This is a genomic window from Rhodoferax sp., from assembly GCF_013297935.1.
In the GTDB taxonomy this organism is placed as follows: Bacteria; Pseudomonadota; Gammaproteobacteria; order Burkholderiales; family Burkholderiaceae_C; genus Allorhodoferax.
Genome location: NZ_JAAFIX010000004.1, coordinates 112,266 through 223,412, shown reverse-complemented (window position 1 = coordinate 223,412; position 111,147 = coordinate 112,266). Strand labels below are relative to the sequence as shown.

Annotated in this window: 106 protein-coding genes and 1 riboswitch (2 of these 107 running past the window's edge); of the genes, 62 read left to right on the top strand and 44 right to left on the bottom strand. The window is 62.7% G+C overall.

Going from position 1 to position 111,147, the window contains the following annotated elements; genetic code table 11:
* Positions 1–355 carry the 5' portion of a pitrilysin family protein gene (locus QZW03_RS08325; RefSeq protein ID WP_296509516.1) on the bottom strand. Its footprint begins 986 nt before the window's first position, so the window shows 355 of its 1,341 coding nt (coding positions 1–355); the start codon lies at positions 353–355; its stop codon lies off the left edge, out of view.
* A gap of 15 nt (positions 356–370) precedes the next feature.
* Positions 371–1,753 carry a pitrilysin family protein gene (locus QZW03_RS08320; protein WP_296509579.1) on the bottom strand — a complete coding sequence of 461 codons (1,383 nt, stop codon included), beginning with the start codon at positions 1,751–1,753 and terminating at the stop codon, positions 371–373.
* Between the two features lie 127 nt (positions 1,754–1,880).
* Here QZW03_RS08320 and ftsY point away from each other — a divergent pair, with 127 nt between their 5' ends.
* The 5 genes from ftsY to QZW03_RS08295 all read left to right on the top strand — a co-directional run bounded on the left by ftsY (position 1,881) and on the right by QZW03_RS08295 (position 7,454).
* Positions 1,881–3,125, top strand: a complete 1,245-nt coding sequence (gene ftsY, locus QZW03_RS08315; protein ID WP_296509515.1) for a signal recognition particle-docking protein FtsY — start codon at positions 1,881–1,883, stop codon at positions 3,123–3,125.
* A 72-nt stretch (positions 3,126–3,197) separates the two neighbouring features.
* Positions 3,198–4,397 carry an ABC transporter substrate-binding protein gene (locus tag QZW03_RS08310; protein ID WP_296509514.1) on the top strand — a complete coding sequence of 400 codons (1,200 nt, stop codon included), beginning with the start codon at positions 3,198–3,200 and terminating at the stop codon, positions 4,395–4,397.
* Between the two features lie 121 nt (positions 4,398–4,518).
* Positions 4,519–5,142 carry an OmpA family protein gene (locus QZW03_RS08305; RefSeq protein WP_296509513.1) on the top strand — a complete coding sequence of 208 codons (624 nt, stop codon included), beginning with the start codon at positions 4,519–4,521 and terminating at the stop codon, positions 5,140–5,142.
* Complete coding sequence (locus QZW03_RS08300; protein WP_296509512.1) at positions 5,139–6,041, top strand: patatin-like phospholipase family protein; 903 nt, start codon at positions 5,139–5,141, stop codon at positions 6,039–6,041. Before QZW03_RS08305 ends, QZW03_RS08300 begins: the two co-directional genes overlap by 4 nt.
* A 75-nt stretch (positions 6,042–6,116) precedes the next feature.
* Positions 6,117–7,454 (top strand): hypothetical protein, encoded by a 1,338-nt coding sequence (locus QZW03_RS08295; protein ID WP_296509511.1) that lies wholly within the window; start codon positions 6,117–6,119, stop codon positions 7,452–7,454.
* A 48-nt stretch (positions 7,455–7,502) separates the two neighbouring features.
* On the opposite strand, the gene QZW03_RS08290 is transcribed toward QZW03_RS08295, so the two are convergent.
* Positions 7,503–8,387, bottom strand: a complete 885-nt coding sequence (locus tag QZW03_RS08290; RefSeq protein ID WP_296509510.1) for a DMT family transporter — start codon at positions 8,385–8,387, stop codon at positions 7,503–7,505.
* Between the two features lie 68 nt (positions 8,388–8,455).
* Here QZW03_RS08290 and QZW03_RS08285 point away from each other — a divergent pair, with 68 nt between their 5' ends.
* Together QZW03_RS08285 and QZW03_RS08280 are read left to right on the top strand one after the other, a co-directional pair.
* The gene (locus tag QZW03_RS08285) at positions 8,456–9,127 is read left to right on the top strand and encodes a dienelactone hydrolase family protein (RefSeq protein ID WP_296509509.1); all 672 of its coding nucleotides are present in this window, start codon (positions 8,456–8,458) and stop codon (positions 9,125–9,127) included.
* Complete coding sequence (locus tag QZW03_RS08280) at positions 9,127–10,389, top strand: Hsp70 family protein (RefSeq protein ID WP_296509578.1); 1,263 nt, start codon at positions 9,127–9,129, stop codon at positions 10,387–10,389. The genes QZW03_RS08285 and QZW03_RS08280 overlap by 1 nt, the downstream gene beginning before the upstream one ends.
* An 84-nt stretch (positions 10,390–10,473) precedes the next feature.
* Here QZW03_RS08280 and QZW03_RS08275 read toward each other — a convergent pair whose 3' ends face one another.
* On the bottom strand, positions 10,474–11,403 hold the full coding sequence (locus QZW03_RS08275) for a LysR family transcriptional regulator (protein ID WP_296509508.1): 930 nt from the start codon (positions 11,401–11,403) through the stop codon (positions 10,474–10,476).
* Positions 11,404–11,503: 100 nt separating this feature from the next.
* On the opposite strand from QZW03_RS08275, the gene QZW03_RS08270 reads away from it, so the two are divergent.
* Genes QZW03_RS08270 through QZW03_RS08260 form a run of 3 tightly spaced genes read left to right on the top strand, consistent with a single transcriptional unit; the run spans position 11,504 to position 13,944 of the window.
* On the top strand, positions 11,504–11,926 hold the full coding sequence (locus tag QZW03_RS08270) for a DoxX family protein (RefSeq protein WP_296509507.1): 423 nt from the start codon (positions 11,504–11,506) through the stop codon (positions 11,924–11,926).
* Positions 11,927–11,935: 9 nt separating this feature from the next.
* Positions 11,936–12,799 carry a pirin family protein gene (locus QZW03_RS08265; protein WP_296509506.1) on the top strand — a complete coding sequence of 288 codons (864 nt, stop codon included), beginning with the start codon at positions 11,936–11,938 and terminating at the stop codon, positions 12,797–12,799.
* Positions 12,800–12,825: 26 nt separating this feature from the next.
* Positions 12,826–13,944, top strand: a complete 1,119-nt coding sequence (locus QZW03_RS08260) for a patatin-like phospholipase family protein (RefSeq protein ID WP_296509505.1) — start codon at positions 12,826–12,828, stop codon at positions 13,942–13,944.
* Between the two features lie 3 nt (positions 13,945–13,947).
* On the opposite strand, the gene QZW03_RS08255 is transcribed toward QZW03_RS08260, so the two are convergent.
* Both QZW03_RS08255 and katG read right to left on the bottom strand, forming a co-directional pair.
* The gene (locus tag QZW03_RS08255) at positions 13,948–16,209 is read right to left on the bottom strand and encodes an EAL domain-containing protein (RefSeq protein WP_296509504.1); all 2,262 of its coding nucleotides are present in this window, start codon (positions 16,207–16,209) and stop codon (positions 13,948–13,950) included.
* 204 nt (positions 16,210–16,413) lie between these two features.
* Complete coding sequence (gene katG / locus QZW03_RS08250) at positions 16,414–18,624, bottom strand: catalase/peroxidase HPI (protein ID WP_296509503.1); 2,211 nt, start codon at positions 18,622–18,624, stop codon at positions 16,414–16,416.
* A 155-nt stretch (positions 18,625–18,779) separates the two neighbouring features.
* Between katG and QZW03_RS08245 the strand changes: the two genes are divergently transcribed.
* Positions 18,780–19,736: a class I SAM-dependent methyltransferase gene (locus tag QZW03_RS08245; protein ID WP_296509502.1), complete on the top strand. Its 957-nt coding sequence runs from the start codon at positions 18,780–18,782 to the stop codon at positions 19,734–19,736.
* Here the strand turns inward: QZW03_RS08245 and QZW03_RS08240 are convergent.
* Together QZW03_RS08240 and QZW03_RS08235 are read right to left on the bottom strand one after the other, a co-directional pair.
* Entirely contained in the window at positions 19,733–20,011 is a 279-nt protein-coding gene (locus tag QZW03_RS08240) for a zf-TFIIB domain-containing protein (protein ID WP_296509501.1), read from the bottom strand. The genes QZW03_RS08245 and QZW03_RS08240 overlap by 4 nt on opposite strands.
* 14 nt (positions 20,012–20,025) lie before the next feature.
* The gene (locus tag QZW03_RS08235) at positions 20,026–20,379 is read right to left on the bottom strand and encodes an HPF/RaiA family ribosome-associated protein (RefSeq protein WP_296509500.1); all 354 of its coding nucleotides are present in this window, start codon (positions 20,377–20,379) and stop codon (positions 20,026–20,028) included.
* Positions 20,380–20,478: 99 nt separating this feature from the next.
* Here QZW03_RS08235 and QZW03_RS08230 point away from each other — a divergent pair, with 99 nt between their 5' ends.
* The 14 genes from QZW03_RS08230 (at position 20,479) to QZW03_RS08165 (ending at position 36,879) form a co-directional block, all read left to right on the top strand.
* Entirely contained in the window at positions 20,479–21,363 is an 885-nt protein-coding gene (locus QZW03_RS08230; RefSeq protein ID WP_296509499.1) for a LysR family transcriptional regulator, read from the top strand.
* A gap of 102 nt (positions 21,364–21,465) precedes the next feature.
* Complete coding sequence (locus QZW03_RS08225; protein WP_296509498.1) at positions 21,466–22,392, top strand: TIM44-like domain-containing protein; 927 nt, start codon at positions 21,466–21,468, stop codon at positions 22,390–22,392.
* A complete protein-coding gene (locus tag QZW03_RS08220; RefSeq protein ID WP_296509497.1) occupies positions 22,392–22,754 on the top strand; it encodes an NADH-quinone oxidoreductase subunit A in 363 nt (120 codons plus the stop codon). Before QZW03_RS08225 ends, QZW03_RS08220 begins: the two co-directional genes overlap by 1 nt.
* 28 nt (positions 22,755–22,782) lie before the next feature.
* Positions 22,783–24,456, top strand: a complete 1,674-nt coding sequence (locus QZW03_RS08215; RefSeq protein WP_296509496.1) for an ABC transporter permease — start codon at positions 22,783–22,785, stop codon at positions 24,454–24,456.
* Positions 24,457–24,460: 4 nt separating this feature from the next.
* Positions 24,461–24,898, top strand: a complete 438-nt coding sequence (locus QZW03_RS08210) for a Rieske 2Fe-2S domain-containing protein (RefSeq protein ID WP_296509495.1) — start codon at positions 24,461–24,463, stop codon at positions 24,896–24,898.
* Entirely contained in the window at positions 24,895–25,533 is a 639-nt protein-coding gene (locus QZW03_RS08205; RefSeq protein WP_296509494.1) for an ATP-binding cassette domain-containing protein, read from the top strand. Before QZW03_RS08210 ends, QZW03_RS08205 begins: the two co-directional genes overlap by 4 nt.
* Before the next feature lie 55 nt (positions 25,534–25,588).
* Positions 25,589–26,143, top strand: a complete 555-nt coding sequence (locus tag QZW03_RS08200; protein ID WP_296509493.1) for a redoxin domain-containing protein — start codon at positions 25,589–25,591, stop codon at positions 26,141–26,143.
* A gap of 6 nt (positions 26,144–26,149) precedes the next feature.
* Complete coding sequence (locus QZW03_RS08195) at positions 26,150–26,755, top strand: CDP-alcohol phosphatidyltransferase family protein (protein WP_296509492.1); 606 nt, start codon at positions 26,150–26,152, stop codon at positions 26,753–26,755.
* A gap of 10 nt (positions 26,756–26,765) precedes the next feature.
* A complete protein-coding gene (locus tag QZW03_RS08190) occupies positions 26,766–28,949 on the top strand; it encodes a bifunctional TVP38/TMEM64 family protein/FAD-dependent oxidoreductase (protein ID WP_296509491.1) in 2,184 nt (727 codons plus the stop codon).
* 52 nt (positions 28,950–29,001) lie between these two features.
* A complete protein-coding gene (selD, locus tag QZW03_RS08185) occupies positions 29,002–31,326 on the top strand; it encodes a selenide, water dikinase SelD (RefSeq protein WP_296509490.1) in 2,325 nt (774 codons plus the stop codon).
* The gene (locus tag QZW03_RS08180) at positions 31,310–32,101 is read left to right on the top strand and encodes a DUF3047 domain-containing protein (RefSeq protein ID WP_296509489.1); all 792 of its coding nucleotides are present in this window, start codon (positions 31,310–31,312) and stop codon (positions 32,099–32,101) included. Before selD ends, QZW03_RS08180 begins: the two co-directional genes overlap by 17 nt.
* 4 nt (positions 32,102–32,105) lie before the next feature.
* Positions 32,106–33,230 carry an FAD-dependent oxidoreductase gene (locus QZW03_RS08175; RefSeq protein WP_296509488.1) on the top strand — a complete coding sequence of 375 codons (1,125 nt, stop codon included), beginning with the start codon at positions 32,106–32,108 and terminating at the stop codon, positions 33,228–33,230.
* A gap of 68 nt (positions 33,231–33,298) precedes the next feature.
* Positions 33,299–34,948, top strand: coding sequence for a mechanosensitive ion channel family protein (locus QZW03_RS08170; protein ID WP_296509487.1), 1,650 nt, complete (start codon positions 33,299–33,301; stop codon positions 34,946–34,948).
* A complete protein-coding gene (locus tag QZW03_RS08165) occupies positions 34,945–36,879 on the top strand; it encodes a YhgE/Pip domain-containing protein (RefSeq protein ID WP_296509486.1) in 1,935 nt (644 codons plus the stop codon). Before QZW03_RS08170 ends, QZW03_RS08165 begins: the two co-directional genes overlap by 4 nt.
* A 25-nt stretch (positions 36,880–36,904) precedes the next feature.
* Here the strand turns inward: QZW03_RS08165 and QZW03_RS08160 are convergent, their stop codons facing one another.
* Positions 36,905–37,342 carry a hypothetical protein gene (locus tag QZW03_RS08160; RefSeq protein WP_296509485.1) on the bottom strand — a complete coding sequence of 146 codons (438 nt, stop codon included), beginning with the start codon at positions 37,340–37,342 and terminating at the stop codon, positions 36,905–36,907.
* 58 nt (positions 37,343–37,400) lie between these two features.
* A riboswitch (cyclic di-GMP riboswitch) is annotated at positions 37,401–37,486 on the bottom strand.
* A gap of 58 nt (positions 37,487–37,544) precedes the next feature.
* Complete coding sequence (locus QZW03_RS08155) at positions 37,545–38,222, bottom strand: ProQ/FINO family protein (RefSeq protein ID WP_296509484.1); 678 nt, start codon at positions 38,220–38,222, stop codon at positions 37,545–37,547.
* A gap of 234 nt (positions 38,223–38,456) precedes the next feature.
* Here QZW03_RS08155 and groES point away from each other — a divergent pair, with 234 nt between their 5' ends.
* Together groES and groL are read left to right on the top strand one after the other, a co-directional pair.
* Positions 38,457–38,747: a co-chaperone GroES gene (groES, locus tag QZW03_RS08150; protein ID WP_296509483.1), complete on the top strand. Its 291-nt coding sequence runs from the start codon at positions 38,457–38,459 to the stop codon at positions 38,745–38,747.
* Between the two features lie 84 nt (positions 38,748–38,831).
* Entirely contained in the window at positions 38,832–40,478 is a 1,647-nt protein-coding gene (gene groL / locus QZW03_RS08145; protein WP_296509482.1) for a chaperonin GroEL, read from the top strand.
* 244 nt (positions 40,479–40,722) lie between these two features.
* On the opposite strand, the gene QZW03_RS08140 is transcribed toward groL, so the two are convergent.
* The 5 genes from QZW03_RS08140 to tal all read right to left on the bottom strand — a co-directional run bounded on the left by QZW03_RS08140 (position 40,723) and on the right by tal (position 46,385).
* A complete protein-coding gene (locus tag QZW03_RS08140; protein ID WP_296509481.1) occupies positions 40,723–41,373 on the bottom strand; it encodes an HAD family phosphatase in 651 nt (216 codons plus the stop codon).
* A 103-nt stretch (positions 41,374–41,476) separates the two neighbouring features.
* Positions 41,477–42,448, bottom strand: a complete 972-nt coding sequence (locus QZW03_RS08135; protein WP_296509480.1) for an MBL fold metallo-hydrolase — start codon at positions 42,446–42,448, stop codon at positions 41,477–41,479.
* Between the two features lie 121 nt (positions 42,449–42,569).
* On the bottom strand, positions 42,570–43,790 hold the full coding sequence (locus QZW03_RS08130) for a crosslink repair DNA glycosylase YcaQ family protein (RefSeq protein ID WP_296509479.1): 1,221 nt from the start codon (positions 43,788–43,790) through the stop codon (positions 42,570–42,572).
* A gap of 57 nt (positions 43,791–43,847) precedes the next feature.
* Positions 43,848–45,416, bottom strand: coding sequence for a glucose-6-phosphate isomerase (pgi, locus tag QZW03_RS08125; RefSeq protein WP_296509478.1), 1,569 nt, complete (start codon positions 45,414–45,416; stop codon positions 43,848–43,850).
* A 21-nt stretch (positions 45,417–45,437) separates the two neighbouring features.
* Positions 45,438–46,385, bottom strand: coding sequence for a transaldolase (gene tal, locus QZW03_RS08120; RefSeq protein ID WP_296509477.1), 948 nt, complete (start codon positions 46,383–46,385; stop codon positions 45,438–45,440).
* Between the two features lie 142 nt (positions 46,386–46,527).
* Here tal and zwf point away from each other — a divergent pair, with 142 nt between their 5' ends.
* Both zwf and QZW03_RS08110 read left to right on the top strand, forming a co-directional pair.
* Positions 46,528–47,994, top strand: a complete 1,467-nt coding sequence (gene zwf / locus QZW03_RS08115) for a glucose-6-phosphate dehydrogenase (RefSeq protein WP_296509476.1) — start codon at positions 46,528–46,530, stop codon at positions 47,992–47,994.
* A gap of 61 nt (positions 47,995–48,055) precedes the next feature.
* Positions 48,056–48,904 (top strand): SIS domain-containing protein, encoded by an 849-nt coding sequence (locus QZW03_RS08110; protein WP_296509475.1) that lies wholly within the window; start codon positions 48,056–48,058, stop codon positions 48,902–48,904.
* 155 nt (positions 48,905–49,059) lie between these two features.
* On the opposite strand, the gene QZW03_RS08105 is transcribed toward QZW03_RS08110, so the two are convergent.
* Positions 49,060–49,986, bottom strand: coding sequence for a carbohydrate porin (locus tag QZW03_RS08105; protein ID WP_296509474.1), 927 nt, complete (start codon positions 49,984–49,986; stop codon positions 49,060–49,062).
* A gap of 316 nt (positions 49,987–50,302) precedes the next feature.
* Positions 50,303–51,289, bottom strand: a complete 987-nt coding sequence (locus QZW03_RS08100; RefSeq protein ID WP_296509473.1) for a porin — start codon at positions 51,287–51,289, stop codon at positions 50,303–50,305.
* Between the two features lie 188 nt (positions 51,290–51,477).
* On the opposite strand from QZW03_RS08100, the gene coq7 reads away from it, so the two are divergent.
* Positions 51,478–52,095 carry a 2-polyprenyl-3-methyl-6-methoxy-1,4-benzoquinone monooxygenase gene (gene coq7 / locus QZW03_RS08095; RefSeq protein WP_296509472.1) on the top strand — a complete coding sequence of 206 codons (618 nt, stop codon included), beginning with the start codon at positions 51,478–51,480 and terminating at the stop codon, positions 52,093–52,095.
* Between the two features lie 56 nt (positions 52,096–52,151).
* Here the strand turns inward: coq7 and QZW03_RS08090 are convergent, their stop codons facing one another.
* Positions 52,152–52,601, bottom strand: coding sequence for an OsmC family protein (locus QZW03_RS08090; protein ID WP_296509471.1), 450 nt, complete (start codon positions 52,599–52,601; stop codon positions 52,152–52,154).
* Positions 52,602–52,714: 113 nt separating this feature from the next.
* Here QZW03_RS08090 and ilvA point away from each other — a divergent pair, with 113 nt between their 5' ends.
* The gene (gene ilvA / locus QZW03_RS08085) at positions 52,715–54,361 is read left to right on the top strand and encodes a threonine ammonia-lyase, biosynthetic (protein WP_296509470.1); all 1,647 of its coding nucleotides are present in this window, start codon (positions 52,715–52,717) and stop codon (positions 54,359–54,361) included.
* A gap of 18 nt (positions 54,362–54,379) precedes the next feature.
* On the opposite strand, the gene QZW03_RS08080 is transcribed toward ilvA, so the two are convergent.
* Positions 54,380–54,859 carry a general secretion pathway protein C gene (locus tag QZW03_RS08080; protein WP_296509469.1) on the bottom strand — a complete coding sequence of 160 codons (480 nt, stop codon included), beginning with the start codon at positions 54,857–54,859 and terminating at the stop codon, positions 54,380–54,382.
* A gap of 66 nt (positions 54,860–54,925) precedes the next feature.
* Between QZW03_RS08080 and gspG the strand changes: the two genes are divergently transcribed.
* From gspG to QZW03_RS08030, 10 genes are read left to right on the top strand one after another with little or no spacing between them, the layout of a single operon-like run.
* Entirely contained in the window at positions 54,926–55,360 is a 435-nt protein-coding gene (gene gspG, locus QZW03_RS08075) for a type II secretion system major pseudopilin GspG (RefSeq protein WP_296509468.1), read from the top strand.
* Positions 55,338–55,820, top strand: a complete 483-nt coding sequence (locus QZW03_RS08070; RefSeq protein ID WP_296509467.1) for a prepilin-type N-terminal cleavage/methylation domain-containing protein — start codon at positions 55,338–55,340, stop codon at positions 55,818–55,820. Before gspG ends, QZW03_RS08070 begins: the two co-directional genes overlap by 23 nt.
* A complete protein-coding gene (gspI, locus tag QZW03_RS08065; protein ID WP_296509466.1) occupies positions 55,817–56,194 on the top strand; it encodes a type II secretion system minor pseudopilin GspI in 378 nt (125 codons plus the stop codon). The genes QZW03_RS08070 and gspI overlap by 4 nt, the downstream gene beginning before the upstream one ends.
* Complete coding sequence (locus tag QZW03_RS08060; protein WP_296509465.1) at positions 56,194–56,868, top strand: prepilin-type N-terminal cleavage/methylation domain-containing protein; 675 nt, start codon at positions 56,194–56,196, stop codon at positions 56,866–56,868. The genes gspI and QZW03_RS08060 overlap by 1 nt, the downstream gene beginning before the upstream one ends.
* The gene (gspK, locus tag QZW03_RS08055) at positions 56,865–57,833 is read left to right on the top strand and encodes a type II secretion system minor pseudopilin GspK (RefSeq protein WP_296509464.1); all 969 of its coding nucleotides are present in this window, start codon (positions 56,865–56,867) and stop codon (positions 57,831–57,833) included. Before QZW03_RS08060 ends, gspK begins: the two co-directional genes overlap by 4 nt.
* 7 nt (positions 57,834–57,840) lie before the next feature.
* Positions 57,841–59,025 (top strand): type II secretion system protein GspL, encoded by a 1,185-nt coding sequence (gspL, locus tag QZW03_RS08050; protein ID WP_296509463.1) that lies wholly within the window; start codon positions 57,841–57,843, stop codon positions 59,023–59,025.
* Positions 59,022–59,510, top strand: coding sequence for a type II secretion system protein GspM (gspM, locus tag QZW03_RS08045; protein ID WP_296509462.1), 489 nt, complete (start codon positions 59,022–59,024; stop codon positions 59,508–59,510). Before gspL ends, gspM begins: the two co-directional genes overlap by 4 nt.
* Positions 59,510–60,301: a type II secretion system protein N gene (gene gspN / locus QZW03_RS08040; protein ID WP_296509461.1), complete on the top strand. Its 792-nt coding sequence runs from the start codon at positions 59,510–59,512 to the stop codon at positions 60,299–60,301. Before gspM ends, gspN begins: the two co-directional genes overlap by 1 nt.
* A gap of 48 nt (positions 60,302–60,349) precedes the next feature.
* Complete coding sequence (gene gspD / locus QZW03_RS08035; protein WP_296509460.1) at positions 60,350–62,410, top strand: type II secretion system secretin GspD; 2,061 nt, start codon at positions 60,350–60,352, stop codon at positions 62,408–62,410.
* An 8-nt stretch (positions 62,411–62,418) separates the two neighbouring features.
* Positions 62,419–63,807 (top strand): ATPase, T2SS/T4P/T4SS family, encoded by a 1,389-nt coding sequence (locus QZW03_RS08030; protein WP_296509459.1) that lies wholly within the window; start codon positions 62,419–62,421, stop codon positions 63,805–63,807.
* 97 nt (positions 63,808–63,904) lie between these two features.
* On the opposite strand, the gene QZW03_RS08025 is transcribed toward QZW03_RS08030, so the two are convergent.
* Positions 63,905–64,897, bottom strand: a complete 993-nt coding sequence (locus QZW03_RS08025; protein WP_296509458.1) for a lipase secretion chaperone — start codon at positions 64,895–64,897, stop codon at positions 63,905–63,907.
* A complete protein-coding gene (locus QZW03_RS08020; protein ID WP_296509577.1) occupies positions 64,897–65,829 on the bottom strand; it encodes a triacylglycerol lipase in 933 nt (310 codons plus the stop codon). Before QZW03_RS08020 ends, QZW03_RS08025 begins: the two co-directional genes overlap by 1 nt.
* 239 nt (positions 65,830–66,068) lie before the next feature.
* On the opposite strand from QZW03_RS08020, the gene gspF reads away from it, so the two are divergent.
* From gspF to QZW03_RS07995, 5 genes are all read left to right on the top strand, one after another.
* Positions 66,069–67,286: a type II secretion system inner membrane protein GspF gene (gspF, locus tag QZW03_RS08015; protein WP_296509457.1), complete on the top strand. Its 1,218-nt coding sequence runs from the start codon at positions 66,069–66,071 to the stop codon at positions 67,284–67,286.
* A 15-nt stretch (positions 67,287–67,301) separates the two neighbouring features.
* Complete coding sequence (locus QZW03_RS08010) at positions 67,302–68,114, top strand: SPFH domain-containing protein (RefSeq protein ID WP_296509456.1); 813 nt, start codon at positions 67,302–67,304, stop codon at positions 68,112–68,114.
* 9 nt (positions 68,115–68,123) lie between these two features.
* Complete coding sequence (locus QZW03_RS08005) at positions 68,124–69,017, top strand: 5'-nucleotidase (RefSeq protein ID WP_296509455.1); 894 nt, start codon at positions 68,124–68,126, stop codon at positions 69,015–69,017.
* Between the two features lie 92 nt (positions 69,018–69,109).
* A complete protein-coding gene (locus QZW03_RS08000; protein WP_296509454.1) occupies positions 69,110–69,349 on the top strand; it encodes a hypothetical protein in 240 nt (79 codons plus the stop codon).
* Between the two features lie 97 nt (positions 69,350–69,446).
* The gene (locus QZW03_RS07995) at positions 69,447–71,270 is read left to right on the top strand and encodes an ABC transporter ATP-binding protein/permease (RefSeq protein ID WP_296509453.1); all 1,824 of its coding nucleotides are present in this window, start codon (positions 69,447–69,449) and stop codon (positions 71,268–71,270) included.
* Here QZW03_RS07995 and queC read toward each other — a convergent pair.
* From queC to QZW03_RS07975, 4 genes are all read right to left on the bottom strand, one after another.
* A complete protein-coding gene (gene queC / locus QZW03_RS07990; RefSeq protein ID WP_296509452.1) occupies positions 71,228–71,965 on the bottom strand; it encodes a 7-cyano-7-deazaguanine synthase QueC in 738 nt (245 codons plus the stop codon). The two genes, QZW03_RS07995 and queC, sit on opposite strands and share 43 nt — an antisense overlap.
* A 58-nt stretch (positions 71,966–72,023) precedes the next feature.
* Positions 72,024–72,521 (bottom strand): hypothetical protein, encoded by a 498-nt coding sequence (locus QZW03_RS07985; RefSeq protein WP_296509451.1) that lies wholly within the window; start codon positions 72,519–72,521, stop codon positions 72,024–72,026.
* 203 nt (positions 72,522–72,724) lie between these two features.
* On the bottom strand, positions 72,725–74,311 hold the full coding sequence (locus QZW03_RS07980) for a methyl-accepting chemotaxis protein (RefSeq protein WP_296509450.1): 1,587 nt from the start codon (positions 74,309–74,311) through the stop codon (positions 72,725–72,727).
* Positions 74,312–74,364: 53 nt separating this feature from the next.
* Entirely contained in the window at positions 74,365–75,846 is a 1,482-nt protein-coding gene (locus tag QZW03_RS07975; protein WP_296509449.1) for a DUF4139 domain-containing protein, read from the bottom strand.
* Between the two features lie 117 nt (positions 75,847–75,963).
* Here QZW03_RS07975 and sulP point away from each other — a divergent pair, with 117 nt between their 5' ends.
* Positions 75,964–77,661 carry a sulfate permease gene (sulP, locus tag QZW03_RS07970; RefSeq protein ID WP_296509448.1) on the top strand — a complete coding sequence of 566 codons (1,698 nt, stop codon included), beginning with the start codon at positions 75,964–75,966 and terminating at the stop codon, positions 77,659–77,661.
* On the opposite strand, the gene mobB is transcribed toward sulP, so the two are convergent.
* Both mobB and glmS read right to left on the bottom strand, forming a co-directional pair.
* Entirely contained in the window at positions 77,658–78,179 is a 522-nt protein-coding gene (mobB, locus tag QZW03_RS07965) for a molybdopterin-guanine dinucleotide biosynthesis protein B (protein ID WP_296509447.1), read from the bottom strand. The two genes, sulP and mobB, sit on opposite strands and share 4 nt — an antisense overlap.
* A 6-nt stretch (positions 78,180–78,185) precedes the next feature.
* Positions 78,186–80,081, bottom strand: a complete 1,896-nt coding sequence (gene glmS / locus QZW03_RS07960) for a glutamine--fructose-6-phosphate transaminase (isomerizing) (protein ID WP_296509446.1) — start codon at positions 80,079–80,081, stop codon at positions 78,186–78,188.
* Positions 80,082–80,216: 135 nt separating this feature from the next.
* Between glmS and QZW03_RS07955 the strand changes: the two genes are divergently transcribed.
* Positions 80,217–80,708, top strand: a complete 492-nt coding sequence (locus QZW03_RS07955; RefSeq protein ID WP_296509445.1) for an Lrp/AsnC family transcriptional regulator — start codon at positions 80,217–80,219, stop codon at positions 80,706–80,708.
* 12 nt (positions 80,709–80,720) lie between these two features.
* Here QZW03_RS07955 and QZW03_RS07950 read toward each other — a convergent pair whose 3' ends face one another.
* Positions 80,721–81,659, bottom strand: a complete 939-nt coding sequence (locus QZW03_RS07950; RefSeq protein WP_296509444.1) for a LysR family transcriptional regulator — start codon at positions 81,657–81,659, stop codon at positions 80,721–80,723.
* 204 nt (positions 81,660–81,863) lie between these two features.
* On the opposite strand from QZW03_RS07950, the gene QZW03_RS07945 reads away from it, so the two are divergent.
* Complete coding sequence (locus tag QZW03_RS07945) at positions 81,864–82,055, top strand: hypothetical protein (protein WP_296509443.1); 192 nt, start codon at positions 81,864–81,866, stop codon at positions 82,053–82,055.
* A 48-nt stretch (positions 82,056–82,103) separates the two neighbouring features.
* Here the strand turns inward: QZW03_RS07945 and QZW03_RS07940 are convergent, their stop codons facing one another.
* Together QZW03_RS07940 and glmU are read right to left on the bottom strand one after the other, a co-directional pair.
* A complete protein-coding gene (locus tag QZW03_RS07940; RefSeq protein ID WP_296509442.1) occupies positions 82,104–82,871 on the bottom strand; it encodes an ATP-binding protein in 768 nt (255 codons plus the stop codon).
* Positions 82,872–82,873: 2 nt separating this feature from the next.
* Positions 82,874–84,325, bottom strand: coding sequence for a bifunctional UDP-N-acetylglucosamine diphosphorylase/glucosamine-1-phosphate N-acetyltransferase GlmU (gene glmU / locus QZW03_RS07935; protein ID WP_296509441.1), 1,452 nt, complete (start codon positions 84,323–84,325; stop codon positions 82,874–82,876).
* Between glmU and QZW03_RS07930 the strand changes: the two genes are divergently transcribed.
* Positions 84,324–85,229 carry a DUF6279 family lipoprotein gene (locus QZW03_RS07930; protein WP_296509440.1) on the top strand — a complete coding sequence of 302 codons (906 nt, stop codon included), beginning with the start codon at positions 84,324–84,326 and terminating at the stop codon, positions 85,227–85,229. The two genes, glmU and QZW03_RS07930, sit on opposite strands and share 2 nt — an antisense overlap.
* A 5-nt stretch (positions 85,230–85,234) precedes the next feature.
* Positions 85,235–85,633, top strand: coding sequence for a TfoX/Sxy family protein (locus QZW03_RS07925; protein ID WP_296509439.1), 399 nt, complete (start codon positions 85,235–85,237; stop codon positions 85,631–85,633).
* 19 nt (positions 85,634–85,652) lie between these two features.
* On the opposite strand, the gene QZW03_RS07920 is transcribed toward QZW03_RS07925, so the two are convergent.
* The gene (locus tag QZW03_RS07920) at positions 85,653–86,252 is read right to left on the bottom strand and encodes a 5-formyltetrahydrofolate cyclo-ligase (protein ID WP_296509438.1); all 600 of its coding nucleotides are present in this window, start codon (positions 86,250–86,252) and stop codon (positions 85,653–85,655) included.
* 9 nt (positions 86,253–86,261) lie between these two features.
* On the opposite strand from QZW03_RS07920, the gene QZW03_RS07915 reads away from it, so the two are divergent.
* Entirely contained in the window at positions 86,262–88,262 is a 2,001-nt protein-coding gene (locus tag QZW03_RS07915; RefSeq protein ID WP_296509437.1) for a lytic transglycosylase domain-containing protein, read from the top strand.
* Here the strand turns inward: QZW03_RS07915 and QZW03_RS07910 are convergent.
* Both QZW03_RS07910 and QZW03_RS07905 read right to left on the bottom strand, forming a co-directional pair.
* Positions 88,259–90,103, bottom strand: a complete 1,845-nt coding sequence (locus QZW03_RS07910; RefSeq protein ID WP_296509436.1) for a sensor domain-containing diguanylate cyclase — start codon at positions 90,101–90,103, stop codon at positions 88,259–88,261. The two genes, QZW03_RS07915 and QZW03_RS07910, sit on opposite strands and share 4 nt — an antisense overlap.
* Positions 90,093–90,992 (bottom strand): transporter substrate-binding domain-containing protein, encoded by a 900-nt coding sequence (locus QZW03_RS07905; protein ID WP_296509435.1) that lies wholly within the window; start codon positions 90,990–90,992, stop codon positions 90,093–90,095. The genes QZW03_RS07910 and QZW03_RS07905 overlap by 11 nt, the downstream gene beginning before the upstream one ends.
* 127 nt (positions 90,993–91,119) lie before the next feature.
* On the opposite strand from QZW03_RS07905, the gene QZW03_RS07900 reads away from it, so the two are divergent.
* The 4 genes from QZW03_RS07900 to QZW03_RS07885 are packed head-to-tail and all read left to right on the top strand — an operon-like array spanning position 91,120 to position 95,227.
* Positions 91,120–91,803, top strand: a complete 684-nt coding sequence (locus QZW03_RS07900) for a glutathione S-transferase family protein (protein WP_296509434.1) — start codon at positions 91,120–91,122, stop codon at positions 91,801–91,803.
* Positions 91,803–93,104 (top strand): multifunctional CCA addition/repair protein, encoded by a 1,302-nt coding sequence (locus tag QZW03_RS07895; protein WP_296509433.1) that lies wholly within the window; start codon positions 91,803–91,805, stop codon positions 93,102–93,104. Before QZW03_RS07900 ends, QZW03_RS07895 begins: the two co-directional genes overlap by 1 nt.
* Positions 93,105–93,152: 48 nt before the next feature.
* Entirely contained in the window at positions 93,153–93,854 is a 702-nt protein-coding gene (locus tag QZW03_RS07890; RefSeq protein ID WP_296509432.1) for a response regulator transcription factor, read from the top strand.
* Positions 93,851–95,227 (top strand): sensor histidine kinase, encoded by a 1,377-nt coding sequence (locus tag QZW03_RS07885; protein WP_296509431.1) that lies wholly within the window; start codon positions 93,851–93,853, stop codon positions 95,225–95,227. Before QZW03_RS07890 ends, QZW03_RS07885 begins: the two co-directional genes overlap by 4 nt.
* A 340-nt stretch (positions 95,228–95,567) precedes the next feature.
* On the opposite strand, the gene QZW03_RS07880 is transcribed toward QZW03_RS07885, so the two are convergent.
* The 11 genes from QZW03_RS07880 to QZW03_RS07830 all read right to left on the bottom strand — a co-directional run bounded on the left by QZW03_RS07880 (position 95,568) and on the right by QZW03_RS07830 (position 107,645).
* Complete coding sequence (locus QZW03_RS07880; protein WP_296509430.1) at positions 95,568–96,644, bottom strand: ABC transporter ATP-binding protein; 1,077 nt, start codon at positions 96,642–96,644, stop codon at positions 95,568–95,570.
* A 4-nt stretch (positions 96,645–96,648) separates the two neighbouring features.
* Complete coding sequence (locus tag QZW03_RS07875) at positions 96,649–97,503, bottom strand: carbohydrate ABC transporter permease (RefSeq protein ID WP_296509429.1); 855 nt, start codon at positions 97,501–97,503, stop codon at positions 96,649–96,651.
* Positions 97,504–97,545: 42 nt separating this feature from the next.
* Positions 97,546–98,424 carry a sugar ABC transporter permease gene (locus tag QZW03_RS07870; protein WP_296509428.1) on the bottom strand — a complete coding sequence of 293 codons (879 nt, stop codon included), beginning with the start codon at positions 98,422–98,424 and terminating at the stop codon, positions 97,546–97,548.
* Between the two features lie 5 nt (positions 98,425–98,429).
* On the bottom strand, positions 98,430–99,692 hold the full coding sequence (locus QZW03_RS07865) for an ABC transporter substrate-binding protein (protein WP_296509427.1): 1,263 nt from the start codon (positions 99,690–99,692) through the stop codon (positions 98,430–98,432).
* A gap of 101 nt (positions 99,693–99,793) precedes the next feature.
* Positions 99,794–101,044, bottom strand: a complete 1,251-nt coding sequence (locus tag QZW03_RS07860) for an ABC transporter substrate-binding protein (protein WP_296509426.1) — start codon at positions 101,042–101,044, stop codon at positions 99,794–99,796.
* 174 nt (positions 101,045–101,218) lie between these two features.
* A complete protein-coding gene (locus QZW03_RS07855; protein WP_296509425.1) occupies positions 101,219–102,199 on the bottom strand; it encodes an ROK family protein in 981 nt (326 codons plus the stop codon).
* Positions 102,200–102,244: 45 nt separating this feature from the next.
* Positions 102,245–102,613 (bottom strand): phosphomannose isomerase type II C-terminal cupin domain, encoded by a 369-nt coding sequence (locus tag QZW03_RS07850; RefSeq protein WP_296509424.1) that lies wholly within the window; start codon positions 102,611–102,613, stop codon positions 102,245–102,247.
* A gap of 80 nt (positions 102,614–102,693) precedes the next feature.
* Complete coding sequence (locus tag QZW03_RS07845) at positions 102,694–103,761, bottom strand: ABC transporter ATP-binding protein (protein ID WP_296509423.1); 1,068 nt, start codon at positions 103,759–103,761, stop codon at positions 102,694–102,696.
* Positions 103,758–105,326: an iron ABC transporter permease gene (locus QZW03_RS07840; protein ID WP_296509422.1), complete on the bottom strand. Its 1,569-nt coding sequence runs from the start codon at positions 105,324–105,326 to the stop codon at positions 103,758–103,760. The genes QZW03_RS07845 and QZW03_RS07840 overlap by 4 nt, the downstream gene beginning before the upstream one ends.
* 10 nt (positions 105,327–105,336) lie before the next feature.
* Positions 105,337–106,365 (bottom strand): iron ABC transporter substrate-binding protein, encoded by a 1,029-nt coding sequence (locus QZW03_RS07835; RefSeq protein WP_296509421.1) that lies wholly within the window; start codon positions 106,363–106,365, stop codon positions 105,337–105,339.
* A gap of 152 nt (positions 106,366–106,517) precedes the next feature.
* Entirely contained in the window at positions 106,518–107,645 is a 1,128-nt protein-coding gene (locus QZW03_RS07830; protein ID WP_296509420.1) for an SAM-dependent methyltransferase, read from the bottom strand.
* 69 nt (positions 107,646–107,714) lie between these two features.
* On the opposite strand from QZW03_RS07830, the gene QZW03_RS07825 reads away from it, so the two are divergent.
* The 6 genes in view from QZW03_RS07825 to QZW03_RS07800 are tightly spaced (at most 40 nt apart) and all read left to right on the top strand, a layout consistent with a single transcriptional unit that may run on beyond the window.
* Positions 107,715–108,503 (top strand): SDR family oxidoreductase, encoded by a 789-nt coding sequence (locus QZW03_RS07825; RefSeq protein ID WP_296509419.1) that lies wholly within the window; start codon positions 107,715–107,717, stop codon positions 108,501–108,503.
* Entirely contained in the window at positions 108,500–108,901 is a 402-nt protein-coding gene (locus tag QZW03_RS07820) for a dihydroneopterin aldolase (protein WP_296509418.1), read from the top strand. Before QZW03_RS07825 ends, QZW03_RS07820 begins: the two co-directional genes overlap by 4 nt.
* On the top strand, positions 108,898–109,269 hold the full coding sequence (locus QZW03_RS07815; protein WP_296509417.1) for a dihydroneopterin aldolase: 372 nt from the start codon (positions 108,898–108,900) through the stop codon (positions 109,267–109,269). The genes QZW03_RS07820 and QZW03_RS07815 overlap by 4 nt, the downstream gene beginning before the upstream one ends.
* Positions 109,270–109,309: 40 nt before the next feature.
* Positions 109,310–110,278: a tRNA 2-thiocytidine(32) synthetase TtcA gene (gene ttcA / locus QZW03_RS07810; protein ID WP_296509416.1), complete on the top strand. Its 969-nt coding sequence runs from the start codon at positions 109,310–109,312 to the stop codon at positions 110,276–110,278.
* A gap of 18 nt (positions 110,279–110,296) precedes the next feature.
* Positions 110,297–110,893: a DUF4136 domain-containing protein gene (locus QZW03_RS07805; RefSeq protein ID WP_296509415.1), complete on the top strand. Its 597-nt coding sequence runs from the start codon at positions 110,297–110,299 to the stop codon at positions 110,891–110,893.
* Positions 110,894–111,147, top strand: partial view of a histidine phosphatase family protein gene (locus tag QZW03_RS07800; RefSeq protein WP_296509414.1) — the start only. 397 nt of this gene lie beyond the right edge of the window; the window shows 254 of its 651 coding nt (coding positions 1–254); its start codon is at positions 110,894–110,896; its stop codon lies off the right edge, out of view.

The window sequence follows — 111,147 nt, the reverse complement described above, 5'->3', positions numbered from 1 at the left end:
TGCGGTCGGCGCTGGCACTGCCGCCAAATGACGCGCCCAGGTCGGCCCACGCCTCACTGAGCTGGTTTTCGTCCAGCGCCGGGCCTGCATCGCTGGCGCGCACACCCTGTGCGGTGCTGCCGGCCATGAGGTTCGCCAGACCGGGCTGGGCGGCCGGATCGCGGCGGCCACCGGCATCAAGGTCGATCTGCACATCCACCATCGGAATAGCAGGGCTCTCCACCAGATAGACGCGGGCCCCGTTGGGCTGAGTCCAGTGCTGGACCGGAATGCCTGCCCACGCCAAATTTATGAAAAAAAGGCCGCTAGCCCATACAAATAATGCGCGAGCAGCTATCAATTTAGGAGTATTCATGAGTTCAGTATCTGCTCAATGCCGCAAGCCTGCCGCCGGGGAACGGGGCTTGCGGGCGGTATCCAGCGGCTGGGGGAGAAGGGTCGCCACCGTCAAGGCGTCGTCCCCGAAGTAGCGGGCGGCCACGGCCTGCACCTGTGCTGCGCTGACCTGGCGCAGGCGTTGGAGCAAGACGGTATCGCTCCCGAGGGCGAAACCGTTGATCCAGCTCACGCCCAGCAAGCGGGCCTGATTGAACACACTGTCTTGCTTGTAGATTTCGCCGGCCACCCAGCGGTTTTTCACCCGGGCCAACTCGGCCTCGGTCACGCCGCCCTGGGCTACCAGCGCGATCTGGGCGCGCAGTGCAGCCTCCACGTCGGCAGCGCTTTTGCCCGCGGCGGGTACACCGTAAAGCGAAAACAATTGCGGGCCCCGGGCCGTCAGGCCGTAATACGCACCTGCACTATCCGCCACCGAAGGCTCGGTAAGGGTCAGCGCCCGGGGAATGCGGGCACCGTCATAACCTGACAGCACCGCAGAGAGCACGGTCAAGGCCAGGGCGTCTGCGCTGGCCGGGTCCATGGGCGCATCTGCCCGGCCCGGCAAACCCTCCGGCTTGAGGCCGGGCACCTTAAAAGAGAGCGCCACATAGGCCTGCTCTGCCGGGGCTTTGAAGTCGAGCCGCCGCAAACCGGTCTGCTCCGGCTCGGTGCGGGGTTTGCGCTGCGGCAAGGCGCGCACCGGCAGGCTGCCGTAGTATTTTTCGGCCAGGGCGCGCACAGTGTCGACCTCCACATCGCCAGCCACCACGACGGCAGCATTGGCGGGCGTGTACCAGCGGCGGTAGAAATCGCGCGCATCCTCAGGCTGCAAGCTTTCGAGGTCACTCATCCAGCCCACAATGGGGCGGCGGTAGGGGTCGGCCTGGTAGGTCACCCCTTCCATGGCTTCATGCAAGCGAGCGTGGGGCTTGTCTTCGGTGCGCAGGCGGCGCTCTTCTTTCACCACCTCCAGCTCTTTGCGGAAGTCTTCGTCAGACCAGGTGTTGTGGGCAAAGCGGTCGGCCTCCAGGCGCATGACATCTTCCAGCCGCTGGGAGGGGATTTGTTGAAAGTAGCCGGTGTAGTCCTTGCTAGTGAAGGCATTTTCGCGCCCGCCCAGTGCGGCCACCTTGCGGGAAAAGTCCCCGGCTTTCACCGTGGGCGTTCCCTTGAACATCATGTGCTCCAGCACATGCGCCACCCCGCTGCTGCCGTCTACCTCGTCCATCGAGCCCACGCGCACCCACAGCATATGCACCGCCGTGGGAGCGCGCCGATCGGGTTTGACGATCAGGGTCATGCCATTCTTCAAGCTGAACTGCTGTGCCAGCGCGGCGGCTGGAGCAGTCGGCACCTCCGTGGCGGAGGCGGGCATGGACAGAATGAGAGTGGGAATGGCAAAAGCAATGGCCAAGGCCAGCGCAGAAACCGGGGCCGCCCTGCGGGCGCCCGTCAGGTGAAATGGGTGTTTCATAGAATGCTGTGATTCTAGAAACGCACTCATGTTCAGTTTTTTCAAAAAGAAATTCTTTTCCTCGACGACTCCGGCCCCTGAAGCGGTAGCGCCCGACGTGCCTTTGGCCGCCGAATTGCCATCGCCCGCAGCCCAAGCCGCGCCCGCAGTGACCCCGCCCGCGCTGCCTGACGCACCCCGGGCAGCCCCCTCACCCGCAGCAGCCCACACGGTGGAGACCAGCCCCGCGGCACCCGAAATACAGGTAGCTGCGCCGGCGCAAACAGCGCCAGCAGCACCCGCCGTGCAAGAGCCCAGCTGGGGCAGCGGCTCACTGATCGGCAGTGCCTTGGTCGCACCTATCGACATTCCCGAACCCCCGGCAACGCCGCCTGAGCGCCAGAAGTGGCTGGACAAGCTCAAGGCAGGCTTGGGCAAGACCGCGAGCAACATCTCCGGCGTGTTTGGCGGCAGCCAGATCGACGAGGCGCTCTACGAAGACCTCGAAAGCGCCCTGCTCATGGCCGACGCGGGCGTGGCCGCCACCGAGCACCTGACGACAGCACTGCGTAAAAAGGTCAAGGCCACCGGCGTGACCCACCCGATTGCCCTCAAAAACATCCTCATCGCCGAGCTGACCGAGCTGCTGCAACCCCTGCAAAAACCGCTGGTGATCGGCGAGCACACACCCACCGTCATCATGGTGGCGGGCGTGAACGGCGCGGGCAAAACCACCAGCATCGGCAAGCTGACCAAGCACCTCGCAGACAGCAACGCCAGCGTGCTGCTGGCCGCAGCCGACACCTTCCGCGCCGCTGCGCGCGAGCAGCTCACCGTGTGGGCCGATCGCAATACCGTGGAAATCGTGAGCCAGGAGGGTGGCGACCCTGCAGCCGTGAGCTATGACGCGGTCACCGCCGGCAAAGCGCGCGGCAAAGATGTGGTGCTCGTGGACACGGCAGGCCGCCTGCCCACCCAGCTGCACCTCATGGAAGAGCTGAAAAAAATCAAACGCGTGATTGCCAAAGCCGACGGCACCGCACCGCACGAGGTGCTGCTGGTGATTGACGGCAACACCGGCCAGAACGCGGTGCAGCAGGTCAAAGCGTTCGACGATGCACTGGGCCTCACCGGCCTGATCGTCACCAAGCTCGACGGCACTGCCAAGGGCGGCGTGTTGGCAGCCATTGCGCGCGAGCGGCCTATTCCGGTGTATTTCATCGGCGTGGGCGAAAAGCTCGACGAGCTGGAGACTTTCAACGCGCGGGAATTTGCGCAGGCCTTGCTGGCCTAAGCCTTGTACCCCGCAAGGTGTAAGAAACGGGCCTAAGGTCCGACCTATCGTTTTCACCAGACTAGCGGACCTATGAGCATTCACCTTCAACGTCGCCACCTCCTCGCCCTCACCGGCACGGCCATTGCAGCCCCCGCCTTCGCCCAAAGCACCCCCGCATGGTCGGCCATTGAGGCCAAGGCCAAAGGGCAGACGGTGTATTTCAACGCCTGGGGCGGCTCGGAGACCATCAACGCCTACATCCAGTGGGCCGCGGGCGAGGCACAAAAGCGCTTTGGCGTGACGGTGCAGCACGTCAAGATTGCTGATGCGCCCGACATGATCAAGCGGGTGCGCAACGAAAAAGCCGCCGGCAAAACCAATGGCAGCGTGGACATGGTGTGGATCAATGGTGAAAACTTTTTGACCATGAAGCGCGAAGGTTTGCTCTTCGGGCCCTTTGCCGAGAGCCTGCCCTCGTACGCCAAGGTGGACGTACAAGGCAAGCCCACCACGCGCCTAGACTTTGCAGAGCCCACTGATGGTCTAGAAGCCCCCTGGGGCATGGCGCAGCTGACCTTTATGGTCGACAGCAAGCGCACGCCCAAGCCACCGCAAAACCTGGCCGAACTGCAAGCGTTTGCCAAAGCCAACCCTGGCCGCGTGACCTACCCGCGCCCGCCCAACTTCCACGGCACCACCTTTTTGAAGCAAATGCTGATGGACGTGAACACTAACCGCGATGCGCTCTACAAGCCCGTCACGCCCGACGCTTTTGCCAAAACCACGGCCCCCCTGTGGGCTGCGCTGGACCAAATGCACCCGCACCTGTGGCGCGGCGGCAAGCAGTTCCCCAACAACGCAGAAGCCATCCGCCAGATGCTGGCCGATGGAGAGGTGGCCATTGCACTCACCTTCAACCCGAACGATGCTGCGAACGAAATAGCCGCCAAGCGCCTCCCTGCTAGCGTGACCAGCTATCAATTCAGTAGCGGCACCATCGGCAACACCCACTTTGTGGCCATTCCGGTCAACGCCACCGCCAAAGAGGGTGCGCAAGTGTTTGCCAACTTCTTGCTTAGCGCCGAGGCGCAAGCCCGCAAGGCCGACATTGCCGTGTGGGGCGACCCCACCGTGTTGGCGCTGGACAAGCTCAGCGCTACCGAGCGCGCCGCCTTCTCCGCCAAGCCTCTGCCAGGCCAGGTGGAAAAGCCCGCACCCGCTATTCCAGAGCCCAACGGCAGCTGGGTCGATGCGCTCGAAAAAGAGTGGACCAAGCGCTACGGCACCTGAGAACTAGTGTGCAGAATGGTGGACTATTTGAAGTACCGGTGTTGAAACGGTAGACAGACCTGAGGCCTGCCGTTTCAATACCGTCTGGCCGGTTGGCGGCCATTCACCTGGAACTGTTTGCATGTCTACTACCACCCGTTTCACACAACCTTTGCTGCGAGTCAGCGCAAACGCTGTCGCATTTGTCTTGGCCGGCGCCTTGCTGAGCGCCTGCCAACAAGCCCCTGTCGCACCTGCGGCCCCTGCTTACAGCGGCCCCACCTTGCCCATTGCCCAGTCTGAGCGTGGCGTACAAATTTTTCTGCCCAGTGCTGCCCTGTTCGAATCCGGCAAGGCCAGTCTGAAAGCTACCGAGTCTGAGGCCTACCTGCAGCGGGTTGCCCAGCTGATCAACACCAAAACCGACAAAAATGTGGTCCTCGAAGGCCACACCGACAACCTCGGCAACGAAGCCCTGAACCATGAGCTCTCCGAAGCCCGCGCCCGCAGCGTGCGCGAAGCGTTGCTCGCACAGGGTGTAGACGCCAAGCGCCTGAGCACCACCGGCTACTCGTTCAACCGCCCTATTGCCTCCAACGCGACCGACGACGGGCGCAAGCTCAACCGGCGGGTGGAAGTGGTCATTCTGGAAGAAAAAGTCGAAAACATCACCCGCGGAGAAGCCCCCAACGCCTTTGAAAACGCGTGGGACCGTCTCAAGGCCATGATGGACAAGGGTCTGATTCAAGGGGTGAAAACACCATGACCGCAGGCTCCCTCGTGCCGCGCCGCGCGTTCACCCGGCAACTGATGGGCGGCCTGGCGCTGGCCTCTGCCGCAGGCATTACCCGCCCGGCGTGGGCGCAAGCCAGCCCCAAGCGCCCCGGCAAACTGGGTGTGGTGCTGGGCGGAGGCTCTGCCCGTGGTTTCGCCCACATCGGGGTGCTCAAAGCCTTGGAAGAAAGCGGCTACAAGCCAGACGTGGTGGTAGGCACCAGCGCGGGCTCTTTGGTCGGCGCGTTTTATGCCGCCGGCTTCAGCCCGTGGCAAATGGAAGAGGTAGCACTCAAGGTGCGCGATATTGATGTCGCAGACCTCAACTCCGCCAACAAACGCGGAATGTTTGCCGGCGAGGCACTGCAAAAACTTGTGAATGAGTACGTGCGCAACCAGCCCATCGAAAAGCTCAAGCTCACGTTTGGCGCGGTTGCCACCAACCTGCAGAGCGGCGAAGCGGTGCTTTTGCGCTCCGGTGACACCGGGCAGGCCGTTCGGGCCTCCAGCGCTATTCCGGGAGTTTTTGTGCCTGCCTTGGTCGGCGGCATGGAGCTGGTGGATGGCGGCTTGGTCAGCCCCTTGCCGGTGCGCTTTGCGCGCACCTTGGGCGCCACCCAGGTGATTGCCATCGACGTCGGCACCAAACCCCAGAACAATGTGGGCAATGGCTTGTACGAAGTCATTTTGCAATCGTTTGAAATCATGGGCCGCGCACTCACCGCTTTGGAGTCCAAAGAGGCCGACATGGTGATCCGGCCGGACACTTCGCGCTTCAGCAGCACCGACTTTGCCGCCCGCAAAGACTTGATTCAGGCCGGCTACGTGGCAGGGCGCTCCGCTCTGGCAGAGCTGAAGCTCAAGATCCCACTCGCCGCCAAGGGCAAGTAAACCGGCTGGCGCGCCACCGCCGCCGCTTGCGAAAGCAACTGGCGGCAGGCGCGCTTGCGGGGCCACAATAGCGCTATGCCGCTCACCGCCCCACCTTCCCCCTCTCCTTCATCCTCCGCGCCGCCCGCCGGTGCCACCACGCTGTTGCGCGCACAGCGCACCAGCCTCGCGCTGGTCCTGGGCGGGCTGACGCTTGCCCTGCTGCTGGGCGGGTGGAGTGTCTACAGCCGCCAAAAATCTGCGCTGCAATGGGCCTTGAGTGCACAGGGTGAGCAATTGCAGATTGCCCTCAACACCCCGCTGGACGCCGCCCGGCAGCACGTCATGGGCATGCGCCAGAGCGCAGAGCGCAACCTGCGCCAACCCGCCTTCAACGACGCAGGCCTTGCCGAGCGCCTGGAGCGCCGCAACCTGGCACCGCTGCGCGACGCCCCCTGGGACCGCATACCCCAGGACCTGGCCAAAGACATGGGCTCGGTGCATGTGAACCCGGCCTCCGGCGGCGACTACCGCCGGGAGCTCAATGCCCCTCTGGGCGCTCTGGGCCAGGCCGTAGCGGCCCACACCCAGCAACAGCGTTTGGTGTGGAGCTATTTTTACGACGCATCCCAGCGCTGGCGCTGGGTATATCCCGCGCAAGCCCGCGACGAGCTGCTGGCAGCAACCGGCAAGGGCGACATGGGCGCCGCACTGGCCACTTTGTGGGACAGCGCAGGAACCACCCCGCTGCTGGCCGCCGGTCCCCAGCGCAACCTCCAGAAAGAGCCGGTGTGGACGGCCATGCATGCGGATCCGGTCAAAAAGACGCCTGTGGTGTCCGTGTTGGTGCCGGTGTACCTGTCAGACACCTATGTGGGGGTGATGGGGGCCGACCTGGCCCTGGACGCATTGACCGCAGTGATGCAGCAACACCCGCTCCCTTTGGGGCAAGCCTGGGTGGTCGACACCGAGGGCCGCGCCCTGGCCGCGAGCGACAGCCGGGCCACCCTACCGGCCGGGCCCTACACCACCGAGAACGGGTGGATGCGCTATGCCTTGCGGGGCTCGCCGTTCAGCCTGGTCATTTATGCACCTGCCAGCGTGGTGGGCACCCGGGCTGTGACCCAAGCCTTGCCGGTACTGCTGACCGGATTGATCGGCTTGCTGGCCACCGCCGGCACAGCACTCTGGGTAACCCGGCGCTTTGCCTTGCCCGCGCTGCAACTGGCCGACTATGTGCAAAACGCCGAGGGCCCCAATATCAAACGCCCGCCCAAGGCGCCGGCACTCTGGCAACCCTGGTTTGACCGAGCGGCCCGCGCCGCCATCGACCGGCGAGACCAGGTCATGCACCACCACCAACGCAGCAACCAGCTCGAAAAGCGCGTGGCCCAACTCGAAGCGCAGGCTCGCGCAAGTGATAGCAAGACCTGAAAACGCCGCGTACCCTCAGCGGGTGCGGCCCCTTCACCCCCACATGCTTTAAGCCGGGGTGCTGGTGGCTAGCGCTGCGGGCTCACGGCGGGCGGTAGCCGCGCTGCCCGCGGCGGCACCCATGATGCACACAATCGCCCACCATTGCGGCACTGTGAGCTGCTCATGGAGAAACAACAAGCCCAGCAAGGCCGCCACCGCTGGCTCCATGCTGGTCATGATGCCGAAGGCCTCTTGCGGCAGGCGCTTCAAAGCCACCATCTCCAGCGAGATAGGAATGGCGCTGGAGATCGCAGCCACCACCAGCCCGATCAGCAAAGTGTGTGGCTCCAGCAGGGCAGCGCCCGCGTGCCAGACGCCAAAGGGCACCACCGTCATGGCCGCCACGGTGAGACCCAGCGCCACCGAGTGGCCCGCATGCAAGTGCCCCACCCGCTTGCCGAACACGATGTAAGCCCCCCAGAATGCGGCGGCAGCCAGTGCATAGAGCACACCGGTCACGTCGAGCGACTGCACATCGCCACCGAAAGGCAGCAGCAAACCCAGCCCCGCAATCGCCAATGCCAGCCACACAAAGTCCACCGGCTTTCGCGACGAGTACAGCGCTACCGCCAAGGGCCCGGAAAACTCAATCGCCACCGCAATACCAAACGGAATGGTGCGCAGCGACATGTAGAACAATAAGTTCATGAGCCCCAGCGCCACGCCATAGCGCAGCAGCGACATGCGGTCAGCAGGCGAGAGTGCCCAGCGCCAGGGCCGCCACAGCAACAGCAATATCACCGCCGAAAACCCCACCCGCAAGGCCGTGGTGCCCAGGGAGCCCACCACTGGAAACAACTGTTTGGCCAATGACGTGCCCAGCCCCAAGGCAGTGACAGAGCCCAAAACTGCCAGCAACGGCAGCACATGATGAAAACGATGTGACGACATGCCTTGACGATAACCGCTCCAACTCAGGTATAAACCCGTCTCCCAAATTGAAAACCAAGGCCCGCGCCATGACTGCCCTGCTCGACTGCATCGAACTCGAATCCGCCCCCCACCCTACCGCCGCCGTCATCTGGATGCACGGGCTGGGCGCTACCAGCGATGACTTTGCAGGCCTGGTGCCCGAGCTGGACCTGGAGGGCTGCCAGCCCATTCGCTTTGTGTTTCCGCAGGCACCCAGCATCCCGATCAGCATCAACGGCGGCTACGTCATGCCCGGCTGGTACGACCTGTACGGCATGGACCTGGTGAGCAAGCAGGATGCAGCGGGCATTCAGCGCTCTGAGGCCGCCATTGCGGCGCTGGTGGAGCGCGAAGTGGCGCGTGGCATTGCGGCGGAGCGCATTGTGCTGGCGGGCTTCAGCCAGGGCTGCGCTATGGCCCTGCACACCGGGCTGCGCCTGCCGCACAAGATTGCCGGCGTCATGGCCTTGTCGGGTTACCTGCCGCTGGCAGACCGCTTTGCCGCCGAGCGCCACACCGCCAACGCCACCACCCCCATCTTCATGGCCCACGGCACCCAGGACCCGGTGGTGATCTTGAAGCGCGGTGAAGACTCGCGCGATGCGCTGGCCGCCCTGGGCCACCCCGTGCAGTGGCACACCTACCCCATGCCACACAGCGTGCACCCGCGTGAGGTGGCCGACATTGCGGCGTTTCTGAAACAAGTGTTGCCCGCGTGATGGAGACTGCTCACCCTCTGGTGCTCGGCATTGACTTCGGCACCTCGAATTCCGCCTGCGCACTGATTGACGCGCAAGGCGCGTTGCAAGTAATCCCGCTGGACGGTGCCAAGTCAGAAATGCCGACCGCACTGTTTTTTGCCAGCGAAACCCACACCGTGCTCTATGGCGCAGAGGCCATGCAGGCTTACCTGAATGGCACCGAAGGCCGGCTGCTGCGCTCGCTCAAAAGCCTGCTGGGCAGTGGCCTGATGGACGAGTACACCGCGGTGGGCGACAAGAGCATCCGCTTCTTTGACATCGTGGTGCTGTTCTTTAAAGAGCTCAAGCGCCGCTGCGAAGCCCATGTGGGCCAGCCCCTGACCCACGCCATGTTGGGCCGCCCGGTGCACTTTGTGGACGACAACGCTGAGCGCGACCTGCTGGCCCAAGAGACGCTGGGCCGTGCCGCCACAGAGGCCGGCTTCACCCACATCGCTTACCAGCTCGAACCCATTGCCGCCGCGCTGGACTACGAGCAGCGCGTGGCCACCGAAACCACCGCACTCGTGGTGGACATTGGCGGCGGCACCTCGGACTTTACGGTCATCCGCCTGAACCCCGAGCGCAGCGCGCAGGGCGACCGCACGGCAGACATTCTGGCCACCACCGGCGTGCACATTGGCGGCACCGACTTTGACCGCTTGCTGGACCTTGCCACCGTGATGCCCTACTTGGGCTACAAGCACGTGGGCACCGGCGGGCGCATTGTGCCCAACAGCGTGTTTTTTGACCTGAGCACCTGGCACCTGATTCATCAGGCGTACACCCGCAAGTCCATGCACTTTGCCAAAGAGCTGTGGACGGACTACACCGACCAGGCCCTGCACCGCCGCCTGATGGACGCGCTGGAAGAGCAGCACGGCCACCGCATGCTCGCCAGTGTGGAGGCGGCCAAGATTGCCTGCTCCATCAGCGGTGACAGTGCGTTGGTGGACCTCGACTTTCTGGACCGCCGCCTGGCCCCCACCGTGGACGCGGTGAACATGGAAAGCGCCTTGCACTCCTCGCTGGCGCAGGTGGTGCAGTGCGCCCAGGACTGCGTGGCCGCAGCCGGGCTGCAAGCGGTGGACGCGGTGTACCTCACCGGCGGTTCGTCCGCACTGCGCACCCTGATCGAGGCGCTGCGCCAAGCCATGCCCGAAGCCACGCTGGTAGAAGGCAACCGTTTTGGCGGTGTAGCCGCCGGGCTGGCGTGGGCGGGGGCAGTACACCCGTATTGATTTGCTACTGACTTGCTACTGATCTGCTTTTGATTTAGTAGCTACTCGCGGACACTCCACAAGGGCTGGGTGCACTTTTGATGCTCATTGGGCCGACTCCCCCAAAGCCGCCTGTAGCATCTCAATAAACACCCGCGTCTTGGGCGGCATGAGCTTGCGACCGGGGAAGACGGCGGATACGGGCATGCGGGGAAAACACCAGTCGGGCAGGATGCGCACCAAGGCATGGCGGCGCACATCGGGCTGGGCAAACACGTCGGGGACTGCGCCTATGCCAGCGCCCGCCAACACCATGCGCAGCAGCAGGTCGGGTGCGTTGGCGGCAAACCGGCCGGGCGGTAGCGCAGTCCACTCTTGATCGCCATTTACCAAGCGCCAGGGCACGGGCTCCCCGTTGCCGCCCAGCAAGCGCACCACCTGGTGCTGCAGTAGGTCTTGCGGCGCTTGCGGTGTGCCGTGTTCCGCCAGGTACCGGGGCGAGGCATACAACCCGGTGGACATCAGGCGCAAGCGCCGTGCAGCGAGCAGGCTGTCGTCCGGCAAAGCGCCGATGCGCAAGGCCACGTCAAAACCTTCGCCCAACAGGTCTACGCGTCGGGCCGACAGGTCCAGCTCCAGCGAAATGTCGGGGTACATGGCCACAAATGCCCCCAGCATGTCGGCCAGCAACAAGTTGGCAATGTCTGAGGGCATGGAGACGCGCAGTCGCCCGGTGGGCGTGGCCTGGCGGCGCTCGCTCAGGGCGGCTACGGCCTCGACCTCCAGCACCACTTGCCGTGCGTGCTCCAACAGTTGCTGGCCGAACTCGGTGAGGGTCTGGCGGCGGGTGGTGCGCAGCAGCAAGCGCTCGCCCAAGCGCTGCTCCAGCGCCGCAAGCCGGCGCGACACGCTGGACTTGGGCAAGCCCACCTTGTCGGCCGCGCGGCTAAAGCTGCCCAGCTCGGCCACACGGGCAAAGATGAGCAAGTCATTCGGATCTATAGCCGTAGTGTGGAGCGCGCTAGATTGTTCCATAGGGACAACAATCATATCCATTCCAAGGGATTCTCCGGCCGATTGATGAGGAATACAGTTCACCCATCGCAAACAACTTCTCCCTTGAAAGGAAACCCTCATGTCCTCCAGCCACACTTCCAATACCGCCCAAAACGCAATCAACCTCGCAGGTCGCGTACTCCTGGCCGCCCTGTTTCTGCCCGCCGGCATCAGTAAGCTGACCGGCTTTGAAGGCACCGTGGGCTACATCGCCTCCGTCGGTTTGCCACTGCCTGCGGTGGGCGCTGTGCTGGCACTGCTGGTTGAAATTGTCGGCAGCGTGGCGCTGATTGCAGGCTTCGGCACCCGCATCGCCGCTGTGGTGTTGGCGGCGTTCACGCTGGTGGCCAGCTTCTTCTTTCACGCGTTTTGGGCGGTGCCTGCTGACCAAGTGATGGTGGTGCAGTTGCTGTTCTTCAAGAACGTGGCTGTGGTCGGTGGCTTGTTGGCCCTGGCTGCCAACGGTGCTGGTGGCTGGAGCTTGGACGCTCGCCGCGCTTAAGGAGCTCCCATGACCGTTCAACACTCTCGCACCATCGAGCGCCTAGTGGCCGGTCAGGCCACCTCGGATGGCGCGGGCGTCAAGCTCACCCGGGTGTTGACGCAAAACTTGCAGCACCGCCTCGACCCCTTCCTGATGCTGGATGCATTCGGCAGCGACAACCCGGACGACTACCTTGCAGGCTTCCCCGAGCATCCGCACCGCGGATTTGAGACCGTGTCTTACATGCTCAGTGGGCGCATGCGCCACCGCGACAGCGCCGGCCACGAAGGCCTGGTGACCGACGGCGGCGTGCAGTGGATGACCGCTGGGCGCGGCGTGATCCACTCCGAGATCCCGCAGCAGACCGAAGGCCGCATGGAAGGCTTTCAGCTTTGGCTGAACCTGCACAGCAGCGAAAAGATGGGCGCGCCGTGGTACCGCGACATCCAGGCCACCGACCTACCCACGGTAACTAGCGACCAAGGCGTGCAAGTGACCGTGATCGCCGGCGAAAGCCAGGGCACCGCAGGTGCCGTGCAGCGCGAAAAAACCCAGCCGCTGTACCTCGATGTGCACATGCCCGCGGGCAGCAGTTTCAGCCAGGCGCTAGCCGCCACGCACAACGCGTTCATCTATGTGTACCGTGGCGAGGTGCAGGTGGGCGAAAAGACTGTGCCCACCCAACGCATGGCGATCTTCACGAACGATGCCGCCAGCGACGGCGTGACCATCACTACCAGCGCGGATGCCAAGTTGCTATTGATTGCTGGCAAGCCCCTGAAAGAGCCCATCGTGCAATACGGCCCCTTCGTCATGAACTCGCAGCAGGAGATTTACCAGGCGCTGAGTGATTTCCGGGATGGGGTTTTGGGCACCCCGTCAGCCGCCTGAATGACTCTTTGCCCTAAGCTTGGGCCATGACTGACGCCAAACGCTCCGCTACGACGCCCCCCATCGTCAACCTCGCCCTCCAAGGCGGGGGCTCGCATGGGGCGTTCACCTGGGGCGTGCTGGACGCTTTGCTGGAAGATGGTCGCTTGGACTTTGAGGGCATCAGCGGCACCAGTGCCGGCGCCATGAATGCGGTGGCACTGGCCCATGGCTTTGCGCAAGCTGAAGGCGCACCGCCTGCGGCGGCCCGGGACAGCGCCCGGCAGTCGCTGGCCGACTTTTGGGAGGGCGTGGTCAGCATGGGCGCGCTCAGCAACACACTGGCCGGGGCGCACAAGGTGCCGTTCGATTTGCTGTTCGGCGGGCTCTCCGCCCTGACCGGCTCGGCATCGCCCAGCCAGATTCTCTCGGACGCGGTCACCAGTTTCTGGACGCAGGCAGTGTCCCCCTACCAAAGCAACCCGCTGGACATCAACCCCCTACGCACCTTCCTGGAGCGGCAAATAGACTTTGAGCGCCTGGCCGCCTACCAGCCGCTCAAGGTGTTTGTGGTGGCCACCCAAGTGCGCAGTGGCAAAGCCGAGATTTTTTCGGGCAAGCGACTTACTGCCGATGCAGTCATGGCCTCGGCCTGCCTGCCCACGGTGTTTCAGGCGGTAGAGATCGAAGGCGAGCACTACTGGGATGGTGGCTACGCCGGTAACCCCGCCATTCACCCGCTGATTTACGAATGCACCAGCCCCGATGTGCTGCTGGTGCAGATCAACCCCATCCACCGCAACGCATTGCCCACCACGGCGGCGGGCATTCTGGACCGGCTCAATGAAATCACTTTCAACTCGGCGCTCATGGCAGAGATGCGCGCCATCGACTTTGTGAAGCGCCTGCTGGTCGAAGGCAAGTTGGACCCGGCTCGCTACAAAAATGTGTTGATGCACCGTATCGATGGCGGCGGCGCGCTGGAGGAGTACCCCGCCTCCAGCAAATCGGACACCGACTCCAAATTGATACACACGCTGCGGGACCTCGGGCGAACATGTGCAAAGCGCTGGCTGCGCAAGCACATTGCATCGATAGGTGTGGAGTGCAGCATCAACATCGCCGCCGACTACCTGGATGACTTGCGGGTACCGCCTGCTGCTTAGGCCTCAGATCTCAAAACTGATGTCAGCACTGGGTTGAAACTCAGTTAACCACACGTCTAACGCTTCAGAGTCCATAGGACGGGCCAAATGGAAGCCCTGAACGGCATCACAGCCCATGGCCCGCAAACGCAGCAACTGCTCTGCCGTTTCGACACCTTCAGCGGTTACGTACATGTTTAACGCTTGGCCCAACTCGACCACGGTTTTGACAACTCGCTCCGCCGTTTCGCTCGAATCGATATCCGTGACAAAAGACCGGTCAATCTTCAATTCTTGAATCGGAAACTTGCGCAAGTACCCGAGCGAAGAGTAGCCCGTGCCGAAGTCATCTAATGCGATACCCACGCCAATACCCAGTAGATCGGCAAACAAAAAATCACTTCGATCAGCGTCGTTCATCAACAGGGACTCAGTGAGTTCAATCTGCAACCATTTCGCTGGCAAGGAAGCTGCATCCAACATTCCTGCAATGTCCGCCACCAGCCCGGATTGGCGCAATTGATAAGCCGACACGTTGACCGAGACCACCTTGGGGCAACCTGCATCCAACCAATGCTTTGCTTGTTGAATAGCGGTCTTCAGCACCCAGAGGCCCACTTGTACGATGCGGCCCGTTTCTTCGAGGCGGTCGATAAAGTCCCCGGGCATCACGATTCCTCGCTCCGGACTCACCCATCGCAACAAAGCCTCAACGCCCAGAATCTTTCCCGTTGTCAGGTCCAACTTGGGCTGATAGACCAGCGCATATTCATTGTTTTCGAGCGCGGTATGCAGCGCGTACTCCAATTGCAACTTCTCCGTGGCCCGGGTATTCAAGTCCGGTGTGTAGAACTGAACGTTGTTGCGTCCTGAATCTTTGGCCTGGTACATCGCACTATCTGCGAGTTTCAGCAGGTCCTCCAGATTGTCTGCATCCTGCGGGAACAGTGAAACGCCGATGCTCGTGGAAATACGCAGATGTTGGCCTTCGATGTGAAACGGATTCGCCAAAGATGCCAACATCTTTTCGCCAATCAAGCGGACGTTGTCCACGGAATGTATGCCGCCCAGGACAGCGGTGAATTCGTCACCCCCCATTCGTGCGACGGTGTCGGACTCGCGTACACACTGACGCAGGCGTTTCGCCACCAAAATCAGTAACTCATCGCCCACACTGTGCCCTAAGCTGTCGTTAATACCCTTGAAGCGATCCAGATCCAGGAACAGAACAGCAGTGATCGTCCCGTCTGCGCGCGAAGCCTCAGTGGCCGTCAATATCCGATTGCGAAACAGCTGGCGATTGGGTAGCCCTGTGAGGGTGTCGTGAAAGGCGGTGTGCTTCAGCTGTTGCTGAGAAGCTTTGCGCTCGGTGACGTCATGAAAAACCATCACTGCGCCGATGGCCCGACCGTCAGAGTGGAGGATAGGCGCTGCAGAATCTTCAATGTGGAACTCTTGACCATCGCCACGGCGAACCAACACCGTATGGTTTTCCATTTCCACGATCTGAAGGCTTTGTAAGCACTCCTTGATGGGATTCACTGCGGGAGCCCGACTTTCCTCCTGGACGATGAAAAAAACCTCGTCCATCAAGAGGCCTTGCGCCTCTTCCGTGGTCCATCCCGTCAAAGACTCAGCGACCGGATTGAGATACTGCACGCGCATCTCTGAATCTGTGGTGATGACAGCATCGCCGATAGACCGGAGCGTTATCAGAGCCCGCTCTTTCTCTTCTTGCAGCTTCTCGATGGCCTGACGCAAAGCACTCAGCAATACGCCACGCATAAACCACAAAAGCAAACCAGAAAACACCAGACTTCCCACCGCTACCGAAGCCGATTCCAACCAAACATGCCGCACAGAACGAGTGACCGCAACGCTTCCGATGGGACTTTCCGGGTCTCCAATTAGAACGAGCTCAGTCAATCTTGGAGCATCCAGTTCTTGTGCGCTTTGCTCCAAAAGCAATTGACCGCTAGCCGAGAACACCGAGCGCCGCTCCTCGTCATCGTCCACATCGTTTTCAGAAGAAAAAAGTTCTTGGAGCAAGCTGAGGTCGGTGCTCCAACTGTCCGGCTGCTGGGTCGATAAGGCCAACACCGACTGCGCATTGAGGAGCGCTTCAGTCCGCAGAGTCCGCGCATCAACATCCATCGCCCATTCGAAATACAAGGCAGGCGGAAGAACAAACACCACGCCACAGATCACCAAAGACGCAGTGGACAACAAGCGTAACGATGTGGCCAGACTGAGTTGTTTAGCACCGAGCCAATTTTCATTATTCATGCTGAGGGCGGTTCCATGCGTTTCAAGATAGAAGTGGAGTTGCGCATCAACGCATAGTAGCGCGTGCTCCGCCAGTTCCGGACGCTTTTGACGAAGCAGTTACCGTCCTTCCCCCAACAAAAAGGCCCCGCTCCGCGCTGGGGGACAGCGCCGGGCAGGGCCGAAAGCTCCGGCAGTCACGCCGGGGCCATCACCTAGTCATGATCACGCAAGGTCGAAGCGGTCCAGGCTCATCACCTTGGTCCAGGCGGCCACAAAGTCACGCACAAACTTTTCCTGCGCGTCGTGGGTGGCATACACCTCGGCCAATGCCCGCAACTGCGAGTTAGAGCCAAAGACCAGGTCGACCACCGTGCCGGTCCATTTCACGGCGCCTGTGGTGCGGTCGCGGCCCTCCAACACACCCTCGGTGGCGGACTTGCTCCATGCGGTGCGCATGTCGAGCAGGTTCACAAAGAAGTCGTTACTCAAGGTACCGGGGCGCCCGGTGAACACGCCATGCTGCGCCTGGCCCACGTTGGCATTCAGGGCGCGCAGGCCACCGAGCAGCACCGTCATCTCGGGTGCGCTCAGGGTGAGCAGTTGCGCCTTGTCGAGCAACAACTCGGCGGCCACGCCTTCGAGCCCTTGGTGGGTGTAGTTGCGGAAGCCATCGGCCACCGGCTCCAGCACCTGGTAGGCGTCCACATCGGTTTGTGCCTGGGTGGCATCCATGCGGCCGGGGTTGAAAGGCACGGTCACCACTTGACCCGCTTGCTGCGCGGCGGCTTCCACCGCCGCGCTACCGGCCAACACAATCAAGTCCGCCAGCGAGATCTTCTTGCCGCCGGTTTGCGCGGCGTTAAAGGCTTGCTGAATGGCTTCGAGCTTGCCCAACACCTTGGCCAGCTGCGCGGGCTGGTTGGCCGCCCAGTCTTTGGCGGGGGCCAGGCGGATGCGGGCACCATTCGCACCACCGCGCTTGTCGCTGCCCCGGAAAGTAGACGCTGACGCCCACGCGGTGCCCACCAACTCCGGGGTGCTCAGGCCAGAAGCCAGCACCTGCGCTTTGAGGGCGGCCACGTCGGCCGCATCCACCAGTGCGTGGTCCAACGCCGGAATCGGGTCTTGCCAACCCAGCACTTCGGCAGGTACCAGCTTGCCGAGGTAGCGGGCACGGGGGCCCATGTCGCGGTGGGTCAGCTTGAACCAGGCACGGGCAAAGGCGTCCGCAAACTCGGCCGGATTCTGGTGGAAGCGGCGCGAGATTTTTTCGTACGCCGGGTCCATGCGCAGCGACATGTCGGCGGTGGTCATCATGGGCGCGTGCTTTTTGGACGGGTCATGCGCGTCCGGAATCATGTGCTCAGGTCTAACGTTCTGGGCCACCCACTGGTGCGCTCCGGACGGGCTCTTGGTGAGGGCCCACTCGTAGCCGAACAACATGTCGAAGTAGCCGTTGTCCCAAGTTGTGGGGTTGGGCTTCCAGGCGCCTTCAATTCCGCTGGTCGTGGTATCCACACCTTTGCCGCTGCCCAACTTATTGATCCAGCCAAAGCCTTGCGCTTCAATGCCTGCCGCCTCCGGCTCAGGGCCCACCAAGGTGGGGTCGCCTGCGCCGTGCGCCTTGCCGAAGGTGTGGCCGCCGGCTACCAGGGCTACGGTTTCCTCGTCGTTCATGGCCATGCGGGCAAAGGTTTCGCGCACATCGCGGCCACTGGCCACGGGGTCGGGCTTGCCGTCCGGGCCTTCCGGGTTCACATAGATCAGCCCCATTTGCACGGCAGCCAGAGGGCTCTCTAACTTGCGGTCCCCGGTGTAGCGGCTGTTTTCCTTGTCGCTGGTCGCCAGCCACGCTTTTTCAGCACCCCAGTAAATGTCTTGCTCAGGTTCCCAGATGTCCTCGCGGCCACCGGCAAAGCCAAAGGTCTTGAAGCCCATGGATTCGAGCGCCACGTTGCCCGCCAGAATGAACAAGTCTGCCCACGACAGCTTGCGGCCGTATTTCTGCTTGATAGGCCAAAGCAGGCGGCGCGCTTTGTCGAGGTTGCCGTTGTCAGGCCAGCTGTTGAGCGGGGCAAAGCGCTGGTTGCCGGTGCCGGCACCGCCGCGACCGTCGGTCGTTCGGTAGGTGCCTGCAGCGTGCCAGGCCATGCGCACCATCAGGCCGCCGTAGTGGCCCCAGTCGGCAGGCCACCAGTCTTGGGAGTCTGTCATCAGTGCCGTCAGGTCTTGCACCACAGCGTCGAGATCGAGCGACTTGAATTCTTCGGCGTAGTTGAAGTCTTCGCCCATCGGGTTGGAGGCGGGAGCATGCTGGTGCAGGATGCCCAACTTGAGTTGGTTAGGCCACCAGTCAGCGTTCGACGGAGCCGCCGCGCGGGTATTGGTGCTGCGCGCAGCATGGGGAAAGGGGCATTTGGATTCAGTGGTCATGCAAGTCTCCTGGGACAGGTTGGGAATCAATCTGTGTTGCAGTTTAGTTTTTGCCTATCAAAAGTACCAATTGGATTGCCCAATATCACCGATAGGGATTTTTATTGCCGGCGCGCTGCATACACTCCCCACATCCTCTACTGACTGAGTCCACCTTGCAAGCCTTGCTTTCCACCATCGCCACGATGGAACTCCCCCCCGATGCCTGCCGCCTGTTCCATGGCCGGGGCGGTCTACACCCCGGTTGCGAGCAGTGGTCGCTGGACTGGTATGCCCCCGTGCTGGTGCTCACCAGTTTCAAGCCCGTGGAAGAAGACACCCTGGCCACACTGGGCGCCGCTTTGGCCGCCCGCTATGAGGTGCTGGCGCCCGGCGAAGCCCTGAACTGGGTGTACCAATGCCGCGCCGAGGGCCAGGCCGACACCCGCCTGATGGCGGGCGCGGTACCCGACTCCCATGTCGTCACCGAAGCGGGGGCGAAGTACAAGGTCCACGTGCTGCGGGGGCAGAACCACGGCTTGTTTCTGGACATGGCCCAGGGCCGGCGCTGGGTGCGCGACTACGTGGCGGCACACCCCAAGACCTATGCATTCCGGGTGCTGAACCTGTTTGCCTACACCTGCTCGTTTTCGGTCGTGGCGCTGCAGGCGGGCGCGCGGCATGTGGTGAATGTGGACATGAGCCAGGGCGCGCTGGCCACCGGGCAGCAAAACCACCGGCTCAACGGCATCGAGAGCGGTGTGAGTTTTCTGGGGCACGATATTTTCAAAACCTGGGGCAAGATCACCCGCGGCGGCCCCTATGACCTGGTGGTGCTGGACCCGCCCAGCTACCAAAAGGGCAGCTTTGTCGCCACCAAAGACTACGCCCGTCTGGTGCGCCGCCTGCCGGAGCTGCTGGCCCCCGGTGGTCACGCACTGGTGTGCCTGAACGCACCGGAGCTCGACACCGCGTTTCTGAAAAACCATGTGCAAGAGCAGGCACCGGCGCTGGAGTTTGTCCAGCGCCTGCCCAACCCCGCGGCCTTTGCAGACAGTGCGCCGGAGCGGGCACTCAAAGTGCTCGTGTACCGCTTACCGGAACACAGCGACAAAGGGGCTGGCGAGCCCTAATCAAAGATCTCGTGCAGCCACGACTTTTTGCGCCCCTGCGGGTAGCGCTTGTGCTCGTGGTAGTCCGAGTCCTCGAAATCGCGGTGCCGTGGAGGCGGCGCCGCACGTGAGGCCGGCATCGCACTCGCTGCGGGCGAGCCGGCGGCTTTGTCGAGCAGCTTGTCGAGCTCGCCACGGTCAAGCCAGATGCCGCGGCAAGTCGGGCAATAGTCAATCTCCACTCCTTGGCGGTCGGTCATGACCAGGGTGCTATCGGGGCAATGGGGGCATTTCATAGGAGGCTCCTGCGTTAGAGAGCAGCGTCAGGCTGCGAGAAGGCCACGGCCTGGCGCCTGCGCACTGGCTTGCTCTGGCGCTGCAAGGTGCGTGTGAGCGCACGAACCAGGCGGTCCAGGCCTTCGTCCAAGGCGGAGCGCCAGTCGCTGGCCAGGGTCGAAATCACCAGCACGCCGGATTTGTCGGTTTTCACCTCCAGCAGGCAGTGCTTGTCCACACCGCCGCGGGGGCCGTTGATGTCGGTAAACATGACCCGCGCGCGGGGAATCGCCGCGCCCAGTCGGCGCAAGGCAAAGCGCACCCGGGCGTGCGCTTCTTCGCGCAAAGTGGTCTCCGTAGCCTGGCGGGATTCAACGATAACGTGCATAGAAATTTCTCCGTGCTGTGAATGAGCCTCCACCTTAGGGCCGCAGACATTCTGTAAAAAGCAGATAATTTCTGATCCAAATTCCTGTAAATACAGAACATGAGCACCACTTTCAATTACAAGCACCTCTACTACTTCTGGGTGGTCGCTAAAGAAGGCGGCATGTCGCGGGCCGCGGACAAGCTCGACATGGCGGTGCAAACCGTGAGCGCGCAAGTGCGCGAGCTGGAGCGCTCACTGGGCTACGCCTTGCTCAAACCCGCAGGCCGCGGGCTGGTGCTCACCGATGCCGGCCTGACGGCCATGCAGCTGGCAGACCAGATTTTCCAAATCGGTGAAAACCTGCCGGAGCGGGTGCGCGAGTCGGCCAGCGCGCCTTCCATGCGCTTGGCGGTGGGCATATCTGATGGATTGCCCAAATTGGTGGCGCGGCGGCTTTTGCAACCCGTGATCAGCGAACCTACGCTGCGCTTGATTTGCCACGAGGGTGAGCTCGACGACTTGCTGGGCGACCTGGCCCTGCACCGCCTGGATGTGGTGTTTTCGGATCGACCGGCCCCGGCCAACCCCAACATCAAGCTCTACAGCCACGCCATGGGGCAGTCGCCCATGGCCTGGTACGGCACGCCGGCCCTGGTGCGGGGCGCTGCCCGCCAGTTCCCGCAGTGCCTGGCCAGCACCCCCGTGTTGCTACCCACCGCCCACACAGCCGTGCGCGCCCGCCTGGACCACTGGTTTGAACAGCAGGGCATCCGGCCGCGCATCGTGGGGGAGTTTGAAGACAGTGCGCTGCTCAACACCTTTGGCGCCAGCGGCATGGGGATTTTTCCGGCGGCCGAATGGGCTGAAGAAGACCTGCTGGCCCACTACGGCGTGAAACGACTCGCGGCCTGCGAGGGGGTGGCGGAGCATTTCTTCGCCGTGGGCACTGAAAAGAGGGTGCAACACCCGCTGGTACAACGCGTGTTGCAGGGAATTGCGTGAAACCTTCAGTTTTTTACAGAATGTTCTTCTCATAAGCACTGGTTTTTAATGGTTCTTTTTCCCCGTAATCTCCGCTTGTCATTCATTTTTCAGGAGATCGACATGAAAAGACTTCTTTCCGTCCTTGCGGTAGTGTTCTCGCTGGGCATTGCCAGCGTTTCTGTGGACGCCGAAGCGGCCAAGCGGCTGGGCGGCGGCAAGTCCATGGGCACCCAGCGGCAAGCCACCCAAGACAAAGCGCCTGCAGCCCCCACCGCACAAAACGCGGCACCGGCCGCCGGTGCAGGCGCAGCTGCAGCTTCCAAACCCTCTTGGATGGGGCCAGTCGCTGGTATCGCAGCGGGCCTGGGTATCGCCGCATTGGCATCGCACTTCGGTTTTGGCGATGAGCTGGCGTCCATGATGACCATGGCCCTGGTGGCATTTGCCGTCATGGCGGTCATCGGCTTCATTTTGCGCAAGCGGGCCATGGCACGCCAAGGCGGTATGGCCGGTGCAGGTGGCTTGATGCCAGCCGGCGCGTCGGCTGGCCAAGGTGGTGCAGGAATGCCCCAACAGGCCTACAAAATGGCGACACCAGCAGCGTCCGGCATGGGCGGTTCGTCCTCCGGCTCGTTGATCGGTGCCGACATTGGTGGCCAGCCCGTAGCGGCTGCCATTCCAGCTGACTTTGACCGTGCTGCCTTCGAGCGCAATGCCAAAGTGAACTTCATCCGTTTGCAAGCTGCCTACGACGCTGGCAACCTCGATGACATCCGTGAGTTCACCACGCCAGAAATGTTCGCGGAAATCAAGCTCGACTTTGCAGAGCGCGAAACCTCGGCACAGCCTGGCGAAGTGGTCCGCATCGACACCACCGTGCTTGAAGTGGCGGAAGAAGCCCAGCGCTATGTAGTGAGCGTCAAGTTCACCGGCTTCATCCGCTTCGGCGCAGGTTCCGACGACGAAACCTTCGACGAAATCTGGCACCTCACTAAGTCCCGCCAAGGCCAAGGCGGTTGGGTGTTGGCTGGTATCCAGCAAGCCTGATGAACCTGGAGCATTACCTGCCGGTCCTGCTGTTTATTGCAGTGGGAATTGCAGTGGGGGTGCTCCCCCAGCTGGCGGGGTACCTTCTGGGTCCCAACCGGCCGGACCCCGCCAAGGGCTCAGCCTACGAATGTGGGTTTGAGCCCTTTGGCGATGCGCGCATGCAATTCAACGTGCGCTTCTATCTGGTTGCCATCCTCTTCATTATTTTTGACCTGGAAATTGCCTTCCTGTTTCCTTGGGCGCTGGCTCTCAAGGACATCGGGTTTCCCGGCTTCATGGCCGGCATGGTGTTCCTCGGCATTCTGTGTATCGGTTTTGCCTATGAGTGGGCCAAAGGAGCGATGGACTGGGAAGATTAACGGCCGGCAAAGTGATTAACATCCGCGCATGCCTGCCGCTCCTGCACCCCGTTTCCCCGTCGGCGCGACCCTTCTCCTGCTCCTAGCGGGCACACCACTGCTCTGGGCCTTGGGCAGCACCTTCACCGATTGGGCGCAGACCGCCGCCTGGGCCGCACTCTGGCAGCACCCGCAAACCCTGCCCGCACTGGGCATGACGCTCTGGACCGGGCTTTGTGCCACCTTGATCTCGACCGGAATCACGGCTTTCATGCTGGGGCGCTGGCTTGCCGCACCCGGGACCGGGCATCTGTCTGGCGATTGGGCCCGTTGGCTCTCACCCTTGCTCTCTGTGCCCCATGCAGCATTTGCCATCGGCATGGTGGCGTTGATCGCACCCGGCGGCTGGCTGTTGCGCCTGGTGTCTCCTTGGCCCAGCGGGCTGGAGTTGCCCCCCGCATGGTCAACCACCCAGGACCCGTGGGGCTTGGGGCTGATCGCCGCGCTGGTGCTCAAAGAAATACCGTTTCTGCTCTGGGCCGCCTGGGCCCATGTGCAGCAACCCGGTGTGCAGGCGCAATTGCGGCAATCCCTGCGCCTTGCCGCCCTCTGGGGCTACACCGATGCGCAGGCTTGGTGGCGCATCGGCTGGCCGCAGCTGGTGCGCGCCCTCCGGGCCCCCTTGTTGGCGGTGCTGGCCTACAGCCTCACGGTGGTAGATATGGCGCTCATCATCGGCCCCACCACCCCGCCTACCTTGGCCATGTTGACGTGGCAATGGCTGCAAGACGCCGACCCGGCGACCAACGCCGTGGGCGCAAGTGCCGCTTGGCTGCTCACCTTGCTCCTGCTGGTGACGGCGGCTGGCTGGGCCGGGTGGCGGGCCTGGCCGCTATGGCGTCAACGCCAGGTGCGCGGAGTCCGCTTCTCTCCCGGGGTCAGCAAGGCGGCCAAGCCTTCGGCATCACGCCGCCCCTTGTCGGTGTTGCTGGGCATTTACGCCGCGGTGCTCGGCGCGCTGGCACTGGGTAGCGTTTCGGGGCCGTGGCCGTTTCCGAAGCTGCTGCCTGAGGTGTGGACCCTGCAGGCCTGGACCGGTGTGTTGCAGAGCAGCGGCACGGTCTGGACGACCTTGGGCCTCGGGCTGTGCAGTGCGGCGGCCGCGCTGGTCTGGGTGGTCGCCTGGCTGGAATGGGTGCCACCCCGCTGGCAGCAGCGCCTGCGCCCTCTTTGGATGTTGCCTTTGGTGCTGCCAGCTGTGCTCTGGGTGGTGGGCCTGCACCGGCTCAGCATCGCCTGGGGTCTGGACGGCCGGGCCATAGGCCTCTGGTTAGCCCACACCTTGAGTGCACTGCCCTATGTGCTGATCGCACTGCAAGGCCCCTATGGCGCGGTCGATGGGCGACTGGCCCGGGTAAGTGCCACCCTCGGGCGCAGCCGCGCCGCCTTTTTGTGGCACGTGAAGTGGCCTTTGCTGCGCAGCGCGCTGGCTGCAGCGCTTGCCGTGGGCTTTGCGGTGAGCGTGGCGCAGTATTTGCCCACCTTGTACGTGGGCGCCGGGCGGTTTCAGACAGTCACCACCGAGGCAGTAACACTAGCCTCCGGCGGCCAGCGCGCCCTGACCGCCGCCTTCGCCTGGTTGCAGTGGCTGTTGCCGATGCTGATGTTCGGCCTGGCCGCCTGGTGGGGCCGCCCGCGGCGCTGGCCTGCGGCGGCACAATAAAGCCATGACTTCGCCCCCCTCTCTGCCCCTGCCCCAAGACCCGGCCGAGCCCCGACACTGGCACCAGATCGCCCATGCTCCGGCGCCCGGGGCGGTGCTGGGCCAGCGCAACACCCTGCCCGACGGCAGTGCCACGCTGCATGAGCTGGCTTCCGGCAGTGACACGGCCTCGGCCCCCGGGGCTGTGTTCCGCTACCTCTTGCTGCGCAGCGGCAGCGGGGTCCTGGCGTTTGTGAACCGTTGCGCCCATTTCGGCGTGCCGCTGGCCGCGCGCCAGGACTTGCTGCAATTCGTACCCCATAAGCGCATCACTTGCAATGTGCACTACGCCCACTACCGCTGGAGCGATGGCCTGTGCACCTCCGGCGATTGCGAGGGGGAGTCGCTGCTGCCCATCCCGGTGGTGGTGGAGGCCGACGGCACGGTGCGGGTCGCCTCATGAGCCTCGATATTCACATAGACCGCCTCGCCAGCCCCGCGGGTCTGCTGGTGCAAAAGCTCCACCTGCACCTGCCGGCAGGCACCGTGCACACCCTGATGGGCCCCAGCGGCTGCGGCAAAAGCAGTGTGCTGGCCGCCGTGTGCGGCACCCTGGAGGCCGGCATGCAATGGGAAGGCCGCATCAACCTGAACAGTGAGCGCATCGACACGCTCCCGGTACGCGCCCGCCGCGTCGGTCTGCTGTTTCAGGACGACCTGCTGTTCGCCCACATGACCGTCCGCGAAAACCTGCTATTTGCCGTGCCCGCCGGCGCGCGCGCTGAGCGCGAAGACGCAGTGCAAGCCGCCCTGCGCGATGTAGAAATGCAAGACCACCTGCACGCCGACCCCGCCCGCCTTTCCGGCGGACAGCGGGCCCGTGTGGCCCTGGCCCGCGCGCTCCTGGCGCAACCCAGAGCCCTGCTGCTCGACGAGCCCTTCTCCAAACTCGACGCGGCGCTGCGCGGGCGCATGCGTGCGCTGGTCTTCGGCCTGGTGGCCCGGCGCGCCATACCTGCCCTGCTGGTCACCCACGATGCGGCAGATATCGCGGACACCGCGCACCTCACCCTGCTCGGCTCAGAGCCTGCTGTGTAAGAAACAGTGCACGTGAGCGACCAAGGGAAAAGCCAAGCCCCCTTAGACTCGCCCCATGCACAACCCACTCCCACACCTCTGGCAACGCGCTTCCTGGTGCGGCTTGCTGACCCTCGCCCTGACGGCGGGCCTGGCAGGCGGCGCCGCAGCGCAGTCGGCCACCGCAACCGCGGAGGACACCGGCACGGCGCTGGGCAAGGGCAACCGCCTGCAGCTGCCTGCCACCTACGCCAACGGGCAGCGCTTCGCGGCCAGCGCCCTCGACGGCAATGTGACCGTGGCATTTTTCTGGAACAGCAACTGCGCCGTCTGCCGCGACAGCCTGCCTGAGCTGCGCGCCAACCTGGCCGGTTGGAAAACCAAGCCCTTCAGCCTGCTGCTGGTGAACCTGGACCGCAAAGCCAGCGACTGGCAGACCTACGAAAAGCTAGTCAACCAGACTCAGATGAACGCCAAAGGCCTGCTCTCGGTGCGCCTGGACGGTGAGCTGCCCGCCGGCACCCGCCTCCCGCTGACCCTGCTGATCGACACCAGGGGCCAGATAGTGCAGCGCTTTGAAGGCCGCCTCGCCCCCGAGGTGTGGGACAGCGTGGCCGACCTGCTGCCCTGACCCGCCATGCTCGACCGATTCGCGACCCCCTTGTTGCGCCCGCCCCTGCGGGCCGTGGCACGCGTGCTGGTGCGCGCCGGCGTCGGAGCCAACACCGTCACCTTGACGGGCTTTGGCGTCGGCATGTTTGCTGCAATTTTGATAGCTACCGGCGCATATTTTGCGGGGGCTATAGCCCTTTTAGGCTCTAGATTGCTCGATGGACTGGACGGCGCCGTCGCCCGCGAAACACAGCCCACAGACGCAGGCGGATTCCTCGACATTTCGCTGGACTTTGTGTTTTACGCCAGCATTCCATTGGCGTTTGCAGTGGCCAACCCGGCCGGGCACGCGCTACCTGCCGCCGCCTTGCTGGCCGCATTTATTGGCACTGGCAGCAGCTTTCTGGCTTTTGCCGCCCTCGCGGCCAAGCGCGGCATGGACAACCTGGCCTACCCCGACAAATCGTTTTATTTTTTGGGCGGGCTGACCGAGGCCACCGAGACGCTGGCCTTCTTTGTGGCCATGTGCCTGTGGCCTGCGCATTTCGCGCCACTGGCCTACACCTTTGCGGCGCTCTGTGCCGTGACCACCGCCACCCGCATTTGGTGGGGATGGCGCGCATTTTCTTGAAAGGGTTGCCATGAAGGCTTCCAAATGGTTGGTAGTGGGCGTGGTGGCATTGGCCATTGCCGCGTTTGTGGCGCTGGACCTGGGGCGCTTTTTGAGCCTGGACGCTTTACGCCAAAGCCAGGCCGCTTTGGCTCAGTACTACGCCGAGAACCCGTGGACCCTGCGTGCGGCGTTTTTCGGGGTGTATGTGGCGGTGGCCTCCCTCTCCTTGCCCGGCGCGGCAATTCTGACTTTGGCCGGTGGTGGCGTCTTCGGGCTGGGCTGGGGGCTGCTGCTGGTGTCGTTTGCGTCCAGCATCGGCGCCACACTGTCGTTTCTGACCGCCCGTTTTGTGCTGCGCGATGTGGTGCAGGCCCGCTTCGGCGCCCGCCTGGCAGACATCAATGCCGGCGTGGCCCGCGACGGCGCGCTCTACCTCTTCAGCCTGCGCTTGATTCCGGTGGTGCCGTTTTTCGTGATCAACCTGCTCATGGGCCTGACTACCATGCGCACCCGCACGTTTTATTGGGTGAGCCAGCTCGGCATGTTGGCCGGCACGGCGGTGTATGTGAACGCCGGCACCCGGCTGGCAGAGCTGCAGTCGCTCAAAGACGTCGCCAGCCCCCAGCTGCTGGGTGCGTTTGTGCTGCTAGGCGTGTTTCCCTTGATCGCGAAGGCGCTGATGAATTTCATCCAACAACGCAAGGTGTACGCCCGCTGGAACACCGTGCGCCCCAAGACTTTTGACCGCAACCTGGTTGTCATCGGCGGTGGTGCGGGCGGGCTGGTGTCGGCCTATATTGCGGCCGCGGTCAAGGCCAAGGTCACGCTGGTGGAGGCCCACAAAATGGGCGGCGACTGCCTGAACTACGGCTGCGTGCCCAGCAAAGCCTTGATCAAAAGCGCCAAGCTCGCTCACCAGATGCAACATGCAGAGCGCTATGGTTTACATAGCGCATCGCGCATATCCGGCGAGGGCCAGAGCCTGTTTTCGTTCAAAACGGTGATGCAGCGCATTCACGAGGTGATTGCTGCCATCGAGCCGCACGACAGCGTGGAGCGCTACACCGGCCTCGGTGTTGAGGTGCTGCAGGGCTACGCCAAGATCATCAACCCCTGGACAGTAGAGATCGCGCTCAACGGCGGCGGCACACAGACGCTGACCACGCGCAGCATCGTCATCGCCGCCGGTGCGCGCCCCTTTGTGCCGCCCCTGCCCGGGCTGGACGCGGTGGGCTATGTCACCAGCGACACGCTGTGGGATGAATTTGCCAAGCTCGACGAAGTGCCAAAGCGCCTCGTGGTGCTGGGCGGCGGGCCGATTGGTTGCGAGCTGGCGCAGAGCTTTGCGCGGCTGGGCTCCGCCGTCACTCAGGTGGAAATGGCGCCGCGCATCATGGCGCGGGAAGACATGGAGGTGTCGGAACTTGCCGCGGCATCCCTGCGCGCCGATGGCGTGGACCTGCTCACCAGCCACAAGGCCTTGCGCTGCGAGTTGGTGGATGGCGAAAAGGTGCTGGTGGTGGAACACGCAGGCGTGGAGAAGCGCATTGCCTTCGACCAGCTGCTGTGTGCCGTGGGCCGCACGGCGCGGCTCACGGGCTATGGCCTCGAAGACTTGGGCATTCCCACCCACAAAACGGTGCACACCAATGAGTACCTGCAGACCATCTACCCCAACATTTTTGCGGCGGGCGATGTGGCCGGGCCCTACCAGTTCACCCATGTGGCGGCGCACCAGGCCTGGTATGCGGCAGTGAATGCGCTGTTCGGTGACTTCAAAAAGTTCAAGGCCGACTACTCGGTCATCCCGTGGGCCACCTTCATCGACCCCGAGGTGGCGCGCGTAGGCCTGAACGAGCAGGACGCCAAAGACCAAGGCATTGCTTACGAGGTCACCAAGTACGGCATTGACGACCTGGACCGCGCGATTGCGGACAGCGAGGCCCACGGCTTTGTGAAGGTGCTGACCGTGCCGGGCAAAGACAAGATTCTGGGCGTGACCATCGTCGGCACCCACGCGGGCGACCTACTGGCTGAGTACGTGCTGGCCATGAAACACGGGCTGGGCCTGAACAAGATTTTGGGCACCATCCACACCTACCCCACGCTAGCTGAAGCGAACAAATACGCGGCAGGTGAATGGAAGCGCGCGCACCAGCCCCACAAACTATTGGAGTGGGTGCGCAAGTTCCACGACTGGAAACGCGGCTGAAATAGTGCCCCCACGCTCCGCCGCTTTGCGGGTCGCAGCACAATTCACGCCTATGCAAACAAAAGCCACGCCCATCGTCAGAGACATCGTGTTGGTGGGCGGCGGCCACAGCCATGTGGTGGCGCTGCGCTACTTCGCCATGCACCCGCTGCCGGGTGTGCGCATCACCCTGATCTGCACCGACGCGCACACGCCCTACTCAGGCATGCTGCCGGGCTATGTGGCGGGGCACTACACGTATGACGAGGTGCACATTGACCTGTGCCGTTTGTGCGCAGCCACCGGCGCCCGGTTCATCCAGGCTGAAGTCATCGGCCTCGACCGCGAAGCCCGCACAGTGCAACTGCGCGGCCGGCCGGACATTGACTACGACGTGGTCTCCATCAACACCGGCTCCACCCCGCAAATGCGCGCGGTGGGGGCCCCGGAACACGCCGTGCCGGTCAAACCCATCACCGGCTTCAATCAGCGCTGGCTGCAGTTGCTGGACAAGGCAGCGCACGCCACGCGGCCGCTGTCGATTGCCATCGTGGGCGGTGGCGCGGGCGGGGTAGAACTGTGCCTGGCCATGCAGCACCGGCTGATGGCCGAGGCCCGCGCGGCAGGGCGCGGGGACTTGGCACCCCGGTTCCACCTGTTCACCTCCGACGGCCTGCTGCCCACCCACAACCCCGGCGTGCAGGCTCGTTTTGCCCAGGTGCTGGCGGCACGCGGCGTGCAAGTGCACTTGCAAACGCCGGTCGCAGAAGTGCAACCGGACCGCTTGCGCAGCGCGCAGGGCACGTGGTTTGAGGCCGACGAGGTGCTCTGGGTCACCCAAGCCGGTGGCGGTACTTGGCTGCAAACCATGGGCTTGGCGCTCACAGACAACCGTTGCATCCGCCTGCACGACACCCTGCAAAGCATCACCGACCCGCGCGTGTTTGCGGCGGGCGATGTGGCGGCCATGGAGAACTTTGCGCTGGAGAAGGCCGGTGTGTTTGCGGTGCGCATGGGCATGCCGCTGGCCATCAATTTGCAGCGCGCGGTGCAGGGCCTGCCCTTGCAGCCCTACCACCCGCAGCGCCGCTGGCTCGCGCTCATCAGCACCGGCGACCAATACGCCGTAGCCTCACGCGGCGCACTCGGCTTTGCAGGTGCTTGGGTCTGGCGCTGGAAGGACTGGATAGACCGCCGCTTTATGCAACGCTTCAGCGTGCAGGGCGCGAATGGGCTCGCCGGCCTCTCAAATATGACTCCGGCCAGGACATCCGCCAATGCATCCATTCAACTAAACGCTGATGAAGCCCAACAGGCGCAAGCCGCAGTCGCCATGCGCTGTGGCGGCTGTGGTGCCAAGGTGGGGGCCAGCGTGCTCTCGCGTGCCCTGCAAACCCTGTGGGTGCAACCCAACCCCGATGTGCTGCTGGGCCTGGACAGCCCGGACGACGCCGCCGTGGTGCGGGTGCCGCCAGGCAAAGCGCTGGTGCACAGCGTCGATTTTTTCCGGGCCTTCGTGGACGACCCCTATGTGTTCGGCCGCATAGCCGCCAACCACGCACTGGGCGACTTGTTTGCCATGGGCGCCCGGCCCCACACAGCCACTGCCATTGCCACCGTGCCGCCGGGCGTGGACCGGCAGGTAGAAGCCACCCTGCGCCAGATGATGCAGGGTGCCGTCGAGGTGCTCAACGCGGCGGGTTGCACGCTGGTCGGTGGGCACAGCGGCGAAGGCGCCGAGCTTGCGTTGGGCTTTGCAGTCAACGGCCTGGTAGATGTGGACGCCCACGGCCACCTGACCGGCGTGCTGCGCAAAAGCGGCATGCAGCCCGGCGATGTGCTGCTGCTCACCAAGCCGCTGGGCACCGGCGCCCTGTTTGCCGCCCACGGCCGCGCTGCCGCGACCGGCCGCTGGGTGCAGGCAGCACTGCGCAGCATGCAGCACAGCAACCAGGCCGCCGCCGCCGTGCTGCAGCAGCATGGCGCCACCGCCTGCACCGACGTAACCGGCTTCGGGCTGATTGGCCACACGGTAGAAATGGCCCGCCCCAGCGCTGTACAGGTGGTGCTGCAAGCTGACCAGCTGCCCCTGCTGGACGGCGCGCTGGAGTGTGTGCAGCAGGGCCTGCTCAGCTCCTTGCACAGCGCCAATGCGCGCCAACAACATGGCGTACACAACGCCGCCGAGGCCATGGCCCAGCCGCTATGGCCGCTGCTGGTAGACCCGCAAACAGCCGGTGGGCTGCTGGCCAGCGTGCCCGCCGACCAGGCCGCCGCGTGTCTGGCGGCACTGCACGCACAGGGCTACGACGCCGCGTGCGCCATCGGTCACGTACGCGCGGCGCACACTGGAGACGCGCCGGTTTATATAGAGGTGAAGCATGAGAAACGCTCCTGAATTGATAGCTGGTCGCGCATATTCTGTGTGGGCTACAGGCACTTTTTGCTTGCTTTTCATGCTCCTGGCCTGCGGGAGTGCCCGGGCGCAGACCAGCGGCTCCGAGCCGGCCGGTGTGCTGCAAAGCTGGGCCCACGCGGCAGACGGCACACCCCCGGCACCTTGGCGGGTGATCGGGCTGCCCGGCGGCAAAGTGCCTCTGCTCGCACCGGACATAGCTGCGCTGGACGGCCAGCAAGTGCTGCGCCTGCGCAGCGACAAGAGCTACGGCGCCCTCAGCCACGCGGTACCCGGCGGGAGCGAGGCGCGCTTTTTGCAATGGCAGTGGCGCCTGGACCAGCCGCTGGCGGGCGCCGATCTGCGCCGCAAAACTGGGGACGATGCGGCCCTGAAGGTCTGCGCTCTGTTTGACATGCCGCTGGAGAACATCCCTTTTGTGGAGCGCAACCTCTTGCGTCTGGCCCGCCGGGTGAGTGGCGAGGCGCTGCCCGGCGCCACCCTGTGCTACCTGTGGGACAGTGTTTTGCCGAGCGGCACGGCGCTCAACAACGCCTACACCGCTAGGGTGCGCTTGCGTGTGCTACGCGGCAGCGGCGAACCGCTAGGCCGCTGGGTGGCCCAGAAGCGGGACCTGCAGGCCGACTTCCTGGAAGCCTTCGGCAACGAAACCACCACCGTGCCGCCGCTGCTGGCCATCGTGGTGGGTGCGGATTCGGACAACTCGGGCGGCAGTAGCCTCGGATTTGTCAACGCCCTGCAGCTCATGAAACAATAGCACCATGAACGCTCTGGCCGCGCATCTCCAAGACTCTGTGGACTCCACCCATGGCACCGATGCGCGGGGTTACCAACCCCGCCAACTGGTGTTGCTGGGTGCCGGCATGGCCAACCTCAACGTGCTCAGCGCGCTGGCCGCCAAGCCGCTGGCCGAGATGCGCGTCACCCTGGTGGCCCCTTTCCCGCGGACCATCTACCCCGGCATGCTGCCCGGTCTGGTAGCGGGCCGCTACAGCCTGGAAGAGTGCGCCATTCCCCTGGAGCCGCTGGTGCGCCGCGCCGGCATCCGCTGGCTGCAGCGCCATGTCAAGGCGCTCGACGCCACCCAGCAAACCCTGCAGCTCGACGACGGCAGCAGCCAGCATTACGACTGGTTGTCGGTGAACACCGGGCCCGTGCAAAACCGCGAGCAGTTGGAGCGCGACATTCCCGGTGCGCGCGAGTTCGGTTTGTTTGCGCACCCGCTGGAAACCTTTGCCCAGCTGTGGCCCAGGGTCTGCGAACTGGCGCACAGCAAATCGCTGCGGATTACCGTGATCGGCGACCACACGGCCGCGCTGGAGCTGGCCTTGGCGGTGCGCCAGCGGCTTGCGCACAGTGCCGTCACGCTAGTGATCCAACCCGGCGAGGGCGGCGTGCAACTCGACCACCCGGTGAACGCCCGTCTGGTCGCCGCCATGAAAGCGCAGCGCATCACGGTCCTGCAAGATGTGGCGGTCGCGATCCGTGCCGACGCGGTGCACCTGGGCTGTGGCGCGCAGCTCGCCTGCGACGTGCCCTTGATTGCCTTGCAATCCCAGTCTCCGGTCTGGTTGGAAAACAGTGGCCTGGCCCTCGATGCCCACGGCCGCATTGCCACCGATGCCTACCAGCGCAGCACCAATCACCCCCAGGTGTTTGCGGTGGCAGATGGCAACCCTATGCTGGCGCGCAACCTGCCCGCGGCGGCAGCCGGCGACAGCCTCCATGCGGCACCGGCCGGCGGGCAAGCCCTGCACCTGCTTTACAGCGGCCAGCAAGCGGTGGCGGGCTGGGGCAGCTACTGCGCCACCGGCCGGCCTTGGCGCTGGCTCAAAGACTGGAGCGACCGGCGGCATATCGCCCGTTACACCCAACACAATGCCTGAGGCGGGCGCCGCGCGTTAGCCCCTGCGCTGAGTGGGTATAGTGGGCAGGACTCTGTCCTAATGCCCCCATGAAATTCTTTTTGGCTCTTTGGCTTGTGCTGTCGGTGTGGACCGGGAGCGCAACTGCGCAACCCACCGAGACGACGCTACCCCCTGCCGCGCTGGCGGCAGCCGCAGCGGCCCCGGTGCCTGCCGCTGCTACCCTCTCGTTTTACAACCGGCCGGTCATCACTTTCCGCGGCGATTTGGGCGGGGTTTCTGCCGCCGACCGGGCGCAACGCGCCCGCACCCGCCTGCACGCCCAGCTCGACCAGAGCGGCCCGCACCGCGTCAGCCGCAAGCCTGATGCCATGGGCATGCTGATCCAGATAGACGGTGCCACCACCTTTGTAGTGACTGCCGCTGAAGTCGATGCCAGCGCCCAGGACACCCTGGACGCCACAGCAGCCCAAGTGCAGTCGGCCCTGGAGATGGCCATTGCCGAAAGCCGCGAGAGCCGCGACCTGGATGCCATCGCCAAAGCGCTGGCTTGGGTGGCCGGTGCCACGGTGGTGGCGCTGGGCGTGTGGATGGCTTTGCAGCGCATGCACAGTGCCTTGGGCAAACGCCTGTTGCAGTTCTCCGCAGAACAAGCCGCCCGGCTGCAACTCGGCGGCATCAGCCTGCTCAACCGCAACCGGGCCGTGAGCTTGGTGCGCCGCGGGATCAACACCGTGCTCAGGCTGCTGCAGGCCCTGCTGGTATACGAGTGGCTGAGCTTTGTGTTGAGCCGCTTTCCGTACACCCGCGCCTGGGGCGAGGCGCTCAACGGCTACTTGCTCAACTTTGCAGCGCAGGCGGGCAGCGCCATCGCAGGGGCTGTGCCGGGCCTGTTTACTGCGGGCGTGATCTTCTACTTAGCGCGCCTGCTCAGCCGCAGCATGGACCGGTTTTTTGAGCGGGTACTGGAAGACGAGCACACCCTCGCCTGGCTGGATGCCGATGTCGCCGTGCCCACCCGCCGCATCGCCAAAGTGCTGATCTGGCTTTTTGCTCTGGCCATGGCCTACCCCTATTTGCCGGGTGCCGGCACCGAGGCCTTTAAAGGCTTGTCGGTGCTGGTGGGTTTGATGATTTCGCTCGGGGCCTCCAACCTGGTGGGGCAAGCCGCCAGTGGTCTGATACTGACCTACGGCCGGGTCTACCGCAAAGGAGAATACGTGCGCATTGCCGACCAGGAAGGCACGGTGACCGAGATCGGCATGTTCGCCACCCGCATCCGCACCGGGCTGGGTGAAGAGCTCACCATCTCCAACAGCAGTGTGCTGGCCAGCACCACCAAAAACTACTCCCGCACGGTGAACGGCCCGGGCTATGTGGTCGACACCACCGTCACCATCGGTTACGACACACCTTGGCGCCAGGTCCACGCCATGCTGATCGATGCGGCGCTGCGCACCGAGGGCATTCAGGCCCACCCCGCGCCTCAAGTCTTCCAGACGGCACTTTCCGACTGGTACCCGGTGTACCGCCTGGTGTGTCAGGCCATTCCGCACGAACCGCGTCCGCGGGCTGAGGTGTTGAGCGCTTTGCACGCCAATATTCAAGACGTGTTCAACACCTTCGGGGTACAGATCATGTCGCCCCAATACATTGCCGACCCGGCCGTGGCGAAGACGGTGCCGCCCGCGCAATGGGCTCCACCGCCGGCGCGCCCGCATTCACCGGAGCAGCCATGAGAAATTTCGCCAACCAGGTGCGCTATGTCGCACGGCATGAGGTGCAAATCCTGCTGCGCTACCCCAAGATGCTGCTCGCCGTGGTGGTGGTGGCCTTGCTGCCATCGGTCTACGCCGCCATTTACCTCACCAGCGTGTGGGACCCGGGCTCGCACAGCCAGGCCTTGACGGTGGCCCTAGTGAACCTGGATGAAGGCGTGCAGTACCGCGACCATGTGTTCAACGTGGGGTCGCAGGTTGTTTTTAATTTGAACCGCAGTGCGCGCTTCGGTTATGTGCAATACGACGACTCCGAGCAGGCCCGCCAGGACGTGCGCATGGGCAAACGCGCCTTTGCGCTGATCATTCCCAAAGATTTCAGCTCCAACGCCATCCCCGGCGCGCAACCCGGAGGCGGCAAGCTCGTGGTGTACGCCTCGGAGGGCAACAACTTCCAGACAGCAGCACTTGCCAAGCAGTTTGCCAACGAGCTGGGCCACGAAGTCAACGAAAGCCTCAACGAGCGGCGATGGTCCATGGTGCTGACCGATGCAGCAGGCTCCCAACGCAGTGTCGACGCCTTGCGCGCGGGCGTCGCCTCGTTGCGCTCAGGCGCTGAAGAGCTCCACACCGGCACCACCAAAGCGGCCAATGCCGGGCGGGCCTTGTCCAGCGGATCCGTCAAACTGCAAACCGGTGTAGGCCAGGCCACAGACGGTTTCAAGCAACTCGGCAACGGCCTGCGCACCCTGGATTCCAAACGCGCCCCCAACTCCGAGCTCAACCGGCTCAACGCGGGTGCCGCCGCCTTAGTCAGCGGCCACACCGACCTCATCAAAGGCATGGACGAGCTCCAAGCCGGAAGCCGCAAACTACTGGAAGGCGCCACCGGCTTCAAAGCCGAGGCCGACGACAGCCTGCTGCTGCCAGGTCGCGTCAAAGACGGCGTGGGCCAGCTGGCCGGTGGCATCAACCAGCTGGACGACGCTCTGCACATCGCAGCCGATGGGCAGAAAAAGCTGGCCGACGGTGCCACGCGGCTGAGCGCCGGGGTCAACACCCTGACCAGCGGCATGCGCACCATGAATGGCGCGGTGCGCCAGGCCGTGAGCAAGTTGCCCGAAGACAGCCAACTCGATGAGCTGGCCAGCGGCAGCACACAGCTCAGCCACGGGGCCGGTGAACTCGCAGACGGGCTGCAAAAGCTCAAGGCTGGCAGCCAGTCTTTGTCAGCCGGGTTGGACCTGTTGGCCAACTCCTTGCCGGCGTCTATTGACACCCCGGAAGGCAGCCCGGAGGGCCTGGCCAACTCGGTCAAGCCCATCATGGAAATCGACGCTGTTGTCGGCAACAGCGGCAGCGGGTTTGCCCCCAACGTGATTCCCGCCGCACTCTGGCTGGGTGCCGGTGTGGCGGCATTTTTGATTCATTTGCGCGTGTTGCCGCGGCATGCCAAGCGCTTCTCGTCGCCCGCCAAACTGTTGGGCAAAATTACGGTGCCGGTGATCGTGGTGGCCCTGCAGGCCGCCCTGTTGGGTGCCATGGTGACCTGGGGCCTGAAGGTGCCGGTGCACGATGCAGCGGCCTTTGCCACCTGCCTCGGCGTGGCGGGCATGGCGTTTTTGATGATCGTGCTTTTCCTCTCCCGTGCCATGGGGGATGCTGGCAAGGTGTTTGCCATGGTGTTTCTGGCGGTGCAACTGTCTGCCTCCGGCGGTGTGCTGCCGGTGGAGCTGAGTGGTGGCCTGTACGAGGCCATCAGCCCGTGGATGCCCATGACCTGGACCGTGCGCGCCGTGCGGGCTGCCATGTTCGGCGCCTACGGTGGTGAGTGGATACAACCACTGACTTTGGTCGCTGCAGCCGGTGCCGTGGCCTTGATGCTGGCCACGCTGGTCAAGCGCTGGCGCTACCTGCCCCCTTCGCAAATGCAACCCACCGTCGGGTTCTGAGCACAAGCGGGCCGGTACACCGGCCCTAGCGGCGCGGAAGACTTAAATATCCGCGCTGCACCTTCCACTCGGTACACATGAAATGGCCGTTGTTGAGCAGGCGGTCGACGATGCTGTAGTCGGGGTACACCATCTTGCCGTCTTTGCAGACCATGACGGTCTCGTCGGTGGTGACCTGCTGCAGCCAGTTGGCCAGCAGCATGCTGTCGCGCAGCATCACATAGGCGCTCAGCAGCGCGGCGACCGTGGCCGCCAACACGCACCACTCCCGCAGCTTCTGCTGCCACAGGGGCGCTGGCGCCTGGTCTTGGGCCGGCAGCGCCGCCCCATGGAGGGAGAAAAGATCACCCAGCTGCGAGCTGGCCGTTGCCGCCAGGGCTGCTGGAATGGTCGTGGGAGAAGGCGCTGCGGCAGAGTCTGCTGCAGTGAGGTAGGCGCGCCCGAAAGGTTTGGTTTGCTTCATCGCGTGGAGTCCGGTCGTTGCACACAAGGGCAAGACGCGTTTCTCCAGAGACTCTGGTAGAAGCAACCCCGCTATCCGCCTGCTGCGCAGGGAGGACCGGAGGCTTTGCGTCCCTGCCTCTCGGCAGGTTTGCCCGCGCACCGGTTTCGGGGCGCGCGCCCGAACTATAAAGGAGCGGCGCGCACTGCGCCAGTGCCGGTGGTCAGCCCGCTGCCGGAGCAGCGTCCGCGCCCGAGCCTCGCAACATGCGGCCCACGGCACGGGGGTCCAGGCCATACATGTCGGCAAACGCCTCGACCGTGGCACCGCTGGACTGGAAGGCCGCCCGCAGGGCCTCGGCCTTGGCAGCACGGGCATCGGCCTCGGACATGGCGTCGTCCAACACCGCGTTGGCGGCGGCATCGCGGCTGGTCACCAGCTCGCGGTAGGCTTGGGGCGTGAGGCCCGAGGCCTCCCAGGCGGCCACTACCCGCTGCACCAGCTTCGGACGCAAGTCTTCTTTTGTGCGGAACTGCCGGCGGCGGAACACCTCCAGCAGCGCGTGAAACACATGCTCAGGCGCCATCGGCTCCACCGGCTGGCCTTGCAAATCATGGCGCTGCTCACCCGACGCCACGGCGGTCAGGTAGCGCAGGGAGCGCGCATGCATGGACAGCGCAGCCTTCAGACTCACTGGCTCGAACTCGGTGGGGTGCGCGTCCAACAATTCTTGAAAAATACCCCGCTTCATGGGCCGGAAAACCGCGCCGAACAGGTGGGGATACAGCGCCGCCATTTTGTCGAGCACCGGCAAAACATCTGGCTTGGGCGCACGCGCCTTAGGGGCCGCCGCCGTGTCAGCAACAGGCGCTTCCGGTGGCAAAGGCAAGGTTTCGGTCATATCAGTAGTCAGGAATTCGTGCAAAAAAGCCCCCGATCATGCCGCATCTGAGGGGCCGTAGACTTCTGATAGCCCTTTCCGGTTCAAGGCCAGCCCTTGAAACCTGGCCAAAACCCCTTATCATTAGCACTCGTCGGACTTGAGTGCTAACAGCACCGGCCGCGTTAGTTCTCGGGAGTCGGCCCTGGTGGGCGGCTTCTGGTGTTTCTTGTTTCCCTATTTAGGAGATTTCTCATGAACCTGCGTCCTCTGGCAGATCGCGTGATTGTTAAGCGCGTTGAAACTGAAACTAAGACTGCCTCCGGCATCTACATTCCTGACAACGCTGCTGAGAAGCCTGACCAAGGTGAAGTGTTGGCTGTCGGCCCCGGCAAGACCAACGACAAGGGCGAAACCAAGGCCTTGACCGTGAAGGTTGGCGACCGCGTTTTGTTCGGCAAGTACTCCGGCCAGACCGTCAAGGTCAATGGCGACGAGCTGCTGGTCATGAAAGAAGACGACCTGTTCGCAGTCGTCGAGAAGTAATCCACTTCGCTATCAAATAAATAGCTAGTCGCGCACATTTTGTGCGGGCTAGCGGCATATTTCACTTAAATTTGGAGTCATCACATGGCAGCAAAAGACGTAATTTTCGGCGGCGAAGCCCGCGCACGCATGGTTGAAGGCGTGAATGTTTTGGCCAACGCGGTCAAAGTGACACTGGGCCCTAAGGGTCGCAACGTGGTGTTGGAGCGCTCTTTCGGCGCCCCTACCGTGACCAAGGACGGTGTGTCCGTGGCCAAGGAAATCGAACTCAAAGACAAGCTGCAAAACATGGGCGCGCAGATGGTCAAGGAAGTGGCTTCCAAGACTTCTGACAACGCTGGCGACGGCACCACCACCGCTACTGTGTTGGCTCAAGCTATCGTGCGCGAAGGCATGAAGTACGTGGCCGCCGGCATGAACCCGATGGACCTGAAGCGCGGTATCGACAAGGCAGTGACTGCCCTAATCGAAGAGCTGAAGAAGGCATCCAAGCCCACCACCACTTCCAAGGAAATCGCCCAAGTGGGTTCCATTTCCGCCAACTCTGACGCCTCCATTGGCGACATCATCGCCAACGCGATGGACAAAGTGGGCAAAGAAGGCGTGATCACTGTGGAAGACGGCAAGTCCCTGCAGAACGAACTCGACGTGGTTGAAGGCATGCAGTTCGACCGCGGTTACCTGTCCCCTTACTTCATCAACAACCCCGAAAAGCAAGCTGCTTTGCTGGACAACCCGTTTGTTCTGTTGTTTGACAAGAAGATCAGCAACATCCGTGACCTGCTGCCTACCCTGGAACAAGTCGCTAAGGCTGGCCGTCCTTTGTTGATCATTGCTGAAGATGTCGATGGCGAAGCCCTGGCAACTTTGGTGGTGAACACCATCCGCGGCATCTTGAAGGTAGTGGCTGTGAAGGCTCCTGGCTTCGGTGACCGTCGCAAGGCTATGTTGGAAGACATCGCCATCCTGACCGGCGGCAAGGTGATCGCTGAAGAAGTGGGCCTGACCCTGGAAAAAGTGACTTTGGCCGACCTCGGTTCCGCCAAGCGCGTGGAAGTGGGCAAGGAAAACACCATCATCATCGACGGCGCCGGCGCTGCTGCTGACATCGAAGCCCGCGTGAAGCAAGTTCGCGTGCAAATCGAAGAAGCCACTTCCGACTACGACCGCGAAAAGCTGCAAGAGCGCGTGGCCAAGTTGGCTGGCGGTGTGGCCGTGATCAAGGTGGGCGCTGCTACCGAAGTCGAAATGAAGGAAAAGAAGGCCCGCGTGGAAGACGCCCTGCACGCTACCCGCGCTGCAGTGGAAGAAGGCATTGTGGCTGGTGGCGGCGTGGCCCTGCTGCGCGCTAAGCAGTCCGCTGGCACCATCAAGGGTGACAACGCTGACCAGGACGCCGGTATCAAGCTGGTGTTGAAGGCCATCGAAGCGCCTCTGCGCGAGATCGTGTACAACGCAGGCGGCGAAGCCTCTGTGGTGGTGAACGCTGTGTTGGCCGGTAAGGGCAACTACGGCTTCAACGCAGCCAACGACACCTACGGCGACATGATCGAAATGGGTATTCTGGACCCCACCAAGGTGACACGTACTGCTCTGCAGAACGCAGCATCTGTGGCTTCTTTGATGTTGACTACCGAGTGCATGGTGTCTGAAGCTCCTAAGGAAGAAGCTGCTGGCGGCGGTATGCCTGATATGGGTGGTATGGGCGGCATGGGCGGCATGGGCATGTAATTTCGACGGCTACTGCGCAGGCGCCATGCGTCGTTGTGCGGTGCTCGCAATCCTCACGTACCGCAAGTACGTTCCGGTTGCTGTGCTCCGTGCGCCTAGCCTGGCACCTGCTCGCTACGCCGCTTGAAGTTCGCTCACCCGAACAAAAACCCAATTGAAAGCCCCGCAAGGTTTTGCCTTGCGGGGCTTTTTTACGTCTGCGTTACTATGCTTTTGATAGCTTCTTACGCAATATCGGCAGGGGCTAGAGGTCGATTTCTTTCAAACCCAGGGCTTGCAACTCTTGCGTGGCCTGCTGGGCGGTGTGGAAGTGGATGCCGTGCCAGCCTTCGGCTTGGGCGGCTGCGATGTTGGGGAGCAGGTCGTCCAGAAAGACCGTCTTGGCCGGGTCCAGGGCGTAGCGGGTTTGCAGGCGTTGGTAGATGGCGGGCTCGGGCTTGATGAGCAGTTCGTCGCCCGAGAAGATGCCGCCGTCGAACTCGCTCAGAAAGGCATTCATGCGCTCCAAGTCGCGGGCGTAAGGCACGGGCATGTTGGAGAGGTAGTAGAGCCGCAGGGGCTCAGCGCCCTCGGCCACGCGCTGCGCACGCAGGGCAACTAAGCGCTTGAACAGGGCTACCGACTCCGGCATGGGCGTCAGGCGCTCGCCAATGCTTTCCACCAGCGCGCCCAGAGTGCTTGCGTCCACCCCTACCCGATCCGCGACCTGCGCAATAACGTCTTGCATGGCGATCGTGCCGCGGTCAAAGGCCTGCCATTCGGCGTGCCCGAACACCTCATGGGCCAAATGCCCGGCCTCTGCACGGGTCGCAGCGCGCTGCGGAAAGCACTCCATCATCAAATCCACCGGGCGCCAGGTGAACAGCACCGCGCCAAAGTCAAACACCACATTCATATTTCAGATTTCCAAGAGAAAAAGCCCCGCCAGCATAGCGCCGGCGGGGCTTGGTGCGACTCCAGTGAGCCGCTGTTGCAGCAATCCAGGGTCGATCAGACTATCAAGCCACCGGCTTGAATTCAAAACCGTTGCCCAGCTTCTCGACCCGGCCGAACGCCGGGAACGGGAAGTGGAAGCCACCGGCCATGACTTTGTCGTTGACGATCATGTCAAACACCTTGCGGCGGGCCACGCGGGCCTCTTCGGCATTCATGTCGAATTGCACCGCCCAGTCAGGGTTGCGCGCAAACAGCTGGGGCACGTTGGTGATGTCGGCCACATAGGCAAACTTTTCTCCCTTGCTCTCCACCATAAACAGCGTGTGGCCCGGGGTGTGGCCGTAGGCTGCCACGCTCTTGATGCCGGGCACGATTTCGGTACCGGCCTCAAACTTGACCATCTGGCTGTCGTTCAGGCCACCCAGCATGCGGCGCACGGTTTGGAAAGCGCCCTTCATGGCATCCGGGGCGGCGGCCATGCGGGCATCGTCCATCCAGAACGCGTGCTCCACCGAGGGCACCATGATTTTGGCGTTGGGGTACACCAGCTGGCCCGCCTTGTTGCGCACGCCCAAAATGTGGTCGCCATGGAAGTGGCTCAGGATGACGGTGTCAATGTCTTCTACCTTGTAGCCCGCAGCATTCAAATTGGCGACGAGGCGGCCGGTGGTGGGGCCGCCGTTGTCTGAGAAACCGGTGTCGAGCAGCACTTTGCGGTTGCCGGCAATCACCAGAAACGCGGTGTAAGGCACATCGAGGTACTCGGTGGGCAGGTTTTGCGATTTCAGCAGCTCTTGCACTTCGCCCAAGGGGGCGTTGCGCACAAACTCGGCGGCCAAGGGGCGGCGGGTCACGCCATCGTTCAGGGCGATGACTTCAAAGTCCCCAACCTTTTGCTTGCGAAAGCCCACTTGCACCACGCTGGGGGCGCCAAAGTTAGGGGCCGACTGGGCACCCAGTGGCAAAAAAGAGCCTGCTGCGTACGCGGCCACCGCTGCACCGCCACCCACAAAGAAATCGCGACGAGTCACCATAAAAGCCTCCGGAGTTTGAATAAAAACCAGATAGTCGCAATTACTACCCATTGGTGCAACTGCGAGGCGGTTTGTCCGCTATGGAAAGAGGGTTATCGATAGCGATTGCCCCGTAGCAGCGCTAAGCCTGTCGCAGGGCGCGGCGAAGGGCGGCTGCCAGTGTGGCCGGGCGGGTGCGGCTGATCTGCACTTTGGGCGTGCCATGCCAAGCGGCGGTGGCGCGAAGCGTGGCCGCCACAGCGTGCAGCTGCTGCTCGGTCCAGCGGGTGCCGGGCTGGGTGTAGAGCGCTTTGACTTCAAACACCCCCTCGGCACGGTGCGCCTTCGCATCCAAGCGGCCTATGAGCTCGCCGCAACACAAAATGGGCAACACGAAGTAGCCGTACACCCGCTTTTCTTCGGGGGTGTAGCACTCCAGCCGGTAGTCAAAGCCAAAAAACGTGGAGGCCCGCTCGCGGTCCCACACCACGGGGTCAAACGGGGACAGCAATGCAGTGTGCGTGGCTACCAGTGTGCCGGCCAGCGCCTGCTGCAAGCTATCCGCATGGCAGGCATGCACATAGCCCGGCGCGTCCCAGCCCTGCACCGCCACGCGCGAAACCCTGCCCTGCGCCAGCAAGGCGTCTAAATCGGCGTCTTTGAGGCGGGGCTTGGTGCGAAAGTAATCGTTCACCCAGCGCGCCTGCGTCAGGCCCAGGGCGGCAATCGCTTTTTCGATCAAAGCCGCGTCAAGCGTAGCTGGGTCCAGCTCGGGCGCGGGGTGCAAGAGCTGCGGTGCCACGCGCTCGCTCAGGTCGTACACACGGTGAAAATTCTCGCGCCGCGCAATCATGAGCTCGCCCAGGGCAAACAGCGCCTCCAGCCAGCGCTTCTCGTCCTTCCAGCCCCACCAGGCACCGCCAGTGCCTTCGGGTCGCTCAAAGTCGGACGACTTCACCGGCCCGTGGGTGCGGATGTGGTCCAACAGCTTGTCGAGATGGGGGCGCTGCGCAGCGGCCGTCTTCTCACCCTTGGCCAAGCCCCAATGGCGTCGCGCATGGCGGTTGTAGGCGCGGTGCAGATGCAAGTCGGCCGCAGGTGCAAAGCACGCCTCGTGGGCCCATGTCTCGAACATGGCGCCGCCGGCCAGCGTGTCCTCCAGCCATTCGCGCGGGTAGTCCCCCAGACGCGAATGCAACACGAGATAAGGGCTGCGCGACACCACATGGATGGTGTCAATCTGCAGCAGCGCCATGCGCTCGATGCAGGCGGCGACATCGCCGAACTGCGCCACCCGCGTGGGTGCTTGCAGCAAGCCCTGCGCAGCCAAGTGCAGGTTACGGGCTTGCTGCAGCGTGATCATTGGAAATGCTTCGGAAGCAAGGCGGCGCAGTGGGACGTTGCGCCGCCCACCACGAAGTCAGTCCCGCAAGCGCGCCAACAAACCGGCTGTGGACCCATCCAACCCAGCAACGTCCCCAGAAGCCAGCCGCGGCTCAATGTCTTTGGCCAACACCTTGCCCAACTCCACGCCCCATTGGTCAAAGCTGTTGATGCCCCACAACGAACCACTCACAAACACACGGTGCTCCTGCAACGCAATCAGCGCGCCCAGCGAAGCGGGCGTCAAATCGTCTAGCAACAAGAAGGTGCTGGGGCGGTTGCCAGTGAAATGCTTGTGGCCGCCCGCATCCACTTTGCCCTGCATGAGTGCCTGCGCCTGCGCCAGCACATTGGCCAGCAGCATGGGGTGGTGGCCGGGCAGCGCGTGACGCGCCTTTTTGACGGCGATGAACTCCACCGGCACTACATCGGTCCCCTGGTGCAGCATCTGGAAATACGCATGCTGGCCATTGGTGCCAGGCTCGCCCCAGAGCACCGGGCAGGTGTCAAAGGGCAGCGCTTCGCCAGCGGCATCGACCCGCTTGCCGTTGCTTTCCATTTCCAACTGCTGCAAGTAGGCAGGCACGCGGCGCAAGGCGCTGTGGTACGGCGCAATGCTGCGGCTGATGTAGCCATGGAAGTTGCGGTACCACACGTCCAACAGACCTAAGCGCACCGGCAAATTGCTCTCCAGCGGCGCGGTGCGGAAGTGCTCGTCCATGGCGTGGGCACCCGCGAGAAACTCGCGGAAACCTGCTGCGCCAATGGCAATGGCAATCGGCAAGCCAATGGCCGACCACATGGAGTAGCGCCCGCCCACCCAGTCCCAAAAACCGAAGGTGGTGGTGATGCCAAAGGCGTTGGCCGCAGCCACGTTGGTGGTCAGCGCCGCGAAGTGGCGGCCGATGTCGGTGCCGCCCTGCGCCAGAAACCAGGCCTTGGCGGAGGCCGCGTTGGTCATGGTCTCAATGGTGGTGAAAGTCTTGCTGGCAATCAGGAAGACCGTGGTCTCAGCCTTCAGGTGCGGCAGCTTGGCGGCGAGTTCGTGGCCGTCCACATTGCTCACAAAGTGCAGGCGCTTTCCCGTGGTGGCAAAGGCGTCCAGCGCCAGCACCGCCATCTGCGGGCCGAGGTCGGAGCCGCCGATGCCGATGTTCACCACATCGGTAATCCTGCTGTCAGCCCGCAGCTGCTCGGCATAGGTCAGCATCGCGTCCAGGGTGGCGTGCACCTTGGTTTGCTCTGCCGCTACGATTTCAGGAGCTGCTCCCGCATATTCCACGGGGGCTAGAGGCGGATTTCGCAACAAAACATGCCACACCTCGCGCTGCTCGGTGTGGTTGATCTTTTGGCCGGCGAACATGCCATCGCGGTGCTCCTGCACGCCGCTCTGGCGGGCCAGGTCCAGCAACAGCGCTTCGGTGGCGGCGTCGATGCGGTTTTTGGACAAGTCCGCAAACACATAGGGCGCCTCCTGGCTGAAGCGGGCAAAACGCTGGGCGTCGGCCTCAAAGGCCTCGCGCACATCGAATGCCTGGCCGGATGCGGCATAGGCCGCCTGCAGGGCGCCCCAAGCGGGCGTGCGGTCACAACGGGTACGTGCCATGGTCGCGGGCTCCTTTTCCGGTCAGGCTGCCAGCAGCAACTGTTCGAGCTTGACGGCGTCCACACAGAAAGCGCGGATGCCTTCGGCCAGCTTCTCGGTGGCCATGGCGTCGTTGTTGAGTGCCAGGCGGAAGCCGGCTTCGTCGTAGCTCACGTGTTCAATGGCTGCCGTCTTGGCCGTGTTTGCATTCAGGGCCTGGCTGATGGGGGTTTCGGAGGCTGCCATCAGGGCCAGCAGATCGGGGCTGATGGTCAGCAGGTCGCAGCCGGCGAGTGCGGTGATCTGGCCCACGTTGCGGAAGCTCGCGCCCATGACTTCAGTGGCGATGCCGAACTTCTTGTAGTAGTTGTAGATCTGGGCCACGGACTTGACGCCCGGGTCGTTCAGCTCAGCGTTGTCCGCTTCGACCCAGGCAGCGCCTGCATTCTTCTTGTACCAGTCGTAAATGCGACCGACGAAGGGAGAAATCAGCTGCACCTTGGCCTGCCCGCACGCCACGGCCTGGCAGAACGCGAACAACAGGGTCAGGTTGGTGTGAATGCCTTTGCGCTCTAACTGCTCGGCCGCTTTGATGCCTTCCCAGGTAGAGGCCACCTTGATCAACACACGGTCGGAGTGAATGCCTTGGGCCTGGTACAGCTCAATGAGGCGCTCGCCACGGGCCACGGTGGCGGCGGTGTCAAAGCTCAGGCGGGCGTCCACTTCAGTCGACACGCGGCCGGGAATGATGGACAGGATTTCGCAACCGAAACGCACCAGCAAACGATCCACAATTTCGTCCATGGTGCGGCCACGGAACTGGTTCACCGTGTCTTTGACCAAGGGCGCGTATTCGGCCTTTTGCACGGCCTTGAGGATGAGCGAGGGGTTGGTAGTCGCATCCTGAGGCTTGAAAGCGTCGAGCTGCTTGAAGTCGCCAGTGTCGGCCACCACGGTGGTGAATTGTTTGAGTGCGTCGAGTTGGTTCATGGGGCGCAGGCCGCGAGGCCGGAGGGTTAAAACTAAGGGTAAACGCGCAGAGAGTTGCGCTTTGTCCCCTTGAATTATCAATGAAACAAAGTTACATTACAACGTCAGCTTTCATGTAACTCTTAAACGTACCACCAGTCTTATGAGCTTTGATTTAGTCATGTTCGGCGGCACAGGCGATTTGGCCTGGCGCAAACTCATGCCCGCCCTGTTTCAGGCCTTCCGCCATGGCACTTTGCCGGAGGGCGGCCGCATCATCGGCGTGGGCCGTGATGACCTGAGCCATGACCAGTACCGCGCACTCATCCAGTCCCGCTTTGAAAAAGTGGAGCTGGCCAAGCGCCCCAGTGCCGAAGAATTTGCCCGCTTTGCCGCCATCCTTGAATTCGTGCGCATGGACTTGTCCAAGGCCGAAGACTATGCCCGCTTGGCCGAGACCCTGAACGCCCGCAACGCCGACAGCGTGGTCATGTATGTAGCGACAGCGCCCAGCTTGTTTACCAATGTGTGCGAGCAGCTGGCCGCCAGCGGCCTGAACACCGCCAAAACTCGCGTGGTGCTCGAAAAGCCGCTGGGCCATGACCTTGCCTCCAACCGCGCCATCAACGCCACCGTGCGCCGCTTCTTTGCCGAAGATCAGGTCTACCGCATCGACCATTACCTCGGCAAACCTTCGGTGCAAAACCTGTTTGCCATGCGCTTTGGCAATGCCTTGTTTGAGCCGCTCTGGCGCCGTGAGCACATCGCCAATATCCAAATCACCATCGCCGAAGATCTGGGCGTGGAGAGCCGTGGCGCGTTTTACGAAACCACCGGCGCCCTGCGCGATATGGTGCAGAACCACGCCTTGCAGCTGCTCTGCGCAATTGCCATGGAGCCGCCTATCAACGCCGGCGCGGACGCCATCCGCGACGAAAAGCTCAAGGTACTGCGCTCCCTGAAGCCTTGGACCGCCGAAACCCTGAAGCAAGACGTGGTGCGCGGTCAGTATTCTGCCGGCACCAGCGGCGGCGCCAAGGTGCCCGGTTACCGCGAAGAAACCGGTGTCAGCCCCCAGAGCAACACCGAAACCTTTGTGGCCCTGCGCACCGAAATCGCCAACTGGCGTTGGGCCGGCGTACCTTTCTACATCCGCACCGGCAAACGTCTCTCGGGCCGCGATGCACGCATCGTCATCAACTTCCGCCCGACGCCACACGCCATCTACAACTCCAACGTGGGTGTGGGCAACCGCCTAGTCATCAACCTGCAGCCCAAAGACGGCCTGGAACTCCACCTGCTGGCTCAGGGCCAGGACAACCGCCAGAGCCGCGCATCGGCCTCCCAAACGCTGGCACCGGTGCAGCTGGACCTTGATTTCGACAAGCGCTTCGGCTCCGAGCGTGTAGGCGCTTACGAGCGCCTGCTGCTCGATGTGATCGACGGCCGCCTCAACCTCTTTGTGCGCAGCGATGAGCAAGAAGAAGCCTGGAGCTGGGTCGAACCCATGCTGGAACACTGGGCCGCCGACGCGTCGGGCCCGCGCCTGTATGCCGCCGGTACCTGGGGGCCGAGCGCCTCCAGCGCCATGATTGCCCGCGACGGCTTCTGCTGGTCAGAAGAATCTTGATGTGCTGACGACGCAGGGGCCGCCTCAGAGCTGCCACTGCGTCCACCTGGAAGTACCGACCATGTTGGATCGAATCAAAGCCTCCCTGCCCTCTTTGGCCCCGGCAGAACAGCGCGTGGGCAAGCTCTGCCTGGCGGACCCGCGCGCATTTGCCAAATTGCCGGTGAGTGAGCTGGCAGACCGTGCGCACGTCAGCAAACCCACCGTGGTGCGGTTTTGCCGCAGTGTGGGCTACGACGGCCTGTCGGATTTCAAGCTTAAGCTGGCAGGCACGGTCAATGAAGGCGTGCCCTTTATCCACCGCAGCGTGGACGCAGACGACAAGACCGGTGATGTGATGGTCAAGGTGATCGACAACACCGTGGCGGCCTTCTTGCGCTACCGTAACGACGCCTCCACCATGGCCATTGAAAAAGCCGTGGTGGCGCTGGTAGAGGCCTATGGTGCAGGCCGTCAGATCCAGTTCTTCGGAGTGGGTAACTCTGGCATCGTGGCGCAAGACGCGCAACACAAGTTCTTCCGTTTGGGCATCAACACCACAGCCTACAGCGACGGGCATATGCAAGTCATGAGCGCCTCGATTCTGGGTGCCGGCGACTGTGTAGTGGTGATCAGCAACTCGGGCCGCACCCGTGACCTGATGGACGCCTGCGACATTGCCCGCAAAAACGGCGCGACCACCATCGTCATCACCGCCAGCGGCTCACCCTTGGCCAGCGCCGGTCACATCCACCTGAGCGCAGACCACCCCGAAGGCTTCGACCGCTACAGCCCCATGGTGTCCCGCTTGCTGCATTTGATGATCATCGACATCCTGGCCACCTGCGTGGCCTTGCGCATCGGTGGCGGCAAGTTGCAACCTTTGCTCAGCGAGATGAAGCACAACCTAAGGAACAAGCGCTACGCATGAGAACGCGGCACAAGTTGCAGTGACCGCCTTTTTTCGGCCTCACCCCTGCTGGGGTAAGGCCACAACACCCGCCTTCAGTCATCGTCAGTCGATCATTGGATCGTAAAAAAGCCCGCCGAAGCGGGCTTTTTATTCACTAAGCTAATCTAATCAGATTAGAAAGCGTAGTTGATGCGAGCGCGCAGGGCAGTCACAGAAGCAACACCGGCAACATCAGTAGTGGAGTTGCTGATAGCAGGAGTCAGAGTTGCACCCTTCACACCCAACAAAGGCATTGCGTAAGATGCGTAGAAGGTAGTGGTGGAGTTGGTGTTGTTCTTGTCTTGAATGACGCCCAAGCCCAAGCCGCCGAAGGTAGCGTTAGCACCCACAGAAGAGTTCTTGCTGTCGGTGTTGCTAGCGTAGTTCACGTTCACATTGCTGCTGGAAGACAGAGCGTAACCCACGGACAAGCCGTAACCGTTTTGGTCAGCTGCGTTTGTTGCCTTGATGTTTTCGAAACCACCGCGCAGAGTCAACGCGCCAGCGGTGTATACCAATGTGGGGCGCAGACCGTAAGTTTGGGTAGTATTCGCAGCGCCAGTAGCAGCAAACAAGCCCAATTCAGCGCGCAGAGCGCCAGCATTTACACCCACCACAGCATGCAATGGGTTTGTGCCGTTGTTAGCAGTAGTACGGCCACGCAAGGCGCTAGCTGTATATCCGGCAACAGCGTCACTTCCGCCATTTTGGGCCTTAGATACCAGAGTGTCTTGGCCCGTGGGGAACAAGTCAGCAGCTTCGAAGCGGCCGAGTGTGACGTCCACTGCAGAAGTACCAGCTTTGATCCAAGCATCTTCAATGCTATTGGTTCCGTCTTGCTTCAGACGAATAGTGCCCTTGGCGGAAACAAAATTGCTGCCATTCTTGGCCATAGCAGTAGCGTTCAATTCCGCGCGGCCTTCGTTAGTGGTCGTAGCGGGCTTAGCGTCAGTGTAAGTGGTGTCATTTTCGTAGTTTGCATCGAAAGCCACTTGAGCGGAAGCAGCAGTTGCCACCAAGCAAGCACCGGCAATCAGAGCCAATTTGAATTGTGAACGCATAGATTACTCCAATAGAAAAAAATAAAAATTCCGCTGTTACAGGACAAATGTCACGTGCTCAACCGGAACCTGAATAGCCAACAAGGCAAACTTGATTGTAGGGAAACACTTGAAAAAGATAGGCAGATGTCTTTATTACATTCGGATTACATGCTGCTCTGAGGCCAATAAACAACACTTCGGCAAGGGCATTTAAGCCGGTCCCCGTTGTGTTTCGCCTGCTTTTAAAGCTAAAAGATATAGACCAAAAAAAACCCGCCACAGCGTGGCGGGTTTTTAATCTTTACGAGAGAAAGCGCGCTAGGCGCTCATCCGATCAGAAGTTGTGAGCCAAAGAAATGCGGAACTGGTCCGCTGTGCGCGTTGCAGTTTCTTTAGCGGTTTGACGGCCGTAGCTGGCGTTGAACACAGTGCGCTTGCTCAGGGAGTAGGCAGCAGCGAACTCAGTAGTGTTGTTCACATCACGAGTAGCGTAGTTGGCACCCAGTGTCAGAGCGGAAGTCACAGGAACAGCAACACCGAAGGCCAGTGCATTCGCATCTGCGTTTGCGCTAGAGGCAGCAGCCATGGCGCCGTCCCAGCCCAGACCCACACGAGCCACACCGAAGTCATAAGTTACAAATGCTTCGTTGTTGATAGTGCGAGCGAAATTAGTGGTACCGGCACCCGCAGAGCTCTTGATGGAGAAGCCAGCGGCCAAGGGGCCATTAGCGTAACCCAGGTTCAAGACAGTCACGTTGACGTTAGGAGTAGAAACGCCATCAGCGCCGGTTTCAACGTACTGCAAGCTAGCGGTCACAGGGCCAAAAGCCATACCGTAAGTCAATGCATCAATGCCAGCACGGGCAACAATGTTAGAACCGTCGTAAATGCCTTGGTCCAGGTTAGAAGGAGCAACCCAAGCGCGTGTGATCAGATCGCCGGAGCGAGTTTGGTCAAAACGAACCAAGCCGAAGTCACCTTGCACTTGAACGAAAGTATTACGACGATTGATAGAACCAGTGCTAGCGCGGCTTCCGTTGGTGTTCAACGCAGCGGCGGTGCCAGCAGGTGCAGAACCTGCGGGGAAAGCGGAGCTGTTCTGGTCCAAAGTGATGCCAGCGCTGGCCTTCATGCCGCTGCCGAGGTCTTCGGTAGCTGCAACGCCGATGGTGGCGTCGGTCAAAGCCAAGCCGGATTGATTTTCAGTGAAATCAGAGGAGTTGGTTTTTTGGTAAGCAGCGCGAACAGTACCAGTGAGTGTCACTTGGGCAAATGCGCTGGTTGCAGACAAAACTGCCAATGCAATGAGGGTTTTTTTCATGAGGGGTGGCTCCAAAGTTAAACAAGAATCTGGCACCGTTTGGTTACCTGATTAATGACCTCCTCGGTCAAGGAGATGTCGAGATTACATCAGAGGTACCGCACACCAATGTGTCAACGGGTTATTACTGATCCGTTTTACAATGAACTGTTGTCAAGACGCAACGTTAGATTTTTTATCCCACTTGTATGGATTCCCTATTAAACGCTGCCGATACCGCCTTGCGCACCTTGTTTGCCACCCCGCGCGCCTCTCAGGCATGCCCCACACTGCCCGATAGAGCCACCGTGCTGAGCGATGCAGACAAAAAGAGAGCTGCTGGCCTGATGCGTGTGAATCATGTGGGAGAAGTCTGTGCTCAGGCTTTATACACAGCGCAGGCGTTGGCGACTCCCAACAAGGCTCTGCGCGCGCACTTCACACAAGCGTGTGCCGAAGAAACGGACCATTTGGCCTGGACAGCCCAAAGGCTGGAGGCCTTGGGCTCCCGCCCCTCTTTATTGAACCCGCTGTGGTACGCAGGCGCTTTCGGGCTGGGCCTACTGGCCGGACGGTTGGGCGACGCTGCCAGCCTGGGCTTTGTGGTGGAAACCGAACGCCAGGTGGGCGCCCATCTGGAGAGTCACCTCAGCCTGCTACCCGACACGGATCACGAGTCGCGCGCCATTGTTTCGCAAATGCGCACTGACGAGTTGCGACACGCCGATGAGGCAACAGCGGCCGGCGCTGTTGATTTACCGGCTCCGGTCAAGTCGCTGATGCGTGCAGCCGCCAAGGTCATGACGACGGTGGCCGCGCGCATTTAGGCAGGCAAACCCAGCGGCAACCGGCGTCGCCGCGAAAGGCCGACACTGCGCGGACTTCAGACCTCTATCAGGTCAAATCCTGTGGTGATCTCCGCTGTTTTTCCCAGCATGATGCTGGCGGAGCAGTATTTGTCGTGGCTCATGGCAATAGCCCGCTCCACCGCTCCGGCAGGTATGCCTTTGCCGGTCACGGTGAATTGCATATGGATCTTGGTGAACACCTTGGGATCCACCTCGGCACGCTCAGCGGTGAGCTTGACGGTGCAGCCCTGCACATCGTGGCGACCGCGCTTCAAAATCAGCACCACGTCATAGGCCGTGCAGCCACCGGTACCGGCCAAGACAGTTTCCAGGGGGCGGGGTGCCAGGTTTTGGCCGCCGTTTTCCGGCTTGGCTGCGTCGGGCGCGCCGTCCATCATCAAGGTGTGACCACTGCCGGTTTCAGCCACAAAACCCATACCGGAGCGGGTGTTGAGGCCGCCGGTCCAACTGACTGTGCATTCCATGGTGTTTCCTTCTCAAGCCCCGCGCGGGGCAACTCTCTAAATCGATACAATGCCAGGCAATGCTCCGCGCGGAGCTACCTGACTGCCTTTTTCACCTACCGGAGTGTAGCCCTGTGAGCACCAAGCCCTCTTCCTCCTCCGAATTCCCTGCAGCCCCGACTGCCACCCCGCTCACTCCTGCGGATTACCTGAAAAAAATCTTGACCGCCCGTGTGTACGACGTGGCGATTGAGACCGCGCTCGAACCTGCTCGCACCCTGAGCCGGCGCCTCCACAACACCGTGCTGTTCAAGCGGGAAGACCAGCAGCCGGTGCGCAGTTTCAAGCTGCGTGGCGCCTATAACAAAATGGCCCAAATGCCCGCCGAGCAAATCGCCAAGGGCGTCATTTGCGCATCTGCCGGCAACCATGCCCAAGGCGTCGCTTTGTCCGCCAGCCGCATGGGCGTGCGCGCCGTGATCGTGATGCCCACCACCACCCCTCAGCTCAAGGTGGACGCTGTGCGCGGATTCGGCGGCGAGGTCGTGTTGGCAGGAGAAAGCTATTCAGACGCCTATGACCACGCGGTCGCCCTGCAAAAGAAAGAAGGGCTGACCTTTGTGCACCCGTTTGACGACCCGGACGTGATAGCGGGCCAAGGCACCGTGGCCATGGAAATCATGCGCCAGGTGCAGACACTGGGTGCCGACAAGGCGGCCAAGTCCGGCCACAAAACCGGGAGCAAAACCGGACCCGGCATTGATGCGGTGTTTGTGGCCATTGGCGGAGGCGGGCTGATTTCGGGTGTGGCCAACTACATCAAGGCAGTGGCGCCGGGCGTCAAGGTCATTGGTGTGCAAATGAACGACTCCAACGCCATGATTCAGTCGGTTGAGGCGGAGGAGCGTGTCACCTTGGGCGACGTGGGCTTGTTCTCTGACGGCACTGCCGTGAAACTGGTAGGCGCAGAGACCTTCCGCGTGGCCAGCGAGCTGGTCGACAGCTATGTGACGGTCGACACCGATGCGGTGTGCGCCGCCATCAAAGATATTTTTGTGGACACCCGCTGCATCGTCGAGCCGGCTGGCGCTCTGGCGGTGGCTGCCATCAAACAATACGTGGCCGAACACAAAACCAAGGGCGAAACCTATGCCGCCATTTTGTGCGGTGCCAATATGAACTTCGACCGCCTGCGCTTTGTGGCCGAGCGGGCCGAAGTGGGCGAGGAGCGAGAAGCCTTGTTTGCCGTCACCATTCCTGAAGAGCGAGGCAGCTTCAAGCGCTTTTGCGAGCTGATCGGCGAGCTACCCGGCGGCACGCGCAACGTGACCGAGTTCAACTACCGCATCAGCGACGCAGCCAAAGCCCACGTGTTTGTGGGCCTGACCACCCAGAGCAAGGGCGAATCGACCAAGGTAGCCAAGAATTTTGAGAAAAACGGCTTCAAGACACTGGACTTGACGCATGACGAACTGGCCAAAGAGCACATCCGCCACATGGTGGGCGGCATCTCCAGCCTGGCGCAAGACGAGCGGCTGCTGCGGTTTGTGTTCCCCGAGCGGCCGGGCGCGCTAATGAAGTTCTTAAGCCTCATGCGCCCGGGCTGGAACATCAGCCTCTTCCACTACCGCAACCAAGGCGCCGACTACGGCCGCATTCTGGTCGGGCTGCAGGTTCCCGCAGCGGATGACAAAGCGTTTGCAACGTTTTTGCAGACACTGGCCTACCCGTATGTGGAAGAAACCCACAACCCGGTCTACCGCATGTTTTTGCAAAAATGATAGCTAGTCGCCCTTTATTTATAAGGGTTGGAGCGTCTTTTTACCTGTAGCCGCTTGGGGCAAAGGTGGCAAGGCCAGTTCCAGCTCGGTGCCTTGGCGGCCCAGCACCGCCGTGCGACCTGCCACCCGGAGCAGGCTCCAGCCCTCTACCAGTTCCGCCCCTAAGGCATAGGGCTTGGCGGCCTTGCCGTCGATGGCAATCAGGGCGGTCCCCGCTTGGGCCCCACCCAATACTCCTTGCAACGCAAAACGGGCAGCATCTGCACCCGGCGCTGCCAATGCAAGCGTGGGACTTGCGACATTGCCAGGTACCGCACCCAATGCCCGGGCTACGGACGCAACATCGACCGCGGGCCCGCTGTCTGCCACCACACCCGCACGGGCAACCTGCACCGGCAAACGCCAGTGCAAAACCCAGTACACACCACTGACTGCCGCCAGGGCAGACAACAGCAAGGCAGCAAGTCGCGGGGGCCAAAGGGAAGCTGTGCTCAACATGGGCCGCATTATGATGGACACAAGCTCCGGCACACCCCCCGTACAACCACCTGCACCACCCGCACCATGAAACTCATCAACCGCATGCAACGTAGCGCCCAGCGCGGCTTCACCCTGATTGAACTGATGGTGGTGCTGGTCATCATTGGCGTGCTCGCTGCATTGATCGTGCCCAACGTGCTCGACCGTGCCGATGACGCGCGGGTCACCGCAGCCAAAACCGATATTGCCAACCTGACACAGGCGCTCAAACTCTACAAACTCGACAACCAGCGCTTCCCCTCGGGCGAACAGGGCCTGCAGGCACTGGTCACCAAGCCGACCACCGGCACCGTCCCGCCCAACTGGCGCCCCTACATCGACAAGCTGCCCACGGACCCCTGGAACCGCGCCTATCTCTACATCAACCCCGGTATCAAAGGAGAGGTCGATGTGATGTCGTTCGGCGCAGACGGCCAAGCCGGTGGCGAAGGTAAAGATGCCGACTTCGGCAACTGGTAACGCAGGCCCGGCCCCCTGTCCGCGCAGGCCCGCGCGTGGGTTTACCTTGCTGGAGCTGATGGTCGTGCTTGCCATCGTGGGCATGGCATCGGCCACCGTCGTGCTGGCACTGCGCGACAGCGCCCAGACGCAGATAGACCGCGAAGCTCAGCGCCTGGTGGCAGTACTGGAAGCCGCCCGTGCCGAATCGCGCGCAACCGGTGTGCGACTGGAGTGGCGCGCCACGCCCACGGGCTTTGAAATCCGGCAAGGCAGCCTGGTGCGCGCGCAGCGCTGGGAAACCCCGGAGCTGCAAGCCGCGAGCGAGGCACCGGTTCCCCTCGGGCCGGAGCCGGTCATCGGGCCCCAAACCATTCGGCTGAGCAACCGCGAAAACGCCGATAGCAGGCGATGGATCACCAGCGACGGACTCCGGGCCTTTCAGGTTACCAACAGCCCGCCCCAAGGACCCACGCCGTGAGCGCGCCACTGCACGCAGGCCGCCAGCCCCGCGGATTCACCCTGATCGAAGTTCTGGTGGCGCTGGCCATCGTTGCCGTCACCTTGATCGCCGGGCTGCGCGCCAGCGCCACCATGACACGCAGTACCGAGCGCCAGAGCAACCGCGTGTTGGCACAGCTGTGCGCTGAAAATGCCCTCGTCCAATACCGCTTGGGCCGGCAGTTGCCCGACGTGGGCGACACGGCCGAGGAATGCACGCAAGCCGGGCAAGTGTTCGAGCTGCGGCTGCTAGTGCAGCCAACCCCTAACCCCAATTTCCGGCGGATCGAAGCCCGGGTCGCGCTTGGCGGGAGCCCCCTGCTACTGCTCAGTACCGTCATGGGGCGGTATTGATGGCGACGCGCATAACGAGCCGCCGGGCGGGCGGATTCACTCTGATTGAGCTTCTGGTGGCCTTGGCCATCATGGCCTTGATGGCCACCGTCGGGTGGCAAGCGCTGGCAGGCATGCAGACCGCCATGGAGGTCAACCAGCGTCACAACGATGCCGTGCTCACCACCGAAGCGGGCTTGAACCAATGGGCCGCCGACCTGGACGCAGTGCAAGACATTCCGCAGACCCGCAGCCTGGAGTGGGATGGCCGGGCTTTGCGGCTGACCCGCCGCGCCCCCGAGGCGGGTGCCGGTGCACGCGTGGTGGCGTGGACGCGCGCCGAGCGGGATGGCATTGCCTACTGGCTGCGATGGCAGTCGGGCCCGGTCACCACGCGGGAAGGCTGGCAGGCAGCCTGGGCCACTGCTGCCGCGTGGACACAAGGTGCCCCCACCAGCGCCACCCGCGGCACCGAGGTGCGCATCGTCGCGCTCACGGGCTGGCAACTGTTTTTCAACCGCGGGGGTGCCTGGAGTAACCCGCTCTCCAGTGCCGGCGCCAGCGCGGGAACCCCCGAGACTTCGGCGCAACCCGACGGCATCCGGCTGATCTTGACCCTGCCGCCTGTGCACCCGCTAGGCGGCACCCTGGTGCGGGACTGGGCTCGCCCGACCCTGACCGGAGATGCGCCATGAGGCCGCAACGCGGCGCAGCCATCCTGACAGCGCTCCTGCTGATGGCGCTGGTCGCCACCCTCAGCACCGCCGCGCTGTGGCAACAGGCGCGCGCCCTGGACCTTGAAGCCAGTGAGCGGGCCCGGGTTCAGGCCCAGTGGATCTTGCAAGGCGCGACCGACTGGGCACGCCTGATCCTGCGGGAAGATGCGCGCACTGCCGCCGTCGACCACCTGGGCGAACCCTGGGCGATCACGCTGCAAGAAGCCAAGCTCAGCTCTTTTTTAGCCAACGGCGCTGCCATCGACGACACGCTACCTGCCGATGTGCTGCAAAGCGCCTTCCTGTCCGGCGGCATCAGCGACCTGCAAGCCCGGCTGAACACCACCAACCTGGTGCTGGACGCCGACATTCACGCCCCGACGCTGCAGGCCTTTAACCGTCTGTTCGACTTGCTGCAGCTGCCTCCGGCGGAACTGCAGCTCCTGGTCAGCAACTTACGCGCGGGCTTGCAAGCCCCGTCCGCCAAGCCTGCGGCGCAGCAGACCGCTACCGGCACACCCCTGCTGCCGCGCAGTCGGGAGCAGCTGCTCTGGCTGGGCTTGTCCGAGCGCACGCTCGCCCGGCTCAGCCCCCACATCGTGGTGCTGCCCGACCGCAGCACCGTCAACGTCAACACCGCGTCGGCGCTGGTGCTACAAGCCAGCATACCGGGCATGGACAGTGCCACGGCTCAGCGCCTGCTGGAGCGCCGCGCCCAGAGCCCCCTGCGCAGCATGGCTGAAGTGCAGACCGCCACCGGGCTGCCCGAGACGGCACTGCCACAGACCCAGCTGAGCGTGAACTCCCGTTTTTTTGAGGTGCGCACGCGACTGCGGCTGGGCGGCTTTGCCACCCAGGAGCGCACCACCCTGCAGCGCGAAGGTCTACTGGTGAAACCCCTCTGGAAAGAACGCGAAGCGCCTGTGGATGCCTTCGTACAATGACCCGGCCATGCCCCACCACCTTGTGATGCCCCCCGCCCCCCATGCCACGGACTCCGCCGCATGGGAGTGGGTTCACGGCGACGCCGCGCAGACTAGCCAACGCACGCCGGGGGTTCCGCCCGCTACGGCCAGCCAGACCAGCGTGGTCCTGATCGTGCCGGCCTCGGCACTGTCATGGCACCGGGTCACTTTGCCACCGGGCCTGCTAGGGCGGGACGGGCAGGCGCGGCAAGCCGTGCGGCTGCGCGCCGTGCTAGAGAGCCTGCTGGAAGACCAGCTCCTCGACGACCCCGCCCAGCTCCACTTCGCACTCCAAGCGCGCAGCGCAGACGCCGGCCCCTGTTGGGTCGCCGTGTGCCAGCGCGCATGGCTGCAAGGCGCGGTAGACGCGGTCCGGCAGGCGGGGCATGGGCTGGACGGCATCGTCCCCGAGTGGGCCCCCGCGGATTCGGCCACCCCCGACACACTCTGGATGACCGGTGAGCCTGAAGACGCTGTCTGGACGTGGTTCGATGCCGACGGTGTGCACCAGCGACACCGCAGCAACCCGCCACCGGCCCCCATCCGCAACGTGTTCGCCGAGCCGGCCTGTGCCGAGCTGGCGGAGCAACTGCTGCACCGTGAGGTCGTGGTGCAACACCGGGCAGACCGCTTGCGCGCAGCAGCCAGCGCCCCGTGGAGCCTCGCCCAAGGCGAGTTCACCAGCCGCAGCCACTGGACAGCGCGGGCCACCGACGCCGCAAAGGCACTCTGGCAAGCCCCTGCCTGGCGGCCGGCACGGTGGGCCTTAGGCCTCTTAGCCGTCGTGCAGTTGGTCGGACTGAATGCCCAAGCCTGGCAAGCCCGGCAGGCCCTGAAAGAACAACGCAGCGCCCTCCAAGACATCTTGCTGCGCACCTTCCCGGCCACCACCGTGGTGGTGGACGCGCCACTGCAAATGCAACGCGCGGTCGACGCCCTGGGCCAGACCGGTGGCCAGTCCCAGGCCCGCGACCTGGAGCGACTTTTGGAATCATTTGGGGCCTTAGCCCCCGCAAATACTGCGCCACAAGCTATTGAATTCATAGCAGGCGAGTTGCGTATTACCCCCCCAAGCGGCCAAGAGACACCACCCGAAACGGTGCGCGACAGCCTGCAGTCGCGTGGCTACCGCTTGCGCACCGAAGGCACCGTGTGGGTGCTCAGTCCATGAACACGTCCAAACGCCCCCTGTCTGCGTGGGCCGCATGGTGGGCTCGCCGCCCTGCGCGCGAACAAGGTTTGCTGACTGCGGCCGCGCTGTTGGTGGCCGGTGCCTTGCTCTGGAGCTTGGCTCTGGCGCCGGCTTGGCGCACCGTCAAAGCCTACCCGGTGCAGCGGGCCGCGCTGGACACCCAACTCACCAGTATGTTGACCCTGGAGGCCCGGGCACGGGCTCTGCAGAGCCGTCCGGCCTTGACGGCGCAGGCCATGCGGGCCGGCTTGCAAGCCGCCGTGGCAGGCCTGGGCCCGAAAGCCAGCCTGCAGGTCATCAACCAACAAGCCACCGTGACCCTGCAAGGTCTGGATGGCGCTGCCCTGGCCGGCTGGCTGGCTCTGGTGCGCACCGAAGCCCGCTTGCTCCCCAGCCAGGCGCAGTGGAAGCGCACCGGCAACACCTGGAGCGGCACGGTGCAATTCACCCTGCCTGCGGAATGATGGCTGCGCGCCGCAGTCCATGGGCTTGGGCGTCTGCCGGACTGCTAGTGGGCGCACTGGCCGGTGGCCTGGTCTACGCGCCTGCGCGCTGGTTGGCAGGCGCTCTGGTCTGGGCCGATGCGCCAGTGCAGCTTCTCAACCCCTCCGGCACCGTCTGGCAGGGCGACGCCCAACTCGTGCTGCGCAGCCAGGCCCAGGAGCAGACCGCCCTGCCCGGTCGGGTTCGGTGGAATATCCGCCCCGCATGGCAGGACCGCTCACCCGGTTTGCGCATGGCGTGGCAGGCCGACTGCTGCCTCGATGCCCCTTGGATCTGGCATGCCACCGGTGGCCTGCAGTCGGTGGAATTGCGCCTCAGCGACCTGCCGGCCGGGCGGGGGCTGCGCTTACCCGCGGCCTTGCTGGTGGGCCTGGGCACCCCTTGGAACACCTTGCAGCTCGACGGGCAGCTCGTCCTGGAGACCCGCAGCCTGCAGCTCCTGGCCAGCGCCGGGAGCGCACGGCTGGAAGGCGAAGTAGTGCTGGACGCGCTGCGCCTGAGCACCAGCCTGTCCACCCTGAAGCCGCTGGGCAGTTACCGTGTGGCCTTGCGCGGGGGCACGTCGACCCGGCTCACACTGACCACGCAGGAAGGCGCTTTACAACTCAGCGGGACGGGCGAACTAAGTCCCGGACGCCTTGTTTTTGACGGGGAAGCCCGCGCCGCAGAAGGCCGCGAGGAGGCGCTTTCCAATTTGCTGAATATCATTGGGCAGCGCCAAGGCGCAAGGTCTCTGATTCACCTGGGTTAAGGAATGCCACATCCACATCACCGCCAACGTCGCACCAAAACAATTGCTATGCAATTCATAGCTGCTGGCGCAATGTTTGCGGGCGCCAACGGCCCTTTTGGCATGAATGCCTGGGCGCAGGCTCCGGTAGCCGCTTCCGCCGCCAAGCGGGGAGAGCCGATCACCCTGAACTTCAGCAACGCCGAGATCGAGGCCGTGGCCCGCACCATGGCCACCCTGACCGGGCGCAATGTAGTGGTCGACCCCCGGGTCAAAGGCACCATGACGCTGGTGTCCGACAGCCCCATGTCTCCCGCCCGCGCTTACAACCACTTTCTGGCCGTGTTGCGCACTATGGGCTACGCCGTGGTGCAATCCGACGGCCTGGACAAAGTGGTGCCCGAGGCTGATGCCAAACTGATAGGCGGCAGTGTTGCCTCCAGCGACAACGGCATGGCCAACGCGCCCGGCAACCAGCTGGTGACGCAGATCATCAAGCTCCAGTTTGAGAACGCCAACAACCTGGTGGCGGTGCTGCGACCGCTGATCAACCCCAACAACCCCATCAACGTGAATCCGGCCACCAACTCACTGGTGATCACCGATTACGCCGACAACCTGCGGCGCCTGGCCCGCATCGTGACGGCGCTGGATGTTCCTAACGCCACAGATGTGGAAATCATCGCGCTGAAAAATGCCAGCGCCAGCGACCTCGCGCCCTTGGTGTTGCGCTTGTTGGAAAACTCTGCGGCCGGTGCTGCCGGCGGGGTGGACAGCAGCTTCAAAACCACTGTGGTGGCCGAGCCCCGCAGCAACACCTTGATCGTGCGGGCGGCCAATCAGGCGCGGCTGGCCCTGGCGCGCAACCTGATCGACAAGCTCGACCAGCCCACACCGGGCGGCAATGGTGCGGCCGGCAACATTTATGTGGTGTACCTGAAGAATGCCAACGCGACCCAGCTTGCAACCACCCTGCGGGCGGCGATGAGTGCGTCCGGTAGCGGGGCAGCCAGCGCGGCCCCCAGCGCGGCAGCGCCCGCAGCCGCCGGTGGCTCGACCTTGGGTGCTGCGGCCGCTCCGAGCACGGGTGGACAAATTCAGGCCGACCCGACCACCAACTCGCTCATCATTACCGCCAGCGAGCCCCAATACCGCCAGCTGCGCGCCGTCATTGACAAGCTCGATGCCCGCCGTGCACAGGTCTTTGTAGAAAGCCTGATTGCCGAAGTGAGCGCCGACAAGGCGGCCGAATTCGGTATTCAGTGGCAAGGCGCGCTGGGCAATGCCGGAGACAGCGCCGTGGGCCTGCTGGGCACCAACTTCGGCAGCGGGGGCAACAACATCATCAGCCTTGCCACGGCCGGCGCCTCGGGCACGGCCACACCGGGTAAGGGCTTGAACCTGGGCGTGGCCAACAAGACCAACGGCGTCTATGTGCTCGGATTTCTGGCCCGCTTTTTAGAAGCCACCGGCGCCGGCAATGTGCTGTCCACGCCCAACCTTCTCACGCTGGACAACGAAGAGGCCAAGATCGTGATCGGCCAGAACGTGCCTTTTGTCACCGGCCAGTTCACCAATACCGGCGCGAGCACCGGCAGCGTGAACCCGTTCCAGACCATAGAGCGCAAAGACGTGGGGTTGACGCTCAAGGTCAAGCCCCAGATCAGCGAAAACGGCACGGTCAAGCTGGCCATCTTCCAGGAGGTCTCCAGCGTGCTGGCCTCTACCGTCAATGCGGCCAACGGGCCGACCACCAACAAGCGCACCATTGAATCCAACGTGCTGGTGGAAGACGGTGCGGTCGTCGTGCTGGGCGGACTGCTGCAGGACGAATATGGCGGCAATCAGGAAAAAGTGCCCGGCCTTTCCGATGTGCCCTTCTTCGGCAACCTGTTCAAGAGCGAGGCGCGCAGCCGCAAAAAGACCAACCTCATGGTGTTCTTGCGGCCGGTGGTGGTGCGCGATGCCACCGCCACCCAAGCCCTGTCGAACGAGCGCTACGAACTCATGCGCGGCACCCAGCAAAATGGCCAGCCCGAGGTGAGCACCGTGGTGCCGATCAATGAAGCGCCGGTGTTGCCTGCCCTGTCGCCCAAGCCACCGTCTGCGCCTGCGCCGTCCACGCCCTGAACCGGCTCATGCGCTACCCGCTGCCCTACGCTTTTGCGCGCACCCAGCAGTTGCTGCTGGAAGACGACGCCGGTCGCCTCTGCCTGTGGGTTCACAGCCGCACGCCGGCCTCCGCCATTTCGGAGGTCATGCGCAAGCACCGCATCGACAACCTGCAAACGCAGGAAGCCGGGTCGCTGGAGCAGCGCATCAGCGCCGCCTATGCCCAGGGCGAGTCCAGCGCCGCCACGGTGATGAACGAGGTGCAGGGCGAAGCGGACCTGAGCCGCATGATGCAAGAGCTGCCCGCCGTGGAGGACTTGCTGGAAACGGCGGACGATGCGCCCATCATCCGCATGCTCAACGCCCTGCTGACCCAGGCCGCGCGCGATGGCGCCAGCGACATCCACATCGAGCCCTATGAGCGCAATTCGTCGGTGCGTTTCCGGGTGGACGGCACCTTGCGCGAAGTGGTGCAGGCCCACCGCGCACTGCATGCGGCGCTGATTTCGCGGCTCAAGATCATGGCCGACCTCGACATTTCAGAAAAGCGCCTGCCACAGGACGGCCGCATCAGCCTGCGCATTGGCACCCGCGCGGTGGATGTGCGGGTCAGCACCCTGCCCAGCGCCCACGGCGAGCGCGCGGTGCTGCGCTTGCTCGACAAGAGCCAGGACCAGCGCAGCCTGGAAGCGGTGGGTATGCAGGGTGATGTGTTGCGGCGCTTTGAGGGCCTGATAGGCCAGCCGCACGGCATTATTCTGGTGACCGGCCCCACGGGTTCGGGTAAATCGACCACGCTGTATGCGTCTCTGGGCCGGCTGGATGCTGCGCGCCAGAACATCATGACGGTGGAGGACCCCATTGAATACGAGCTGCCCGGCGTGGGGCAAACCCAGGTCAACCCGAAAATTGAACTCACCTTTGCGAAAGCCTTGCGCGCCATCCTGCGCCAGGACCCGGACGTGATCATGATCGGCGAGATCCGCGACTTTGAGACGGCGCAGATCGCCATCCAGGCCTCGCTCACCGGTCACTTGGTGCTGGCCACCCTGCACACCAACGACTCGGCCAGCGCCGTAACGCGCTTGATCGACATGGGCGTGGAGCCGTTTTTGCTGAGCTCCTCATTGCGCGGTGTGCTGGCACAACGCCTCGTGCGAAAAACCTGCAAGACCTGCGCGGGCAAGGGTTGTGAGGCGTGCGGGCACACAGGTTACCTGGGCCGCACCGGGGTGTTTGAACTGCTGGTGGCCGACGATGCAATTGCCGAGCTGATTCACCACAACGCCTCGGAGGCCGACATCCGCGCGGCTGCCACGCAGCAAGGCATGGTGCCGCTGCGTGAGGATGGGGAACGACTGGTCAGCAGCGGCTTGACCAGCCGCGAAGAGCTTTTGCGCGTCGTGCGCGACTGAGCGGCTATCGCCTGCTCAGCAGCGGGTGCCACCCGCGTGAACTAAGCACCAGGTGTCCTGCTTAAGCCCTCCGCCCTCCCGGGCCGGAGGGCTTTTTTTATGGCTCGTAGGCTGCCAGTCGCTTGCGCTCCAGTTCGCTGAAGTTCTCGGTTTGGAGTGCAGCCAGCGCGGTGGTTTTTTCTGACTCGGGCGCGTTGTCTAGGCGCGCCAGCAGTCGGGCGCGCTCGGCCAGATAGGCATCCATGCGTGAGCGCCATGCACGCTCTTCCTGATCGACCGCCGCCAATCGAGATGCCGCGGCCGTGTCCAGCGCTTTGGCGCGGGTGCGGAATATCTCGTCATCCCCGGCGCCTTGCCCACGCAGTGCCGCCACCCGCTCTTCCAACAGCATCACGCCGCGCGGAGCATCTCGCTCTTCGCGCAGGGTCTTCGGCATCTGCTGGTCTATGGCTTGCAATCGCGACTGGCGCTCAGCGGCGCTCAAGCTCGCGTCGTTGGCAACATCCAGGCGCGCCAGCGCATCGAGGTCTTGTGCGTCCTCCAGACCGAACATGGCCTGTGCCTCTTCTGCACTGAAATGGCGCGCCCGAATTTCCAGCATGGCTTGAAAGCGTGCGCGCAAAGTGCGGTCTGCACTCGCTTTGGCCGCGAACCCCTGTTCCAGACGCAAAATATCTTGCTTGAAGGCGATGTAGCGGTCCAACAGGCGCAGTGCCTGCGGCAGCTGCCCGGCACTCAGGTTGCGGGTCAAGACTTGCTGAATTTCAGCCGTAATAGCCGCAATACTTTGCTCCCCCACGGTGCTGAGGTAGTAGTCAAACAGGCGCTTGAGCTCACCATAGGCCAAGGTGCCGCAACCGGTCTCCCGGCAGCCGGTGGGAAGGGCATTCAGTGCACCGGCCTGGAGTGCGGCGAGCCCGTCGGGCACCGTGCCCTCCAGAGACCGTGCACCGAGGCCGGTGCCCGGTACCTGCCCTGACTGCGGCGGCTCGGAGGCCTCCGGCCCGGGCACCACGAACCACACCGCGGCCACACTGAGCGCCAGTGCCATGCCGGCCAGGCCGGTACGCACATTTCTGCGCAAAGGCATTACAGACCTGCGTTACGCAGGCGGTTGGCCTGCTGGCGGAAGATCGTGACCGGGTTGGTCTCAAAAATATTGGTCAGCCCCACGGTCTGGTTCACTTCATCCAAATGGTTGAAGGCGTAGTCGTCGCGGATGACGCGGCCTAGGCGTGACGAGCAGCTGCTGACCAAGCCGTCGTTCTTAGCGCCGGCAAATGCCAGCGAGGTCAGCGCCAACGCCGGGTCCACGATATCCAAGACGTTGGTATAGGGCTGCGCTCCGCTCCATGAGTAATAGGCCACACCATTCACGCTGTAAGCGCCTTCACCACAGGCACTGGTGGGCACACCTTGCGGATGCTTGGCATTGAACTTCAGGGTGCCTGCCGTGCTCAGGGACTGGGCGGCGGCGAGTGCATTCTGCGAGTTACCCCCGCCACCCGAGAGAAAGTTGATGATGGTGGCCAGGCCATTGGTCACCGACACCAGGGCCGAGTTCTGCACGCTTCCCGGAGGGGCTACCCCGAGCAACACGTCCGCCACGGCGGAGCCCTTGTTCACACCGCCTACGCTGCTGACCGATGCCACCAGGTCCGGCCGCACCGATGCCACATAGCGCGCGGTAGGGCCGCCATGGCTGTGGCCAATCAGGTTGACCTTGGCCGCGCCGGTCGCTGCCAGAATCTGGCGCACCTGGGTCAGCAGTTGCTCACCGCGCACCTCGGTGCTGTTGGCGGCAGACACTTGGACCACATAGACACGCGCACCGTCTGCACGCAACGCGCTGGGTATGCCATAGAAATATTCCACGGGGCCGATATTGTCAAAGCCAAACAGGCCGTGCACCAACACAATGGGGTACTTGGTCTGGGTGTAGCCCGCTGCGTGGGCCGACACCGGAAAGAGGCCGATGGACAGCGCGCACGCCGCCAGCCAGCCCACCACGATTCGCTTCATCTTCATAGTTGTCTCCTCGGGACCTCTGAGGGTCGATGGTGTTGAAAGGATGCCAATAAAAAGAACCGGTGCGACCTCTCGGGTGGGGGCGCTGTCGCGGGTGATGGTCTGCCTGCTGCTTGTGTCGTCGGGAGAACATCAAAATAGCACGGTCGTGCTTTTATTGAAGTATGACGGCGAGCGCTTTTTTTGTCATGGTGGAAAACCCGTGTGAACCGGTGCACCGCTACCATTGGGTCATGCCCGCCTTCTCTTACCAAGCTCTCGATGCCGATGGAAAAACCCGCACCGGGGTGGTGGAGGCAGACGCGGCCAAGTCCGCTCGCGGTCTCTTGCGGGCCCAGCAACTCGTGCCGTTAAAGGTGCAGGCGCTGAGCGGAGAAGCGGCAACCGATGCCCCACGCAGCGCTTGGAGCGCACGCGCGTTCAGTCCCACGCAACGCGCGGTCTGGACCCGCCAATTGGCCGGCTTGGTCAGTGCGGGCCTGCCCCTGGAGCGGGCGCTGAGCTCGTTGGCCGATGAGGCAGAAACCCCGGCTCAGCGCGATGTAGTCGCCACCATTCGTGCCGAGGTCAACGGGGGAAAGCCCTTGGGCAGCTCGCTGGCCCAGCACCCCAAAGAGTTTTCTGCCATCTATGTCGCGGTGGTCAGCGCCGGAGAACAAAGCGGCCAACTCGGGCTGGTGCTGGAGCGCTTGGCGGACGACCTCGAAGAGCAGCAGAACCTGTCTGCCAAACTGCTGGGCGCGGCGCTTTACCCGGCCATCGTGAGCCTGGTGGCTTTGGCCATTGTGTTGTTTCTGCTGGCTTATGTGGTGCCGCAGATTGCCAACGTGTTTGCCGGTTCCAAACAGGCGCTGCCCCTGCTCACCAGGATCATGTTGGCACTGAGCGAGGCTGTGCGGTCCTATGGCTGGCTGGTGCTGATTGCTATTGTTTTAGGAGCTATAGGCGCACGTATTGCCTGGGCTAACGCCGCTTTTCGCTCTAAAGCGGATGCTGCTTGGCTGCGCCTGCCGGTGCTGGGCCGCATGTCCCGCAGCTACAACGCTGCCCGGTTTGCCAGCACCCTGGCCATGTTGGCTGCGGCCGGTGTTCCTATTCTCAAAGCGCTGCAGGCCGCCGCTGAAACCTTGAGCAACCATGCGATGCGGGACGACGCCCTCGAAGCCCTGACCCTGGTGCGCGAAGGTGCGCCGCTGGCCAGCGCGTTGGCGCGCAACCAGCGCTTTCCCGCGCTCTTGAGCATGTTTGCCCGACTGGGCGAACAAACCGGCCGCCTGCCCCACATGCTGGACCGCGCTGCGGTGCAGCTGCGCACCGAGGTGCAGCGCCGCGCACTGCAATTGGCCACCCTGCTGGAGCCTTTGCTGATTGTGGCCATGGGCCTAGTCGTCATGCTGATCGTGCTGGCCGTGCTCATGCCTATCATTCAACTCAACCAGCTCGTCAAATAACCCCCTGGAGGCACTGTGTCTTTACGAACTCTCTCCTTACCCCTGTTGCTGGCCGCCGGCACCCTGACCTTGAGCCTGACCGCGTGCACCCGGATTGAAACCGGCGAAGTGGGCCTGCGCGTGAATTTCGACAAGACCGTCGACCCCACCGAGCGGCTGCCCGGCTCGTTCAACCAGACGGTGGTGGGCGAAATACTCACCTTCAAGATTCAGGATGTGGCGGTCGGCGTGGACAACATGACGCCCCTGGCCTCTGACAACTCCACCGTCAAAGACTTCGACATGACCGTGGTCTACAACGTCAACCCCTCTGCCGTGTCGGAACTGTGGACCACCAAAAACCGCACCTTCCACGGGCTCTCTGACAAGGGTGGTGACATTTTGTTGATGCAGAACTATGTGGCACTCAGTGCCCGCAATGCCGCCTACAAAGTGGCACGCGGCTACGAGTCGCTCAAGATGGCAGACAACCGCCCGCTCATGGAGCAGCAGATCCGCGAAAACATCATCAGAACCCTGACCGAAGAAAAGCTGGGCGACAAAATCACCGTGTCCCAGGTGCAGGTGCGCGCTATCACCCCGGCGGACGTGATTGTGCAAAGCGCCAACGAACTGGTGCGCGCCCAAAACGAACTCAAGACCAAAGAAGTGGAAGTGCAAACCGCCAAGAAAGAGGCCGAGCGCATTGCTGCGCTGAACGCCAATGCCGGCGCCATCGGCTACATGAACGCCATGGCCAACCTCAAAATTGCTGAAGGCGTGGCCAACGGCAAAGTGCAAACCATTGTGGTGCCCTATGACTTCAAGGGCATCGTGAATGCGAAATAAGGATCTCTCATGGGACTGACCCTCGACGGCAAGCTGGTGGTGGCCATTTCCAGCCGTGCTCTGTTTGATTTTGAAGAAGAAAACCAGGTCTTCGAGCAAAACGACGACCACGCCTATATGCAGCTGCAACGCCAGCGGCTCGATGTGCCGGCCAAGCCCGGCGTGGCGTTCTCGCTCGTCAAAAAACTGCTGGCCTTTAACGAACCCGACAACCAACGGGTGGAGGTCGTCATCCTGTCGCGCAACGACCCGGTGTCGGGCATGCGGGTGTTCCGCTCGGCGCAGCACTACGGCCTGGCCATACAGCGCGGCAATTTCACCCGCGGGGAGGCGCCCTGGCGCTACCTGAAACCCTTGCACGCCAACTTGTTTCTCAGCACCCACCTGAGCGATGTGCGTGCCGCACTGGCCGCCGGTGTGCCGGCCGCGCAGGTTTACCCCCACAGCGCCCACGCCAGCGCCGAGCACCCCAACGAAGTGCGTATTGCCTTCGACGGTGACGCGGTACTCTTCAGCGATGAAGCCGAGCAGGTCTACCAGACCAGCGGGCTGACCGCATTCCAACAGCACGAGATGGACAAGGTCGCGCAGCCCCTGCCGGACGGCCCGTTTAAGCCTTTGCTGGTGGCCTTGCACCGCCTGCAGCAGGCGCGTATCCCGCACATCCGCATCCGCACGGCGCTGGTCACCGCACGTAGCGCCCCGGCCCACGAGCGCGCGATCCTGACGCTCATGAACTGGAACATCGATGTCGACCAGGCCATGTTTCTGGGCGGGCTGGACAAGGGCGAGTTCTTGCGCGAGTTCGAGCCGGACTTCTTTTTTGATGACCAGACCGGTCATATTGAGTCCGCAGCCCGCCATGTCCCGAGCGGGCACGTGGCCAGCGGCGTGCGCAACTAAACATATTTCCAACATGTAAACGCCGGAACCAGTCTGGTAAAGCAATGTAAAACCGGCTGACATCCACTGCGGGCAGGTCTATTCTGAGGCCCATGTCCTACGCATCCAATGCAATTCCCCACCAGCAGCCGCGACAAGGTGATGGCGCAAGCGCGACCAGCGCCGCAGACGCGCCTCTGTCTGCCAACGCCCAAGCGTGGCGGCGATGGGCTTTTGCAGGCTACCGACGCACGGCCGACATCGTTCGTACAGCTCAGCCGGACACGACCAGCACCGACGAAGCACCAGGTCTATCTGACAACGCTCACCAGAGTGGATTTCAAAGCCTGTAGCAAGCGGCCCGGCGCACTTCGACGCTAACATCCCCCGTGGGCTCCCTGCATTGCATCGCGCAGTGCCGGGTTTGCTTCTCCAACTGAGATTGATTGCATGGCACTCGTGGCATCTGTGTCCGCCAAATGGGCGGGCTTCAAAGCATTTATTGCGCGGGCGGTGGCCTTGTCCACCCCCTACTTCTCGTCGGAAGACAAATGGAAAGCCCGCGGCATGTTGGCGGCCATCATTGCCCTGAACTTGGCCCTGGTCTACATGGCCGTGGTGTTCAACGACTGGAACCGCCTGTTTTACGACTCGCTGCAAGACAAAGATGCCGCAGTGTTCTGGGAGCAACTCGGCCGTTTTACTTACCTGGCCTTCGGCTTCATCGTGATTGCGGTCTACAAGTTCTACCTGACCCAGCTCCTGGAGATGCGCTGGCGCGCCTGGATGACCGACCACTACCTGCACAAATGGATGTCGCACCAGGCCTTTTACCGACTGGAGCTGGCGCGCTTCACGCCGCAGGCCCATGCCCACGGCGCCAACCCCGACAACCCGGACCAACGCATTCAGGAAGACATCAACCAGTTCACCAGTTACACCATCTCCCTGAGCATGGGCTTGCTGAATGCCGTGGTCACCTTGGCCAGCTTTGTGGGCATTTTGTGGACACTCTCGGGCGGCTTTGCCTTCACCTTGGCGGGGCAGGAGTACAACATTCCGGGCTTTATGGTGTGGATGGCGGTGCTCTACAGCATGGTGGGCAGCGTGATTACCCACTACATAGGCCGCAAGCAGATTCCACTCAACTTCGAGCAGCAGCGCGTGGAGGCGGACTTCCGTCACCACATGGTGCGAGCCCGGGAGTACAGCGAATCCATCGCTTTTGACCGGGGCGAGCAGGTGGTGCGTGAACAAATGGCCCAGCGATTCAGCCGCGTACTGGCCAACAACCTCGCGCTCATCAAGGCGCAAAAGGGGCTGATCTGGTTCACCAGCTTTTTCGGCCAGGCGGCGGTGGTGTTTCCCTTTGTGGTGGCGGCACCCCGGTTTTTCAGTGGCGCGATCCAGCTGGGGCAACTCACCCAGATTTCAGGCGCTTTCGGCCAGGTTCAGGGCTCTCTGAGCTGGTTTGTGGACACCTACAGCAGCTTGGCCAGCTGGCGCGCCACGACGGATCGCCTGACCAGCTTTGAAGAGTCTTTTAAGGATCTAGCCCTGGTAAAGACTGCGCAAGCAGCTCCTAAAACAATAGCAAATACTGATGCTTTGGACACCGCGCCCTTGCGCATTGCGCTCCCCGACGGCACCACGCTGCTGGAGCACACCCGCTTGCACGCGCAGCCGGGGGACCGCATTTTGTTGCAAGGCCCCTCCGGGAGCGGCAAGTCGACCCTGTTCCGCACACTGGCCGGCATTTGGCCTTTTGCAGACGGGGCGGTGACCTTGCCGGCAGACAGCATGTTCCTGCCACAGCGTGCTTACTTCCCCAACGGCACGCTGCGCGACGCGCTGGCCTACCCGTCCCACGCAACGCAGTACCCGGACACCGCCTTGCAGCAAGCTCTGCGGGACGCACTGCTCCCGCATTTGGCGGACTCTCTGGATATGGTGGATGCCTGGAGTCAAAAGCTCTCCGGCGGCGAACAGCAGCGCCTGGCGATTGCCCGTGTGTTGCTCAAACAGCCACAGTGGTTGTTTGCCGATGAGGCCACCAGTGCCCTGGACGAAGCGGCCGAGGCCGCCCTGTACCAACGCTTGTGCACGCTGGTGACCGAAAAAGGCGGGGCTTTAGTGTCGATCGCCCACCGGCCGGGGGTCGCCGCCTTTCACAACCAACGCTGGGTGCTAGAGCCCCGGGCCGAAGCTACGGCCACACCGGCAGCAGGCGCTCAGGCAGAGGCGCTTTTCATCTTGTCGGTAAAACCGGCGTAACCCTTGGCCCGCAGCTCGCAGGCGGGGCAGCTGCCGCAGCCGTAGCCCCACGCTTGGCGGTGGGTCCGGTCGCCCAGGTAGCAGGTGTGGGTGTGCTCGACCACGAGATCGACCAGGGCATCGCCGCCCCCGGCCTCGCCGGAGCGCTCGCCCAGCGCATGGGCCAGCTCCCAGGTTTGGGCCTTGTCGATCCACATGAGCGGCGTCTCGATCAGGAAACGCTGGTCCATGCCGAGCGACAGCGCGAGTTGAAGCGCTTTCATGGTGTCGTCCCGGCAATCGGGATAACCGGAGAAATCGGTCTCGCAAACGCCGGTCACGATCACCTGCAAACCACGGCGGTAGGCCAGCGCCGCAGCCAAGGTCATGAACAGCAGATTGCGCCCGGGCACAAAGGTGTTGGGCAGGCCGTTGGCTTCCATTTTGAAGGCGGTGTCCCGGGTCAAAGAGGTTTCGCTCACCTCACCGAGTACGGCCAAGTCCAGCAAATGGTCCTCGCCCAATTTGCTCCCCCACTGCGGAAAACGGGCTTTGAGCTCACGCAACACGTTCAAGCGGGCCTCTAGCTCCACGCTATGGCGTTGGCGGTAGTCGAAGGCAATGGTTTCAACGCGCTCGTAGCGCTCTAAGGCATAGGCTAGGCAGGTGGTGGAGTCCTGGCCGCCGGAAAAAAGGACAAGTGCGGATGTATGCATGCCCGCCATGTTAGAGCACCTGTTGCGCACTCGGACGCAAAGCCCGGGCACACAGAGCTCACATGCTCTCGGTTTTTTTGATTTTGCTGGGGCTGTAAACCAGTGCCTGCTTGGCTAATTGCCCCGGAGCTTCAGACGGGGACACCGGCTGCGGCGTAGTGAGCTGGTTTTTGACCTGTTCAATCTGCACCGCACTGGCGCTGGCGGTCCACATGGTTTTCAGGTGATCCATCAGCACCTGAGAGATAGGCTTGGGCGGAGGATCCTCCACTTTTTCCTTGGCTGGCCGATGAATAGTCCAATCCTTCTCCACCACTGCGTCCGAGCCTTTGCGCATTGGGTCAGCTACGCTTTGGTAGGGCGCCTCGCCGGTGTTTTGGGGTTTGAGGGCGGGGTTCACCTTATCGATCACATCCGGCGTGGACTCGATCACACTGGTGGCCCCTACAGACGGGTTGACCGGAGCAATTGGGATAACCCTATTTGCCCCAGACGACACCGCGTCTGCGCCGGCGGGGCGCATATTCGGGGTTCGTTCAATGGTTGGCAATTGCATTTTGGGTAGACCTTTCGGCCCCTCCGGTTGCTTTTAGGAGTTGACGTACATTTCTTAACGGCAGATTTAGGGGGTTATTTAGGCCTTTTTCTAAAAAAGTTGAGAAAAAATGCTGCCGGGAACCTAAAACGCCAGATCGCACCACTTTGGTGCATTCTGGCGTTTTTTTTCCGGCCTGGCGCCGGGGCAGCGAATTGGGGTCGCTATGCGGCGTGCGGCAACAGCGTCATGGTGTGGGGTCCGGTGCCGGCACCCGGCAAAGTGAAGCGACCCACCAGCTGGTCCAACAGCGCCGCTTGCTCCCGGAGCGAGGCGGCAGCGGCCGCGCTCTGCTCGACCAAGGCTGCGTTTTGTTGCGTCATTTGCTCCAACTCACCCACCGCGGCATTCACTTCTTGCATATCCTGACTCTGCTCCGCACTGGAAGCTGTGATTTCCGCAATGATTCCACTGACTCGCTGCACCGCACTGACCACTTCTTGCATGGTCTGGCCCGCACCATCTACCAAGCGGGAGCCATGTTCTACATTAGCCACAGAGCCGCCGATCAAGGACTTGATCTCCTTGGCCGCCTCAGCACTGCGGCCAGCCAAGGCCCGCACCTCGCTGGCCACGACAGCAAAGCCGCGCCCTTGTTCGCCCGCACGCGCGGCCTCGACCGCAGCATTCAGCGCCAGAATATTGGTCTGGAATGCTATGCCGTCAATCACGCCGATGATGTCCACAATTTTGCGGGACGACCCATGAATCTCATGCATGGTGCTCACCACTTGCGACACCGAAGTCCCGCCACTCTCCGCTACTGTGTAGGCAGAACCGGCCATGGCATTGGCCTGGCGCGCTGCTTCGGCCGACTGCTGCACTGAACCGTTCAGCCGCGACATAGACGATGCCGCGCGCTGCAGGTTGTAGGCCGTGGTTTCCGTGCGGTTGGAGAGGTCCTGGTTGCCATGCGCAATTTCCGAACTGGCCACCGTGATGCTGCCCGTGGATTTGTGCACCTGCCCCACCAGCTCGGCCAGCGACCGGGTCATGTGGGCCAGTGCACGCAATACATCGCCCATTTCGTCTTTGCGCTCGGTGTGGATACGGACATCGAGGTTCCCGTTGCCGATGGCGGTGGCCACGCGGACCACTTCGTCCAGCGGGTCGCACACATTGCGCTGCAACAAACGGGTGCCCAGAGAGATCAGCACCACAATCAAGGCCATTATGCCCGCCACCGACCAGACCGTGCGCATGCGCTCAGCACCGGCCTTGTCGCGCAAGGCAGTGGCTCCCTCTTCGGTGAGTTTGACCATGGCCTGCTGAGCCGCCAGAAAAGCCATCAACTCAGGCTGGGTGACATTTTGAATATGTGCCAGCACCGCCTGCATATCCCCGGCCGCCTTGAGCGCGTCGGCTTTGGCAAGAGCGGCTTTCAAGGTCTGGGCTTTGGCTTGCACCGCCTCCAGTGCGGCGCGCTCAGGGGCACTTTGCATCAGCCGCCCGAGCTCACTTTCCAGGCGGTTTTCTTCCTGGGTGGCGGCATCCCGCCCTGAGAGCAGAAATTGCGCGGCCGCCGCGTCCGAGGTCAGTGCGGCCCCGATGCCCCGCAGGGCCTGCGCCTGGGCCACACCGTACCAGCGGGCACTCATCTCCAGCTTGCTTTGCTGCTCGGATTGCTCGGCCACCGTCATGGCCTGCGACCGGATGGTCCGGACCGCGGAGCCACCCGCCATAGCTACCAACGCAATGCTGACGGAGATAGCGGGCAGCCACAGTTTGAGGGCGATGCTGAAAGACTTCATAAGCGGTGTCCCGGAAATGGAAGCCGCAGTATCCCGACAAACCTCTGCTGGGGTCAATACCGGACCAAAGCCTTGTAAGTCAAAACAGCTTTGCCTTCCGCAGGAACTGTCACCTGCCAGACAGCCATGCTGGAGGAGGCCTTGGTGTGCGGCATGCTGGAGCTGAGCATTTGCCAATCGCCGGGAATGGGTTCTTTGACCGTGACGGTGACAGCCTCTTTTTTGGCATTGCGCAGCACGATTTCGTAGGCGCTTTCCGACACAAAGCCGAACTTGCCGGTGTTCGGGAGCCGTTTGAAGTCGGTCTGCTTTTTGTCCGCCGTGACATCGAACGCATTGCCCAGCTTCAGGCGAATTTTTTCATTGCGGGCAGTGTGGTCAATGCGATCTTCACCGATGAACTGCGCATTGCCACTGCGGTCCTTTTTGTAAACACGCACCACCCCCTTGGGCATGGGCATGCCCAGGCGGGAAGCCTCTTTGTTGTCGAACTCCAGAAACGCCGCCACTTTGAGTTGGCGCCCGAGGTCGCCCGATGGGCCCTGGTAATAGAAGTCACCGCCTTCCAACACCAGCTCTTTGCGGGCCGGCACCCCGGCGGCCGAGAGCAAAGCCACTTGCTTGGTTTGGTTTTCGGCAATCGTGGTGGGGCGGTCCAGGCTGTAGAGGTGGTATTCGAACAGCGCCTCCTCAACCATGCCAGTGTCGGCCTTTGCCACGGCCTGCGCCGCCATGAGCACAGGGCGACCGCGTGGTGCCATTTCCGGCGCAACCTGGTTCACATCGCCCGCCACCAGTTGCAATTTCGCGTTGCGGTAGGTTGCTCCGCTGGTATTGGTCAGGGTGACCCAACCGGAGACGTCGAGCGCGTCGTCCGCGGCGTTGAGTTCCACCACATAGTCGGCCCGCCAGGCGAGTCCGCCGGTCAGGTAGCTCAACTCCACATCCTGCTGCGCAGGACCGGCGTTTTGCAGGTTCATGACCAGTGTGGGGCGGTCCCGCAAATTGGGGGGCACATCATCGAACACCAGTCGCCCGGGCACACCGGTTTCGATCCGCTGTCCGATTTGCAGCACGATCCCGTTGTTTGCGGACAGGACGGTCGCCACCTCCACCGTTTCTGCACCGGTGGTGGGATGGGTGCGCACCACCTTGACTTGCCGACCGACATATTTCTCCAGCATTTTTTGCGGCGTGAGCAAGTCAAAATCAAAGTTCTGCTCCTGCACGCGCAGCGTTCCGGGCGCTGTCAGACTGCGCAGCAGTGCGGTTTCAGGCCGCATGCGGGCACTGACATCGCGAAACGCCAAGGCCAAGGCACCGGGCCGCAAAGGTGTTTTGCGGACATCTTTCACCAAAGCGAGGTTGTCGTTGTAGATGGTGACGGCCACCTCCTGCTGGTCAGCAAGCTGGCTGCGCACCTCCTGGGGTTGGGGTTGGGGTTGGGGTTGGGGTTGGGCTTGGGCTTGGGCAGAAGGCCAGAGTGCCACTGCCAGCAAAATGACGCCACTGGCAAAGGGGAAAGGTGCTCGCATGAAATTCCTTGAGTAGAGAAACAATAAACGCTCAACGCCAGAGTCCATCTTGCGGCTGACGTATTTGCATTGTGTTGCCGAAATGTGGCGGTCTGTCAGCGCGGGTTAGCATCGGGCATGGACCTGATACCCGATTGGATACGCAACTACCCACGCCACCACTTGCGCGATGACCTGCTAGCAGGTGTGGTGGTCACCATCATGGTCATCCCGCAGAGCCTGGCCTATGCGCTGCTGGCCGGCTTGCCGCCCCAAGCAGGCTTGTTTGTCAGCATATTGCCCGCCATCGCGTATGCCCTGTTGGGGAGCAGCATGGTGCAGGCGGTCGGGCCGGTGGCCATTACCGCCATCATGACATTCAGCGTGCTCAGCCCCTTGGCTGCACCGGGCAGCGCCCTCTACCTGCAACTCGCTATGTGGCTGAGCCTGGGCTCGGGCTTGCTCATTGCCGCATGCGGTCTCGCACGACTCGGCTTTCTGTCGCAATTGCTCAGCCGGCCTGTGGTGAGTGGCTTTGTGTCCGGGTCGGCCGTGTTGATCATGTTGAGCCAGCTTCGCTTTGTCACGGGCCTGGAGACGCAAGGGCGCTCCAGTTGGCAATTCTTTGAAAGCCTGTGGACCAACGGGTCGAGTATCAATGGGGCAACGCTTGCGCTCGGGCTGTCTTCTGTGCTGGCGCTAGCCCTTGCCCGCACCAGTCTTCAGCGTTGGCCGGTGTGGCAAAGGCTGTTTCCCTTGCTGGTACTCATGCTGGGCACCTTGGCCGTTACGGGCCTGGCGCTAGACACCCGCAACGGTGTGGCGGTGGTTGGCGCGATTCCTTTGGATGCAGCGCTCCAGTCGTTTGCGCTGCCGGACACCGCGACCCTGCAGGCGCTGGCGGGTCCGACGCTACTGATTTCTCTCATCGGCATGGTTCAGTGCATCACGATGGCGCAGGCACTGGCCGTCAAGCGCAGAGAGCATATCGACCCCAACCGCGAGTTGCTGGGTTTGGGTGCTGCCAATGTGGCCGCTGCTTTCAGCGGCGGAATGCCGGTCGGCGGCGGGCTCAGCCGCTCTGCTATCAATGTCAGCGCCGGTGCGCAGACGCCGCTGGCCGGTGTGGTTTCCGGGCTCAGCATGGTGCTGGTGCTCCTAGCAGGCACGCAATGGCTGTCTCGGCTGCCGCTGGCCGTTTTGGCCGCCAGCATCATGGTGGCTGCATGGGGCATGATGGATTTCAAGGCCCTGCGGCAAGCGTGGACCTATGACCGCGCAGACGCCGTGGCCTGGCTGGGCACGGCACTCGGCGTTCTGGTGTTGGGCCTAGAGGTCGGTATTGCCGTGGGAATCGGCCTGTCGCTGGTCACCCTGCTGTGGCGCACCACCAAGCCCCACATTGCCGTGGTGGGGCGCTTACCCGGAAGCCAGTCGTTTCGGAATGTGGAGCGCTACACCACCGAAACCCTGCCCCATGTGCTGATGCTACGCATTGACGAAAGCTTGTTTTTCGGAAACCTGCAGGCTATTGAAACGCGCTTGAGTCTGGAGCTCAGCCGTGCGCCGGACACGCGGGACGTGGTCTGGATCATGACGGCCGTGAACCGGGTGGACACCTCCGCCATGGAGGTTTTGACCGCCACCAACCGCGATCTGCAGGATCGCGGCATCCGGATGCACTTTGCCGAAATCAAAGGTCCGGTGCAGGACAGGCTGATTCACACCCCCTTGTGGACCCAGCTCACGGGACAGGTTTTCCTCTCCGTGCCCGAGGCCTACCGCGCCTTGCAGTCCGAAACACAAGGTTCTACGGACGCGGCATTGTCTATCTAGGACGCGAACACCGGCACAGGCTTGCGCAGGGCCGCGTGCTCGACCACAAAGTCGGCAATGCGCGGCACATCTTGCAGGTCCAGAACCGTGACACCCTGCAAGCCGGGCCGCGAGTCGCTGGCAATGGCGGCAATCCCCGGCCATTGGGGCCAGAGCGTGGGTTTGCCTTCGCTGCTGCGCCACACCTCCAGTTTAGGAAAGTCGCCCTCTTTAAACCCTTCCACCAGCACCAGGTCGCAGTCTTGCAGGCGGTCCAGCAAGTAATCGAGTGAGGGCTCGGGGCGCCGCCGCAGCTCATGCATCAGCGCCCAACGATCGCGCCCCAGCAAAAGCACCTCGGTGCAGCCGGCCTCACGCAGCCGGAAAGAGTCTTTGCCGGGCCGGTCGATCTCAATAGCTTTGTGGCTGTGTTTGATCAACGAAACCCGCAACCCCCGACCGGTGAGCTCTGGAATCAGGCGCTCCAAGAGCGTGGTCTTGCCCATCCCCGAGTAACCGGCAATGCCAAAAAAGCGCATCTCGGCTTACTCGACCGTCACGCTCTTGGCCAGGTTGCGTGGCTTGTCGACGTCGGTCCCCTTGGCGCAGGCCGTGTGGTACGACAGCAATTGCAAAGGCACCACATGCAGCAAAGGCGACAGTTCACCGTAATGCTCAGGCATGCGGATCACGTGCAGGCCTTCTCCGCTCTCGATCTTGGTATCGGCATCAGCCAGCACATACAAGACTCCGCCACGGGCGCGCACTTCGTGCATATTGCTCTTGAGCTTTTCAAGCAGGGTGTCGTTTGGCGCCACGGTGACGACCGGCATCTCGCTGGTCACCAGGGCCAAGGGCCCGTGTTTGAGTTCGCCGGCAGCGTAGGCCTCGGCATGGATGTAGGTGATTTCCTTGAGCTTGAGCGCCCCCTCCAGGGCGATCGGGTAGTGCAGACCGCGCCCTAAAAAGAGGGCATTTTCCTTTTTGGCAAAGTCGTCCGCCCACGCCATGATTTGCGGCTCCAGCGCCAGCACCGCTTGCAGCGCTGCAGGTAGGTGGCGCATGGCCTTGAGGTGGCGCGCCTCGTCGGCATCACTCAGGCGGCCCTTGGCTTGCGCCAGGCACAAAGTCAGCAAAAACAAGCCCGCCAGCTGGGTCGTAAACGCTTTGGTGGACGCCACACCGATTTCCACCCCCGCGCGTGTCACATAGGCCAGGCTGCACTCCCGCACCATGGCGCTGGTGGCGACGTTGCAAATGGTCAGGGTGTGCACCATGCCCAGGCTTTGCGCATGGCGCAGGGCGGCCAAGGTATCTGCGGTTTCACCACTCTGGGTAATGGTGACCACCAGGGTGTTAGGGTTGGGGACCGACTCCCGGTAGCGATACTCGCTGGCAACCTCAACATTGCAGGGGATCTTGGCAATGCTCTCGATCCAGTACTTGGCAGCGCAGCCACTGTAGTAGCTGGTGCCGCAGGCCAAGATCAAAACATTGTCGATCTGCTGAAACACACGGGCAGCATTGGCACCGGGCGCGTGATTGGCTTGTTGGTCAAACAGCTCCGGCACGATGCCTTCCACACCTTCCAGCGTGTCCGCAATGGCGCGGGGCTGCTCGAAAATTTCCTTTTGCATGTAATGGCGGTAGGGCCCCAGCTCTGCAGCGCCACTGTGGGCCACGACTGTTTTGACCGGCCGCTGTGCCGCCGACACGGCTTTGTGCGCCTTGTCGACCAGCCAGTATTTGCCAAGCTGCATGTCGACCACGTCACCCTCTTCGAGATAGACAATCTGGTCCGTCACGCCGGCCAATGCCATGGCATCGCTGGCAAGAAAATGCTCCTGACCGTCTTTCCCCACTCCCAAGATCAAGGGAGAGCCCGCGCGGGCACCGATCAAGCGCTGCGGCTCATCTTTGCAAAACACGGCAATCGCGTAGGCGCCATGCAGTTGCAGCACCGCCGCCTTGACCGCTTCAAACAGATCGCCGTCGTACAGGCTGTCAATCAAATGGGCAATGACTTCGGTATCGGTCTGGCTGTGGAACACATAGCCCTTGGCCTTGAGCGAGGCGCGGAGTTCGTCATGGTTTTCAATAATTCCGTTGTGAACCAATGCAACGCGCCCGGGCTTGCTGTCGGCGTCCACGCCGGTTCCGTGGCTGAAATGCGGGTGCGCGTTTTGCACGACGGGAGCTCCGTGGGTTGCCCACCGGGTGTGCGCGATGCCCAAGTGGCCTTGCACATCACCCGCGGCCACCTGCTCCATGAGCTCTGAAACGCGCGATGTACTGCGCGCCCGGCGCAAACCACCCTCTGCGCCCTGGCCGTAGACCGCCACACCGCAGGAGTCATAACCCCGGTATTCGAGGCGCTCCAAGCCTTGGACCAACACTGGAACGATGTTGCGGGTAGAAACCGCGCCGACGATGCCGCACATAAGAAACCTCCAAATGAATCAATGGGAGCGATCGTAGAGTTTTGATGAGAAATTAGCGATTGAATTTCAGTCACTTATGAAAGAAAATTCCACCATGCGCTGCATGTATATTTTTATTTCACCAATGATGTATTTATGAAAGAAATAGATATTGATGCTGTTGATCTTTGGATTCTGGATCAACTACAAAAAGATGCCTCACTCAGCAACCAGGCGCTGGCCGACAAGGTTCACACCTCGGCGCCGACCTGTCTGCGCCGTGTGAAGCGTCTGCGCGATAGCGGGTTGATTGAAAGACAAATCGCCGTCCTGAACCCGCAAAAAGTCGCGGCGCACTTGGGGCATGGACTCACCGCGATTGTGGAAGTGAGCCTGGACAAGCAAGACAGCGGATCGCTCGAAGCCTTTGAACGCAAAGTGCAGCAGGAAGCTGCTGTTCAACAGTGCTACCGGGTCTCACCGGGTCCGGACTTTTGCCTGATCGTGCACGCAGTAGACATGCCCGACTACCACGCCATGACCCAGCGCCTATTTACCAGCGATGCCAATGTGCGGAACGTGAAGGCATTTTTCAGCGTACTACGGAGCAAATTCGGGGCGGAACTCCCCCTTCCGCACACCCGCTAACGCTTGTTCGGCTTACAGACACTGGCCGCCACAGGCATCCTGTGCGCCGGCGAGCATCAAGGCTGTTTGTTCCGATAAATAGTCCAGGAACACGCGGGTACGCCGGGGCAAATACTGCCGGCTGGGCAATGCCGCATACAAATGCAGCTGACCGGCAACCCAGGGCGCCAGTACCCGGACCAAGTCCCCGCTAGCCAAAAACGGGGCCACCAACTCCACCGTGCAGGCCGTAATTCCGGCGCCGTCCAGCGTAGCGGCGATGAGCGTTTCAATGTGGTTGGAGCTGATAACCGGCGTGAGATTGAGGTCCACCGACTCCGACAGGTCACGCTCATTGAGTAAATGCCATCGCCGGTGCCGGGCAATGCCACCTTTGAGCTCCAGGCAATGGTGGTTGACCAGATCAGCCGGACTGACAGGCACCCCCTTGCGGCCCAGGTAGCCCGGGGTCGCCACCAGAATGCCCCGGGTGGAGGCGATCCGGCGCGCAACGATCGTCCCGTCAAACGCTTCGTCGGCGGTGAACAAGGTCACGTCGTGGGCTTCTACCGGGGGCTCTTCGAATGACTCCACCTGCACGTGCAGATTGATCTTGGGGTACTGCGCCCTGAAGCCGGCCAGCAAAGGCGCCAGCACATAGGTGGCCAACACCGGGGTGGACAAAATATTGAGCTCGCCCGACAGCTCCTGGGTGTGGAGGTGGGCAATCGCATCGGCCTCGTCAATGTCTTGCAAGATGGCGCGCACCCGGGCCAGATAGGCCTCACCCGCCTCGCTTAAAGAGACCCGCCGTGTGGAGCGGTGCAGCAACCGGGTCCCCAGATGCTCTTCGAGGTCAGCGACCAGACGGGTCACCACCGCCGGCGACATTTCCAGCGCGCGCGCCGCTGCGGCAAAGCCACCTTCGTCGATGACTTTTTGAAACACACGCATTGATTGCAAACGATCCATGGGGGCACTTTAGCGGTTTGACACCGGTAGATTGCTTCTATTTCAGCAACGCAGCAATGCTATTTTGATTGTTCATCTTTGGTTTCAGAAATTTTACAGTTCATCCCATCGACGAGACGCAAGCATTCAACGCCCCCTCGATGCTGTTCAGACGGACTGAAACCCGCCGCAGCGGAATCTTCAACTTTGGAAAGGAACTTCATCATGAACAAGACCACTATCGCCACCATCGCCTTCACATTGGCCACCGCTTTCGCGGGTCACGCCATGGCCCAGGAAACTGCCGCCGTGACCAAGACCAGCGAGAAGCCCGCAGCAACTGCCAAGGCCACCGAATCCAAGAGCAGCAACACTGCCGATGCATTCGAAGCGCTGGACAAGATCAAAAAGTGGTAATTCCACGTCCGGCCGCCCTGCGGTGGCCCGGCTAGAAACCCACCCGGCTCAGGCCGGGTTTTTTGTTGCCCGGGGGAATTTGATTTCGGCCACGGCCCCGCTCGGCGGCGTGGCATCCAGCGTCAACCGGGCACCGGTCTTGGCCAGCAGACGGCGGGCCGTGAGCAAACCCACGCCAAGGCCGGGAAACTGCCGCGTCGTGTGCAATCGCCCGAACACCTTGAACAGCTTGCTGTGCATCGCCGGGTTGAACCCAGCACCGTTGTCGGCAATGCGGCAAACGATGTCGTCACCGGGCTCGGCCGACACCGTGACCTGAATCCGGGCGGGCTGCGCCAGCGCGCTGAATTTAAGCGCATTGCCCAGCAGCTCTTGCGCAGCCTGGCGCAACAAGTGGCGGTCGGTCGATACGGTCAAGGCCTCCGGAACCTGCCACTCCAGCTGCACCTCCCCCAGCGGCTCCGTGGCTTGCACGCCGGCCCAACACTCGCGCAGCAAGGGCTCCAGTGCGACCGGCTCCATGTGCACAGGCAACGCTTCAATCCGCGAAAGTCCCGTGAGCGCGTCCAGCAACTCGCCCATGTGCCGGGCCGATGTGCGGATAGTGCGCACAAACTCTGCACTATCGCCCTGTAGCTGCGCCCCGGCCTCTTCTTCCAGCAACTGCGAAAAAGACACCAGATGCCGCAGAGGCGCGCGCAAGTCATGGGAAACCGCGTAGGTGAATTCCTGCAAAGCGGCACGGCTGGCCGCCAACTCGGCTTCCAGCGCAAGCACGCGCTGCTGCAAGGCAAGATCGGGCGTTGGCTCGGCCATGGTCAGGCTTTCGGCTTTTTGACCGGGCGGCTCCAGTTGGCGATGCTGGCCTGTTTGCCACGCGCCACGCTGAGTGCACCGGCCTCGGTACTCTTGGTGATGGTCGATCCGCCACCCACCGTGCCACCGGCGCCGATCGTGACCGGCGCGATCAAAACGCAGTTGCTGCCAATGTGCACATCGGCCTCAATAACCGTGCGGTGCTTGTTGGCACCATCGTAGTTGGCCGTGATGCTACCGGCCCCATAGTTCACGCGCTCCCCGACCGTAGCATCGCCCAGATACGCCAAATGGTTGGCCTTGGCCCCTGCGGCCAGGGTGGAGTTTTTCACCTCCACGAAATTGCCGATGTGCACCTCCGGCCCCAACTGGGCGCCAGGGCGCAAACGGGCAAAAGGGCCAATCAAGGCGCCTTTACCCACGCGCACACCCAACTTCTCCCCATCAATATGCGTGAAGGGGTGAATCACGGCGTCCGCCTCGATCACGGCGTTAGAAATGACACAGTTCGCACCGATAGACACCCCTTCACCCAAGCTGACCTGCCCGGCGAAAACGCAATTCACATCGATGCTGACATCATGGGCGCAGAGTAAATCGCCCCGCACGTCGATGCGGGCCGGGTCCGCCAGTCGCACCCCCTCCTCCATCAACCGGTGGGCTTGTTGCAATTGGTACGCCCGCTCCAACTCAGCCAGTTGCACCGGGCTGTTGACTCCGGCCACCTGCACGGCATCGGCAATTTTGTGGCCCACCACACCCACGCCGTCGGCCACAGCGAACTTCACCACATCGGTCAGGTAGTACTCCTGCTGTGCATTGCGGTTGTCAAGGCGGGCCAGCCAGGCCTTCAACTGGCGGGCCGGCACCGCCATGATGCCGCTGTAGATTTCGGTGATGGCGCGTTGCGCCTCGGTGGCGTCTTTGTGCTCCACGATGGCCTGCACGGCACCGCCCGCATCGCGCACGATCCGCCCGTAGCCCGCAGGGTTGCTTTGCTCCAGCGTCAGCAGGGCCAGCTTGTCGCCCCCACTGGCCTGAATCAGGTGAAACAGCGTGTCTGACTGGGTCAGGGGCACATCGCCCGACAAGACAACCACCACGCCGTCGTCCGGCAGCACGGGGGTGGCCTGCTGCACGGCATGCCCGGTACCCAGCTGAGGCTCCTGGCGCACAAAATTTAAAGAAAAACCGGCGCTAGCCCCCGTAAATTCTGCGCACGCTGCTTCAACTTCGATAGCACCGTGCCCGGTAATGACCACCACATTGCGGGCCTGCAGATCGGCTGCCGTCTCCACCACATGCTGCAACAGCGGCCGCCCTGCCAAACGCTGCAACACCTTCGGGATTTTGCTGCGCATACGCGTGCCTTTGCCCGCCGCCATAATGACCACATCCACCGGAGCCGACACCGGCGCACCGCTTGAAAGAAAGGAATCGGAAGTCAATGCCATGCCTTTTATAACCCCAGAAAAATTGCTGCGCCCATGGGCTTTTGCCCGGCGCTGGTGCGCCATTATCGGCCTGCTAGTCGCAGCAACCGCGCTTAGCGGCTGTGGCGCCGTGCGATTGGCTTACAACAACGCGCCAGACCTGGCCTATTGGTGGATCGACGGCTACTTGGACCTCGACAGCCCCCAAAGCCTCAAACTGCGCAAAGATCTCCAGTCTTTGCAAAGCTGGCACCGGCAAGAAGAACTGCCCCTGGCTGCCGACATGCTCAAGAACTTGCAGGCGGCATCGCAAGGCCCCGTGAGTGCAGACCAGGTGTGTCAACTCTCCCGCTACCTCGAAACCCGCTTTCAAGCGGTCATAGACCGCGCCGCGCCCACGGCTTTCAGTCTGGCGCCCACTCTGACAGTGGCGCAGCTCGACCACCTCGTCCGCGCTTGGGACAAGCGCAACCAGGAGTGGCGGGAGGAGTGGCTGGACGGCAGCCCGCAAGAGCGACTGAACCGCCGCCTGAAATCGACCGTGGAGCGCGCGGAAGGCTTTTACGGGCGCCTGAGCGATAGCCAAAAGCAACTGCTGCGCACCCAACTCGCCGCCTCGCAGTTTGACCCCGCCCTGCAATACCAGGAAACCCAGCGCCGCCAAAAAGATATTGTGCGAACGCTGCGCGAACTCAAGGCCAGCCCTGCCACCGAGCTGCACCAGCAAGCAGAGGTCCGGGCCCTCTTTGTACGCAGCACGCAGTCACCCGACCCTGCGTTCCAGCAGTACACCGAGCGGGTCCGCACAGGTTTTTGTGAGGCGGCGGCCGAGCTGCACAACGCCACGACGCCCGGACAGCGCCTGAAACTGCAGCAAACCTTGCAAGGTTACGAGTCCGATGTGCGCGCCCTGATGCAGCGCTGACCGCCATGGCCCAGATATCCACGGACTTTGCCGACTACTGCTGTGAATTGCTGACCAGCCTGGGGCCCTGCCGTGCCAAACGCATGTTCGGCGGCTGGGGCATCAGCTGCGACGGGCTCACGGTGGCCATACTCGCGGACCTGGGGGAGGGAGACACGCTGTGGCTCAAAGCCTCCGACGAGAGCCGCACCCTCTATGAGCAAGCCGGTTGTCAACGATTCAGCTACACCGCCAAGGGGATGGCGCGCGGGCTGAACTACTACAGCGCCCCGACCGAAGCCATGGAATCCCCCGCCCTGATGCGGGACTGGGCCCGACTCGCCTGGCAGGCGGCGGTGCAAGCCCACGGCAAAGCATCCACCCCCAAAACACACCGTAAAAGCGCACGCAAACCACCCGAATAGGGCCTACGGGCGCCCTTGCTCACACCGGCCAGACCACCCCATGGTCATTCAGGATGGCATCCAAGGGTATGTCATGAGCCTCGGGTTCAAAATCATCCACAAAACCGGAGCCGAAGCCCAGGCCCACCGTAAAAGGGCGTGGGCTCAGGCTGGCCAGCATGCGGTCATAAAAGCCACCGCCGTAGCCGAGTCGGTAGCCGCCGGGCCCGTAACCCACACAGGGCACGAACAGCAGCGTGGGCACGATCAACTCGGTGTCTTTGGGTTTGGGAATGCCATAGGCATCTTCTTCCATCGGGCAGCCGGGGTACCAGGCATGAAAGGTCATGGTCTTGTGCTCCCGGTTCACCACCGGCAAGCCGATGCGACGCCGCTGGGGTTGGTCAATCAGCTCGCCGTCTTCTTTCCAGCGGTGCAGCGCAGGCAGGGGGTCGAACTCCCCCTTGATGGGCCAATAGGTGCCAATGACCGCATCCGGCCGGCCCACCAGCCAAATGCGCATCACGCGTTGCAATAAATCGGCGCGCTGTAGGCGATCCGGCATGGCCAGACGTTGATCCAGTAGCGCCTTGCGAAGGGCTTTCTTTTGTGCAGCTTTGCTGTCGTCCGAGTTGTCCATAATCCCCACATGCAGTTTTCAGCCATTCTGACATCAGTCGCCCTGTGCGGCGCCCTGATGTCCACCACTACACCGTCAGCATACGCCCAAGGGCGTGACATTTCCCGCCTTGACGAGACCATTCTCGACTTATCACAGGCCTACAAAAACCGGGACAAAAAGCGCCTCGCCGCCGCCCTGCCAACCCTGCGGGGCCATACCCTTGAACCCTGGGCCGCTTACTGGGACATGTCTGCGCGGCTGGACGATGCCAGCAAATCAGACATTCAGGACTACTTAAACCGCTACACCGGCACCTACCAGGAAGACCGCTTGCGTGCGGAATGGCTCCTGCAACTGGGCCGCGCCCGGGACTGGGACACCTTCAGCCGCGAATACCCGCTCTACCGCATGAACGACGACCGGTCCGTGCGCTGCTACGCGCTCTGGGCCGACTACAGCACCCGCGGCACCGATGTCACCGCCGCCCTGGAGTCGGTGTGGTGGGGCCTGAAGGAAGCTGACGACGCCTGTGGCGGACTCGCCACCCAGCTGGCCAAGGACAAAAAACTCAGCGCGCACAGTGCTTGGATACGCGCACGCCTCGGCATGGAAAACGACCGCCTGCGCGTGGCTACCCAAGCCGCAGCCGCGCTGGACCCTGACTATGTCAAAACCATCAACACCATTTACAACACGCCGGCCAAGTACCTGAACGACAAGGTCACCGCCCTGCGCCCGCAGACCCGGGAGTTTGTGTCGCTGGCCATCATCCGGCTCGCCGATCTGAACGCGCAAGATGCCGCAGAAGAAGTCGACAAACTCCGCTGGAAAGCCCAGCTCACCCAGGAAGAGCGCAGCTGGATCTGGGGCGTGATCGGCAAGCGAGCAGCCCAGAAACTCTCGGACGACGCACCGGGCTACTTTGCCAAGGGCCAGTTCAGCCAGATGCACGAAGACCATCTTGCCTGGGCGGCCCGCGCCGCCCTGCGCGCCGGTCGCTGGAGCCAAGTGGCAGATGCCATTGCCGCCATGCCCGAGGCACTGCGCAATGACCCCACTTGGGTCTACTGGCGTGCCCGTGCCCTGGCGCGCCGCACCAACGTAGAGTCGGCCAAGATGGAAAGCCAGGCACTCCTGGAATCGATAGCCGGTACCAAAGGGTTTTACGAAATGCTGGCCCTCGAAGACCTGGGTCAAAAGATCGTGACCCCACCCAAACCAGCCCCGCTCACCGCGGAAGAAAAAGACCAGGCCAAAAAGAACCCCGGCTTGGTGCGCGCGCTCTATGCCATCAACATCGGCCTGCGCAGCGACGGCGTGCGCGAATGGAACTACACCACCAACCTGCACAACCGGGGCGGGCTGGACGACCGCTCGCTCCTGGCAGCCGCTGATCTGGCGTGCAGAGCCGAGGTGTGGGACCGCTGCATCAACACCAGTGAGCGCACCAAAGGCATGGTCGACATGGACCAACGCTACCCCATGCCCCACAAAGCAGCGGTGCTGGCACGCACTCAACTCATCGGCTTGGAGCCCGCCTATGTGTACGGGCTCATCCGCCAGGAGAGCCGGTTCATTACCGATGCCAAATCAGTCGTCGGCGCTGCGGGCCTCATGCAGGTGATGCCGGCCACCGCGAAATGGACCGCCAAAAAAATCGGCCTCAACGATTTCCAGGGCCACCAGATCACCGACCGGGACACCAACATCGCCATCGGCACCGGCTACCTCAAACTGGTGCTCGATAGCTTCAATGGCTCCATGCCCATGGCCGCAGCGGCCTACAACGCCGGGCCCGGGCGCCCCCGCGCTTGGCGCGGGCAAGCCGGTGGCCCGACATGGGAGGCCGCCATTTGGGCCGAAAACGTGCCGTTCACTGAGACGCGTGACTATGTGAAAAAAGTGCTGGCCAACACCACCCTGTATGCCGCGCTCATCACCGGGCAGCCCCAGTCCCTCAAGGCCCGCTTGGGCGTAGTGGGCCCGCGGGACGCCGGCGCATCAGAAACCGGCCTGGACCTGCCCTAGGTCGCTGGCCGGCAAAACTCGCAGCGGTTTCGGCCGCTGCGCTTGGCGGTGTACATGGCCTGATCGGCATGGGTGAGCAGGGTTTGCAAATCAGCACCATCCGCCGGATACACCGCCACCCCCAGACTGCCGGAAACCTGAACCTCCGGGGCGTCTGCGGCAGTGCCCAGGCGCAAGGGGCCCGCCAGCGTGTCCATCACCTTGTCCATGAGGGGCGGTAGCTCCTCCGCATGGGTTACCCCGCCCAGCAGCAGCACAAACTCGTCCCCCCCCAGCCGGCACACGGTGTCCTCGGCCCGCAAAGCGGTTTGCAGCCGGCGGGCTACCTCTCTGAGCAGGGCGTCGCCCGCGTCGTGGCCGTATTGATCGTTGATGTCTTTAAAGTGGTCCAGGTCCATAAAGCCCACGGCAAACAAGCCACCGTGCCGGGCATGGTGAGCGCAGAGCATGCGCAAACGGTCGTGCAACAACACCCGGTTGGGCAGGCCGGTCAGGGCATCATGCTCGGCAAAGTGGCTGCGGGCTTGCAGCCGCTTTTTCTCGGTCACGTCCTGCAGCACCGCCAGGCTGCGCAGGGGTTGGTGCTCAGCGTCGAACTCCCACACGGCAGACAGCAGTACATCGCAAGCGGTACCGTCGCGCTTGCGAAACTGGTAATCGATGTTGTTGCAACGCCCGTCGTGAATCGCCTGCGGAATCACGACCTCCCGGGCATAGCGGGCCGAATCCGGCGTCATGAAATCGGCAATGTGCCGCCCCAGCACCTCGGACTCCTGATAGCCCAGGGTGTCGAGCCACAGGCGGTTCACTTGCACGATTCGGCCGCCGCCGTCGATGGAGTGCAACATTGCCGGTGTCGCCTGGTAAAGGCTTCGAGCCCGGGCCTCACTCTGTGCCAACACCCGGGTTGCACGCCGCTGCCCCTCGGACATAACCGCCAGAAACAAGCCCGGCAACAGCGTGGCCAACACGGAGAGAAAGTAAAGCGCATCGCCCCACCAGGTCGATGAGGGTGGCGGCAGCAACACCCCCACGCGAATCAGGGCGGTCATGACCAGTGCAATGGCCGCATTCACCACCATGCTGTTGAACAGGCTGCTGCGCGCGGCCACCCACACCATGGGCGCCAGCATGATCACAAAAGGCTTGGGCAAGCTGGTAGCCGCCCAGAGCACCACCGCCACACTCAGGATGGCCATGCCGATATGACTTGGCGACACCCAGCGCTGCACCGAAGCGGCCAGCCCCCGGGTGGCCAGCATCAGCACCAGCGGCAACATGGCGACCGACCCGATGGTGCTGCCCACCACCCAGTTCAGGGTGGCAGCCTGCCACTCGGTGTCCCAGGCCATGGCCAACACCGCCCCGCCGAGCGGAGCACTCACGGCGGCTGGCAGCAAGGCGCCGCGGAGCAGCACCTGCGCCTGAGCGGTGGCGCTCTCACCCGCTTGGCTCAGGCTGGGCAGACGCGTCAGCCACAGGGCCGCAAGCACCATTTCAAATACATGGGCCCCCACTTTGACCAAGGAAGCCCCTGCCGCATACAACCCGCTCTCGCCGGCCAGCAGCCGGGCGGCCGGCGTGAGCGCAAAGGCGGCATGCACCGCCCACATGCCCAACAACACCAGCGCTAGATAGGCAGGCCATTGCCGCCGGGGGAGCTGCATGAGCGCCACGGCACCAAAAGCGTTGGCAAACCACACCAGCACCTGCCCCGGGCGGGCGTCGGAGAGGACTAACGACACAGCGGCGGCCAGCGCGCACAAAAGCGCCCATTGCAGCATCCACCCCACCGGGCGTGGCGCGCAGACCGGGTTTATGGCGGCGGCCTCATTCGGCACGCGACGTTCCTTCCTCTCCGGCTGGACGACGTGCGCGCCAGACCACTGCCACCACGACGGCGAGTGCGGCCAAGCCGAACGCCGCTCTGCGCAGCCACTGCTGCAAAGGGTCCTCGTAGGTCAGGGTGTCGATGTCGATCCATCGACGCAAAAGCGCTTGGCGTGTCGCGGGGGATATGTCGTGCAGGCCTGCGTTGAGTGCCGCGCCCAGTGCCGTCAGGTCTTTGCGGTAGGCAAAACTCAACTCGTATTCAAAAGGCAGCGTCTCGCCCACCTGTACCCCGCGCACGCCACTGTGGCGCTTGGCATCGCTGATGCTGGCCACATCGGCCACCACCCCGTCCACCTCGCTGCGCATGAGCTGCTGAAAACCGGTGAGGTCGTCGCTCACTGCCACCCAGCGGATTTGCGGATACTGGCTGCGCACAAAAGCTTCTACCGCGTAGCCCTTGCCCACGGCCACCGACCGGCCTTCGAGGTCTTTGAGCGCCGGGGCCGCAGGCCCCTGCCGGACCACCAGGACGGCGGGCACTTTGACATAGGGCTCGGTAAAGGCCAGAAACTCTGCGCGCTCAGGAGTCGGGCGCAGTGAAGAAATCAGGTCCACCTCGCCACGGCGCGCTGCCTGGAGAATATTGGCCAGGTTGTCCGGGGGCAGCATCTCCACCCCGGCCGGTAAGCGAGGTCGCACAATGTCCAGCACATCTACCGACAAGCCTTGCACCTGCCCACCGGGGCCGGCACTCACAAACGGGGGGTAGTCTTTTTCAGGCGCGAAGCGTATGGGCTGCGCCCCTGCCAAGCCACACAGCAACAGGGCCCATCCCCCGAACCACCACCGGCTGTTGCGCCAGTAACGACCGTCGAAGCGAACTGCTTGAAACGACATGGGGTCTCCTCCCGGTGTTGGCGGCGCTTGCTAGCGCTGAACTTGTGGTTTCAGTATAGGACCGCCTCCCTCGGGCCGCCAGCCCCCGCGGGCCCGACTATCATGCCGTTTTGACCAAGGATTGCGCATGATCAAACTCTATATCGGCAATAAAAACTATTCCTCGTGGTCCATGCGCCCGTGGGTGCTCCTGAAGCAAGCCGGCATCGACTTTGAAGAGGTCATGGTGCGGTTTGACTCGTTTGAGAGCCAGTCGCAGTTCAAGACCACCCTCGCCAGCCTCAGCCCGACCGGCAAGGTGCCTTTGCTGGTCGATGGTGACCTCGCCGTGTGGGACACGCTGGCCATTGCCGAATACGTGGCAGAGCAATTCCCCAACCTGCAACTCTGGCCCGCCGACACAGCCGCCCGGGCCCGGGCGCGCAGCGTGTGCGCCGAAATGCACTCCGGCTTCACCGGCCTGCGCAGCAACTGCCCGATGAACATCGAGGCCACCCTGCTGGAAACCGGCGCCCTCATCTGGCGCGACAAGCCCGCCGTGCGCGCCGATGTGGCCCGCCTCAGCGCCATGTGGGAAGAACTGCTGGCCCAATATGGCGGACCCATGTTGTTTGGCCAGTTCTCAGTAGCCGATGCCTACTTTGCCCCCGTGTGCGCCCGCCTCAAAACCTACGGCCTGCCGGTCAGCCCGGTGGTGGGGGCCTATGTGTCCCGCGTGCTGGCACTGCCCGGCGTGCAAGACTGGATCAACGGCGCCTTGGCCGAAAAAGACTTTCTGGACTTTGAAGAGCCCTACCGCCTGCAACGCTGATGCCCCACCCCACGCCTGACGCTACCCGCCCTACCGGCACCTTTCTGGTGGGCGGCGCCGTGCGCGACGCGCTCTTGGGCCTGGAGGTGAAAGACCGCGACTGGGTGGTGGTGGGCAGCAGCCCGCAGCAGATGCTGGATGCGGGCTTTATCGCAGTAGGCAAAGACTTTCCGGTGTTTTTGCACCCCCGCACCCAAGAGGAATACGCCCTGGCCCGCACCGAGCGCAAAACCGCGCCCGGCTACCACGGCTTTGCCGTGCACGCCGCGCCGGATGTGACGCTGGAGCAAGACCTGGCCCGGCGCGACCTTACTATCAATTCCATAGCTGCTCGCGCAGACGATACGGGGGCTAGAGGCCTATTTGATACCAAAACGCTAGTAGACCCCTATGGCGGCCAGGCCGACCTGCAAAAGCGGGTGCTGCGCCATGTGACGCCGGCTTTTCGCGAGGACCCGGTGCGCATCCTGCGCGTGGCCCGCTTTGCCGCGCGGTTTACCGACTTCACCGTGGCCACTGAGACCACCGCGCTCATGCAGACCATGGTGGACGACGGCGAGGTAAATCACCTGGTGCCCGAGCGCGTGTGGCAAGAGCTGGCCAAGGGCCTGATGGAGGCCCGGCCTTCCCGCATGTTTGAAGTGCTGCGCAGCTGCGGCGCGCTGGCGCGCCTGCTGCCTGAGCTGGACCGGCTCTGGGGCGTGCCCCAAAGCCCCGAGCACCACCCCGAGGTGGACACCGGCGTGCACGTCATGCTGGTGCTGGACCGCGCGGCCCAGTTGGGCGCGCCGCTGGAGGTGCGCTTTGCCTGCCTGGGCCACGACCTCGGCAAAGGCACCACGCCCGCCGATGTGCTGCCCCGCCACATCGGCCATGAAGAGCGCAGCGCCCGCCTGCTCAAGGGCGTGTGCCAGCGCCTGCGCGTGCCCAACGACAGCGCCGAGCTGGCCGACGTGGTGGCCCGCGAGCACGGCAACATCCACCGCAGCGGCTCGCTCAACGCGGCTGCCCTGCTGCGCCTGCTGGAGCGCTGCGACGCCATCCGCAAACCCGCACGCTTTCGCGCGGCCCTGCTCGCCTGCCAGTGCGATGCCCAAGGCCGCCTGGGCCTGCACGAGGCGCCCTACCCCCAAGCCCAAAGGCTGGGGCAGGCCCTCGACCTGGCGCTGGAAGTTGCTACAGATTTAATAGCTGCTCGCGCAATATTGGCGGGGGCTAAGGGGCCAAAGATAGGTCAATTCATCCATACAGCACGCGCTGAGGCGATTGCGGCGGGGCTGCCACCCGCGCCGCCTGCCTGAGGGTAGATCCGCTCAGGGCAGAGCGCCCTGCCTTGGTATGCTCAGGCCATGGCCCATTTACTGATTGTTGAAGACGATGAATTGCTGCGCGACGGCCTCTGTGCACAGCTGGTGCACGCCGGTCACAGCGTGAGCAGCGCCAGCGACGGCGCGCAAGCCCAAAGCCTGCTGGAGGCCACCCGCTTTGACGGCGTGGTGCTCGACCTGGGCTTACCGGTGGTTGATGGCATTGCCGTGCTCACCTGGATACGCCAGCGCCTGGCTGCCCTGCCCGTGCTCATTCTCACCGCACGTGATGGCGTGGACGACCGGGTGCAAGGCCTGAACGCCGGGGCCGACGACTACCTCACCAAACCTTTCAACATGGCCGAACTGCTGGCCCGCCTGCAAAGTATGTTGCGCCGCTCGCGACTACCGGCGTTTGGCGGGTCGCTAGAAGTGCAAAGCAGCACCAGCCAAAGCCTTCGCCTCGACCCCGTGCTGCCGCTGGGCTGGCTGGGCGAAGAACCCATGGAGCTCACCCACCGCGAATGGTCGCTACTCTCGCTGCTGGTCAACAACATGGGGCAAGTCGTGGGCCGCGAAGACGTGCTGGCCGTGTGGCAAACCGCCCCGCAAGAAGGTGGCGCTGCCGGCTCCAACGCGCTGGAGGTGTATGTGCACCGCCTGCGCCGCAAGCTCAACGACAGCGGCCTGAGCATCCGCAATGTGCGCGGCTTGGGCTACATGCTCGAATCCGACAGCCCATGAGCCGCCCGGCCCGCTTCTCGCTCAAACGCCAACTACTCATCTGGCTGCTGCTGCCCCAGCTGGTGCTGTGGCTCATGGGCGGGGTGCTGGCCTTCCGGGTGGCCCTGGCCTATGCCGAAAAAACCATCGACCAGTCGCTCACCCAATCGGTGCGCTCGCTGGCACGGCAGGTCAAGCCCATGGGCTCGGGCCTGCTGGTCGACTTTCCGAGGGCGGCACGCGACATCATTGAGCAAGACCCGAACGACCGCGTGGCCTACATGGTGTCGTCGCCCCCCGGCAGCTTTTTGCTGGGCAACACCAAAATCCCCGGCCAAACGCCCGACCTGTACTCCCCCGCCAACGAACCGGTGCTCTACGAAGTGGTGATGGAGGGCAAACCCATGCGGGTGGCGTCCATCGACCTCAGTTTTGGCGATGGCTTTACCGACCAGCGCATGCGGGTGCAGGTGGCCAAAAGCCTGGTCGCGCAGCAGCGCATTGCCCGCGAGCTGGTGCGCGATGTGCTGTTCCCGCTGCTGATTCTGGGCGCGGTGCTCAGCGTGCTGGTGTACGAAGGTGTGCGCCGTGGCCTCGCGCCGCTGGAGCGGCTGGAGGCCCAGTTGGCCAACCGCAACATGGCGTCGCTCTCGCCTATTGAGATGACGCAAGCGCCCGAGGAAGTGCACTCGCTGGCCAACACCCTGAACCAACTGCTCACCACCCTGCGCCGCAGCCTGAGTCAGGAAAAGCGCTTTTTGAACGACGCCGCTCACCAGCTGCGCACCCCGCTGGCCGGGCTGATCAGCCAGACCGAGCTGGCCATGCAAGAAAAAGACCCCGAGGCCTTGCAACAGCGCCTGACCAAAGTGCACACCGGCGCCCAGCGCAGCGCCCACCTGGTGCACCAGCTGCTGTCATTGGCCCGCACCGAGGCGGAGGTGAGCCTGGTGCCGGTGGATGCCGCATCGCTGGCACGCGAAGTAGCCCGCGAATGGACGCGCCGCGCCCTGGCGGCTGGCGTGGACCTGGGTTATGAAGGTGAAGACAGCGTCATGGTGCCCGCCGACAAACTGCTGCTGCGCGAAGTGCTGAGCAACCTCATCGACAACGTCCTGCGCTACGCAGGCAAAGGTGCCGTGGTCACCCTGCGTACCACGGTGCGCGACGGCGTGTGCTGGCTGGACGTGGAAGACACCGGCCCGGGCCTCTCGACCGAACACCTGGAGCGCGTGTTTGAACGCTTCTGGCGCGCCAGCGAACTGCCCGGCGGCTGCGGCTTGGGCTTGTCCATCGTGGCGGAAATTGCACGTCGGCATAACGGCACGGCGACAGCGCAGACGACGTTGCCGCATGGGTTGACGATCCGGCTGGAGTTGCCGGTGTTGGGATAACTATATGAAATGCCCCCATTGTGGAAATCAAGTACCTTGGCCGCACATTCGCGACGGAGACTACCAGGGTAGCGTCAGTGTTTGGGGACGATGTCCGAGCTGCAACGAGAAAATAACCTACTCGTTCTCTGGCGAAAGAATGGCCGCCTGCGCTATTCCCGCGGCGCTGATATGTTGGGTGACATCAATGGTAATCGGCGATGTTTCCTACGTACTTTTCCCATTTATGCTCTTGTTCTACGCTATGAGACTAGATAAGTACTAGCGGGCCAACTACCGGCAAAAAAAGCCGGGCTACCCCACAAGGGCAGCCCGGCTTTTTCGTTAAGGTCTTGAAATCTTAAACGCCCAAACGCACACCCGTCGCGGTGTTGAACCAGCTCACGTTCGCAGGGTTCACGCGCAGACCAACCTGGTCGCCGGCTTTCCACGATGCGCTTGGGGCGGTGCGCACGGTCACTTCGCCGGCAGAGGTTTTCACCACCACGTAGGTGTCGGCGCCGGTGGGCTCGACCACGGACACTTCGCCGCGCCAGGCGGTGTCGCCAGTGATCATCTCAATGTGTTCGGGGCGCACGCCCATGGTGGCGTCGCCTGCCGCAGGGGTTGCCAGCTCCAGGGTGCTGCCGTTGAAGGCAAAGCGGCCTTGCGCGCCGGGCACTTCCACATGGCCTTTGATCAGGTTCATGGTGGGCGAGCCGATAAAGGTAGCCACGTAGGTGTTGGCGGGGCGGTTGTAGATGTCGTCGGGTGTGCCGATTTGTTGCAAGATGCCGTCTTTCATGACCGCGATACGGCTGCCCAGGGTCATGGCCTCAATCTGGTCGTGCGTCACGTACACGCTGGTGATGCCGCTCACCTGGTGCAGGCGCTTGATTTCGGCGCGCATTTCCACACGGAGCTTGGCGTCCAGATTCGAGAGTGGCTCGTCAAACAAGAAAAGCTGGGGGTCGCGGGCCAAAGCACGGCCCATGGCCACGCGCTGGCGCTGACCGCCGGACAGCTGCGCGGGGCGGCGGTCCAACAGGTGCTCGATTTGCAGCATGGCGGCTACTTCAGCAATGCGCTTTTTGCGCTGCTCTACGGGCACCTTGCGCATTTCGAGGGCGAAGCCGATGTTGTCGGCCACGCTCATGGTGGGGTAGAGCGCGTAGCTCTGGAACACCATCGCAATGTCGCGCTGCGCGGGGGCCACGCCCACCACGTTTTTGCCGGCAATGCGTAGCTCGCCTTCGGACGGTTCTTCGAGGCCCGCAATGATGTTGAGCAAGGTGGACTTGCCGCAACCTGAGGGGCCAACCAAGATCAAAAACTCGCCGGGGGCGACGTCGATTTCGATTTTCTTGAGGACTTCAACGGCTTTGTCGCCCTTGCCGAATACTTTGCGGATGCCTGCGATTTGGAGAGAAGCTGCCATTTTTTTATCCTTTCACCGCGCCAGCGGTGAGACCTTTCACAAAATATTGACCTGCCAGCACATAGACCAGCATGGTGGGGAGACCGGCGATCACGGCGGCAGCCATGTCGACGTTGTAGCTTTTGACACTGCTGGAGGTGTTGGCCATGTTATTCAGGCCCACGGTGATGGGCTTGCTGTCTGCACCGCTGAAGGCCACGCCGAACAGGAAGTCGTTCCAGATGTTGGTGAATTGCCAGATGAGCGTCACCATCAAAATCGGGGTCGACATGGGCACCACGATGCGGAAGAAAATGCGCCAGAAGCCGGCACCGTCAATGCGCGCTGCATTCACCAGCTCACGGGGAATGGCGGTGTAGTAGTTGCGGAAAAACAGCGTGGTGCCTGCCAAACCTGCAATGCAGTGCACCAGAATCAGGCCACCCAGCGAACTGGACAAGCCCAAAAAGCCGAGTACTTGACTCATGGGCAACAACACTACCTGGAAGGGCATGAACACGCCAAACAGCATGAAGCCGAACAGCACTTCGCTGCCCTTGAACTTCCACATGCTGAGCACGTAGCCGTTGATCGCGCCCCAGGCGGTAGAGATCAACACCGCAGGCACGGCCATGATGATGGAGTTGGTGAAGAAGGGTTGCAGACCGCGGCAGTCCACACCTGTGCAGGCGGTGGACCAGGCGGCAGACCAGGCGTCAAAGTTGAGCGAGGTGGGCAGGCTCAGCAAGTTGCCGGAGCGGATTTGCTCGGCGTCTTTGAACGAGGTGGCCAACATCACGTACAGCGGCGCCAAAAAGAAGAAGGCGGCCAGCAGCAGCGTGGCGTAGATCAGGATGCGGGGTAGGTTTTTGGTCAGCATAAGGTGCGATCGTGGAGGACGGTCGTGGGTAACGGTCGTGGATTAACGGTCGTGGGGTTTGGTGCGCAGTTCGCTGTACAGGTAGGGCACCACCAGCGCGGCCACAAACACCAGCATCATGGTGGCGCTGGCGGCGCCCAGGCCGATCTGGCCACGGGTAAAGCTCATCACGTACATGAAGGTGGCAGGCACGTCCGACGCGTAGCCGGGGCCGCCGGAGGTAAGCGCCATGACCAAGTCAAAGCTCTTGATAGACAGGTGCGACAACACCAGCACGGTAGAAAACACCACGGGGCGCAAGATAGGAAGAATGATGCGCCAGTAGATGCGGGGCAGCGATGCGCCGTCGATCTGGGCGGCTTTGATGATGCTGTCGTCAATGCCGCGCAGACCGGCCAGCGACAAGGCCATGGCAAAGCCTGCGGACTGCCAGATGCCGGCAATCACCACGCAATAAATGGCGGTGTCGGACTGCACCAGCCAGTCGAAGCTGAAGCTGGTCCAGCCAAAGTCGTGCATGAGTTTTTCCAGGCCGAGGCTGGGGTTCAAAATCCATTTCCACGCGGTGCCGGTCACGATGAACGACAAGGCCATGGGGTACAGGTAGATGGTGCGCAACACGCCTTCAGCGCGAATTTTTTGGTCCAAAAAAATGGCCAAGCCCATGCCCAGCGCCATGGAGCCACCCACGTACAACACGCTGAAGATGCCCAGGTTTTTCAAGGCCACGTACCAGCGGTCCATTTCCCAGAGGCGCACATACTGCTCCAGGCCCACGAACTCGTCGTAGTTGGGCAGCATGCGCGAGCCGGTGACCGACAGGATGCCGTTCCAGATCATGAATCCGTAAATGAAGGCAAAGCCGAGCACGAAGCCCGGGGCAATCACCAGCTTGGGGAGGATGTTTTCTATGGTTTTCATAAGTCTTACTTTTGCTTCGGTGCGCTGACAGCGACCAATTTGGCGACCGCTTCGCTCACGCTCAGCTTGTCGTTGTTCCAGAACTCGCTCACCGCAGCGCGCATGGCGGCTTGCTGCGACGATGGCAGCGCCATGCCGTGCGCCACAGACGGGACCAGTGAGCCGGCCGCGGAGGTGGCTACAAAGTCTTTGCTGGAGGTCTTGGCGCAGTCGTCAAACTTGTCCATGTTCATGCCCAAGCGGACCGGAATAGAGCCCTTGCGCAGGTTGAACTTTTCCTGGAACTCTTTGCCCATGAGCAGGTAGGCCAGGTAGCCCTGGGCTTTTTGCGCCTCCCAGCTCTTGAGCTGGAACATGGCGAAAGAGTCCACATTGAAGGTGTAGGCGTTAGCAGTGCCTGGTGCGGCCGAGCAGCTGAACTCTTTGCCCGGTGTTTGGCCCGCCGCCAGAAACTCGCCTTTGGCCCAGTCGCCCATGAACTGAAAGCCGGCTTTGCCTTGGATGACCAGGTCGGTGGTGACATTCCAGTCCCGGCCGCTGGAGGCGGGGTCGGTGTAGCTCTTGAGGCGGCGGAAGATTTCCAGCGCCTTTTTCATTTCTTCGCTGTTGATGGCGGCGCGGTCCAGCTTCACCAGCGCTTTGTCATACAGGGCAGCACCGCCCACGCCCAAAACGACGGACTCAAACACCGTAAAGTCCTGCCAGTCCTGGCCACCGTGGGCCAAGGGAATCAGGCCGGCGGCCTTGATTTTGTCGGCAGCGGCAAAAAACTCGTCATAGGTTTTGGGTAACGTTGCAACGCCTGCTTTTTTAAGCACGGCGGAGTTGGCCCACAACCAGTTCACCCGGTGCACATTCACCGGGACGGCCACGTAGCGGCCCTTGTATTTCATTTGGTCTGCAACGACCTTGGGGAGGGTGTCATCCCACTTCTCAAAGGACGCCATCGCGTCTAGGCTGGTCAAAGCCCCGAGTTCCGCCCACTCTTGAATGGCCGGGCCTTTGATATTGGCAGCCGCGGGGGCATTGCCCGCCAGCACACGCTGCTTTAGCACGGCCATGGCGTTCTGGCCACCACCACCGCTCACGGTGAAGTCCCGCCAGGTGTGGCCACGTTTGCCCATCATGTCTTTCAGCTCAGCAACCGATTTGGCTTCGCCACCGGACGTCCAGTAGTGCAGCACTTCCACTTCTCCGGCGTACGTGCTCGCGCCTGCGCACAGTGCACATACAGCGGCTACCCGTCGGGCGAAAGTTGTGAGTGACATGGGAAGAAACCTGAAGAACACGTGATTTGAAATAGCCCTACCCCTGCGGGCAGGGATAGGGCTATTGAAGGTGCACGGTGCCTGCTGGCACCGGCCAGGGCTTACTTGGTAGCAGCGGCCTTGGCGATGTTCTTCACGCCGTCAGCAACGGAGATCTTGTCGTCGTTCCAGAACTGGGACACGGCATCCTTGATCGCGCCTTCAGCAGCTGGCTTGATGGCCATGCCGTGAGCAACGGAAGGAACCAAGCCACCGGTTTTGGCGGTGTCCACAAAGTCCTTGGCGGAAGTCTTGGCGCAGTCGTCAAACTTGTCCATCTTCATGTTCAAACGAACAGGGATAGAGCCCTTGTTCAGGTTGAACACTTCCTGGAACTCGGTGCCCATGATGGAAGCAGCCAGATCAGCCTGGGCCTTTTGGGCGCCGGCGTCTTTCAGCTTGTACATAGCAAACGAGTCCACGTTGAAGGTGTACGCATTGCCGGTGCCGGGAGCAGCCGCGCAAACGTAGTCTTTGCCGGGCACCTTGCCAGCAGCAGAGAACTCGCCCTTGGCCCAGTCACCCATGAACTGGAAAGCGGCCTTCTCTTGGATCACCATGGCAGTGGCCAGGTTCCAGTCGCGGCCAGGAGCGGCTGCGTCGGTGTAGCCCTTGACCTTGCGGAATGTTTCCAGGACCTTGGTCATGGTGGCGCTGGTCAAAGCCTTTTCGTCGAGCTTGATCAAAGCGTCGTTGTAGAACTTGGTACCGCCCACGCCCAGAGCCACGGACTCAAAGGTGGTGAAGTCTTGCCAGTTCTGGCCACCGTGTGCCACGGGAATCAGGCCAGCCTTTTTAACTTTTTCAGCAGCAGCAAAGAACTCGTCCCATGTCTTGGGAGTGGAGGTCACGCCAGCTTTTTTCAGCACAGCGGCGTTAGCCCACATCCAGTTCACGCGGTGCACGTTCACGGGAGCAGCAACGTAGTTGCCTTTGTACTTCATGACGTCAGCCACCACCTTAGGCAGCAGCTCGTCCCACTTTTCGGCCTTGGCAGTTGCGTCGAGGTTAGCCAACACGCCTTCAGAAGCCCATTCCTGGATAGCTGGACCCTTGATCTGGGCAGCTGCAGGAGGGTTGCCGCTCACGACACGGCTCTTCAGCACGGTAGCTGCGTTATCGCCGCCGCCGCCAGCGACTGCGAAGTCTTTCCATGTGTGGCCCTTGCCTTGCATGATCTTCTTCAGTTCAGCCACAGACTTGGCTTCGCCGCCGGATGTCCAGTAGTGCAGGACTTCCACTTCACCAGCCACAGCGGCCGAACCAGCAACCACGAGTGCCACTGCGGTGGCGAGTTTAGAAAGCTTCAACATCTTGTCTCCAAATAAAGTTTGTCTGTCCGACCCCGTGTGCCCGGGACCGAAAGCAACGTTGAATTCAAACGAACACCATGTCCACTTGAATTAATTAATTTTTAATTAATTTTTAACGCCAAACTACTAGGAGTTTCCCTAACCGCGACTAGATAAGTTGTGTTGATTTAGTTCTCAGCCCACCACCAACGCCAAAGCAGCGTAGTCGCCCACCTTTTCGCCCAGGCCTGCGGGCACGATTTCCACGCCATCGGTCAGCGCCGGCAGCTTGCCCTTGAGGGCGGCTTGCAACTTGGGCAGCAGGTAGTCGCGGTTGTGCCAGAACACACTGCCGCCGATGCTGATGCGCTGCAAATCGAGCGTGGCCACCATGTTGTAGAGCGTGCGCCCCATCACGTGACATAAGTCATCAATAATGGCCTCAGCCCCCGCGTTCCCTGCGCGAGCAGCTATAAAAAGAGTAGCAGCATCGGCAAAACCCTGCGCTCCGAAGCGGCGCGGAATTGCGTTGCCCGCAACCAGCCCCTCCACATCGCCCACATTGCCGCAGCCGCACAAGGCGTCGTCGTTGCTGGTCACAAAGGTGTGGCCGGCGTGCCCTGCATTGCCGTTTTTGCCGCGCAAAATGTGGCCATCCACGCACAAGCCCATGCCGATGCCGGTGCTCCAGGTCACGTAGGCGCAGTTAGCCACGCCCTGCAGCGCACCCCAGCGGCGCTCGGCCTCCAGCGCGCCCACGCCATCGTTTTCGACGCGCACATTGGGAAATGCGGCTTTAAGCGGCGCTTCCAGCAGCGCGGTGACCCAGTCGTTGGGCAAACCACGGGCTTTGCCGGCCAAACCGCCACAAATATTGGGGCCGGCCAGCTCGACCATGCCGCCATTGATCACAAAAGGCCCGCAGGTGGCTACGCCCACAGCCGCAATGTCGGCCACCGCCACCCCGGCCAAGGCGCAGCTCTCGCCCACCATGCGGATGATCTGGCGCGCCAGCGCGTCGTTGTTGCCTTCTTTGGCGGTGGGCTCGGAGACCTTGCCCCGCACGCCGGCGGCGTCGGCAATGTTGACCGCCACCTTGGTGCCGCCAATGTCTACGCAAGCGACCGGCTTGCTGCCGGGTGCGATGTTCAATTCAATGTCGTGGGTCAAAGCCATGGTGCGCTCGCTCTCAATTCTGGGAATAAACAGGGGGTGGTCAACTCAGTTGCGGCCGTAGTCGTCTTGCAGGCGGACGATATCGTCCTCGCCCAGATAACTGCCGAACTGTACTTCCACAATTTCAACCGGGCCGTCGGTCAGGTTGGCCAGCCGGTGCACTTGGCCGATGGCAATGTCGCAATACTCCCCCGGCTGCAGGTCGAACTGGCGGTCATCCAGTGTGACGCGTGCGGTGCCGGTGGTCACCACCCAGTGCTCAGCGCGCTGGTGGTGCTTTTGCAAACTGAGCTGCTGTCCGGGGTGCACCCCGATACGCTTGATCTTGTTGCCCGGCACCTCCGAGATGGTTTCATACCAACCCCAGGGTCGCTCGGTGCGCTCAATCGTCTCGGTTCGCAAGGTAGTCTGCATGATTAAACAATCCTTAAAACGGCGCGCAGATACTACCCCGCAACACCCCCCTGCTGTTACGGGCTTGTTACTGGGCGTTTTCAGGATGCGGGAAACACATGGGCCGAGCCCCGCGCCGACACCGCGACGCGCGCGCCCGCAGAGGGCGCGTCCAGCCCGGCGCTGTGAACGTGAACCAGCGCACCGCCCGAGGCTTCGTCCAGACGCACCGAGAGCTCACACACCGCACCGCAAAAGTCGGCCTCCACCACCGTGCCGGCACACACAGGGTGGCCCTCTGCCGGAGCCGCTACACCGGACAAAGGCACGACCTGCAACTGCTCCGGGCGCAGGAGCACGAGCCCGTCCCCGCTGCGGGTGCTATCGCCAGTAGGCAATTTCCCCAGCGCGCACTCGGCCCAGCCCTGCGACAAGCGGGCCGGTAGCACCACGGCCTCGCCCAAAAAGGTAGCGGTGACCGGGTCGTTGGGCCGGAGATACACCTCCAGCGGGGACCCAGTTTGCGCCAACCGGCCACCGCGCATCACGGCAACCTGGTCGGCAAATGACAGTGCTTCGGCCTGGTCATGGGTGACCAGAATGGTGGTGATGCCAGCGGCCTGCAGCAGTTGGGCCACGGCCTTGCGGGTGGCAGCGCGCAAACCTGTGTCCAGCGCCGAAAAGGGCTCGTCCAACAGCATGAGCTGGGGCCGCTGCGCCAAGGCCCGGGCCAGTGCCACGCGCTGTTGCTGGCCGCCGGAGAGTTCGTGCGGGCGGCGTTGCAGCATCGCGCGGTCGAGCGACACCATGTCCATGAGTTCGCCGATCCGCTGGCTGCGGTCGGGCGCGTGGCGATCCAGCCCGAAGCCGACGTTGTCTGCCACGCTCAGGTGGGGAAACAGCGCCCCGTCTTGCGGCACATAGCCGATTCCGCGGCGGTGCGCCGGCACGATGGAGGGGCCATCTGCCAGCACCGTACCCTGCAGCACCACGCGGCCGGCGTCCGGCGCCTCGAACCCGGCAATGATGCGGAGCAAACTGGTTTTGCCGGAGCCCGACGGGCCCACGATAGCCGTTCGGCTGCCACGGGCCACGCTCAGGTGAATGCCATGGAGCGCTGTAACGGCGCCATACGATTTGTGCACGCCGTGCAGTTCAAGAGTAGTCATCGTCCAGCAATGCGTCGGGATTGGAGATACAGAAGCCAGGTCAGCGGTAGCGACAAGAGCACCATCAGCAAGGCGTAGGGAGCCGCGCCTGCGTAATCAATTTCTGAACTGTGCGACCAGAAGGCGGTTGCCAATGTTTGGGTGCCGTTGGGTGACAGCAGCAGCGTGGCGGTCAGCTCGGTGGTGATCGCCAAAAACACCATGGCGTAACCCGAAGCCGCGCCGGGTGCGGCCAGGCGCATGGTGATTTGCCACAGCGCTTGAGCCGGTGTGCGCCCGAGGCTGCGGGCGGCTTGCTCCAACTCCATGGGCGCTTGGGCAATGCCGGCGCGCAGGCTGACCAATGCGCGCGGCAAAAACATAAGGGCATATGCCAGCATGACGGTGAACGCCGTTTGGTACAGCGGGCGGGCCACACGCACGGTCACGGTCACCAGGGCCAGCGCCACCACAATGCCGGGCAAGGCGCCCGCCAGGTAGTTGGCACCCTCCACCCAGCGCTGCAATTTGCCGGGAGCGCGGATCGACAACCACGCCATGGGCACCGCAGCAGCTGTGGTGAGTGCAGCCCCCAGCCCCGCCAGCAACAGCGTTTGCCAGACGGCGGGTGCCAGTTCTTGCAGGTTCCACACCGCGCTGCCACCGGCCCAGAGCCAGCGGCTCAGCGTGGCCATGGGCACACCCAGTGAAAGCACAGCGGTCACCGCGGGCAGCAACACGCACAATAGGCGCCAGTGCCCCAGCGCTTGCACCGGCACCTGCCGGGCAGAGCCGGCGCCCACCCGGGCGTAGCGTTCCCGCCCGCGGGTACCGGCCTCCAGCCCCAGCAAGCCAAAGCAGCACAGCACCAATACGCCGGCGAGCATGTTGGCGGCCGGGCCGTTGTAGGTGCTCTGGAACTGGTCGACGATGGCGGTCGTGAAGGTGTCAAACCGGATGGTGACAAACAACCCGTATTCGGCCAACAAGTGCAGGCCGACCAACAAGGCCCCGCCCCAGATGGCCAGCCGCATCTGCGGCAACACCACCCGCAAGAAAACTGCCCAGGGACTCAAGCCCAAAGACGCGGCAGCATCTTCCATGGCCGGGTCCAGGCGGCGCAGTGCTGCGGCAATGGGCAAATACACAAACGGGAAATAGGCCACCACCGAAATCAGCACTGCGGCCCACAAACCGTGCATGCCGGGGGCGACGCTGATCCAGGCGTAGCTGTGTACAAAAGCCGGCACGGCCAGGGGTGCCGCGGCGATCCACGACCACACCCGCGCGCCGGGCAAATCAGAGCGCTCCGTCAACCAAGCAAGGGCCAACGACAAGCCAATGCACAGGGGCACGGTCAGCGCGACCAGTGCAGCCGTGTTGAGCAAAAGCTCGCCGACCCGGGGCCGGAACACGAGTGCGGCCACCACATCCCAGCCGCTCTGCACCGCCACCCAGGCCACAAAACCCAAGGGCAACAGCGAGAGCGCCGACACCCACAAAGCCGCAAGGGCCACCCAAGACAAACGCCCCCGGCGCGCTAAGCGGGCCGGGGGCGCAGGAACCTGCACCGCAAGTGTTGTCACGGGACGTGGCTTACAAGATGCCGGCCTGGGTCATCAGGTCAGACACTTTTTTGCTATTGAGCTTGGCGGGCTCCACTTTGGGAGCATTAAGGTCAGCCAGCGGGACCAGGCTGCGGTGCGAGGCAGCGCCTTGGCCCACGGCGTATTCAAAGGAAGAGCCTGTGCGCAAAATTTCCTGACCACCTTTGCCGGTGATCCATTTCAAAAAGGCTTGCGCTTCGGGCTTGCGCTTGCTGGAGGCCAGCACGCCACCGCCCGAAATGCTGACAAAAGCGCCCGGGTCTTCGTTGCGGAAGTAGTGCAGGCCCACCTTCTCACTGTTTTCACCGGTCTTGGCCATGTCGCCGTAGTAGTAATAGTGGTAAATCACCGCGCCATCGACCTGGCCCGCATTCACGGCCTTCATGGCGATGCTGTTGCCCTTGAATGGCACCACGTTCTCCTTCATGCCCTTGAGCCACGCCAAGGTGGCGGCTTCGCCCTTGAGTTCCAGTACGGCACTCACGATAGCCTGAAAGTCCGCACCTGCGGGTGATGCAGCCCAACGACCTTTCCACTCAGGCTTGGCAAGATCCATCAGGGACTTGGGCAACTGCTCGGGCGTGAACTTGGTCTTTTTGTACACAAACACGGTGCTGCGAGCCGCAATACCCACCCAGCGGCCATGCGCGGTGCGGTAGTTCGGCGCCACTTGGCTGATGGTGGCCGGGTCCAGCGGCGCAAACAAGCCGGCACCGTCCACCAGCGTCATGGCGGGCGAGTTTTCTGTCAAAAACACGTCGGCAGGCGACGCTGCGCCCTCTTGCACCAATTGGTTGCCCAGCTCGGTGTCACCACCTTGGCGCAAGGTCACTTTGATGCCGGTTTCCTTGGTGAACGCATCGACCCAAGCCTGGGTCAAACTGGCGTGCTGCGCGTTGTACACCACGATGCCTTCGGCCGACGGTGTGACACCTTGGGCCTGCACCCAAGCTACCGGGCCCAGGGTTGCGCTCACAACCGCGAGCCGGAAAATGGAGGTCAAAAATGTGCGTTTCATGGAGCTCGCTCTTGAATCTAAAGTGTCAGCATGGTGATGACGGGGTCACGAATAAAAACAATTCGCATTTAGATTGTAGCCGCAGGCCTCAGGGTTTTTCCTGACACAGGTCAAACCTTTACAAGGCTGCAGCGGCGAGCCCGCACTCTCCTTCAAAGCCGGTGAGTCCGGTCCCCGCGGGCAAAGCCCAGCAGTGGAAGATCCACGCCCCGGCCGACGGCAATCACCTTGAAAAACTCGCCCATTTCATGCTCCATGAGCAGCTTGCTCGCCGCCACTCGGGCCGCTAAATCCTCCGACTGCATGTCTTCGACTAGGCCGCAGTTGATCAAAAAATTGGCCTGGTTGGTATAGCCCAGCACGTCGAGCCCGGCGTCTTGCGCGGCCACGGCGGTGCCGGTGAAGTTCACATGGGCGGTAATGTCTTTCAAGCCCACGCTCTCCAGCGGATTCGCGTCAGCCCGGTGGGCCTGATGGCACATGACGGTGCCGCCGGAGCGCTGCACATGGTAGTACTCACTCTCAGGGAAACCGTAGTCCAGCAACACTGCTGCCCCGAGCTGCAAGCGATCCGCCAGGGTGCGCACAAACGCATCGCCCTGGGCGTGGATTTCGGTCAGGTAGTCGTGCTCGCCGTCGACCTCCACCGGCGGGCGCAGCTCGGTGACCCGGTCTGCCCACACCAATTGCCCGCCCGACCACGCCACACCCCGCTCATGCCACACCCCGCTGACCCGTGCCAGGAGTTGGACCGGCATGGCGTCCAGTACCTCATTGCCGACCACCACACCGCGCATGGCGTCGGGCAGCGCACTCACCCACTGCACCTTGTCAGCGTAGGCGGCCAGGCGCTCCCGCTGGCGGGCTTTGAGCGACTCGGACAAATCCACAATCGTGTAGCGGCGCACTCGGTCACCCAAAGCCGACAACAGCTGGCCCGCCAGCGCTCCCGTGCCGGCACCGAACTCCCAGACCTCGTCGGTTCCGGTGGCTTCCAGCACTTGGGCGACTTGCCGGGCCAGCGTCTGGCCGAACAGCGGGCTGATTTCAGGGGCAGTCACAAAGTCGCTCCCCGCGCCCTGCAAGCCCTCTGCGGTTTGCATGCCCTGCGGCATTTGGCCGAATTTGGTCGACCCGTTGGTGTAGTAACCCAGGCCCGGCGCGTACAAAGCCATGGACATGAATGTGTCAAATCCGATCCATCCACCGGCCTGATCGATGGCATCCGCGATAATTCGGGTCAGCTTGGCCGGAATGTTTTCCGTCGTGGACATAGACATGTGTTGTGTGTTGCGTAAAGCCAAGGATTATCTTTCCCCCTCGCCCCACCCCCTTTTCAGGAACCTATTGTGTTGAAGCGCGTACTCGTTACCGGCGGAGCCCATCGTTTGGGTGCTTTGATCTGCACCCGCTTTGCGGCTGCGGGCTGGGAGGTCTGGTGCCACTACCAGCGTAGCGCGGGTGCGGCCGAGGCCCTGTGCGCCCAGCTGCGCGCCCAGGGGCACGAAGCCCACGCCATTTATGCCGATCTGGCCGATGAGACCAGCCGCCGCGACCTGATTGCCGAAATCGCCGTAAAGGCAGGCCCGCTCCATTGCCTGATCAACAACGCAAGCAGCTTTGAGCCCGACGCGGGAGACGCCATCGACACCGAAGGTGCCCGCCAGCAACTCGAAGTGAACCTGATGGCACCGCTGTCGCTGTCCCGCTGGATGGCCAACAGCCTCGGGCCCGACGCCTTGCCCGGTGGGCACAGCGTGATCCACGTGCTGGACCAGAAGGTGTTCAACCTCAACCCCGACTATTTCTCCTACACCGTCAGCAAGCTCGCGCTGGAACGCGCAGTGGCGCTGCAGGCCCAGGCACTGGCGCCTGCGGTGCGGGTATGTGGTGTGGCCCCGGGCCTGATGTTTTTAAGCGGCCCGCAAACCCAAGAAAACTTCGACAAGGCGGCCCGGGTGAACCTGCTGCAAGAGCCGATTGACCCCGGCCAGGTTGCCGCCACCTGCCTGTTTTTGGCCGACAACCCCTGCATCACCGGAAGCACCTTGTGCGTCGACAACGGCCAGCACCTGGTTCCCTTGGCGCGTGATGTGATGTTCGCCATCGAACCCACGCCCCCGAAAGCAGCCCCATGAGCCACGATTTGTTTGTCACCCTGGCACTCGAATGCCGCCGCCTCTTTTTGCGCGACCACACGGTGCAAGTGCACATCGGCGCGCATGCCTTTGAGAAAGGCGTTACGCAGCGGCTCATCTTCAATGTGGAGTTGTTTGTGCCCTATGAAGGCAGCACACCGACCGCCGACCAGCTCTCCGAAGTGGTGGACTACGACTTTGTGCGCGAGCTGATTGCCAAACGCATTGCGCGCGGCCACGTAGAGCTGCAAGAAACCTTGTGTGACGAATTGGTGCAGCAACTGCTGGCCCACCCGCAGGTGCGCGCCGTGCGCCTGTCCACCCAAAAACCAGATGTCTATCCCGACTGTGCGGGCGTAGGCGTTGAAGTGTTCCGCATGAAAGGCATGAACGCATGAAGGCCCATACCGGTCAACAGACCCTGACCCTCACGGGGCTGCGTTTCGACGCCAACCTGGGCATTCTGGAGTCTGAAAAACTCGCACCCCAGCCGATTCAGGTCGATGCTGAACTCAGCCTGGGCACCCAGCCCCTGCTGCCCACTGACGATGACATCAACCACGTGCTGGACTACCGCAAGGTGCGCCAGATCATCATCAGCGAGTGCACCGCCGAGCATGTGAACCTGCTCGAAACCCTGATCGGCAAACTGGCCCACCGCCTGATGCAACTTCCCGGCGTGCTGGGCGTGCGGGTCAAGATCGCCAAACTGGAAATATTTGAAGACTGTGAAGTTGCCATCCGCATGGAAACCGGGCAGTGGTGAACCCCCCTGCCACCGGCCCCGCGCAACGAGAAAGAAACCTATGAACGCCACCTGGATTGAAGAAGACACCCCCACCGACGTGGCCGACGCCACCGAAGCCGCAGCTGCGCGCCAGAAAGAACTGAAGATCGAGCGCGAAACCCACAAGCTCGAAAAGCGCCTGTGCCGCCAGGTCGGCCAGGCCATCATGGACTTCAACATGATTGAAGAGGGCGACCGCGTGATGGTCTGCATGTCGGGTGGCAAAGACAGCTACGGCATGCTCGACATCCTGCTCAAAATGCAGCAGCGCGCGCCCATCAACTTCGAGATCGTGGCGGTCAACCTCGACCAGAAACAGCCCGGCTTTCCCGAGCACATCCTGCCCGAGTACCTGACCAAACTGGGGGTGGAGTTCCACATTGAGACGCAGGACACCTACTCCATCGTCAAGCGCAACATCCCCGAAGGCAAGACCATGTGCAGCCTGTGCAGCCGCTTGCGCCGGGGCATTTTGTACAACGTGGCGCGCAAGCTCAAGTGCAACAAGCTCGCGCTGGGCCACCACCGCGACGACATGTTGCAGACCTTCTTTTTGAACATGTTTTTCGGCGGCAAGCTCAAGGGCATGCCCCCCAAGCTCACCAGCGACAACGGCGAGTTTGTCGTCATCCGCCCGCTGGCCTATGTGGCCGAGAAAGACCTGATCCGCTGGGCGGCCCACCGCGAGTTCCCCATCATCCCCTGCAGCCTGTGCGGCAGCCAGACCAACCTGCAACGGGTACAGATCGGCAACATGCTGCGCGACTGGGAAAAGCAATATCCCGGCCGTGCGGAAACCATGTTCACCGCGCTGCAAAACGTGGTGCCCTCGCACCTGATGGACCACACCAAGCACGACTTCAAAAACATCCGCCCCACCGGTATTGCGGACGAGAACGGTGACAAGGCTTTTGATGCCGAAGACCTGCCCACCCCCACCCTGCCGGGTCTGGCAGGCCTGCCCGGGATGCAGGTCGTTTCGCTATAAATTCAGGAGCACATTGCGATGATTCCACGTGGGCTACAACGGTTTTTGATGCTGATCTTGCTGGCGCTGCTGAGCGCTTGCTCGATGCCCCGCATGATCGACAGCGATGTGCAGAGCTTTGCCGGCGCGGGCCTGGCCTCCGGCGGCGCGGAGTTCCGCTTCGATCGCCTGCCCTCGCAGCAGCAAAACACCGATTTTCAGGACACCCTGGAGAGCCTGGCCCAAGAGGCTTTGGAACGCATCGGCCTGACCCGCAATGACACCAGCGGCCGCTATCTCGCCCAAGTGAGCCTGGGTGTGGACAACATTCGCAACCCGCACTACCGCCCGCCCCGGCCCCGCCTGGTGCGTGGCGCAGATGGTCGCCTCTACGAGGAGTGGCCCCTGACACCCGCCATCGAAGTTCCGTGGTACCGCCACCGGGTGCACCTGACACTGCGCGATAGCAGCACCAGCCAGGTCGACTTTGAAACCACCGCTGTGTTTGACGGCCCATGGCGCGACACCCTGAACTTGGTGCCGCCCATGCTGGAGGCCGCGCTCAAGGACTACCCCACCCCCGGTAAACGCCGCGTCGTGGTTGAGCTGCCACCCGCCGGCAAAGGGGAGCGCTGAGTGCCGGTCACCCGCATCATTGCCGTGCGCCACGGCGAAACCGCGTGGAATGTAGACACCCGCATCCAAGGTCAACTCGACATCGGCCTCAATGACCACGGCCTCTGGCAAGCCGAGCGCGTGGGCGCGGCATTGGCCGATGAAGTGATTGACCGCATTTACAGCAGCGACCTGCAGCGCGCCCACACCACCGCCCGAGCCATAGCCCGGCACACGGCCAAGCCGGCAGCCCGCGACGTGCAGCTGCACACCGG

What these genes read in the sequence shown, in the direction of transcription:
- QZW03_RS08090 (WP_296509471.1), bottom strand. Translation starts at nt 52,601, where the DNA reads ATGGAATGCACAGTCAGTTGGACCGGCGGCCTCAACACCCGCTCCGGT.
- QZW03_RS08160 (WP_296509485.1), bottom strand. Translation starts at nt 37,342, where the DNA reads ATGAAGCAAACCAAACCTTTCGGGCGCGCCTACCTCACTGCAGCAGAC.
- QZW03_RS07930 (WP_296509440.1), top strand. Translation starts at nt 84,324, where the DNA reads ATGCCTTTTATAACCCCAGAAAAATTGCTGCGCCCATGGGCTTTTGCC.
- selD (WP_296509490.1), top strand. Translation starts at nt 29,002, where the DNA reads ATGCAAACAAAAGCCACGCCCATCGTCAGAGACATCGTGTTGGTGGGC.
- QZW03_RS07980 (WP_296509450.1), bottom strand. Translation starts at nt 74,311, where the DNA reads ATGAAGTCTTTCAGCATCGCCCTCAAACTGTGGCTGCCCGCTATCTCC.
- QZW03_RS08290 (WP_296509510.1), bottom strand. Translation starts at nt 8,387, where the DNA reads ATGTCGTCACATCGTTTTCATCATGTGCTGCCGTTGCTGGCAGTTTTG.
- QZW03_RS08275 (WP_296509508.1), bottom strand. Translation starts at nt 11,403, where the DNA reads ATGGAACAATCTAGCGCGCTCCACACTACGGCTATAGATCCGAATGAC.
- glmU (WP_296509441.1), bottom strand. Translation starts at nt 84,325, where the DNA reads ATGGCATTGACTTCCGATTCCTTTCTTTCAAGCGGTGCGCCGGTGTCG.
- QZW03_RS08130 (WP_296509479.1), bottom strand. Translation starts at nt 43,790, where the DNA reads ATGATCACGCTGCAGCAAGCCCGTAACCTGCACTTGGCTGCGCAGGGC.
- QZW03_RS07940 (WP_296509442.1), bottom strand. Translation starts at nt 82,871, where the DNA reads ATGGCCGAGCCAACGCCCGATCTTGCCTTGCAGCAGCGCGTGCTTGCG.
- QZW03_RS08285 (WP_296509509.1), top strand. Translation starts at nt 8,456, where the DNA reads ATGACTGCCCTGCTCGACTGCATCGAACTCGAATCCGCCCCCCACCCT.
- QZW03_RS07865 (WP_296509427.1), bottom strand. Translation starts at nt 99,692, where the DNA reads ATGTCACTCACAACTTTCGCCCGACGGGTAGCCGCTGTATGTGCACTG.
- QZW03_RS07890 (WP_296509432.1), top strand. Translation starts at nt 93,153, where the DNA reads ATGGCCCATTTACTGATTGTTGAAGACGATGAATTGCTGCGCGACGGC.
- QZW03_RS08105 (WP_296509474.1), bottom strand. Translation starts at nt 49,986, where the DNA reads ATGCGTTCACAATTCAAATTGGCTCTGATTGCCGGTGCTTGCTTGGTG.
- QZW03_RS08005 (WP_296509455.1), top strand. Translation starts at nt 68,124, where the DNA reads ATGGGACTGACCCTCGACGGCAAGCTGGTGGTGGCCATTTCCAGCCGT.
- QZW03_RS07805 (WP_296509415.1), top strand. Translation starts at nt 110,297, where the DNA reads ATGATTCCACGTGGGCTACAACGGTTTTTGATGCTGATCTTGCTGGCG.
- QZW03_RS08190 (WP_296509491.1), top strand. Translation starts at nt 26,766, where the DNA reads ATGAAGGCTTCCAAATGGTTGGTAGTGGGCGTGGTGGCATTGGCCATT.
- QZW03_RS08110 (WP_296509475.1), top strand. Translation starts at nt 48,056, where the DNA reads ATGTTGGATCGAATCAAAGCCTCCCTGCCCTCTTTGGCCCCGGCAGAA.
- QZW03_RS08220 (WP_296509497.1), top strand. Translation starts at nt 22,392, where the DNA reads ATGAACCTGGAGCATTACCTGCCGGTCCTGCTGTTTATTGCAGTGGGA.
- QZW03_RS08230 (WP_296509499.1), top strand. Translation starts at nt 20,479, where the DNA reads ATGAGCACCACTTTCAATTACAAGCACCTCTACTACTTCTGGGTGGTC.
- QZW03_RS08260 (WP_296509505.1), top strand. Translation starts at nt 12,826, where the DNA reads ATGACTGACGCCAAACGCTCCGCTACGACGCCCCCCATCGTCAACCTC.
- QZW03_RS08170 (WP_296509487.1), top strand. Translation starts at nt 33,299, where the DNA reads ATGAAATTCTTTTTGGCTCTTTGGCTTGTGCTGTCGGTGTGGACCGGG.
- QZW03_RS07860 (WP_296509426.1), bottom strand. Translation starts at nt 101,044, where the DNA reads ATGTTGAAGCTTTCTAAACTCGCCACCGCAGTGGCACTCGTGGTTGCT.
- QZW03_RS08300 (WP_296509512.1), top strand. Translation starts at nt 5,139, where the DNA reads ATGACCGCAGGCTCCCTCGTGCCGCGCCGCGCGTTCACCCGGCAACTG.
- gspG (WP_296509468.1), top strand. Translation starts at nt 54,926, where the DNA reads ATGAAACTCATCAACCGCATGCAACGTAGCGCCCAGCGCGGCTTCACC.
- QZW03_RS07945 (WP_296509443.1), top strand. Translation starts at nt 81,864, where the DNA reads ATGAACAAGACCACTATCGCCACCATCGCCTTCACATTGGCCACCGCT.
- QZW03_RS08305 (WP_296509513.1), top strand. Translation starts at nt 4,519, where the DNA reads ATGTCTACTACCACCCGTTTCACACAACCTTTGCTGCGAGTCAGCGCA.
- gspF (WP_296509457.1), top strand. Translation starts at nt 66,069, where the DNA reads ATGCCCGCCTTCTCTTACCAAGCTCTCGATGCCGATGGAAAAACCCGC.
- QZW03_RS07835 (WP_296509421.1), bottom strand. Translation starts at nt 106,365, where the DNA reads ATGAAACGCACATTTTTGACCTCCATTTTCCGGCTCGCGGTTGTGAGC.
- QZW03_RS08280 (WP_296509578.1), top strand. Translation starts at nt 9,127, where the DNA reads ATGGAGACTGCTCACCCTCTGGTGCTCGGCATTGACTTCGGCACCTCG.
- QZW03_RS07885 (WP_296509431.1), top strand. Translation starts at nt 93,851, where the DNA reads ATGAGCCGCCCGGCCCGCTTCTCGCTCAAACGCCAACTACTCATCTGG.
- QZW03_RS07925 (WP_296509439.1), top strand. Translation starts at nt 85,235, where the DNA reads ATGGCCCAGATATCCACGGACTTTGCCGACTACTGCTGTGAATTGCTG.
- QZW03_RS07905 (WP_296509435.1), bottom strand. Translation starts at nt 90,992, where the DNA reads ATGTCGTTTCAAGCAGTTCGCTTCGACGGTCGTTACTGGCGCAACAGC.
- glmS (WP_296509446.1), bottom strand. Translation starts at nt 80,081, where the DNA reads ATGTGCGGCATCGTCGGCGCGGTTTCTACCCGCAACATCGTTCCAGTG.
- QZW03_RS07820 (WP_296509418.1), top strand. Translation starts at nt 108,500, where the DNA reads ATGAGCCACGATTTGTTTGTCACCCTGGCACTCGAATGCCGCCGCCTC.
- QZW03_RS08235 (WP_296509500.1), bottom strand. Translation starts at nt 20,379, where the DNA reads ATGCACGTTATCGTTGAATCCCGCCAGGCTACGGAGACCACTTTGCGC.
- tal (WP_296509477.1), bottom strand. Translation starts at nt 46,385, where the DNA reads ATGAACCAACTCGACGCACTCAAACAATTCACCACCGTGGTGGCCGAC.
- QZW03_RS08255 (WP_296509504.1), bottom strand. Translation starts at nt 16,209, where the DNA reads ATGAATAATGAAAATTGGCTCGGTGCTAAACAACTCAGTCTGGCCACA.
- QZW03_RS08200 (WP_296509493.1), top strand. Translation starts at nt 25,589, where the DNA reads ATGCACAACCCACTCCCACACCTCTGGCAACGCGCTTCCTGGTGCGGC.
- QZW03_RS07845 (WP_296509423.1), bottom strand. Translation starts at nt 103,761, where the DNA reads ATGACTACTCTTGAACTGCACGGCGTGCACAAATCGTATGGCGCCGTT.
- QZW03_RS08295 (WP_296509511.1), top strand. Translation starts at nt 6,117, where the DNA reads ATGCCGCTCACCGCCCCACCTTCCCCCTCTCCTTCATCCTCCGCGCCG.
- QZW03_RS07870 (WP_296509428.1), bottom strand. Translation starts at nt 98,424, where the DNA reads ATGAAAACCATAGAAAACATCCTCCCCAAGCTGGTGATTGCCCCGGGC.
- mobB (WP_296509447.1), bottom strand. Translation starts at nt 78,179, where the DNA reads ATGCGCTTTTTTGGCATTGCCGGTTACTCGGGGATGGGCAAGACCACG.
- QZW03_RS08180 (WP_296509489.1), top strand. Translation starts at nt 31,310, where the DNA reads ATGAGAAACGCTCCTGAATTGATAGCTGGTCGCGCATATTCTGTGTGG.
- QZW03_RS07815 (WP_296509417.1), top strand. Translation starts at nt 108,898, where the DNA reads ATGAAGGCCCATACCGGTCAACAGACCCTGACCCTCACGGGGCTGCGT.
- QZW03_RS08000 (WP_296509454.1), top strand. Translation starts at nt 69,110, where the DNA reads ATGTCCTACGCATCCAATGCAATTCCCCACCAGCAGCCGCGACAAGGT.
- coq7 (WP_296509472.1), top strand. Translation starts at nt 51,478, where the DNA reads ATGGATTCCCTATTAAACGCTGCCGATACCGCCTTGCGCACCTTGTTT.
- QZW03_RS07995 (WP_296509453.1), top strand. Translation starts at nt 69,447, where the DNA reads ATGGCACTCGTGGCATCTGTGTCCGCCAAATGGGCGGGCTTCAAAGCA.
- QZW03_RS07855 (WP_296509425.1), bottom strand. Translation starts at nt 102,199, where the DNA reads ATGGCTTTGACCCACGACATTGAATTGAACATCGCACCCGGCAGCAAG.
- QZW03_RS08025 (WP_296509458.1), bottom strand. Translation starts at nt 64,897, where the DNA reads ATGCCTTTGCGCAGAAATGTGCGTACCGGCCTGGCCGGCATGGCACTG.
- QZW03_RS08140 (WP_296509481.1), bottom strand. Translation starts at nt 41,373, where the DNA reads ATGAATGTGGTGTTTGACTTTGGCGCGGTGCTGTTCACCTGGCGCCCG.
- QZW03_RS07955 (WP_296509445.1), top strand. Translation starts at nt 80,217, where the DNA reads ATGAAAGAAATAGATATTGATGCTGTTGATCTTTGGATTCTGGATCAA.
- QZW03_RS07985 (WP_296509451.1), bottom strand. Translation starts at nt 72,521, where the DNA reads ATGCAATTGCCAACCATTGAACGAACCCCGAATATGCGCCCCGCCGGC.
- QZW03_RS08225 (WP_296509498.1), top strand. Translation starts at nt 21,466, where the DNA reads ATGAAAAGACTTCTTTCCGTCCTTGCGGTAGTGTTCTCGCTGGGCATT.
- QZW03_RS08175 (WP_296509488.1), top strand. Translation starts at nt 32,106, where the DNA reads ATGAACGCTCTGGCCGCGCATCTCCAAGACTCTGTGGACTCCACCCAT.
- katG (WP_296509503.1), bottom strand. Translation starts at nt 18,624, where the DNA reads ATGACCACTGAATCCAAATGCCCCTTTCCCCATGCTGCGCGCAGCACC.
- QZW03_RS08155 (WP_296509484.1), bottom strand. Translation starts at nt 38,222, where the DNA reads ATGACCGAAACCTTGCCTTTGCCACCGGAAGCGCCTGTTGCTGACACG.
- gspK (WP_296509464.1), top strand. Translation starts at nt 56,865, where the DNA reads ATGAGGCCGCAACGCGGCGCAGCCATCCTGACAGCGCTCCTGCTGATG.
- QZW03_RS08210 (WP_296509495.1), top strand. Translation starts at nt 24,461, where the DNA reads ATGACTTCGCCCCCCTCTCTGCCCCTGCCCCAAGACCCGGCCGAGCCC.
- QZW03_RS07880 (WP_296509430.1), bottom strand. Translation starts at nt 96,644, where the DNA reads ATGGCAGCTTCTCTCCAAATCGCAGGCATCCGCAAAGTATTCGGCAAG.
- QZW03_RS08240 (WP_296509501.1), bottom strand. Translation starts at nt 20,011, where the DNA reads ATGAAATGCCCCCATTGCCCCGATAGCACCCTGGTCATGACCGACCGC.
- QZW03_RS08195 (WP_296509492.1), top strand. Translation starts at nt 26,150, where the DNA reads ATGCTCGACCGATTCGCGACCCCCTTGTTGCGCCCGCCCCTGCGGGCC.
- QZW03_RS08165 (WP_296509486.1), top strand. Translation starts at nt 34,945, where the DNA reads ATGAGAAATTTCGCCAACCAGGTGCGCTATGTCGCACGGCATGAGGTG.
- QZW03_RS08080 (WP_296509469.1), bottom strand. Translation starts at nt 54,859, where the DNA reads ATGTTGAGCACAGCTTCCCTTTGGCCCCCGCGACTTGCTGCCTTGCTG.
- QZW03_RS08070 (WP_296509467.1), top strand. Translation starts at nt 55,338, where the DNA reads ATGCCGACTTCGGCAACTGGTAACGCAGGCCCGGCCCCCTGTCCGCGC.
- QZW03_RS07850 (WP_296509424.1), bottom strand. Translation starts at nt 102,613, where the DNA reads ATGCAGACTACCTTGCGAACCGAGACGATTGAGCGCACCGAGCGACCC.
- QZW03_RS08270 (WP_296509507.1), top strand. Translation starts at nt 11,504, where the DNA reads ATGTCCTCCAGCCACACTTCCAATACCGCCCAAAACGCAATCAACCTC.
- QZW03_RS08265 (WP_296509506.1), top strand. Translation starts at nt 11,936, where the DNA reads ATGACCGTTCAACACTCTCGCACCATCGAGCGCCTAGTGGCCGGTCAG.
- groES (WP_296509483.1), top strand. Translation starts at nt 38,457, where the DNA reads ATGAACCTGCGTCCTCTGGCAGATCGCGTGATTGTTAAGCGCGTTGAA.
- sulP (WP_296509448.1), top strand. Translation starts at nt 75,964, where the DNA reads ATGGACCTGATACCCGATTGGATACGCAACTACCCACGCCACCACTTG.
- QZW03_RS08320 (WP_296509579.1), bottom strand. Translation starts at nt 1,753, where the DNA reads ATGCCCGCCTCCGCCACGGAGGTGCCGACTGCTCCAGCCGCCGCGCTG.
- ttcA (WP_296509416.1), top strand. Translation starts at nt 109,310, where the DNA reads ATGAACGCCACCTGGATTGAAGAAGACACCCCCACCGACGTGGCCGAC.
- QZW03_RS07830 (WP_296509420.1), bottom strand. Translation starts at nt 107,645, where the DNA reads ATGTCTATGTCCACGACGGAAAACATTCCGGCCAAGCTGACCCGAATT.
- QZW03_RS08100 (WP_296509473.1), bottom strand. Translation starts at nt 51,289, where the DNA reads ATGAAAAAAACCCTCATTGCATTGGCAGTTTTGTCTGCAACCAGCGCA.
- QZW03_RS08215 (WP_296509496.1), top strand. Translation starts at nt 22,783, where the DNA reads ATGCCTGCCGCTCCTGCACCCCGTTTCCCCGTCGGCGCGACCCTTCTC.
- pgi (WP_296509478.1), bottom strand. Translation starts at nt 45,416, where the DNA reads ATGGCACGTACCCGTTGTGACCGCACGCCCGCTTGGGGCGCCCTGCAG.
- QZW03_RS08060 (WP_296509465.1), top strand. Translation starts at nt 56,194, where the DNA reads ATGGCGACGCGCATAACGAGCCGCCGGGCGGGCGGATTCACTCTGATT.
- QZW03_RS07975 (WP_296509449.1), bottom strand. Translation starts at nt 75,846, where the DNA reads ATGCGAGCACCTTTCCCCTTTGCCAGTGGCGTCATTTTGCTGGCAGTG.
- gspL (WP_296509463.1), top strand. Translation starts at nt 57,841, where the DNA reads ATGCCCCACCACCTTGTGATGCCCCCCGCCCCCCATGCCACGGACTCC.
- gspD (WP_296509460.1), top strand. Translation starts at nt 60,350, where the DNA reads ATGCAATTCATAGCTGCTGGCGCAATGTTTGCGGGCGCCAACGGCCCT.
- QZW03_RS08205 (WP_296509494.1), top strand. Translation starts at nt 24,895, where the DNA reads ATGAGCCTCGATATTCACATAGACCGCCTCGCCAGCCCCGCGGGTCTG.
- gspN (WP_296509461.1), top strand. Translation starts at nt 59,510, where the DNA reads ATGGCTGCGCGCCGCAGTCCATGGGCTTGGGCGTCTGCCGGACTGCTA.
- zwf (WP_296509476.1), top strand. Translation starts at nt 46,528, where the DNA reads ATGAGCTTTGATTTAGTCATGTTCGGCGGCACAGGCGATTTGGCCTGG.
- QZW03_RS07895 (WP_296509433.1), top strand. Translation starts at nt 91,803, where the DNA reads ATGCCCCACCCCACGCCTGACGCTACCCGCCCTACCGGCACCTTTCTG.
- QZW03_RS07875 (WP_296509429.1), bottom strand. Translation starts at nt 97,503, where the DNA reads ATGCTGACCAAAAACCTACCCCGCATCCTGATCTACGCCACGCTGCTG.
- QZW03_RS07920 (WP_296509438.1), bottom strand. Translation starts at nt 86,252, where the DNA reads ATGGACAACTCGGACGACAGCAAAGCTGCACAAAAGAAAGCCCTTCGC.
- QZW03_RS08310 (WP_296509514.1), top strand. Translation starts at nt 3,198, where the DNA reads ATGAGCATTCACCTTCAACGTCGCCACCTCCTCGCCCTCACCGGCACG.
- QZW03_RS08020 (WP_296509577.1), bottom strand. Translation starts at nt 65,829, where the DNA reads ATGAAGCGAATCGTGGTGGGCTGGCTGGCGGCGTGCGCGCTGTCCATC.
- QZW03_RS07900 (WP_296509434.1), top strand. Translation starts at nt 91,120, where the DNA reads ATGATCAAACTCTATATCGGCAATAAAAACTATTCCTCGTGGTCCATG.
- QZW03_RS07950 (WP_296509444.1), bottom strand. Translation starts at nt 81,659, where the DNA reads ATGGATCGTTTGCAATCAATGCGTGTGTTTCAAAAAGTCATCGACGAA.
- QZW03_RS08135 (WP_296509480.1), bottom strand. Translation starts at nt 42,448, where the DNA reads ATGGTGACTCGTCGCGATTTCTTTGTGGGTGGCGGTGCAGCGGTGGCC.
- groL (WP_296509482.1), top strand. Translation starts at nt 38,832, where the DNA reads ATGGCAGCAAAAGACGTAATTTTCGGCGGCGAAGCCCGCGCACGCATG.
- gspM (WP_296509462.1), top strand. Translation starts at nt 59,022, where the DNA reads ATGAACACGTCCAAACGCCCCCTGTCTGCGTGGGCCGCATGGTGGGCT.
- queC (WP_296509452.1), bottom strand. Translation starts at nt 71,965, where the DNA reads ATGCATACATCCGCACTTGTCCTTTTTTCCGGCGGCCAGGACTCCACC.
- ftsY (WP_296509515.1), top strand. Translation starts at nt 1,881, where the DNA reads ATGTTCAGTTTTTTCAAAAAGAAATTCTTTTCCTCGACGACTCCGGCC.
- QZW03_RS07915 (WP_296509437.1), top strand. Translation starts at nt 86,262, where the DNA reads ATGCAGTTTTCAGCCATTCTGACATCAGTCGCCCTGTGCGGCGCCCTG.
- QZW03_RS08030 (WP_296509459.1), top strand. Translation starts at nt 62,419, where the DNA reads ATGCGCTACCCGCTGCCCTACGCTTTTGCGCGCACCCAGCAGTTGCTG.